The 108,137-nt window shown below is 55.6% G+C and carries 96 protein-coding genes (1 of these 96 cut by a window edge); 34 read left to right on the top strand and 62 right to left on the bottom strand.

The features are described 5' to 3' along the window. From EI42_RS15195 to EI42_RS32550, 4 genes are all read right to left on the bottom strand, one after another. Positions 1-1,673 (bottom strand): lantibiotic dehydratase family protein (locus tag EI42_RS15195; RefSeq protein WP_170142648.1); only part of this gene is annotated, 1,673 nt, incomplete at its 3' end. A gap of 21 nt (positions 1,674-1,694) precedes the next feature. Then, positions 1,695-3,071: a lanthionine synthetase C family protein gene (locus EI42_RS15190; RefSeq protein WP_170142647.1), complete on the bottom strand. Its 1,377-nt coding sequence runs from the start codon at positions 3,069-3,071 to the stop codon at positions 1,695-1,697. A 241-nt stretch (positions 3,072-3,312) separates the two neighbouring features. Then, positions 3,313-3,582, bottom strand: a complete 270-nt coding sequence (locus EI42_RS34885) for a Uma2 family endonuclease (protein WP_111323456.1) — start codon at positions 3,580-3,582, stop codon at positions 3,313-3,315. Then, the gene (locus EI42_RS32550; protein WP_137686000.1) at positions 3,486-3,824 is read right to left on the bottom strand and encodes a PDDEXK family nuclease; all 339 of its coding nucleotides are present in this window, start codon (positions 3,822-3,824) and stop codon (positions 3,486-3,488) included. The genes EI42_RS34885 and EI42_RS32550 overlap by 97 nt, the downstream gene beginning before the upstream one ends. 295 nt (positions 3,825-4,119) lie before the next feature. Here EI42_RS32550 and EI42_RS32545 point away from each other — a divergent pair, with 295 nt between their 5' ends. Beyond that, entirely contained in the window at positions 4,120-4,287 is a 168-nt protein-coding gene (locus EI42_RS32545; RefSeq protein WP_170142646.1) for a hypothetical protein, read from the top strand. A 35-nt stretch (positions 4,288-4,322) separates the two neighbouring features. Beyond that, positions 4,323-4,496 (top strand): FDLD family class I lanthipeptide, encoded by a 174-nt coding sequence (locus tag EI42_RS32540; protein ID WP_170142645.1) that lies wholly within the window; start codon positions 4,323-4,325, stop codon positions 4,494-4,496. 546 nt (positions 4,497-5,042) lie between these two features. Here the strand turns inward: EI42_RS32540 and EI42_RS31925 are convergent. Then, positions 5,043-5,783, bottom strand: a complete 741-nt coding sequence (locus tag EI42_RS31925) for a hypothetical protein (RefSeq protein WP_137686001.1) — start codon at positions 5,781-5,783, stop codon at positions 5,043-5,045. On the opposite strand from EI42_RS31925, the gene EI42_RS31920 reads away from it, so the two are divergent. Beyond that, on the top strand, positions 5,763-6,056 hold the full coding sequence (locus EI42_RS31920; protein WP_137686002.1) for a hypothetical protein: 294 nt from the start codon (positions 5,763-5,765) through the stop codon (positions 6,054-6,056). The genes EI42_RS31925 and EI42_RS31920 overlap by 21 nt on opposite strands. Here the strand turns inward: EI42_RS31920 and EI42_RS33280 are convergent. Beyond that, positions 6,022-6,246, bottom strand: a complete 225-nt coding sequence (locus EI42_RS33280; protein WP_211326183.1) for a hypothetical protein — start codon at positions 6,244-6,246, stop codon at positions 6,022-6,024. The two genes, EI42_RS31920 and EI42_RS33280, sit on opposite strands and share 35 nt — an antisense overlap. 112 nt (positions 6,247-6,358) lie before the next feature. Here EI42_RS33280 and EI42_RS15175 point away from each other — a divergent pair, with 112 nt between their 5' ends. Both EI42_RS15175 and EI42_RS15170 read left to right on the top strand, forming a co-directional pair. Continuing rightward, positions 6,359-7,951, top strand: a complete 1,593-nt coding sequence (locus EI42_RS15175) for an alpha-amylase family glycosyl hydrolase (RefSeq protein ID WP_111323454.1) — start codon at positions 6,359-6,361, stop codon at positions 7,949-7,951. Positions 7,952-8,055: 104 nt separating this feature from the next. Then, complete coding sequence (locus EI42_RS15170) at positions 8,056-8,883, top strand: GNAT family N-acetyltransferase (protein WP_111323453.1); 828 nt, start codon at positions 8,056-8,058, stop codon at positions 8,881-8,883. Here the strand turns inward: EI42_RS15170 and EI42_RS15165 are convergent. The 4 genes from EI42_RS15165 to EI42_RS15145 form a co-directional block, all read right to left on the bottom strand. Next, a complete protein-coding gene (locus EI42_RS15165) occupies positions 8,819-9,310 on the bottom strand; it encodes a nitroreductase family deazaflavin-dependent oxidoreductase (protein WP_170142644.1) in 492 nt (163 codons plus the stop codon). The two genes, EI42_RS15170 and EI42_RS15165, sit on opposite strands and share 65 nt — an antisense overlap. A 158-nt stretch (positions 9,311-9,468) precedes the next feature. Then, the gene (locus EI42_RS15160; RefSeq protein ID WP_111323451.1) at positions 9,469-11,223 is read right to left on the bottom strand and encodes a peptide ABC transporter substrate-binding protein; all 1,755 of its coding nucleotides are present in this window, start codon (positions 11,221-11,223) and stop codon (positions 9,469-9,471) included. Between the two features lie 296 nt (positions 11,224-11,519). Further along, on the bottom strand, positions 11,520-12,212 hold the full coding sequence (locus EI42_RS15155; RefSeq protein WP_111323450.1) for a basic secretory protein-like protein: 693 nt from the start codon (positions 12,210-12,212) through the stop codon (positions 11,520-11,522). Between the two features lie 448 nt (positions 12,213-12,660). Next, positions 12,661-13,752 (bottom strand): glycoside hydrolase family 172 protein, encoded by a 1,092-nt coding sequence (locus tag EI42_RS15145; RefSeq protein ID WP_111323446.1) that lies wholly within the window; start codon positions 13,750-13,752, stop codon positions 12,661-12,663. Positions 13,753-14,063: 311 nt separating this feature from the next. On the opposite strand from EI42_RS15145, the gene EI42_RS15140 reads away from it, so the two are divergent. Both EI42_RS15140 and EI42_RS15135 read left to right on the top strand, forming a co-directional pair. Further along, entirely contained in the window at positions 14,064-15,062 is a 999-nt protein-coding gene (locus tag EI42_RS15140; RefSeq protein ID WP_111323444.1) for a CapA family protein, read from the top strand. Between the two features lie 26 nt (positions 15,063-15,088). Further along, positions 15,089-15,556: an SET domain-containing protein gene (locus tag EI42_RS15135; RefSeq protein WP_111323442.1), complete on the top strand. Its 468-nt coding sequence runs from the start codon at positions 15,089-15,091 to the stop codon at positions 15,554-15,556. A gap of 8 nt (positions 15,557-15,564) precedes the next feature. Here EI42_RS15135 and EI42_RS15130 read toward each other — a convergent pair whose 3' ends face one another. From EI42_RS15130 to EI42_RS15100, 7 genes are all read right to left on the bottom strand, one after another. Next, positions 15,565-18,765: a type 2 lanthipeptide synthetase LanM family protein gene (locus tag EI42_RS15130; RefSeq protein WP_111323440.1), complete on the bottom strand. Its 3,201-nt coding sequence runs from the start codon at positions 18,763-18,765 to the stop codon at positions 15,565-15,567. Positions 18,766-18,958: 193 nt separating this feature from the next. Further along, a complete protein-coding gene (locus EI42_RS15125; protein WP_111323438.1) occupies positions 18,959-19,204 on the bottom strand; it encodes a mersacidin/lichenicidin family type 2 lantibiotic in 246 nt (81 codons plus the stop codon). Between the two features lie 70 nt (positions 19,205-19,274). Beyond that, positions 19,275-19,553 (bottom strand): mersacidin/lichenicidin family type 2 lantibiotic, encoded by a 279-nt coding sequence (locus tag EI42_RS15120; protein ID WP_111323436.1) that lies wholly within the window; start codon positions 19,551-19,553, stop codon positions 19,275-19,277. A 56-nt stretch (positions 19,554-19,609) separates the two neighbouring features. Further along, positions 19,610-19,870 carry a mersacidin/lichenicidin family type 2 lantibiotic gene (locus tag EI42_RS15115; RefSeq protein ID WP_111323434.1) on the bottom strand — a complete coding sequence of 87 codons (261 nt, stop codon included), beginning with the start codon at positions 19,868-19,870 and terminating at the stop codon, positions 19,610-19,612. Positions 19,871-19,898: 28 nt separating this feature from the next. After that, positions 19,899-20,141 (bottom strand): mersacidin/lichenicidin family type 2 lantibiotic, encoded by a 243-nt coding sequence (locus tag EI42_RS15110; protein ID WP_111323432.1) that lies wholly within the window; start codon positions 20,139-20,141, stop codon positions 19,899-19,901. An 18-nt stretch (positions 20,142-20,159) separates the two neighbouring features. Beyond that, positions 20,160-22,373, bottom strand: coding sequence for a peptidase domain-containing ABC transporter (locus EI42_RS15105; protein ID WP_281278989.1), 2,214 nt, complete (start codon positions 22,371-22,373; stop codon positions 20,160-20,162). A gap of 3 nt (positions 22,374-22,376) precedes the next feature. Then, positions 22,377-22,565: a hypothetical protein gene (locus EI42_RS15100; RefSeq protein ID WP_111323428.1), complete on the bottom strand. Its 189-nt coding sequence runs from the start codon at positions 22,563-22,565 to the stop codon at positions 22,377-22,379. Between the two features lie 700 nt (positions 22,566-23,265). Between EI42_RS15100 and EI42_RS15095 the strand changes: the two genes are divergently transcribed. After that, on the top strand, positions 23,266-24,297 hold the full coding sequence (locus EI42_RS15095) for a GAF domain-containing protein (protein WP_111323426.1): 1,032 nt from the start codon (positions 23,266-23,268) through the stop codon (positions 24,295-24,297). A gap of 99 nt (positions 24,298-24,396) precedes the next feature. Further along, entirely contained in the window at positions 24,397-25,254 is an 858-nt protein-coding gene (locus tag EI42_RS15090; protein WP_170142642.1) for a class I SAM-dependent methyltransferase, read from the top strand. 49 nt (positions 25,255-25,303) lie between these two features. On the opposite strand, the gene EI42_RS15085 is transcribed toward EI42_RS15090, so the two are convergent. The 12 genes from EI42_RS15085 to uraD all read right to left on the bottom strand — a co-directional run bounded on the left by EI42_RS15085 (position 25,304) and on the right by uraD (position 37,472). After that, positions 25,304-25,786 (bottom strand): aminoacyl-tRNA deacylase, encoded by a 483-nt coding sequence (locus EI42_RS15085; RefSeq protein ID WP_111323422.1) that lies wholly within the window; start codon positions 25,784-25,786, stop codon positions 25,304-25,306. A 181-nt stretch (positions 25,787-25,967) separates the two neighbouring features. Further along, a complete protein-coding gene (locus tag EI42_RS15080; protein ID WP_111323420.1) occupies positions 25,968-26,411 on the bottom strand; it encodes an NUDIX domain-containing protein in 444 nt (147 codons plus the stop codon). A gap of 89 nt (positions 26,412-26,500) precedes the next feature. Continuing rightward, entirely contained in the window at positions 26,501-27,313 is an 813-nt protein-coding gene (locus tag EI42_RS15075) for a hydroxypyruvate isomerase family protein (protein WP_111323418.1), read from the bottom strand. Between the two features lie 18 nt (positions 27,314-27,331). Then, positions 27,332-28,810: a nucleobase:cation symporter-2 family protein gene (locus tag EI42_RS15070; RefSeq protein ID WP_111323416.1), complete on the bottom strand. Its 1,479-nt coding sequence runs from the start codon at positions 28,808-28,810 to the stop codon at positions 27,332-27,334. A 98-nt stretch (positions 28,811-28,908) separates the two neighbouring features. Then, a complete protein-coding gene (locus EI42_RS15065; protein WP_111323414.1) occupies positions 28,909-29,322 on the bottom strand; it encodes a DUF3830 family protein in 414 nt (137 codons plus the stop codon). 32 nt (positions 29,323-29,354) lie between these two features. After that, positions 29,355-31,550, bottom strand: coding sequence for a xanthine dehydrogenase family protein molybdopterin-binding subunit (locus tag EI42_RS15060; RefSeq protein WP_111323412.1), 2,196 nt, complete (start codon positions 31,548-31,550; stop codon positions 29,355-29,357). Beyond that, on the bottom strand, positions 31,547-32,959 hold the full coding sequence (locus tag EI42_RS15055) for an FAD binding domain-containing protein (RefSeq protein WP_111323410.1): 1,413 nt from the start codon (positions 32,957-32,959) through the stop codon (positions 31,547-31,549). Before EI42_RS15055 ends, EI42_RS15060 begins: the two co-directional genes overlap by 4 nt. Positions 32,960-32,983: 24 nt before the next feature. Next, complete coding sequence (locus tag EI42_RS15050) at positions 32,984-34,336, bottom strand: allantoinase (protein ID WP_111323408.1); 1,353 nt, start codon at positions 34,334-34,336, stop codon at positions 32,984-32,986. After that, entirely contained in the window at positions 34,333-35,562 is a 1,230-nt protein-coding gene (locus tag EI42_RS15045; protein ID WP_111323406.1) for an allantoate amidohydrolase, read from the bottom strand. Before EI42_RS15045 ends, EI42_RS15050 begins: the two co-directional genes overlap by 4 nt. Positions 35,563-35,565: 3 nt before the next feature. Next, on the bottom strand, positions 35,566-35,919 hold the full coding sequence (gene uraH, locus EI42_RS15040) for a hydroxyisourate hydrolase (RefSeq protein ID WP_111323404.1): 354 nt from the start codon (positions 35,917-35,919) through the stop codon (positions 35,566-35,568). Between the two features lie 14 nt (positions 35,920-35,933). Further along, positions 35,934-36,866 carry a factor-independent urate hydroxylase gene (gene pucL / locus EI42_RS15035; RefSeq protein WP_111323402.1) on the bottom strand — a complete coding sequence of 311 codons (933 nt, stop codon included), beginning with the start codon at positions 36,864-36,866 and terminating at the stop codon, positions 35,934-35,936. Between the two features lie 93 nt (positions 36,867-36,959). Next, positions 36,960-37,472 (bottom strand): 2-oxo-4-hydroxy-4-carboxy-5-ureidoimidazoline decarboxylase, encoded by a 513-nt coding sequence (uraD, locus tag EI42_RS15030; RefSeq protein WP_111323400.1) that lies wholly within the window; start codon positions 37,470-37,472, stop codon positions 36,960-36,962. 398 nt (positions 37,473-37,870) lie between these two features. Between uraD and EI42_RS15025 the strand changes: the two genes are divergently transcribed. The 4 genes from EI42_RS15025 to EI42_RS15010 all read left to right on the top strand — a co-directional run bounded on the left by EI42_RS15025 (position 37,871) and on the right by EI42_RS15010 (position 42,921). Beyond that, complete coding sequence (locus EI42_RS15025) at positions 37,871-38,770, top strand: 2-hydroxy-3-oxopropionate reductase (protein ID WP_111323398.1); 900 nt, start codon at positions 37,871-37,873, stop codon at positions 38,768-38,770. A 36-nt stretch (positions 38,771-38,806) separates the two neighbouring features. Next, entirely contained in the window at positions 38,807-40,549 is a 1,743-nt protein-coding gene (gcl, locus tag EI42_RS15020; RefSeq protein ID WP_111323396.1) for a glyoxylate carboligase, read from the top strand. Between the two features lie 77 nt (positions 40,550-40,626). Then, the gene (locus EI42_RS15015; protein WP_111323394.1) at positions 40,627-41,994 is read left to right on the top strand and encodes an 8-oxoguanine deaminase; all 1,368 of its coding nucleotides are present in this window, start codon (positions 40,627-40,629) and stop codon (positions 41,992-41,994) included. Between the two features lie 150 nt (positions 41,995-42,144). After that, entirely contained in the window at positions 42,145-42,921 is a 777-nt protein-coding gene (locus EI42_RS15010; protein WP_246046258.1) for an IclR family transcriptional regulator, read from the top strand. Between the two features lie 71 nt (positions 42,922-42,992). Here EI42_RS15010 and EI42_RS15005 read toward each other — a convergent pair whose 3' ends face one another. Beyond that, positions 42,993-43,406 (bottom strand): MerR family transcriptional regulator, encoded by a 414-nt coding sequence (locus EI42_RS15005; protein ID WP_211326180.1) that lies wholly within the window; start codon positions 43,404-43,406, stop codon positions 42,993-42,995. Positions 43,407-43,701: 295 nt separating this feature from the next. On the opposite strand from EI42_RS15005, the gene EI42_RS15000 reads away from it, so the two are divergent. Next, positions 43,702-45,333 (top strand): L-lactate permease, encoded by a 1,632-nt coding sequence (locus EI42_RS15000; RefSeq protein ID WP_111323388.1) that lies wholly within the window; start codon positions 43,702-43,704, stop codon positions 45,331-45,333. 160 nt (positions 45,334-45,493) lie between these two features. On the opposite strand, the gene EI42_RS14995 is transcribed toward EI42_RS15000, so the two are convergent. Beyond that, positions 45,494-46,333: a phosphotransferase enzyme family protein gene (locus EI42_RS14995; RefSeq protein ID WP_111323386.1), complete on the bottom strand. Its 840-nt coding sequence runs from the start codon at positions 46,331-46,333 to the stop codon at positions 45,494-45,496. A 476-nt stretch (positions 46,334-46,809) separates the two neighbouring features. Here EI42_RS14995 and EI42_RS14990 point away from each other — a divergent pair, with 476 nt between their 5' ends. Then, the gene (locus EI42_RS14990) at positions 46,810-47,649 is read left to right on the top strand and encodes a polysaccharide deacetylase family protein (RefSeq protein ID WP_111323384.1); all 840 of its coding nucleotides are present in this window, start codon (positions 46,810-46,812) and stop codon (positions 47,647-47,649) included. Positions 47,650-47,685: 36 nt separating this feature from the next. Here EI42_RS14990 and EI42_RS14985 read toward each other — a convergent pair whose 3' ends face one another. The 3 genes from EI42_RS14985 to EI42_RS32535 all read right to left on the bottom strand — a co-directional run bounded on the left by EI42_RS14985 (position 47,686) and on the right by EI42_RS32535 (position 50,076). Further along, positions 47,686-48,549, bottom strand: a complete 864-nt coding sequence (locus EI42_RS14985; RefSeq protein ID WP_111323382.1) for a DnaA ATPase domain-containing protein — start codon at positions 48,547-48,549, stop codon at positions 47,686-47,688. A 14-nt stretch (positions 48,550-48,563) separates the two neighbouring features. Beyond that, positions 48,564-49,760, bottom strand: a complete 1,197-nt coding sequence (locus EI42_RS14980; protein ID WP_137686003.1) for a hypothetical protein — start codon at positions 49,758-49,760, stop codon at positions 48,564-48,566. 151 nt (positions 49,761-49,911) lie between these two features. Beyond that, a complete protein-coding gene (locus tag EI42_RS32535) occupies positions 49,912-50,076 on the bottom strand; it encodes a hypothetical protein (protein WP_170142641.1) in 165 nt (54 codons plus the stop codon). 373 nt (positions 50,077-50,449) lie between these two features. Between EI42_RS32535 and EI42_RS14975 the strand changes: the two genes are divergently transcribed. Continuing rightward, positions 50,450-50,647: a hypothetical protein gene (locus tag EI42_RS14975; RefSeq protein ID WP_111323378.1), complete on the top strand. Its 198-nt coding sequence runs from the start codon at positions 50,450-50,452 to the stop codon at positions 50,645-50,647. A 45-nt stretch (positions 50,648-50,692) separates the two neighbouring features. On the opposite strand, the gene EI42_RS14970 is transcribed toward EI42_RS14975, so the two are convergent. Then, entirely contained in the window at positions 50,693-51,094 is a 402-nt protein-coding gene (locus EI42_RS14970; RefSeq protein WP_111323376.1) for an NUDIX hydrolase, read from the bottom strand. A 240-nt stretch (positions 51,095-51,334) separates the two neighbouring features. Between EI42_RS14970 and EI42_RS14965 the strand changes: the two genes are divergently transcribed. The 4 genes from EI42_RS14965 (at position 51,335) to EI42_RS14955 (ending at position 54,352) form a co-directional block, all read left to right on the top strand. Continuing rightward, a complete protein-coding gene (locus EI42_RS14965) occupies positions 51,335-51,706 on the top strand; it encodes a VOC family protein (protein ID WP_170142640.1) in 372 nt (123 codons plus the stop codon). A gap of 30 nt (positions 51,707-51,736) precedes the next feature. Continuing rightward, complete coding sequence (locus EI42_RS34360; RefSeq protein ID WP_282957323.1) at positions 51,737-51,859, top strand: hypothetical protein; 123 nt, start codon at positions 51,737-51,739, stop codon at positions 51,857-51,859. Between the two features lie 261 nt (positions 51,860-52,120). Next, a complete protein-coding gene (locus EI42_RS14960; RefSeq protein ID WP_111323372.1) occupies positions 52,121-53,830 on the top strand; it encodes a M3 family oligoendopeptidase in 1,710 nt (569 codons plus the stop codon). A 150-nt stretch (positions 53,831-53,980) separates the two neighbouring features. Beyond that, the gene (locus tag EI42_RS14955; RefSeq protein WP_111323370.1) at positions 53,981-54,352 is read left to right on the top strand and encodes a hypothetical protein; all 372 of its coding nucleotides are present in this window, start codon (positions 53,981-53,983) and stop codon (positions 54,350-54,352) included. On the opposite strand, the gene EI42_RS14950 is transcribed toward EI42_RS14955, so the two are convergent. Beyond that, complete coding sequence (locus EI42_RS14950) at positions 54,317-55,513, bottom strand: MFS transporter (protein WP_111323368.1); 1,197 nt, start codon at positions 55,511-55,513, stop codon at positions 54,317-54,319. The genes EI42_RS14955 and EI42_RS14950 overlap by 36 nt on opposite strands. A 349-nt stretch (positions 55,514-55,862) precedes the next feature. Between EI42_RS14950 and EI42_RS14945 the strand changes: the two genes are divergently transcribed. Both EI42_RS14945 and EI42_RS14940 read left to right on the top strand, forming a co-directional pair. Continuing rightward, positions 55,863-57,686 (top strand): glycoside hydrolase family 3 protein, encoded by a 1,824-nt coding sequence (locus tag EI42_RS14945; protein WP_111323366.1) that lies wholly within the window; start codon positions 55,863-55,865, stop codon positions 57,684-57,686. Positions 57,687-58,024: 338 nt separating this feature from the next. Further along, complete coding sequence (locus tag EI42_RS14940) at positions 58,025-59,530, top strand: chitinase (protein ID WP_111323364.1); 1,506 nt, start codon at positions 58,025-58,027, stop codon at positions 59,528-59,530. Positions 59,531-59,608: 78 nt separating this feature from the next. Here the strand turns inward: EI42_RS14940 and EI42_RS14935 are convergent, their stop codons facing one another. The 4 genes from EI42_RS14935 to EI42_RS14920 form a co-directional block, all read right to left on the bottom strand. Continuing rightward, the gene (locus EI42_RS14935; RefSeq protein ID WP_111323362.1) at positions 59,609-60,196 is read right to left on the bottom strand and encodes a GNAT family N-acetyltransferase; all 588 of its coding nucleotides are present in this window, start codon (positions 60,194-60,196) and stop codon (positions 59,609-59,611) included. 189 nt (positions 60,197-60,385) lie between these two features. Further along, positions 60,386-61,003, bottom strand: a complete 618-nt coding sequence (locus EI42_RS14930) for a hypothetical protein (RefSeq protein WP_111323360.1) — start codon at positions 61,001-61,003, stop codon at positions 60,386-60,388. Between the two features lie 546 nt (positions 61,004-61,549). After that, entirely contained in the window at positions 61,550-62,806 is a 1,257-nt protein-coding gene (locus tag EI42_RS14925; RefSeq protein WP_111323358.1) for a Gfo/Idh/MocA family protein, read from the bottom strand. Between the two features lie 658 nt (positions 62,807-63,464). Next, the gene (locus EI42_RS14920; RefSeq protein ID WP_111323356.1) at positions 63,465-64,052 is read right to left on the bottom strand and encodes a class IV adenylate cyclase; all 588 of its coding nucleotides are present in this window, start codon (positions 64,050-64,052) and stop codon (positions 63,465-63,467) included. 390 nt (positions 64,053-64,442) lie between these two features. Here EI42_RS14920 and EI42_RS14915 point away from each other — a divergent pair, with 390 nt between their 5' ends. The 5 genes from EI42_RS14915 to EI42_RS14890 all read left to right on the top strand — a co-directional run bounded on the left by EI42_RS14915 (position 64,443) and on the right by EI42_RS14890 (position 70,677). After that, positions 64,443-65,288, top strand: coding sequence for a CPBP family intramembrane glutamic endopeptidase (locus tag EI42_RS14915; protein ID WP_111323354.1), 846 nt, complete (start codon positions 64,443-64,445; stop codon positions 65,286-65,288). Positions 65,289-65,459: 171 nt separating this feature from the next. After that, entirely contained in the window at positions 65,460-65,945 is a 486-nt protein-coding gene (locus EI42_RS14910) for an aminoacyl-tRNA deacylase (protein ID WP_111323352.1), read from the top strand. 398 nt (positions 65,946-66,343) lie between these two features. Continuing rightward, entirely contained in the window at positions 66,344-69,430 is a 3,087-nt protein-coding gene (lacZ, locus tag EI42_RS14900) for a beta-galactosidase, LacZ type (RefSeq protein WP_111323348.1), read from the top strand. A gap of 144 nt (positions 69,431-69,574) precedes the next feature. Continuing rightward, positions 69,575-70,156: a lysophospholipid acyltransferase family protein gene (locus EI42_RS14895; protein ID WP_170142639.1), complete on the top strand. Its 582-nt coding sequence runs from the start codon at positions 69,575-69,577 to the stop codon at positions 70,154-70,156. A 77-nt stretch (positions 70,157-70,233) separates the two neighbouring features. Then, the gene (locus tag EI42_RS14890) at positions 70,234-70,677 is read left to right on the top strand and encodes an NUDIX hydrolase (protein WP_111323344.1); all 444 of its coding nucleotides are present in this window, start codon (positions 70,234-70,236) and stop codon (positions 70,675-70,677) included. 1 nt (position 70,678) lies between these two features. On the opposite strand, the gene EI42_RS14885 is transcribed toward EI42_RS14890, so the two are convergent. Next, a complete protein-coding gene (locus tag EI42_RS14885) occupies positions 70,679-72,076 on the bottom strand; it encodes an MBL fold metallo-hydrolase (RefSeq protein ID WP_111323342.1) in 1,398 nt (465 codons plus the stop codon). Between the two features lie 137 nt (positions 72,077-72,213). Between EI42_RS14885 and EI42_RS14880 the strand changes: the two genes are divergently transcribed. Then, positions 72,214-73,131 (top strand): LysR family transcriptional regulator, encoded by a 918-nt coding sequence (locus EI42_RS14880; RefSeq protein ID WP_111323340.1) that lies wholly within the window; start codon positions 72,214-72,216, stop codon positions 73,129-73,131. Positions 73,132-73,144: 13 nt separating this feature from the next. Beyond that, entirely contained in the window at positions 73,145-73,873 is a 729-nt protein-coding gene (locus EI42_RS14875; protein ID WP_111323338.1) for a CPBP family intramembrane glutamic endopeptidase, read from the top strand. Here EI42_RS14875 and EI42_RS14870 read toward each other — a convergent pair. The 18 genes from EI42_RS14870 to EI42_RS14785 all read right to left on the bottom strand — a co-directional run bounded on the left by EI42_RS14870 (position 73,870) and on the right by EI42_RS14785 (position 95,057). Continuing rightward, on the bottom strand, positions 73,870-74,199 hold the full coding sequence (locus tag EI42_RS14870) for a hypothetical protein (protein ID WP_111323336.1): 330 nt from the start codon (positions 74,197-74,199) through the stop codon (positions 73,870-73,872). The two genes, EI42_RS14875 and EI42_RS14870, sit on opposite strands and share 4 nt — an antisense overlap. A 186-nt stretch (positions 74,200-74,385) precedes the next feature. Then, a complete protein-coding gene (iolG, locus tag EI42_RS14865) occupies positions 74,386-75,405 on the bottom strand; it encodes an inositol 2-dehydrogenase (RefSeq protein ID WP_111323334.1) in 1,020 nt (339 codons plus the stop codon). A gap of 41 nt (positions 75,406-75,446) precedes the next feature. Continuing rightward, positions 75,447-76,379 carry a TIM barrel protein gene (locus tag EI42_RS14860; protein WP_111323470.1) on the bottom strand — a complete coding sequence of 311 codons (933 nt, stop codon included), beginning with the start codon at positions 76,377-76,379 and terminating at the stop codon, positions 75,447-75,449. A gap of 70 nt (positions 76,380-76,449) precedes the next feature. Next, a complete protein-coding gene (locus EI42_RS14855) occupies positions 76,450-77,928 on the bottom strand; it encodes a CoA-acylating methylmalonate-semialdehyde dehydrogenase (protein WP_111323332.1) in 1,479 nt (492 codons plus the stop codon). Positions 77,929-77,931: 3 nt separating this feature from the next. Beyond that, positions 77,932-78,801 carry an ATP-binding cassette domain-containing protein gene (locus tag EI42_RS14850; RefSeq protein ID WP_111323330.1) on the bottom strand — a complete coding sequence of 290 codons (870 nt, stop codon included), beginning with the start codon at positions 78,799-78,801 and terminating at the stop codon, positions 77,932-77,934. Next, positions 78,798-79,865, bottom strand: coding sequence for an ABC transporter permease (locus EI42_RS14845; RefSeq protein ID WP_174843892.1), 1,068 nt, complete (start codon positions 79,863-79,865; stop codon positions 78,798-78,800). The genes EI42_RS14850 and EI42_RS14845 overlap by 4 nt, the downstream gene beginning before the upstream one ends. A gap of 61 nt (positions 79,866-79,926) precedes the next feature. Further along, on the bottom strand, positions 79,927-80,913 hold the full coding sequence (locus tag EI42_RS14840; protein ID WP_111323328.1) for a sugar ABC transporter substrate-binding protein: 987 nt from the start codon (positions 80,911-80,913) through the stop codon (positions 79,927-79,929). 234 nt (positions 80,914-81,147) lie between these two features. Continuing rightward, a complete protein-coding gene (gene iolD / locus EI42_RS14835; RefSeq protein WP_211326179.1) occupies positions 81,148-83,040 on the bottom strand; it encodes a 3D-(3,5/4)-trihydroxycyclohexane-1,2-dione acylhydrolase (decyclizing) in 1,893 nt (630 codons plus the stop codon). A gap of 19 nt (positions 83,041-83,059) precedes the next feature. Then, the gene (iolC, locus tag EI42_RS14830) at positions 83,060-84,082 is read right to left on the bottom strand and encodes a 5-dehydro-2-deoxygluconokinase (protein ID WP_111323326.1); all 1,023 of its coding nucleotides are present in this window, start codon (positions 84,080-84,082) and stop codon (positions 83,060-83,062) included. A 10-nt stretch (positions 84,083-84,092) separates the two neighbouring features. Next, positions 84,093-85,001: a 5-deoxy-glucuronate isomerase gene (gene iolB / locus EI42_RS14825; protein WP_111323324.1), complete on the bottom strand. Its 909-nt coding sequence runs from the start codon at positions 84,999-85,001 to the stop codon at positions 84,093-84,095. Positions 85,002-85,036: 35 nt separating this feature from the next. Next, positions 85,037-86,068, bottom strand: a complete 1,032-nt coding sequence (gene iolG / locus EI42_RS14820; RefSeq protein WP_111323322.1) for an inositol 2-dehydrogenase — start codon at positions 86,066-86,068, stop codon at positions 85,037-85,039. Positions 86,069-86,129: 61 nt separating this feature from the next. Then, on the bottom strand, positions 86,130-87,155 hold the full coding sequence (locus EI42_RS14815) for a LacI family DNA-binding transcriptional regulator (RefSeq protein ID WP_111323320.1): 1,026 nt from the start codon (positions 87,153-87,155) through the stop codon (positions 86,130-86,132). 252 nt (positions 87,156-87,407) lie between these two features. Next, on the bottom strand, positions 87,408-88,190 hold the full coding sequence (locus EI42_RS14810; protein WP_111323318.1) for an HAD family hydrolase: 783 nt from the start codon (positions 88,188-88,190) through the stop codon (positions 87,408-87,410). 230 nt (positions 88,191-88,420) lie between these two features. Next, entirely contained in the window at positions 88,421-90,031 is a 1,611-nt protein-coding gene (locus EI42_RS14805) for a GxGYxYP domain-containing protein (protein ID WP_170142638.1), read from the bottom strand. A gap of 111 nt (positions 90,032-90,142) precedes the next feature. Beyond that, the gene (locus EI42_RS14800; RefSeq protein ID WP_111323314.1) at positions 90,143-90,928 is read right to left on the bottom strand and encodes a class I SAM-dependent methyltransferase; all 786 of its coding nucleotides are present in this window, start codon (positions 90,926-90,928) and stop codon (positions 90,143-90,145) included. A 95-nt stretch (positions 90,929-91,023) separates the two neighbouring features. After that, a complete protein-coding gene (locus tag EI42_RS14795; protein ID WP_111323312.1) occupies positions 91,024-92,835 on the bottom strand; it encodes an ABC transporter ATP-binding protein in 1,812 nt (603 codons plus the stop codon). Positions 92,836-92,889: 54 nt separating this feature from the next. After that, complete coding sequence (locus tag EI42_RS14790; protein WP_170142637.1) at positions 92,890-94,698, bottom strand: ABC transporter ATP-binding protein; 1,809 nt, start codon at positions 94,696-94,698, stop codon at positions 92,890-92,892. Positions 94,699-94,766: 68 nt separating this feature from the next. Next, positions 94,767-95,057 (bottom strand): DUF1330 domain-containing protein, encoded by a 291-nt coding sequence (locus tag EI42_RS14785; protein ID WP_111323308.1) that lies wholly within the window; start codon positions 95,055-95,057, stop codon positions 94,767-94,769. Between the two features lie 348 nt (positions 95,058-95,405). On the opposite strand from EI42_RS14785, the gene EI42_RS14780 reads away from it, so the two are divergent. Beyond that, positions 95,406-96,644: an alpha-L-fucosidase gene (locus EI42_RS14780; RefSeq protein ID WP_111323306.1), complete on the top strand. Its 1,239-nt coding sequence runs from the start codon at positions 95,406-95,408 to the stop codon at positions 96,642-96,644. A gap of 495 nt (positions 96,645-97,139) precedes the next feature. Beyond that, positions 97,140-98,171, top strand: a complete 1,032-nt coding sequence (locus tag EI42_RS14775) for a methyltransferase (RefSeq protein ID WP_111323304.1) — start codon at positions 97,140-97,142, stop codon at positions 98,169-98,171. Positions 98,172-98,435: 264 nt separating this feature from the next. On the opposite strand, the gene EI42_RS14770 is transcribed toward EI42_RS14775, so the two are convergent. Continuing rightward, positions 98,436-99,581: an S-methyl thiohydantoin desulfurase family protein gene (locus EI42_RS14770; RefSeq protein WP_111323302.1), complete on the bottom strand. Its 1,146-nt coding sequence runs from the start codon at positions 99,579-99,581 to the stop codon at positions 98,436-98,438. Continuing rightward, positions 99,582-101,153 carry a hydantoinase/oxoprolinase N-terminal domain-containing protein gene (locus tag EI42_RS14765; protein WP_111323300.1) on the bottom strand — a complete coding sequence of 524 codons (1,572 nt, stop codon included), beginning with the start codon at positions 101,151-101,153 and terminating at the stop codon, positions 99,582-99,584. Positions 101,154-101,574: 421 nt separating this feature from the next. Here EI42_RS14765 and EI42_RS14760 point away from each other — a divergent pair, with 421 nt between their 5' ends. The 3 genes from EI42_RS14760 (at position 101,575) to EI42_RS14750 (ending at position 106,084) form a co-directional block, all read left to right on the top strand. After that, positions 101,575-103,752, top strand: a complete 2,178-nt coding sequence (locus EI42_RS14760) for a heavy metal translocating P-type ATPase (protein ID WP_174843893.1) — start codon at positions 101,575-101,577, stop codon at positions 103,750-103,752. A 118-nt stretch (positions 103,753-103,870) separates the two neighbouring features. Beyond that, positions 103,871-104,155 (top strand): metal-sensitive transcriptional regulator, encoded by a 285-nt coding sequence (locus tag EI42_RS14755; protein ID WP_111323298.1) that lies wholly within the window; start codon positions 103,871-103,873, stop codon positions 104,153-104,155. 186 nt (positions 104,156-104,341) lie between these two features. After that, on the top strand, positions 104,342-106,084 hold the full coding sequence (locus EI42_RS14750) for a cation:proton antiporter (RefSeq protein ID WP_111323296.1): 1,743 nt from the start codon (positions 104,342-104,344) through the stop codon (positions 106,082-106,084). A gap of 1 nt (position 106,085) precedes the next feature. Here EI42_RS14750 and EI42_RS14745 read toward each other — a convergent pair whose 3' ends face one another. After that, positions 106,086-108,137, bottom strand: partial view of a PAS domain S-box protein gene (locus tag EI42_RS14745; protein WP_111323294.1) — the 3' portion only. It continues 744 nt past the right edge of the window; 2,052 of the gene's 2,796 nt are visible here — the last part of the coding sequence; its start codon lies off the right edge, out of view — the gene reads right to left on this strand; it ends in the stop codon at positions 106,086-106,088.

The raw sequence follows: 108,137 nt of genomic DNA, 5'->3' as shown, positions 1-108,137 counted from the left end.
GAGATCACCCGCTCGGGAGGCACAGAGGGTGTCGTCCCGACCGCGATTTCGTAGCGCCGCAGTGGAGGCCGAAGCGCCACATTCGCCATTCGGGCCTCGCGTGGCTGATAGCTCAACTCGGCAAAGATCACATCGGGCTGAAGCGCCTCTTCACGCTCGGTCAACTGCTGTAGATGTCGCATCCCCTCCTCATCCAGCAGATCAAAGAAGCGTCCAAACGTGCGCCCGGCGTTAGGAGAACCCCAATTCGGCCCGAGCACCACGCACCACTCGCCATTGTCCAGCGCCTCACGCGACGCCGCATGCACCTGTAGATAGATTTCCAGCGAGAGCGGAGCCTGTTCCGCGACCGGAGACCAGCGCTCAAGCCGCTTCAGCAGCGCTTCGGTCAGCTCCAGCTCCACACTCTGACGGTTGATCGTTTCCGCAACCAGCGCCTGAAGCTGCTCATCCCATTTTCGGGTGTCGGGGGCGTTCGGGCCGGGTGGGAGCGGATAGGAGCGCCGAGGCTGATCGTAGCCGGGAGGCGCGTCGAGGCCCTGTTCCGGGTGCAAGAGGTCAAGCAGCGGCACCTCAACCCCCTCCCCATAGGTTTCAAGAAAGAACAGACGATACTCTTTGAGATGAGGCAATCCCTCATAAAACGGCGTCAGGCGCAGCAGGAGTTCAGCGGCGCGAGCGGCGGCCACCCCGATCTGTTGATGAAGCGTCGTCTCGTGCAGGCGAAGAGCCGCGTCAAGCTGAACCCGGGCCTTCTCCTGCGCCTCGGGAACAAGGCTCGCCTGTCGTGCCTCAACCTGCCGAAGCTGCTCGATGCTGGCTGCATTTCCGGCTGCATCGAACTCGCTTGTCTGTTGTAAAACAGCCTGCAAACCGTCGTGAAGCGTTTCAACTCCCTTGAGCGCGGCGAGCTGACGGGCAAGATAGGCAGCGGGGCGAGCATCAGTCAGGGGAGGATGCAGGTCGCTGATTAAAAAGTGGTGCTCCCAGAGCTGCCACAACAAGCGCTCAACCTGCGATGGCTTCGCCTGAGGAAAGGCCCGAAGCAGCGCCGCCTGCAATTCTGTATAAGGAATGGGCTGCACCGCCAGTTCCAGCGCCTTGAGCACAACGGAAGTAGCTCGTAGCGAGATCGAGCGGTTATCTCGCTGCCCGTAGGTATCGGCGTAGGGCAGGCGCAGGCGTCCCCCCGCAAGATAAGCCGTCTGATTCGCTCTCACCTTGAGCTGTGTCACGACCTCCTTCGCCCCCTCCGCCTGCTGTAGAAGGGCAAGCAACCAGTCCATATCGGGTCGGGTGCGAAAGCGCTGCACTGGAGGAGAGGCCAGGGTCAGCCGGGTCTCATCGGCAAACGTGCCCGTTGTGACGCCTGAGAACAGGCCAAAGGGCGTCGGGCGCGTGCTCATCCGAATCAGGTAGCGCAGCAGCCCGGCATAAGCGCGTTTCGCCGCCGCAGGCTTCGCCTGAGGAAGCCGCTGGATCGTCTGCCAGAGCGAGGGGCTTGCTACCGCCAGAGCAAGCGCACAGTGAGGCTGCTCGGCAAGCTCGCGCAACAGACGATAGCAGGCCTCTCTGTCTTCAGCCGTCTCGGAAAGCCGAAGGAACACCTCAGCAGGCAGGGCAGGCGCTCGCAGCATGAAAAAGTCAGCGGGTGCATACAGTCCTTCCGTCATGTACCCTTTTCTCTCCTTTTCTCAGGAAATAAGCAAAATGCGATCCCAGATCGGGGGAATCTCGGTTGCCGCCGCCAGCAGAGCCATCGCCACGCCCGGAGCGCCTTCCAGCCATGAAGGCTGATCGACCGCGACACCCGGCCTCTCCACATCGCGAAAGCCGAGGGGAAAATCCGGATTGAAGGTGTCAAGAATCTGCCGTACAAGCGCCGGGATCTGCTCGCGAACAAGGATGCTCTCGCTCTCATGGGCAAAGCGCAGGCAGATCTGAAGCAGCCCGGCAACGCCATGACAGAGCGTCGGAGAGAGAAGCATGCGCTGCTCAGGAGGACGCTGCATCACGGCCTCGATTCCCATGATTGCCAGCCGCTGGATTGCCCTTTCTTCCAGGACATGCCCGGCAAGCCAGAGGCTTCGAGCCACTCCCGGAGCGCCATAACACCAGCCAGCCCGAGCCACCGGCAAGTGCGCCCAGGCCCCGTGAGGTGTCGCCACCTCGATAGGTACCACCGCGGGCCAGTTCACCCCCCACTCATCGTCCAGGCGATGCACGGCCAGCCAGTCGGCGGCGCTAGCGATGGCATCAGAGATCCGGGGATAGCGATAACCAGCCAGGTAGGCCAGCGACAGGGCAGCAAGCGGCCCGGGAAGTCCGTGTGCCAGCCCACAATTGAAATAGCCCTGCCGATGCTGCGCGCGCAAGCTCGGCGAGATGATCGCCTCAGGCTTGATACACCAGCGCTCCTCTCCATATCTCTGGTGCGGCTCCAACAGCCAGATCAGGTAGTCAATCAGGCGCGCGATCATCTGCTGTGTCAGTTCGTCGGCGAGCGGGCCCATAACCAGACAGGCCAGCACACCCGATGCACCGGAAATGACATCATAATCATATTCAGCAACACGCTCCGGCCCATACCTCCAGTACCTTTGCTGCTCTATCTGTTCAAAGAGCGCCTTGCGCAAGCCTGCCAGCGTCTTCTGATAGCGCTTGCCCCCATTACTGAGCAGGTTCAGCGTAATCAGCAGAGAGGTAGTCCCCGCGAAAAGGCCTGGAGACTGGATCGGCTGCTCACGGGTACTCATTGCAGCATGGTGAAGCAGGCGCTGGACATACTGCTCATGTTCAGGGAAGTGATGAGCCAGAAAGCCGTGCAGCAGCGCAACCCCACACACGCCCGACGACAGCGCAGACGGCAGCCAGGGAGCAGGTTCACTCATCTGCTTGCTTGCCTGTGCGGCCTGCTGCTGAATAACCTCCGGGTCGACCATGCGCAGCGCAACATATCGAGCAGCTTCCAGTGCCCGCTGACGAAGCGGCTCCTCAAGCAAGGGCTGCCAGACACGCTGCTGTATGGTTGTGGGAGACGTATAGGTCAAGGTGGATTCTGCTGATGACATAAGCTGCATCCTGTTCCAGAGAAGGGCTGAGGATAGGGTAGCACAAACACTCAGCCATACAATAACAAAACGCGACCGCTCATAGCGCATCCGGCGCGGGCTCAGGCACCTCCCGACGAGAAGGTCACATATTCATAGATTGCATCCGGCGCAAACGTCCCCTTCACACAGGCACAGATTACCGCATCTTCACCTGTACAACGCCGATAACTCCACATCTCGCCCCGACGCCGAAATCTCTCTACTTACGCGTTCTGTCGCACTTAACAATAGATACACTTCGATGGAAGGGCACGCCCGACTTCTTGCCGCGATCATAGGCCTCTGTGCTCGGTGAAAGCACCTCAATCACCAGACGAGGAGCCTGAATTGTGTCTTCCTGCTCTTGCCAGTCCCTTTCCGCACAACTCACCGTCACATCGGGATACACATACCGGGACGCAGCCAGTTGCACCCGCACATCTGAGGTATAGAACCGACAGGGGCTCCCTTGTAGATGCGTATCCAGCAATTTCGTAAAATTGAGGCAATACGAGCATGGGCAATAGTCCCGCCCGTCAGCGCGTACACCCGACCGTCCAGATACTCATAGCGCACGCCCTCACTAGCTCGATCAAGCCGCAAATAGTCGGCGACGCTCATCGATGTTTCTCCCCGGGTTCCCATCATCCGCGCTCCCTCCCTTGCCTCTTCTGCACCTCTCTCGCCACTCGCATTCAGTACCAGCATACCCGAAGCAAGCAGAAAAAACAAGTGGCACCTGGCTCTTCTGCTTCATTGACAAGCCGCATCACCGGCGCATTTCGGCAGCACCGTGCTATTGTCTCCTGTTTCGCTTGCATGGAAGCATTCATTATGCAAAACAGAATGGCACCTATATAGCGCCAGCCAGCTTTATTTCTACAAAATAAGGTTCAGCTTACACAAGCGCTTTACTCCTGTATCTCTCTAATTTCAATCCAGATATGTTTGAGTCTGGAAAAAATCATAAAAACAGTGTATACTTACTTAAAATGAATATTCTCTTAAAGGAGAGGGGAGAAACGCTATGGAACAAGCCCTGATCGAACTGACACAGGAAGCTGCCTTCGAGGACGAATTCGAGCTCGATATTCGGGTCAGCGCCCCGGCCAGCGATGCGCAACCAACCGCACTGGCAACGTTTAACTCCTGCAATCCCGGTTGCGAAACGCTCTACCACTGCCCGCAACACTAACGAGCGATGTCTTTTACAAGGAAAGGAGAAACGCTATGGAACAAGCCCTGATCGAACTGGAACATGACACTCCTGTTGAAGATGACTTTGAGCTCGATATTCGGGTCAGCGCTCCATCCAGCGACATACAGCCGGTCGCGCTGGCAACGGCGAACACCTGCTATAAGAGTTGTGGAACAACCTGCCTCAGTGTAAACGAGGAAGGGTAAAGGACGCACGCCCGGATTCCAGACTTCCCTATCTTCTCCTCAGACAGAAAAAAGCAGGCTGCGTGGTCTCATGACTGCGCAACCTGTTCTCCATTCTACCGTCTCTTCCCCTTTCGTGTGTGCTCCTTGCAGGCTGCAATCCAGAGGAACCCATACCTATAAAGGGGTACACATATAAGTATTTTCTCCTATATTCCATTCCGCATGGAATAGTTCTCCTGGTAATTTGCAATTATGCTTGATACAATACAAGCGTCAATGGAATCGTCGCTATGCACCATCGAACGCGCTGTCACTCGGGCGAACGAGAGCGAAACGCTCCTGAGGGATCGCTGTATCACTTTCTACACGACCTGACGACAGCTCGCCTGTTCAGATGCATCGCGCATACTATCACCAACGCAAAGGAGTCAACCTACGACAAACTGACCGGACGAACAGCACAGACGAACAGCATAAAAGTACGTACCTCCTATTCAGCAGGAACGTACAACCCGAACCGCCAACTTCAACGGAAGGATCCCAATGATTGCGCGGTTGGATCGCTCACGAGGAGCATCCGCACACTGGTTCGTACAGGCCGTTGTCGGCCTCTGTCTGCTGCTCACCGCCACGGGGATCGGTGTCTTTCTCATTCCCCTTCTGAAAGGGGTGGGAGCCAACGGAGACAAAACGAGCTTCGGAGCATTCGTCCAGGGATACTTCTTCCTGGCTCCGCCGCTCATCGAGGCCTCGGGCGTGCTCTTCAACGGCTGGCTGTCGTTCACGCGACGGGAGAACCGTTCCCCGCTGCACGACGTCAAGTGGGGATGGGGGCTGCTGACCGCCCTGGGCATCGGATCGCTCAGCCCGGTCGTCAGCAACTTCATCGGCATCAAGAGCGGAGAGTGGTACGGGGGCTTCTTCGCAGCCTCGGCCCCCGCGATCCTGGTCATCAGCAACGGGGTGCAGTCGCTGAGCAAATGGGCATTCCGTCCGCTGCTGATCGTCGCACAGAACATACAGGTGTGGCGGGACTACCTCACAGCGTTTCGCTCGCTGTGGCGCAAAGAGCGGTGGCGACTTCGGGGGATGCACCCCGTCGTCGGGCTGCTCCTGCTCGTGGGGCTGCTGCCCGGCCTGACCGGTCTGCTGCTTTTCTTCCTGCCGCTTCTGTTCGGCGTGGGGGCGCAAGACAGGCCGACAGGTCTCGCAGCCGTCGTGCTGTACGGGGGATCGCTTCTCCCGTCTCTGCTCAGCTGCGGACGGACCCTCACAGACGGCTGGATGGACTTCATCAGCGTCCACAGGTACCCGCCGTCTCGCAGGGAACACCGTTGGGCTCGCAGGATCCTGGCAACGATCGGGATCACGCTCCTGGGGAGCTTCTGTAGCTACAACGGAGCGATGGTCTACGCGCTGTGGTATCGGCATCACTACGACGCCTCCACCACGGCCACGCTGAACGCCAGCATCGCGGTGCAGACGATCATTTCGCTGATCTTCATGGTCATCCAGAAAATGATCTCTCTGCGCAAATCGCCGGTCAAGCCCGATTCGGGAGACTCATCGAAGGGGTGAGGAAAAACAGCACTCGCACCTGAGCCTGAACGCTCGCATATCGCCGCTGCTCGCCTGATACAGCCGCAGAACAGTGGCGATATCGATCGCTGTTCTCGCTCAGCAAGGCAGGGAAGGGAGTCACATCGGCTCCCTTCTCTGTTTGCTTCTTCGCGCCCCCCGCTCCTGTAGAAGCGCTTCCCTCTCGCATTGAAGCGGAGACACACAGTATTGCTGCAATCTCGTTGCTTTTTTCCATTGCAGTGGTTATAGTATAAGAATATATCAATGCGATAGCAAGACAGAAAGGAAGCCCGTAACGAATGTCACAGTCCTGGTGGCAAACAAGCGTGATCTATCAGATCTACCCGCGCAGCTTCGCCGATGGCAACGGGGACGGCGTGGGGGATCTTCCCGGCATTACACAAAAACTGGATTATCTCCGCTGGCTCGGTGTTGACGCTATCTGGCTCTCACCAATGTACCCATCCCCTATGGCTGATTTTGGCTACGACATCAGCAATTATACGGATGTTCACCCGCTCTTTGGCACTCTGGCAGATATGGATACGCTGATTGAGCAGGCACACAAGCGAAACCTCAAGGTCCTGCTGGATTTCGTGCCAAACCACACCTCCGACGAACACCCCTGGTTTCAGGAATCGCGCTCCAGCCGCGACAACCCAAAACGCGACTGGTATATCTGGCGTGATCCCGCTCCTGATGGCGGTCCACCCAACAACTGGACCAGTCACTTTGGCGGCTCGGCCTGGCAGTTCGACGAACAGACCGGGCAATACTATCTGCACCTGTTCGATGTCAAGCAGCCGGACCTGAACTGGCGCAATCCAGCGGTACAGGAAGCAATGTATGATGTATTGCGCTTTTGGCTCAAACGCGGCATTGACGGCTTCCGCGTGGACGTGCTCTGGCTGCTGCTCAAAGATGAACAGTTCCGCGACAATCCTGTCAACCCCGACTGGAAGCCAGGCGATCCCTCCTTTACTCGCCTGATTCCTCGTTACACCGAAGATCAGCCGGGCATTCACGCGCTGGTGCAGAAGATGCGTTCCGTGCTGGACGAGTTCGGGGATCGGGTGATGATCGGCGAAATCTACCTGCCCGTGCCGCGCCTGATGTCCTATTATGGCGAGCAGCTAGACGAAGCACATCTTCCCTTCAACTTCCAGCTTGTCACGCTCCCCACCTGGGAAGCAAGCATTATTCGCAAGACCATCGATGACTACGAAGCTGCTCTACCAGCGGGCGCATGGCCAAACTGGGTGCTCGGTAACCACGATAAACCACGCATCGCGGCCCGGGTAGGACGCGAGCAGGCACGCATCGCTCAGATGTTGCTCCTGACCCTGCGCGGCACACCAACCTGCTACTACGGCGACGAGCTCGGCATGCAGCATGTTCCCATTCCGCCGGAGCTGATGCATGACCCACAGGGCAAGGAAAACCCGCTCTACAGCCGCGATCCTGAGCGCACCCCGATGCAATGGGATGCCAGCTATGCGGCAGGTTTCTGCCCCGAAGGCGTCACGCCCTGGCTGCCCGTATCCAGCGATGCCGACACCTGTAATGTGGCAGTCGAGCAGAAAGATCCGCACTCCATGCTCACGCTTGTGAAGCGGCTGCTCGAAGTGCGGCGCTCGTCGGAGGCGCTCCGTATCGGCACGCAGCAAACGATCGATCAGGAGAACGCGTCTTGCATCGTCTACCTGCGCCAGCATGGCGCGCAAACCTGCTTGATTGCGCTCAACTTCTCGAATGAAGAGCAGCTCGTCACGCTTCCCGGGCAGCAGCAGGGCGTCATTCGCCTCTCGACGCACCTGGATCGGGAAGAAGACATCTCGCTCACCGAGATTCGCTTGCGCCCGAATGAAGGCGTCCTCATCGAAATGAAGTAGAACCTTTGCTTCCTCTGTACGCATTTTTACCCGGTGCAGGGGAAGCATTGGAACCACAGGCATACAATACAAGAGAGAGAGACAGCCAGCTACCGGAGGGAGCTATGCAGAACGCACTTGTGCACGCGATCGAGGCCAACCTGCTAGACGCATACGAACGACTGGGACGCGCTTTAGAGGCCGATTTTCATCGGGACGCGCGCTATACCGCCTTCTTTTCAGCAAGCAAGCTGGCGCTCTGTAATGGCGTCTCTCGCTTCCACTGCGCACCCGAAGAGGCCGACACTATTCTAGCAATAATCGAGCGCGAGGCCCGTGCCCGTCAGGCTGCCGTTACCTGCCTGGTCGGTCCCTCCACGCGCCCCAACGATCTGGAACAGCGCCTGACTCAGCGTGGCTGGTCGCTTGATGAAGAGGTACCCGGCATGGCAATCGACCTGGCCCGATGGCGCGCGCCCGCCTCCACTGTGAGCGTGCGCGAGGTGACAGAAAACAGCATGCTCGCTTCCTGGCTCTCTGTGCTCTGCACCGGTTTTGGCTTCCCCGAAGCACTGCAACAGGTCTTCAATGGGCTCTACAGGCGGTACGGTTTCTCTCCTGATCGTTCGCTCCGTTTCTTCCTCGGGTTCAAAAACAACGAGCCAGTCGCCACCACCCTGCTGGTCGAAGGCGGCGGAACGGTCGGGCTCTATGGAATCGCCACGGTTCCGCATGCCAGGCGGCTCGGCATCGGGACAGCGATCACAAGAGCTGCCATGCAGGAAGCGCGTCAGGCCGGGCACCGCTATGCCACGCTTCAGGCCACACCGATGGGGTTTCCGCTCTATCGTCGCCTGGGTTGGCACACCTGTACCCACTTCAAAACCTTCATTTATCGTCCTGCCTCGACAGATACGCGGGCCAGAAACGCACGCCCCGAAACAAACGAGTAACCTGCGCTTCGGCATCAGGAGCGGTAAAATCGATACCCAGAACCGCCCCGAGCGCCTTTGCCTCGCGGGGTCGGCGCCGCAGCACCTCGCGCACAACGGCGTACGTCTCTTCAGGAGACAACAGTTCCTGAGCAGGTCTATAGGAGATCCGCCCGATCGTAACCCATAACGCGGGCTCGCGCTGAATATTGCGATACCAGTCGGTCCGTCCCTGCCAGCCCGAGACCACCACCACCTCATGCGTCCGGCGGTCGTATCGCAGCACTTCCAGCACCGTCTGGCGGATTCGACCACTCTTCCGCCCTCGATGAGTTATCTGCACAAAGAGCTTCCCGAGCAGCCACCCAAGCCCTACCCGATACAATAACAGCGGAAGCTTTGCCAGAAGCCGCGTCAGCCCTCGAGGCCGCTGTTTAGCCAGCGTCATGCCCTTGACTCCTTTCTTCTCCATGTCCTCTTTTTAATAACTGACCGGTCAGTCATTATCATAGACGAAAAAGGCAGCTCCTGTCAAACAGGGCCCGGGGAAACAAAAAAGGGAGAACAGACTATTCCATTCTCCCTCGGGACGCTTCCAGAGAGGCGTTAGCGGTATTTCTCGGTACGAGCACAGGGTGTCTCATTCGAGATGTAGACATGCGCCCAGTCGTTTGGTGGCACAATTCCCTGTGCATTATCGGTCAGGCCCACCACGCACGGCTTGCGCACCGTGTAGCCGAGCTTCTGATAAATGGGGATCAGTGCTACATCATTGATAAGCTGCTGCTCTGCCTGATTGTAGAGCTTCATACGCTCATCGGTATTCATCGTCTCGTCTGCTTTCTTGATGAGCGCCTGAATATCCTGTTGCTGCTTCAGCGTATCAGAATTGTTATGTGCGAAATTGGTGCTGTTTCCGCCATCGGGATCATCAAGGAAGAGGTCGAGCCAGTCCTGCGGATCGGGATAGTCGGCGGCCCACCCGGTTGACCAGAGCATCGGGCCTTTCGCATTGTTTTTCCCGGTCTTCACATAGGAATTGCGCTGGTTAAAGTCCATATCATTAATAGTGACCTCGATTCCGAGCGCACTTTTCCACATAGATTGCACGACTTCCAGTTCATTTTTCACGTCGATTGACCCATTCGTCGCGACCGTGAAGGTGATCTTCGGCAGAGAATCGCGGGTCAGATGGAGCTCCTTCAGCCCCTCCTCAAAGAGCTGTTTCGCCTTCTGCGGATTCCCCTTCACGCTCTTCTCACCATCTGGAGCAGTGATATTCTCGTTATACCCCGGCTGCCCCTTCGGCACAAAGTTGTTCGTCCCCTTGACGCGGTCATGATAGACATTGTGCGCGATCTTCTCCTTATCGATTGCCAGTGCAAACGCCTGTCGAACTTTGAGGTTATTGAAGGGAACAGTCAGGTAGTTCATCACATAGTAGAAGGTGTTCAACTGCAACACGCTCTTGAGCTGATTTTTCGGCAACTGGCGCGCCTGCTCCATATTGGCCGTCTGAACAGGAGCCTCATGCACCTGGCCGGTCTCATACGACTTGTAGACGGTCTTCGTGTCGCGATAGAAGGGCATGACCACCTTCTTGATTTGCGGCTTGTCACCATAGTAGTTCGGGTTGGGGACAAACACAATCTCATTGCCGGGCTGATATTTCTGCACAATGAAGGGACCGGCGCCCACCGCCTCGGTCATATGGTCGGTCCACTTGTCAATACCGTACTTCTGCACCAGCTTCTCATTGACAACCCACGAGCAGGGATAGGTCAGCGCTTGCAGGAAATAGGGTGCTTTGACACTTGTCACGATTTTCACGGTTTGAGGATCAGGAGCGAAAAGACTATGATTAATCAGGCTTTTCAGGCTTCCATCAATCCGCTTCTCGGAGTCTTTAATCTTTCCCAGATAGAACGCAGCTCCGGCATTCTTCAGAGCAGGATCAAACGCTCTATCAATACTGTAGACAACGTCCTTCGAGGTGAGCGGCGAGCCATCGCTGAACTTCGTGTCCGGCTTCAGCGTGAAAGTCCAGGTCAGGCCGTCCTCCGACTGCTGCCAGTCCTTCGCAAGCTGCGGATAGACCTCAAGGTTATTGTTGAGTTGAACCAGGCCTGTGTACACCATATTGACGGCTTTCGAAGAAGGTGTATCGCCAACGCGCGCGGGATCAAACGTGGCAATATTGGAAACACCGGTGATCGGGGTCACAAATATCTGCTGATCGTCCGGTGCTTTGCCCGTATTATTGCCCGTCTGGTTCGTGCTCCCGCCGCAAGCCACGACCAGGAGTGAGAGGAACAGAAGCGCAAGCACGGGCAGGCGCCTCTTTTGAGCCAGATGTGACATATGCGTCCTCCTTGACTGCCACAGCGGACAGTCACTTCAACTACCATGCCAGAAAAATAAAAGAATGCGTTGCAGCTATAAACGAGAGTAAAATGGCTTTTCTCGTCAATGCTATTTGCAGTATGACTATACCTCCATCTCCCTCTATTTCCCTGCACTCAAGCAATACCTGAAAGGGAGAAAACGGTATTCCTTGAATCGGATATATCAAGAATCGCTGCCGTTCCCGATACCCGGGAGCGACAGCGATCAAGTAGCACAGGGGCTTGATTCCAGTGGTATCTTTACCAGGTCGGTTAGATCTCGGGATGCTGTACGTAGTAGGACCACCAGTAATCAAGCGTTTGACCGGTCCAGGTCACAAAATCATCATCGCTATAGGTTCCTGCATGCAACACCCGATTTGCATCATCCACAATGGTCGAGCGCACATGCTTCTCCATCCAGAGCAGGAAGCGGGCCGTGATGCCGTAGCCCTGCTTGTAAGACTGCTCGGGCGTCACCGTAGCTGGCAGGGACCAGGGATCGTCTTTCGGGCCATAGACAGAGCGCACATAGTCAGCAATACCTTCGGTCAGCCAGACGACATATTCCGGGTACGCCTGAACAGTGTGCATAAACTCATGGGTGTAAACGCCTGCCAGGTCGTTATGACTGTGCATGTAGCTTGAGCTGATCGTTGTTACCGCGCCATCAGTTGAGGCCACGCCATCCACATACTTGATCTGAAGCGTCACCGTACGCGGCGCGTCGGGGTTGAACCGCTTGACCAGCTTCGGGTAGACCTCTTCAAACTGCTCCCGAAACATGGATTCTGTATATGCCAGCGAGGGGTCATCAGTCGTAAAGTTCATCTGAAATTTTGGCTTTGCCGCGGCTGCTTGTGCGGTCGGCGCTCCAATACCAACCGTCAGAGACAGGCAAAGCAAGAGGAAAGCAGCAAAGAGCACGCCGCGCCGCGCACGACCAGGGCGAGCAATAGTCATCATCGAAAAAGCCTCCTTGCTTGAAGCGAGAGCGCCCTGTCACAGAGGTGATCGGGCTTCTCATCGTTTCTCGATAACTACAACACAACAAGAATGCAGCTTGCGCATCACAGAGGGAACCGGACCTTCCCACCAGAACACCCGAGATGATCATCTCTCCTCATACCGACAACAGGAGGGGCATGCGAAAAGATCTGGATGTTTGTGCCAGACAAGCATTTTTCCTCTATAAACTGAGGATACATTACTATGATTCCAAAAGCAATAGTTTAGAGATGGTTTTCCAGACCTTCATCTATAGCTGTCGTGATCTCGCATACATTGTCGCATTTTTAGAGAACAGGAAATCAGGAACGTATTCAACACCATTACAGAAAAGGACCGTAACTCTCCCTCATGAGGAGAACCGTGGCGACAGGAATAGAGAGATCCAGCCGCCACAGAAGCGCCTTTAGATCACTTCCAGCACATCGAGTTCAGGGAAAGCAGGGAAGGGAGCATGTGGCTCGTTCTGATACCAGAAGGCAGTAGAAGCGATATCATCCTGCAAAGGCAGATAACGGCCCTCGCTTCGCCACCCGAGCGCCTGAATGGTCACTCGAAGATCCTCAGCGAAGCGGATCGGATCCATGATATGCCAGCGATACAGGCCGAAGCGCTGCTGACTGCGATAGAGCCCATCGGGACGAATCACTTGCGGCAGGCCCAGGAACGGCGTGGAATAGCTGCCATACTCACCCTGGGGGTGCTCAAAATTCCAGGCCCCGCCAAAATAATCCTCGGTCCCCGTGCTACAAATCGTCGGATAGTCTTTGTCGCCATCGAGATAGAACTTGATTTCACCCTCGCCCCACCAGCCGCACGAGTTGGACTGCCAGGCCAGATACGTGCCGACATAGTGCCCCATGCCGCGCACACCATCGAGCAGCGTGTGAACCTCCTTGTAGGGGAGCGGGTTGCTACGCCGCCATTGCGCGTGAAAATAGGCCAGATCATCCGGCACCTCGGTCAGTGTGTACGTGATCTGATAGTACAGAATCGCGGCCTGCTCGCCTGTTTGTTCCAGCGTCAGACGGGCCCGCTGCCGAAAGGGCATCTCCCAATAGGAGTTCATGCCACCAGCCGGGTTCACCGCGATAGGAAGCGAGCTGACATTACAGCGCTCGCACCAACCATTCGCGAAAAAGTCACCAAGCGGGCACTCGATAGACGGGCTCTCCTCGTCATCCCAGTAGGCACGCAGGATCAGCGAGCGCCAATGCTGTGGATGCGTCGTCAGCCAGATGTGCTGAATAGCGCCACTGTCCTGAATATCCGCGAGCGTTACCACCGTATGCGGCGCAATCTCGATCGAAGGGGAAACCTTCCAGCCAGGCCCGAGATCGCGTGCAGCGCGGGCTCCCGTTCCTTCTGTCGCCATCGCGGCCTTGCCCTTTTCGCCAGTACGGTTCTCGGGACTGATCGAGCGGGTTCGCGCCGACGACAGCCGCGACAAGGTGCCCAGACCCATGCCCAGGCCAGTAAAACTGGAATGAGGTTGCATAGCTTCTTCTCTTCCTCTCTCCTATTGTACCTATCAGCAAAGCAGAAGCGCGTGCTTCATCGCTTCCACCAACCAGCATGAATAGTGTCTCTCCCATTACATATATCACATTTCGCTCGGTTTCTATAATAGAAATAAATACAGAAATGCTTCTCTCTTCACAGGTGCATTCCATTCTCAGAAAAAGCGAGACCAGAAAGCAAGGTGACACCATAGTGCATCCCGAATGCGTGTTTAGCGTAGCGAAAGCATTTTTCGATCGCTCTTCTACTGCATAAGAAGTACATGGAGAGAGAGGAGCATGAGCTGCAATGCAACAGGAGTCATTTCAGCTACTTTTTGTCGGTGACGTTATGCTCGGGCGCCTGGTAAACGATATGCTCCGCGCACACCCCCCAGAATATCCGTGGGGTGACACGCTGCCGCTGTTCCACGCCGCTGATGTCCGCCTCTGCAACCTCGAATGTGCGCTCACCTCGCATGAGACGCCGTGGAACGAGACACCCAAAGTATTTCACTTCCGCTCTGATCCCCGAAACGTACGCGTCCTGCGGGCAGCCGGGATCAATGCCGTTTCCCTCGCCAATAACCACAGCCTGGATTTCACCGTTGAGGGCCTCTATGACACGCTGAGGCTCCTGCGTGAAGCCGGTATTTATGCGGCCGGAGCCGGATATGACACTCAGGATGCGGCGGCCCCGGTCAGGTGGCAGGCCGGCTCTACCACCATTGGCTTGCTTGCCTGCACAGATAATGAACCCGCCTGGGCCGCTACCTCGACCAGAGCAGGCACCTGTTACGTTCCCATTGATAGCGACTCAGAGCAGGCGCAGCGGCTTCTCCAGAGCATTGAGCGCGTCAAGCCCACTGTTGATGTGCTGATCATCTCGCTGCATTGGGGTCCAAACTGGGGCTACGAGCCGCCTGAAACGCATCCGCCCTTCGCACATGCCCTGATTGATGCGGGCGCTGATATCATTTTCGGTCATTCCGGGCATGTCGTTCGCGGTATCGAGATCTATCGGCAGAAACCTATACTCTACTGTACCGGTGACTTTATCGATGATTACGCGATAGATCCGGTAGAGCGAAACGACTATAGTGGGATTTTTGTTGTCTCACTCGAACAGAAGGTCATCCGCCAGGTTGCTTTCTATCCTACCGTAATTGAAGATTTTCGTGCACTGCGAGCACAAGGAGCTGAGCGCACCTGTATTGCACAGAATATGCAACGGCTCTGCACCCTGCTTCACACGGATACCCATTGGAACGAGCAAGCAGGAAGGGTTGAAATTCGCATCCCAGAATAGTACAAAAAGAGGGGGGATTACGTCGTATGCTTCTGGTAGAAACACGTTTACAAATCAGTCCCGTGCATGGTCTTGGGCTCTTCGCTGCACAATTCCTCTACAGGGATAGCCTGATCTGGCGCTTTCAGCAGGGCTTCGATCTCGCTCTGACGCTGGAAGAGATCGCCTCGCTCTCGGAAGAAGCACAGCGTCAGCTTTTCCACTATAGCTATTTTGAACCAAATCGCGACGTTTTCATTCTTTGTAGCGATGACGCTCGCTTTATGAATCACGCCGACACCCCAAATTGTCTCGACTATATCTCAAGTGATGGACAGCTTGCGATGAAGGCTCTACGCGATATTCGCCCTGGCGAAGAATTGACCTGTGACTACCGCATCTTCGGTGAAGATCTCGACTTTCAGGCGCAACCCGGAAGCTGGATCGAAGGACTCTACGCCATGCGCCAGGCCGCGCTGAAAGCCTCTTTGTTGGATGAACAGCATCTGAAATGACACCTCACTCACAGTGAGCGCGACGGCGGTTCAAGCGTCAGCACCGAGGGAACCGCCTCCGGATACACCAACCTGAGCAGTTCATAGCCCATACCCGCAAGGCCGGTCATAAGGCCAACCGTCTCGATGCCACGCGGCGCCCCCGAAATGAAGCCGAACTGCTCAATACTGCGCAGTATACTGGTTTGGGCAAACTGGTTTGCCTTGTAACATTTCTCCTCTCCGAGTCGCTTTGAGGCGAACAGCAGCGTCTCCATATTGCCAAGCGCCCCATGACAGAGCGAGTGATTGAAGTGAAAGCCCATCGCCAGCGTCGTCTGTACAGCCGTTTCAATCTCAGCTCGCACCTGCGCATCATCCAGCACAGGAAGCGCCGCCAGACGGGCAAGGCCAATACCCGCCGCCCCATGACACCAGGCAACCATAGTGGGTGGGATCCCATCATCATCCCGCATCCCGGGCGGGATCTCACGTAAATCACGCCAGTTCCCCAGTTCAGGTAGAAACAGGCTTCGCTCATAGGCCAGCGCCTCTTGAACAGCGGAGAAAAAGCGCGGATCATAGTTTTGTTCAACTAGTTTGAGCAAACTATAGACAATGCCCGCATTCCCATGTGAGAACCCGGTCAGTGGCGGCTCCTCAGGTCTCAGGCTCCACCCGATCCCCCGCGCTTGAGGACGGGCCAGAGCAAGCAGACGCTCGCCACAACGTCGCGCTGTCTGCACTGCGAAAGGTGACGGATGAACTGCATCCAGAGCCAGGAGCGCCAGAATAGCGCCTGCAAGCCCGCTGATAACGTCATACTGGTGCTCGTTCTCGACCTGGCTGGCAATCAGCGTGACCAGTTCGTCTGCTTCTTCAAAGAAGGCCGGGTCATCCCAGAGAACACCCAGATGGGTAAAGAGGTAGAGTGGCCCACCAAGCCCCGTAAACGCTCCGATGCCCGCTCCCGCTGGAAAGCGCCGCGCCTGAGCAAGCAAGGCTCGCAGCGTCTTCACCGTCGCCCGAGCCAGGTTGGTTGCTTCGGTCTGCCCGGTCAACGCCCCCTGATAGGCCAGAAACAGCGCTATCCCGCTCAGGCCATCATACAGATCGATATCTGCCGGGGCCAGCTCCCAGACTTCTTCCTGCTGTAAGCTGATGCTCAACCAGCTCGCCATTGTATCCTGCGAAAATGCCAGCTCGGCCAAACGCCCGGTCAGCGCACTGGCAGCCTCACCACACCGCCGCTGCGGGTCAGGTAGAGGAGCAAGCGGCTGAGGGAAAAGCTGCTCTCTATCCGGCTCATGACCGAGCAGCGTCGTCGCCAGCGCCGCCCGAATAGTCCAGAGATGCCGGGCCAGCTCTTGCTCGTTCAGGTGTAAAATGCGATCTCGGGCCGCGTCCAGCGCCGAACCGCCAAAGAAGTCAGGAATGGTTGCAACATCGTCTGCTTGCAAGGCGCGCCCATCAACTGCCGTGCTGAATATAGGGATATCGCCACGCAACACACTTGCATACTCGATCGGCACGATATCACGCAACGCCGGAGCGTACTCCACTTCTACCCATAGTTGAGCAAGAAAGCGCTCACGATCCAATGCGTCCCGCAACAGATCCGGGTGAAAGCTCTCATCACGCAGCTTGCCATAGGTGCTCGTATCACGCAACAGCGCCCGCACTCGATCATGAGCGAAACGTAGCAATTGCTCTTGCAGCATTTCTTCACGATGGTTCATCAGGAATCGATACATCCGCGCAAAGCCACGAGTCAACGGCTCAACATAGTCCAGCACATCGACCGGCTGTCCATCCAGCAGCGAAGGGCGATTCTTGCTCTCCTCAATCTCGATATAGGTTCGCTTCAAGTGCATCTGATCGGTTCCCGGCGCCTCCCAGGTCGCTACCGGTTGTGGAGTCTTCTGCCCCTTCTGTCCGCCAAGGCCGCTAATATCCAGACCTATCGAATGCTCATTCGCACCGATACGATGCGGAAGCAGTCCAACATGCAGAATCGAGAGATCGGGGAAAAGCGGCTCATCCTCCTCCGTCTCTTCCTGCAACCGGGGATAAAGCAGCGCTTCCAGATCAACAGGCACAGGATGTTCTCCCGCGGCAATAGTATTCTCAGAATGCAAATCGGTCGCGCCCAGCACAGTGAGCAATGCCAGATAGCTTCCCTGACGCTCATAGAAGCGGTTCAACTCATCTGCGGAGGCACAGGGAGCGGTTTCAACGTACTCGATCCAGCCATAGTCTCCACGATCAAGCACCTGCAACGTGCGCAACGGTAAGGTCGCGCCCCGCTCGTTGAGCCAGCTCACCAGCTCTTGAAAATGCTGATCGATCGCCATCGAACGCGGCTTGTAGACAAGCTGAAAGCCAGTGTCAAACAGGAGGATAACGACACTTCTGCCGTGGTCATGCACGTCACCAGCCAGCGCGTGCAGCTCCACAAGCCGACCGGTCGCATGAAAGCGTTCTCGAAGCACCTGGATGTCCGCTGCAAAGCGCGTGAAGAACTCAACAGCCACGGTCACCCATTGCTGCACCTTAAGCACAAGCTGTCGAGCAAGTACCGGATACTCGGCCAACAGCGCTGTTGAGCGCTCCTTCTGGCTGATCTGCCGGATAAAGTCGTGAAAGCGCTCCTCAGGCGTCTCGCCTCGCAACTCGCCCTGTAAGCGCATCACGTTCATCTCCAGCACATATACTCTTTCAACCTGCAAAAGGAGTTCATCGGCCAGGGAGGCAAAGAGGGAGAAAATACACAAATCCTGAATACAGTCATGTGCGCTCAGTCTACCCTGCAATGCAGTCTCCAGCTCGCGCGTTGCCCGAACAAGTAGCGGCTCGATTCCCTTCAAAAAGATCGCGGGGGGGAACAAAGCAAGAAGCTGTTCCAGATAGAGAGAAGGCCCTTCCTCAGCCTCAAACGCCTCCCTCAGATAGCGCAGCCATTCGGGTTGCTCTGCATATCGAGCCTGAAGCGCCTCCACAGGCTCGCTTAACAGGTGAGCAAGCATTGCTTCAGTAAGCTGATGCTGCTCTAACCAGTTCCGATAACAGACGTCGCGCCTGAGCGGGGTTCCACTTCTCCACTCCCGAAGCAACTGTCCAGCCTCAACTTGCGGAAAAGAAGTGAACTCAGAATCGAATCGCTCGTGAGGCAGTAAGGCGCGATACCAGACCGGCAGTTCCCAGATCGAGCGCGGTACCGTGTGCAGCATGTGGATTACCCTCCCGCGTATGACATCAGCATACGAATAAATAGGTAGGTAGTATCTATAGGTAGAAAGGAAGATTGGAGGGTCAGACACCCCCCAAATCTTTCGAGGAAGGGCAGGCGAGACGCTTATCCTGGCAGCGCCTTCCGCCTCCCTTCTTCACTACATGCTCAATGCGTCCACAATACGTTCAGGTTTACCAGCAGCCATGCTTGGCATAGCCGTAGTAGCGGGAATAGCAGCCATAGTATGAGCGGCGACGGCACCACCAGTAAGAGCGATGCCTGCGACCACTGGACCAATGCCCGCCAGCAATCCCGCCTAGCTCCTCATCCGATAGTTCGGTGATCTCGCCTACCGGGCTCTCGGGGAGCTGCTCTTCGGCTGCCAGCTGCTTGCGATATTCGGCGTCTTTCCACGCGCGAACGATCTTCGAATTCATTGCTTCTTCCCCTTTGCAGGAAGCAAAATCCTGCGTTTTGGCCTACGCGTTTTCTGGGAGAGTTTTTTTCCTACCAGCAAATTCGGATAGGTCCTACAACCACATTTGAGTAATAGCATCCTCCGTAGGAACGACACCCACCATAATAGGAACGGCGCCGCCGACATCTCCACCAATCGTAGGACCAGTAGTGGCTACTCCCATATCCACCAGCAACCTCGCCTAGCTCCTCGTCGGACAGCTCGGTGACGCTCCCTACAGGACTTTCGGGGAGACGTGCTTTCTCCTCTTCGGAAAGCTGCTTGCGAAACCGCGCATCTTTCCACGCTCGAATAATAGTTGAGTGCATCTGCTCTCTCCCTTGTGTGTCTCAAAGTACCCTTTCAAATCCTGCGCAATGCAGTTCTACAAGCAGCGACGGCCATACGGGTCATAGCGCTTCGAGTAGCATCCGCCATAATAGGAGCGGCGCGGGCGGCATTTCCGCCACCAGTCCGACCAGACAAAGCCATAGCCTCCATGCCCGCCCGTCGCTTCGTCCAGTTCCACATCTTGCAACTCGCTCACCTCGCCTACCGGGCTCTCGGGGAGCCGTTCGCGCTCCTCCGCCGTCAGTTGCTTGCGATAGATCGCATCTTTCCATGCCCGTGCGATCCAGTTGTTCATGCATCCCTCCTTTCCTGTATATGTGCATCTACCAGCACTGACCGTTATAGAACCGCTGCGAGAAACAGAGGTATTTCGACGAAAAGTCACGACACTCTCGAAGGAATTGGGTGTTTTCCATGCCGCGCCCGCCAGCAATCCCACTCAGTTCCTCGTCTCGCAGCTCACACACTTCTCCCACCGGGCTCGCAGGCAGCCGTGCTCTCTCTTCCTCAGAAAGCTGCTTGCGAAACCGCGCATCTTTCCATGCTCGAATAATAGTTGAGTTCATACCTCTCTTCCTGTTGCATTAATACAGCGAGTCGTCGTCCTGCTCATGCGCAAGTTGATGGCGAATAAGCCGGGCATAGGTGCCATCGCGCTGCAAGAGCTCCTGATGCGTCCCACGCTCGATAATCTTCCCCTGCTCAAGCACGACGATCAAATCAGCGCGGCGAATCGTGCTCAAGCGGTGCGCGATGATAATCCGGGTACAGCGCAAGGCCCGAATATTGCGCTCAATCGCCCGTTCCGTCTCGACATCAAGAGAACTGGTCGCCTCGTCCAACAGCAACACGACGGGCTTATGAGCCAGCGCCCGCGCGATTGCCAGCCGTTGCCGCTGACCACCGGAGAGGGCGCTTCCTCCTTCAGCGACCAGGGTTTCATATCCCATCGGCATCTGCTCAATATCTTCGTGTAACAGCGCCTGTTGAGCCGCTTCAAGCACCCGTCCCATATCGATAGAGGGATCATGAAAGGTGATATTCTCTCGAATGGTCCCGCTAAAGATTGTCGCGTTCTGCATCACCGCCCCGAATTGCGCCCGCACAGCCCGATAATTGAGCGTACGCAACGGAAGATAATCGTAATAGATTTCCCCCTCGGTCGGCTGGTGAAGCCCAAGCAACAGTTTCCCGAGCGTACTCTTCCCTGAACCGGTCTTCCCGACAATCGCCACACTCTGCCCTGGCTCGATATCCAGGTCAATCGCCTGAAGCACATCGGGCGAAGTAGGATCATAGCGGAAGCTCACCCCCTTCAGCGCAATACGCCCGGACAGCTCGGGAGGCCAATCGGTGATCTCGCCTTCCTGCTCCGATTTCTCTTTCAGCACATCGGAGATACGTTCAAGATGCGAACGTGTTGTCCAGAGGCTTTGCCCGGTTTCTACAAGCGAGCCTAGCGGCATAAGAAAGGCGATCGCAAGCGCGTTCAACGCCAACATGACGCCGATGCTAAGCGTCCCGTTCAGTACCAGAATGGCCCCCGCCCAGAGCAAGAGCAGTGGAGCAAGCATCGATGTTAAAGTACGAAATGTATCGATAAACGACGAGAACAGATTTTTTCGGATGGAAAGGTTCAATTCCTGATAGAAAAAGTTCGACCAATGATGCATAGCACGCGGTTCAGCGCCCGCAGCCTTTAGCGCCTCGATGCCGGTCAAGACCTCCGTTGCATAGCCATAGGAGCGCCCCTGTGCGTTTAACTCGCTTACCGTCAGATACTGCAAACGCTCTCGCGTCAGAAAGAAAAGTGTCATCTGCAAAGTGCCGATTCCCAGTGCAATCAAGCCAAACAGGCTCGACTGCCAGAAGAGCAAGACCAGATAAAAAGTCGCTAACCCCCCATCGAGTAACGAGCTTAACAGTTCCTTACTGATCAGATCCTGAATAACCGTGTTACTGTTTAAACGTGCAATAATATCGCCACTTGAGCGAAGCTGAAAGAAACGCAATGGAAGCGAGAGAAGATGATCAAAGAAGTAGACCATAATATGTTTATCTACTCGCGCCTGCAAATAGACCAGCAGCAACGACCGTAACAGCGTCACTACAACCTCCATTGCAAACAAGACGACAATTCCAAGACCCAATGTCATAATGACAGTGTTCAGCTTTTCTGGCAAAATGACATCCACAATCAGGCCGGTCAGCAGTGGGATGCTCAACGGCAAAAGCTGCAAGACCAACGATGCAAGCAATACCTGGAGCAACAGGCCAGGGGTCTGCCGTACAAACGTCTTGATGTAGGAGCGAAGCCCAAAGAAGGGTGATGAGCGCCGCCGCTCGAATCCTGGCCCCGGCTCCAGCAAGATCATGATCCCGGTAAAGCCCCGATCGAACTCCTCCAATGTCATGCGTCGCCGCCCGTTTGCAGGGTCGACGACCTGCACCGTGTCCTTCGTGCAACGCTCAAGAATCAAGAAATGGTGGAACTCCCAGTGAATGATAGCTGGAAGGCGCAGTGAGCGAAATGCATCGGCTTGAACCGAGACTGCCCGCGTCTTCAGTCCATAGCCTCGTGCTGCCCGTACCAGGTTATACGCTGAAAAACCGCCTCGCCCTATGCCACACGTCTCACGTATTTCAGTGATAGTGATAGCATGGCCATAATAGCTTAAAATCATAGCCAGACAGGCCGCGCCACATTCCAGCTCACTCATCTGAAGTATTTCTGGAACCCTGCGTTTATGGCATCCGAGCCTGTATGACCTTCTCTTTTTCCGTCTGGATGTCTGCATCATCTAGCCTCCAATCTGCCCGGATAGAAGCTGCATGAGACAGAGCAGACCCACAAACAACAGAACGAGAACTACCCAGAGCAATTGCACACGGAGTGGAACACCCAGTTGAGGCGTCACCTCTTGCTCCTGCCTTCTCATATACTGTTCTACTGCCTGGTGACGAAAAATGCGGCGTTCAAAAGGTTCCATAGAGCACGCCTTACTGTTCTCTTCTAAAACTGCATTGGCGACAGAAGTTATAGGAGAAAGATCTTATCAGGAGGGAAAACAAAGCAAGTATATCCCTTCGTCGGCCTTCCAGAGCACTCCCAACCCGTTTCACCCTGCCAGTTCCATAGTGGGAATGCTCCACTATTTCTGTCGTCATTCTGAAAATGAGCCGTGCTACAAAAACAGTGTCTACAAAGACGAAGGTTCAGCTTTTGAGGAAAACGTGCTAACACATGTCTTGATCAGTTGCCTGACAAAGTTTTGTTACATTGGCAAAAGTATATCCTCCCCATATAGCATATGTCAAGCTCTTTCCCCTATGAATTCAGCTCAATACTACTTTTTCTTAACTTTTCATTCTTCACAGTTCTCTATTATAAGAAGATGTTGCAGAATTCCTTTTTTCCAGGAGGGAGAGAGCGAACCCTTCTACCGGAAAAACCGTTCTCTATTGTCCCTCGAAACACAACAGAGAAAAAGTCCTCGCCTGGCCCGGGAAGCCCTTGCAACGTTCTCGAGCTACGTGTCACAACAAAGTGAACGACAAAGTTATTTTGTTGTTGTACATTTTCCTCTGAGGGTCAAGAAGGTGTATACTGAATAGAGAGAAATGTACTCTCTCGTATCGATAGAGCTCCACCATATATCAACCCTCTGTATAGAAAGGACTATAGTATCAATGAACAGGGAGGCATTTTCCTGGCGCTCCTTCCTGGCTGAGATCATCAGCGATCCTCAGGAAAAGCAACGACTGGCGAACGCAATGGGCATCAATCCAGTGACGCTTACTCGGTGGGTACGTAATCCCGCGCGTGCATCCGGGAAAGAGAAATACCCGAGACCACAAATTCACTCACTGCAACAGCTTGTGGCTTCTCTGCCCGAATATCGCGAAAAGCTTATCCCTTCGCTGCTTCAGGAGTTCCCGGAATTATCGCGGGAAGATTTTCAGCTTCCCGAGACACCTCCACGATTTGTAGAACCGCTCTCGATTCCTGTTATTTGTTATGAAACAGTCTTACAGGCAATCTCCTTGCTGGCAGGAGAGCTACGCTTTATCACTGTTTTTGATCATATCTTCAATTATGCGATTCAACAGCTCGACCCGGAACGCCTGGGGCTGGTCGGCAGCTTAATCGTGTGTACGGCTCCCGGGTCTGGCCAGAAGGTTCACAGCCTGCGCGAGCTCTTTCGCATCGGAACGCGCCCCTGGAACACCGAACGCGAGGAGCGCAATATCTACTGTGGAGCCGAGTCGCTGGCCGGACAGGCCATTTCAACCAGCCATCACTACGTCATTGAAGACGCGCATGCCTACACAGGCTGGCTTCCCCTGCGACCGCTTGATCGTGGCAGCAGTATTGCCGTCTGCCCGATTCAGCGTACCGGGAAAGTAGCCGCTTGCCTCTCGTTCATCAGCACCCAGAAACGCTTCTTCACCCGTGACCGCGTCCAGCTTATCCAGAAATACTGTCATCTTGCAGTAGGCGCATTCGATGAAAATCAATATTTTCCGCTCGATCAGATTGAACTCAAACTGTTGCCACCTCCAGAAAAACAGGAACCATATCTCCGTCTTTTTAACAAGCGCGTACAGGAGCTCCTCTTGCAGGGAAAAGCGATAACTCGCATGGAAGCTTCATTCATAGTGATGAGACAATTAGAGGAGGAACTTATTCAAAGTGCAGCTTTAGATGAGGCTGTATACTGAAATGATATACTGATTTATCGTCTGTCCTTATGCTAAATGCGCCAGAGAGCCCCCGGCTTGAGCGGGGGAAGGTGTCAAGAAAGAAGAAAGGCCTTCGCTATGAGGCGCTCAAAGCAGAGCAGAACGTATCTTATCGACCCCGAGAGCAGCGCAGAAAAGGCACGTCTCTTGCAACAGGGCCGCCTCCTGACCAACAAAATGGGAGGATATTTACCCGAACAGACCGATCTCACGCGCTTCCATCGCTTGCTTGATGTCGGGTGTGGACCGGGAGAATGGGTACTCGATCTGGCTTTCGAGCATCCCGAATTCGAGGTTGTCGGCATCGATGTCAGTGAACAAATGATTGAATACGCACGCACACAGGCCCGTATGCAAGGGCTCGAAAACACGTCGTTCCACGTGATGGATGCCACACAGCCCCTTCGCTTCCCTTCTCGCAGCTTCGATCTGGTGAATGCACGCACGATAGCAGGATTTATGCCCCGCGCTTGCTGGCCCTTCTTCATCAATGAGTGTGTGCGGATCCTGCGCCCGGGCGGCATCATTCGCCTGACAGAGTGCGATCAATGGGGTATCACGAATAGTCGGGCCTTCGAGCGCTTCCATCAACTCTGTATGAAAGCCGGGCATAATCGTGGCCTCGGCTTCTCCGAAGGCGCTGTCACGCTGGCGATTACACCAATGCTGAAGCGCTTTCTACAAAATATACACTGTCGTTCTATTCAAGAGCGACCCTTTGTGTGGAATTTTTCCGCAGGAGAAGAGGGACATCAGGGTATGTATCTCGATTGCGTAGCCTTCTTCCAGCTCGTACAACCAGCCCTGCTTGAACAAGGACTTATCAGCGGTAAAGCGCTTGCGAAGCTATATGAACAGGTTCTCATAGAGATGCAATCAGAGACGTTTTGCGGCATCACGTTCTTTCTGACTGTCTGGGGCGAGGTCGATATATAAGAGAAGGCACAGGTAGTTTTTCGTTTCTTGCTTCCATGCCGAGCACATTCTATCCGGCATAAACAGCAGAACGCGCACAGTCCAACTTAATCGGATGAGCCAGACGCTCAAAATCCTCGTACTTTATCTGGATCGCCTCGTGATGTGATCCAGCGGGAAAGATAATCTCTTCTTCTTCCTGGAGACGCATATCAACATATACTGGAATGTTGTAGAGGTTCCCGAGAGGCGGCATCGCTCCAAGCTCGCAGTCCGGGAACAGCTCTGCAAACTCATGCTCACGGGCAAGCTGCACCAGCGATGCACGGAACGCCTCCCGAAGCCGCTCCAGATCCACTTTCTGCGACCCCGGAAGCACCAGCATCACCAGCTTTTCATCAACATAGGCAAGTACCACTTTCGCAACCCGCTGTTCAGGCAGTTGCTTACACTGCGCAAGTGCATGGGCACTGTACGCACATGGATGCTCCACGATTTTATATGGAATCTTGCGCTCCTCTATATGCGCAATTATTCGCTCCTTGCACGACATCGCTCCACTTCCTCTCTGCAAGCGGCATCGAAGCAAAGAAACGAGTCACTACCACAGGCCATTCATTGAAGAGCATATCCGTTTTCAGCAAGCCCTCCATCTCTTTTTATTTTACTGGTAGAGCACAAGACCTCTCCTCATCTCATGTATAAGAAGAAAGCTCAGTGGCTACACTCCATTATTACTCGATGCACTGGAAGTAGACGGTTCTCCCTTTTCCCGCGAGCCAATCAGCTAACGGCCTGCAATCATACCATGAGTGCACCTCGAGCAGGCGTACAACCTCACTCTCGGTGACCCACTCAGCCCTGATCACCGGCCCATCCGGGTCCCGTGACTGGGTCCGTCCGCAGAGAGCACAGGCGAAGTGGAAGGCAAAGCCGGCATGAACTGACCCCTGCTCAGTTTCACGCACAAGCTGCACCACAAAAGCCAGCTCAGGTGTTCCCACCAATTGCAGCCCCGTCTCTTCCAGCAACTCGCGCCGTAGCGCCTCCTGCAAAGGCTCCCCGGGCTCAACGACGCCACCCGGCAACCACCAGGAAAGCCGCTCGTCCCCTCGATGTCGCACCAGGAGAAAGGAACCATCCCTCCGCGCTAACCCAAATACAGTATGCTGCTCCATTTTCCGATATCTCTCCTTTTTCTTGTATTATAGAGTAGCAGGGCAAGACAAAGAAATGGGGCTCCCCAGGCCCGGGAAGCCCCTTGACGCTACAACAGACGGAGGCGAGAGACGGAATTTGAGCCTTTCTTTTCAGCAGGCAGCCAGGCAAAGCTTTCTTCCGATGTGGTTCGTGGGTTGTATTCCAGGCCGACAAACAGACGGTAATCAAGCCTCTCAAGCTCTTCCAGGATGTGTCGATAATGCAGCTCACCGGTTCCGGGTTCGTGACGGCCAGGCGAATCCGCCACCTGAATATGACCGATCCGCGCCAGATGCTTGCGCAGGGTGGCAAGAATGTTCCCCTCCATACGCTGCATATGGTAGATATCATACTGATACCGCACGTTGGGCCGATTTACCCTATCGAGCAGGTCAAGCACATCAGCCGTGGTTGTCAGCGGGTAGCGCGGGTTCTCGAAGCTGTTCAGCGACTCCACCACGATCTCTACGCCCGCCCGGGCTGCCCGATCAGCCGCCCAGACCAGATTCTCATAGACCAGGGTTCGCTGCTCTTCCTCACCTACGCCTGCAAGCCTGTTTCCGACCAGCGCGTTCAGCCGCGGACAACCAAGCGCTCGCGCCAGGTCCAGAGCGCGCGGCACGTGCTCTCGAAAGCGCTCCTGTTGCGCCGGATCGTTGAGAAAGCCGCGCTCGCCCGCCGCCATATCGCCCGCATCAAAGTTCATCAGGGCAACCTGCAAGCCGTGCTCACGCACCTGCCTCACAACCGCGTCAGCCTGCTCGTCACCTGGCCACCAGAGTTCAACCGCGCCAAATCCAAGCTCAGCCGCACGCCGAAAGCGCTCAAGGAATGGAACCTCTTTCAACAGGATCGAGATGTTCACGTCGAACTGTACCATAAAGCTATTGAATCCCTTCTAGTCCTCTTTATCCGGTATACCCTTTTCTTCCCGTTTCGGCGCAGGTGCCTCGGATGCAAACTCATCCAGTCGGGGCCCCTCGGTCGCCAGGACAGGTTGCAGTTCGTGCTCCTCATGCTCCATGATTTCATCTTTGTGGCCGCCACCCTTGAACCCGTGAAAGTAAATGTTGAGCACGATAGCAGCCACGCAGCCGGCAGTGATTCCACTATTTGTGATGATCTGCAACCAATCAGGCAACTGGTGATAGAAGGTCGGCGCTCCCACAGGGATCATCCCGACACCCAGGCTCACAGCAACAATCATCACGTTCGCATGGTTGCTAAAATCGACCTTCGCAAGCGACTTGATCCCGACTGCCGCCACCGTGCCGAACAGCACAATCCCGGCTCCGCCAAGTACTGGCGCCGGAATCGCTGCGACAACCGCGCCAAGCTTGGGAAACAGCCCCAGAACAAGCAGCATCACACCGGTCGTCGCCACCACGAAGCGGCTCTTGACGTTGGTCAGGCTCACCAGGCCCACATTTTCAGCGAACGCGGTATATGGGAACGAGTTCAGCACGCCGCCAATCATCGTCGAGAGGCCGTCCGCACGCAGGCCGCTTGCCAGCACACGGCGTGACACGCGCTTCCCGACGATATCACCAACCGCGATCATGTCGCCCGTCGTCTCAGCCATCGTGACCAGCATCACCAGCGTCATCGCCGCAATCGAAGCCAGGTCAAACGTCGGCAAACCATAGCGGAATGGCGTCGTAATGCCGAACCAGTCGGCCCTTGTCACCTCGGCAAAGTTGGTCAGGCCAAGCGGAATAGCAACCAGGGTGCCAATGACGATCCCGAGCAGCACGGCGATATTACTGATGAAACCACGGAAAAAGCGGTAAATCAGCAGAATAAACACCAGGACGGCGAACGAGAACAGGACAATCCCGATATTGCCAAATGCCGGGTCCGAGAGCGCCTGCCCTCCACCGGCCCAACCAATCGCCGTAGGAAGCAGCGTCAGACCGATCGTGGTAATGATCGTCCCCGTCACCACGGGCGGGAAAAAACGCGTAATTCGACTGAAATACGGGCTTATCAGGAAGACAATCAGGCCCGAGACAATCACTGAACCATAGATCGTCGTCAAGTCGTGCGTATTACCAATCAAAATCATGGGCGTGACGGCGGTAAAGGTACACCCCTGGATGATTGGCATTTTTGAGCCGATGGGCAGCTTGCCCAGACCAAGAACCTGAATGAGAGTCGCAATACCGGATGTGAAGAGATCAGCATTAATCAGGTAGACGATCTGCTCCTGACTCAGCCTGAGAGCAGCCCCGACCAGCAGCGGAACCGCAACAGCACCGGCATACATGACCAGAACGTGTTGAAAACCATAGACCAGGAGTTGTCCCAGTGGTAACACTTCATCAACAGGGTGAACGGCCTTTGTCTGTTTCTGCGCGTCAACGGTGACATTTGCCATAAAAAACCCTCCAGATTTCAATTGCTAACGGTGCGTTGCGGTGGCTTCGGGAGCCAGATCGCACAGGGAATCAGGCGGCATCCCGAAGCGCTCGCATCCTAGCCTCTCTCGAATACGATGTCCTGGGCTCCTTCCCAGAGTACCAGACGACCAACCTCTTTTATGTTCTCCATACCCTCAACAATAGTCAGAAAGTGATTTCCCGCCAGTTGACCGACTTTACTGGCAAAACAGGTATTCCCGTACGGAAATAGCAGCTCGGTCTCGCTGAACCCCCCGGGATAGAGTAAGAGCTGTCCAGGAGCCGGATGACTTGTATGGTTCTCAAAGCTCAGCCCCGTATCGAGCTCACCAAGCGGGATCCATGCCGCCTCCCCACTCCAACGAGCCTGTACCAGCCTGTTACGGAACGGGAGCCAGCGCTTGAACGCCTCGCAGGTTCGGGGTGCGTCCTCCTCCTCCATCCGGGCCAGAAACGAGAGCGAACCAACCGTGATACGTAATAACTGCATTCATACCTCCTGTATGCTTTTTTCCTTTTGCTTTATTGGGCGGCTATCGTCGCTTGCTGTTGTTCTAACTCGGACCGCTTCCGAAGCGCCGCAAGCACACGCTCCGGGACCATCGGCAGTTGCTTCAGCCAGACCCCTACCGCATCATGAATCGCAATCGCCACCGCAGGCGCAAACGGCACAAGCGGCATTTCGGCGACACCACGCGCACCATACGGGCCGTTGGGATCGGCAAGTTCCAGCACGACCGGTCGAATATCATGCGGCATATCAAGGGCCGTGGGGAGCAGATAGGTGCTCAGGTAAGGGGTCAGGACATGGCCCTCACGCACCTGGAAATGCTCCAGCAGCGCATAGCCGACTGCTTGCGCAAGACACCCCTCAATCTGTCCCGTCACCTGCTGCATATTGATCGCTTTTCCTACATCATGCACGCTAATCACCCGCATCACCCGCACCTGACCGGTCAGCGTGTTCACCTCCACCTCGACCGCCTGCGCCGCGTAGCCATAGCAATAGTTCGGGGTAGCGCGACCGCTTCCCGCCTCCATTGCCGTCGTCGCGGGCGGCCGAAACTGGAACGTGGCCTCGGCCCTCTCGTCATCGGTATAACTCCACTTCTCACGCGCCGCCAGAGCCGCATCACGCACCGCACGCCCACCCATCAGCGTCATACGTGAGGCCGAGGTACTGCCCGCGTTCGGCGTTATGCTGCTGTCCTCACAGATCAGCGATATCTTCTCAAGCGGCAAGCCAAGCGCCTCCGCCGCAATCTGACGGAGTGCCAGATGCGCCCCCTGCCCGACATCGGTCGCACCGATCCGCACTTCGGCCCGCTCTAGCTCGGCCTCGCCAAACACCGTCACGGTCGCGGTTGCCTGCTCTGGATACCCGAACGAGTAGCCCAAATTCTTAATCCCGCTGGCGATCCCGCGTCCCCGGCGCAAGTACGGCTCGGACGGCTGCTGAAGCTCACCCCATGTACGCATCTCCTCAAGGCAGCGCTCAAGCACGGGAAGCGCACTGACGCCAGGTGGCAACTGGTTCTGTGTCGGCTCAATGCTGCCCTCACGGTAGATGTTCTGACGGCGCAGCTCAACCGGATCCATACCAAGCTTGTGAGCAAGACGCGTTACCATGATCTCGGTCGCAAAGTGAGCCTGCGGTGCCCCAAAGCCGCGAAATGCACCACTCGGTACATTATTTGTATAGAGTGCGTAGGCGTCGACCTTGATATGTGGAACCTCATAGCAGCCGCTTGCGAAGAGCGCCGCGACCTTCAGCACCTCCTCGCTGGTGGAGGCATAGGCCCCGCCGTCAGCCAGCACTTCGGCTTCCACCGCCACAATCCGCCCACCCTTCGTCACACCCCAACGACAGTGAATGGTCATCGGATGCCGCTTGTGGTGCGCAATGATCGACTCTTCTCGGCTCCACTGCATCGCGACCGGACGCCGCAATTTCCAGGCAGCCAGAGCAAGCAAGTGCTGAAGGGAGAGGTCTTCACGGCCACCAAACGCGCCACCGACCGCAGCATAGCGAATGATGACCTGGTCCTCAGGGAGTTTGAGTATTTTTGCAATCTGCCGGCGATCCTCGTGCAGCCACTGGCCCGCCGTTTCGATAATAACGCGATTCTGCTCATCGATATATGCTATACCGGCCTCGGGCTGCAAGTAGGCGTGCTCCTGCCAGCCTGTTTCAAAGGTATCTTCAAGCGTCAGATCGGCCTGCGCAAACCCGGCGCGGATATCGCCCTTGCGAATAGGCACATGCTTCAGAATGTTCGTACCTGGTTTTTCATGCACAAGCGGCGCATCGGGAGCCAGCGCGGCCCGGGCATCACAGACCGCTGGTAGATCCTCGTACCGCACTACAACCTGCTTCGCGCCCGCTATCGCCGCCTCTTTGCTTTCAGCGACAACCAGCGCCACCTTATCGCCCTCAAAGCGCACCACGTCCTCGCACAGCACTGGCTGATCGTCCACCCCCAGACCAAAGGCGTTATAGGGAACGTCGGCAGCGGTCAGCACAGCCACCACTCCGGGAGCCTGTAGAGCCGCTTCAGTCTCAAGCGCAAGGATACGCGCATGTGGACGATGAGCATACACCACCTGCATATGCAGCATGCCGGGCTTGATGAGATCTGCCGGATACCGCGTTGCACCCGTGACTTTGCCGATCGCGTCGGGTCGCTTCAGAGGCTCACCGATAATACTTCTTCTCATGATTTCCCTGCCTTCCCGGCTGTCAGATCGCTCTGCACAGCAGCCTGTACTGCATCAAGAATCTTACTATATCCTGTACAGCGGCAAATGTTGCCACTCAGCGCCACACGCACCTGGTCGAGATCGGGGTGCGGACACTCGTCAAGCAGCTTGGCACCGGCCATCAGCATACCCGGGATACAGAAGCCGCACTGGACCGCCGCACAATCGACGAACGCTTGCTGCAAGGGGTGCAGGGTGTCGCCGTCGGCCAGTCCCTCGATCGTGGTTACTTCGGCACCGTGAGCCTGTGCAGCAGGCACCAGGCACGACATCACCGCCTGCCCGTTCAGCCAGACCGTACAGGCCCCACACTCACCCTCAGCGCAGCCCTCCTTCGTGCCGGTCAGCCCCGCATCCTCACGCAGCGCGTTGAGCAGCGTCTTGCGCTCCGCACCAACCAGGCGGCAAGGCTTCCCGTTCACCGTCGTCTCGATGGTTCCCGTGAATGGTTTGGCCTCTGCTTGCTTGCCGGTATCCAGCGCTACAGGCGCATCCATCCGCTGATCTCGCACATCGTTCGCGGCAATGCGACGCAGGCCCTGCTCAATATAGTGCTGCAATGTCTCATAGCGATACTCCGCCGAGGCTCGCACATCGCCGATCGGCGTTACATCCTGCCTGGCGATTCGGCCCGCCTCCTGACAGGTTTCCGCGTCTAGCTCCTTGCCCTGAAGATAGGTCTCAACCGAGCGAGCATGCACCACCGTCGGAGCCAGGCAGCCAAGCGTGATCCGCGCCTGACTGACACGCGGACCGTCAAACGTCAGGACGAACGCGACATCGATCACCGAGATCGCCTGCGCGCCCCGCAGGCCAAGCTTGAGGAAGAGGCCCCGCTGCTGCTCGCGCAACGCAGGAACCCGAATCTCACGAAGCAGCTCCCCGGGCCGCAGCACGGTACGCCTGAAGCCGGCATAGAAGTCATCAAGCGCGACGACACGTTCACCCTCCTTGCTACACAGCACAACCTCGGCCCCAAGCGCCATCAGGGGGGCAATGCTATCGTTCGCAGGCGACGCGGTAATCAGGTTGCCCGCCAGCGTTGCCCGATTGCGAATCTGCGGTGCGCCGACCTCCCAACATGCCTGAGCCAGCGGCAGCAGCCGTTCGCGGCAAGCAGCCGACATCACGATATCGTTATGCGTCGTCAGGGCACCAAAGGCAAACACGCCCTGCTCCTCACGCAGATAACGCAGCTCCGCAAGCCCCGTAATATCAATCAAGGTCCGCGTCGGCTTGACCCCGCGCTGAAGCTCAACCAGCACATCAGTCCCACCCGCAACCACCCGGGCCGTATCCCCATATCGCGCCAGTTGCTCCAGCGCCTCCGCAAGCGTTGTCGGGCGAACAATCGTTTCCCAGAACATAATGAAGTCTCCTCTCAAGCGCTCTTACACCTTCGCTCCCGGACGCAGCAACCGTCCATACGGCCTTTCAGCATGCCAACCTTCCAGGTAGACGGTCTGCCCGCGCACAACGGTTCGTTCTATCACTCCCTGCATCTCCCGCCCGATATAGGGGCTATGCTGATGCCGGTAAAAGAGACCATCCTGTTGCAGCGTATAGCGCTTTTCCAGCCTGACAAGCACGAAATCCGCGTCGCTCCCCACCGTAAGGCTTCCCTTCTGTGGCCAGAGGCGAAAACGTCGGGCCACGCGTGCCGAGATCAGCTCAACAAGCAGCGGCAAGGGAAGCCGACGCGCCGCGTAGCCCTCGGTCAACAAGAGCGGAAGCGTCGACTGTGCGCCCGAAATGCCGCCCCAGGCCGCGAAAAAGTCCTCGTGCTCCTTGAGTTCCCGAGGTGCAGGCGAGTGATCCGAAGCCACAAACGCGATCTCACCCCGGCGCACATAGTCCCAGAGCGCTTCCTGCTCCTCAAGCGGCCTCAGCGGCGGCGCGCACTTCGCAACCGCCCCGAGCTGCTCAACATCCTCTTCTGTAAGCACCAGATAGTGCGGGCAGGTCTCACAGCTTACATCGACCCCACGTGCCCGTGCTTCGATTACCAGTCGAACACCAGCCCCACAACTGACATGCACGATATGGAGAGGACAGCCGGTTTCATCTGCAAACAGGATTGCCCGTTGAATGGCTTCAACTTCCGCTATGATCGGACGCGATTCTAAATATGCTCGAATATCGGTCTTTCCCTGCGCCCGAGCCCGCTGTGCAAGCGCCCGCGTCAGAGTGAGGTTCTCGGCATGAACCGCAAGCAAGCTTCCAAGCTTCGCGATGCGCTGCATCCCCTCGTACAGCGTCAGATCATCAACTGACTGAAAATCGTCAGTGCCGCTCTCGCTCATAAACGCCTTGAAACCGATCACACCACACTCAACCAGCTCGTCAAGCTGTTCCAGGTTATCCGGTTGCAGCGCTCCCCAGAAGGCAAAATCCAGCAAAGACGCCTGCTGAGCGGCCTCAAGCTTTTGTCGAAAGGCAGCAGCGTCACGCGTCGGCGGGGTGGAGTTCAACGGCATATCGAAAAAGGCCGTCATGCCGCCCGCAGCCAGGGCTCGCGATCCGGTGGCGAAGCCCTCCCAGTGCGTGCGCCCGGGCTCGTTGATATGCACATGCGCATCGATGCCGCCAGGAAAGAGATAGAGCCCGCTCGCGTCGATCTCCTCCTGTGCTGAGCCCGTCAGCTCTCGACCAAGCGCAACGATGGTTCCGGCAGACACTGCCAGGTCGATTGTTTCACCGCTTGCCAGGGTACCATTGCGCACAAGCAGATCATAGGTACTCATACAGCCGCCTCCTGAGCCAGTAGAAGGACAAAGCGCTCCAGTGTATCGAGCGCGATCGCTACATCTTCTACCGCTACTGCCTCATCGGGATGATGACTGATCCCGCCGCGACAGCGCACAAAGAGCATCGCAATATCGGTCAATTCTGCCATGACAACGGCATCATGGCCGGCCCCGCTCGGGAGCGTCATGAGCGGGTAGCCGCTAGCTTCTACCGCCCGTTCCAGTAGACGGCGCAGACGCGGCTGACAGTGGACTGCCTTGCTCTCTTGCAGCACCTCCCATTGCACCGTGATGCCGCGTCGCTGGCAGCTTGCCCGTATCTGTTCCAGCACGCGGGAGAGCGCCCGCGCACGGGTAGTATCATCCTGATGACGTATATCGATACTGAAGCGCACTTCTCCGGGAATAACGTTACTTGCGCCCGGCAGGACGCTTGCCTGACCAACCGTGGCGACCAATCCCGGGTACTCGCACGCTTCCTTCTCTATCAGTAGCAGGCACTCCGCCGCCGCACAGAGCGCATCCCGCCGGAGCGACATCGGCACCGTGCCAGCATGCCCGGCAAGCCCGATGCAGCGAACATTCAGGCGGCTCTGTCCGGCAATGGCCGTCACGACGCCGATAGGCACCTGCTGCGCCTCCAGAACCGGTCCCTGCTCAATATGCACCTCGCAGTAGCCAAGCAGGTCTTCGCGACGCCAGCGAGGCTGCTTAAGCGCCTCAGGAATGCCGCCATACCCGCGAATCGCCTCGGCGAGCGTTGTGCCAGTTGCATCGGTCAGCAGCAGCGCATCGGGAGCCAGCATACCGGTTGCACTCTTGCTTCCAAGATACGCATGCTGAAAACGCAGGCCCTCCTCATCAGTAAACCCGACCACTTCAAGCGCGAAGGGAAGCCGCTCGCCCCGCCTGTAGAGACGCTCCACACAGGAGAGCGCCACCAGCACCCCGAGCGGACCATCATAGCGCCCGGCATTGCGCACCGAATCGAGGTGCGAGCCGAGCACCAGCGTTTGCATGCCCGCTTGCTGTCCCTCATAACGCCCGAAAATATTTCCTATTGCATCCTGCTGTACGCTCATGCCTGCCTCACGCATCCAGCCCGCAACCAGGCTATTGACCTGCTGCATTGACGGGCTGAGGCTTGGCCGCGTGAGCATCCCGGGCTCTTCGCTCAAGCGGCCCAGGATGTCGCAGCGTTCCATCACTGTCGTTGCGGACATAGTTTAACTCCCGCGATAGGTGGAATAGGCCCACGGTGACACTAACAATGGAATATGGTAGTGAGCCGTTGCATCGGCAATCCCAAAGCGAATGGGCACAATATCCAGAAATGGTGGATCGGGCAATTCAACCTGCAGTGCAGCGAAATAGGCCCACACGGCGAACGTCAGCTCATAGCGGCCCTGGCGAAACTCCTCACCCTGAAGCAACGGCTGCACGGTTCGGCCATCAGCGCCGGTGTAGACCGTTTTCAGCAGGTGCCGTGTCTCACCAAGCCGCCAGAGCTCGATCTGCATATTTTCCGCCGGGATGCCATGCATGGTATCCAGCACATGCGTGGTCAGGAAACCGGTCATCTGCACCTCCCTTGTCAGCGGCTCAACGTCAGCTTAATCAGGCCATAGGCCGGGAACGGGTCGCTGTAGACCTTCACCCTCTCGTCCACGCTTGACACGGCCATCGGATCGCGGGTGCGGTTCTGCGCCTCAAAAGAGACCTCGGCGAGCTGCGGGAAGCGATCCAGCAAGCGCTTGCCCATCTCGTATACAAGATGTTGAATCGACTCGCTGACAAACTCATGGAACACGGTTTGTAGCAGATCGCGCACCTGCTCGGCTGGCACATAGCGCTGATGGTCGGCTGCCAGCATATCAGCGACCTCGCCATACTTCCAGAATACGTCAAGGTAGATGAACAGGGGCCGATCCTCGCGCTCGGGCAGAGTCGTATACTCATCGCGATAAAAGCGGGTAAACGAGCTTCCTGTTACCTTGAACAGCTCTAGCCCGACCTGCCCACAGCGATGATTCGAGAGCGTCGGATGTTGCTGCTCATCCCGTGCGAGATCGAGCGAGGCAACCGCGTAGTCCCCATGAGCACGGCTGAACAGCACTTCGCTTTGCTCAAAGCGCTCCTGATGCGGCACAGGGACATAATGAAAGGGAAGTTCACGCCCGCTCACTCGAAGCGCCTCCATATGACTATAGGCAGCCAGCAGGTTGCGCCCCAGATATTCAAGGAAGCCTTCAAGCGTCGCGCCCTCATAGGACAACGCCTGCCGCAGAACGAAATTCTTCATGCTGTCGGTCGCCACCACATTCGAGTTATCCCCTTTTTCGTATGCCGGAAAAAAGTTCCGCCCGAACACCTCAACGTCTACTTCCAGTGCAAAGAGCGTGTTTGGCCTGCCAGTAAAGGCAGATTCAGGAATAGCAGAAATACCTTCAAGTGGAGTTGCATAGACACGATAAACAGGGACGCGCATCTTGCCATAACTGATGTCAAAAGAATAGCCACCGCTCATAATGAGGCTCCTTTCGCGATTCATTCGCTGTATCGGGTTCACTGAACACAGAAGAAAGAGTACATCGGACGGCTCTATATGCTTCGGGAAGGACTACTGTAACAAATCCTGAAGCCGGTAGTGGCAGATCTTCTCAATCTCGCCAAGCGCAATCTTCATTTCCTGCTCGGCTGTATGCTGCAACCGCTCAGGATAGCTGGCAAGAATGCTCTCTTTGGTATTCTCGCGCGTACAGATCAGAAAAGGGAAGCCAAAGCGCTCACGATACGCCTGATTCAAGCGTGTAAAGGTTGCCAGTTCTTCAGGAGACAGGCGGTTCAACCGGGCAGAGGCCTGCTCATCGGTCGATGCGGGGGAAAGGGTGCCAAGCTGCGCGGCCCGCCCGGCAAGGTCGGGATGCGCCCGGATCAAATCAAGCTGACGCTCGCGGGGTGCCTGTTCCAGAATCGTGCAGAGCGCCTGATGCAGCTCTTGCTTGCTCTGGAACGGTCGCGCCTTCCATGCCTCACGCACGATCCAGGGGGACCCCTCAAAGAGCGATGAAAGCGTTGCAGTAAAGCGTTCCTGGTCAAGAGCATTTATTTCCTGCAATGTCATCTTTGTCATAGCAGTGCCTCTTCTTCACAAAAATACACTCAACGAACGAAGGGAAAGTCTGACAGCGACTTCCAGGGTTTCACTATGTTCTACTTTCTACATGACGGAAAACGCTTTTCAAATGCAGAAACTATGGAGAGTATAAACTGTCCTTTTCCTTTTTGTCAAGGGTAAAGTGAAGAAATTCAAGCGGCGAGAAAATTTCAATCACAAACGAACAGAAGTGCATTTGTGCCCGAGAAGTGTTGACAAAGCGAAAAGTTGCAGGGTATATTTCGTAATAAGAAAATTACTTTTTCTTATCGCGGAAAAGCATGCGGGTAGATGAACCCTCCGCAGAGAAACATGTTTGAGCAACGGAAACTCCATTTCCCGCTCTAGCAGATGTGCAAAAGGAGATTTTTCGTATGGTGGAAAAGATCGGCTTTATCGGTCTGGGCATTATGGGCAAGCCAATGGCGCTCAACCTGCTGAAGGCGGGCTATCCCGTGCTGGTGCAGAACCACCGGCAGGCCGTGACCGATGAGATGAGCGCGCACGGCGCACAGGCAGCGCCCTCACCCGCCGAAGTCGCGGCGCAAAGCGATATCGTCATCACCATGCTTCCCGATTCGCCCCAGGTTCGGGACGTTATGCTCGGAGAACAGGGCGTCATTATGGGCGCACATACAGGGCTGATTGCGATCGATATGAGCACCATTTCACCCATTGTGACCCGGGAGATCGCGCAACGCCTGAGCGAACAGGGGGTTGAGATGCTGGATGCGCCTGTCAGCGGCGGCGACAGGGGCGCGATAGAAGGAACCCTCTCGATCATGGTTGGCGGCTCGGAAGCGACCTTTTCCCGCTGTCGGCCCATTTTTGAGGCGCTTGGCAAAACAATCGTCCATGTCGGCGAGATCGGCGCGGGGCAGATCGTCAAGGCCTGCAATCAGATTGTCGTCGCCCTGACCATCGAAGCAGTCGGTGAGGCGTTAGTGCTCGGCTCCAGGGCAGGCGTCCGACCGGAGAAGATTCTACAGGTGCTCGGTGGCGGGCTGGCCGCGAACCGCGTGATGGAGCTGCGCGGGCCCAACATGCTCGCTCACAACTTCACGCCCGGCTTCCGCATCCGGCTGCATCACAAGGATCTCGGCATTGCGCTCAGTACCGCTCGGGCGTTTGGCACCTCACTGCCAGTGACGGCGCTGATCGATCAGATGCTTGCAGCGCTTGAAGCAAACGGGCGCGGCGAGCTGGATCATTCGGCCCTGCTGACCTATCTGGAAGATCTGGCACAACATCGCATCGGAGAGAATGAAGAGTAGGAGTCGTTCTACCAGCAAGAAAGGATTCAGAGTTCTATGACTCGTATGTCTGCAACTGACGCGGCTGTACAGGTAATGCTCGATGAAGGTGTTGAAATCGTCTTTGGCATTCCCGGTGCGGCTATTCTTCCGCTCTACCAGTCAATCATGAAAAGCGGCAAGATCCGCAATTACATCGTGCGCCACGAGGAAGGAGGCACCCACGCGGCTGACGGCTACGCCAGAGCAACCGGCAAAGTCGGCGTGATGATCGGCACCTCGGGTCCGGCAGGCACAAATATGATTACCGGGCTGTATACAGCAACAGCGGACTCTATCCCCATGATCTGCATTACCGGTCAGGCACAGTCGCATCTGCTGCATAAAGAGGCATTTCAGGCAGTGGATATCGTTGGCTGCGCCACACCTGTCACCAAATGGAGCGTGCTCGTCAAGGAGCCTGCACAGGTGCCCTGGGTCTTTCGCGAGGCGTTTCGGATCGCGCAGGATGGCCGCCCGGGCGCGGTCCTGATCGACCTGCCGCTTGATGTTCAGCGCGGTGAGCTCGACTTTGACCCTACCCTCTCCTCGCGGCTGCCGCTCACCAGACCTGCCCCCTCTGCCGCCGCAATCGAGCGAGCGCTTGAGATGCTGCTAGAGGCCGAGCGCCCGCTATTGATGCTGGGTGGCGGCGTCATCAGCGCAAACGCAACCGAGGAATTCCGCCAGCTTGCTGAACACCTCAATATCCCCGTCACGGTCACGCTGATGGGCAAGGGCGGCTTCCCCGAGGATCACCCGCTGTTCGCCGGAATGGCAGGCATCCAGACGCAGACGCGCTATGGCAATCAACTCTTTCTTGAATCAGATGTCGTGCTGGCGATAGGAGCCCGTTTCGCCGACCGCCACACAGGCGACCTCACGATCTATCGGGGCCAGCGACGCTTTATTCATATCGACATCGAGCCCACGCAGATTGGCAGGGTCTTCGCCCCCGATCTGGGAATTGTCTCTGACGCAAAATTGGCACTGAAGGCGCTTCTTGAGCTTGCTCACACGATCCCGGCCCGCCAGGAATCGCCCTGGACGCAGCGCGTCGCTCACCTGCGCACAACGCTGACGCGGCGCATGGACTTCGATGAAACGCCGATCAAGCCCCCGCGCGTATTTAAAGAGATCAACGAATTCTTTGACCGGGATACGATTTTTGTCACGGCGATCGGGCTCTATCAGATCTGGTCGGGACAGTTCCAGCACGTCTACAAGCCGCGTCACTATATGGTCTGTGGTCAGGCAGGCCCGCTCGGGTGGGAGATCCCGGCGTGTATCGGCGTCAAGCTGGCACATCCTGATACACTGGTTGTAGGCATTGTCGGCGACTACTCGTTTCAATTCTTGATGGAAGAAGTCGCAGTAGCAGTGCAATATCGGATTCCATTTATCCTGGTCATGATCAACAATGCCTATATGGGCCTGATCCGCCAATCGGAGATAGCATATACTATGAATTACTGTGTCGATCTAGCGTACAGCGCACCCAACACCGATGGCAACACGCCTGGCATCGATCACGTGAAGGTGATGGAGGCAATGGGAGCGCTCGGGCGGCGTGTAGAGGCTCCGCAGGACATTCGGCCCGCACTTGAATGGGCGGTTCGCGAGGCCGAGGCGCAGCGCGTTCCCGTGCTGGTTGAGGTCATCGTTGAGCGTGAGGCGAACGCTGCGATGGGCGCGGCGCTCAATGCAATCACTGAATTCGAGCCGCTACCCGCGCTCGACACAGCAACGGTTCCTTCCTGAGTGTATGGAGCCAGGTAGAGGGGCGACGCACTCTCTACCTGCTCGCTTCAATACAAGAATAGCTACAGAAAGAGTGCATCATGAAAACATTGCTTCTGAAACATGCAACGCTGCTTGTGTCAATGGACGACAACGGAACCACCTGGAACGATGGCGGGATCTATGTAGAAGACAATGTTATTCGCCAGATCGGGCCAACGCCAGAGCTGCCGCAGGAGGCCGACACCATCATTGACGCCAGCGACATGATTGTTCTCCCCGGGCTTGTCAACACGCATCACCACTTCTATCAGACGCTCACCCGCTGCATTCCCGAGGCCCAGAACGCCACCCTGTTCCACTGGCTCCGCACGCTCTACCCGATCTGGGCGCGACTGACCCCGCAGGCAATCGCCGTGAGCACCCGCACCGCAATCGCAGAACTCATGCTCTCAGGCTGCACCACAACAAGCGATCATACGTATATCTGGCCCAATGGCTCCCGGATCGACGACCAAATTGAGGCCGCGCAAACCATGCGCATTCGCTTCCACGCCACTCGCGGCTCGATGTCGGTTGGTGAGAGCAAGGGCGGGCTGCCCCCCGATAGCGTCGTTGAGGATGAAGAGACTATCCTGCGCGACTCACGTCGAGTCATAGAGGAATATCATGACTCATCGCGCTACTCGATGCTGCGTATCGCGCTTGCCCCCTGTTCTCCCTTCTCCGTCTCGCCCGATCTGATGCGCGAAAGTATCGCGTTAGCCCGCTCCTACGGCGTCCAGGCGCATACGCACCTTGCCGAAACGCTCGACGAGGCCGAATACTGCAAACAGCACTTCGGACGCTCGCCGGTCGAGCTGATGGAGGATCTGGGCTGGCTTGGCGGCGATGTCTGGCACGCCCACACCGTTCACCTGAGCAGTACGGAGATCGAGCAGCTCGGCAAGACGCGCACGGGAGCCGCCCATTGCCCGAGCTCAAATATGCGGCTGGCTTCGGGTATCGCGCCCGTCATGCAGCTTCAGCAAGCTGGTGCCCGTGTTGGGCTCGGCGTTGATGGCTCGGCCTCGAACGATAGCTCACACCTGCTGGCCGAGGCACGACAGGCCATGCTTCTGCAACGCGTGATGGGAAATCCCGGAGCTATGACCGCTTCTCAGGCGCTCTGGATGGCAACCAGAGGCGGCGCGAGCGTCCTGGGGCGCGACGATATTGGCTATCTTGCGCCCGATATGGCCGCCGATTTTATTGGCTTTCGTCTCAATACGCTTGAACTTTCCGGTGGGGCAGTCCATGATGCTCCTGCCTCTCTCATCTTCTGTCACCCACCTCATGTCGATCTGAGCGTGATCAACGGAATGGTCTGTGTGCTGAATAAAGAGCTCATTCACGCCGACCTCACCGAACTCGTTCAGGAGCAGAACCGGGTCGCCTGGGCCCTTGTGCGCGATGAGCTGCGCTAACCGACAGGCGTAATACTGCCTCCTTGCCGCTCATGCGTGAGGAGGAGTCGAGAAGCGGCGCGTGTTATGATATAATACAGTAATCTTTTCGCTATGTGGAAAAGAAAATAGAAAATGCGGGCCCTTCTCTGGCTCGAAAAAGGACAAGCCATGAGCGGAGTACAATCAATCGAAAGAGCGCTAGATCTGCTTGAATACCTGGCCCAGTCTGGTGGCTGGGTCGGGGTCAGCGAGCTCAGCAATGCAACCGGGCAGCCAGTAGCGACAGTACATCGGCTTTTATCAACTCTAGTGGCACGCAGGTATGTCATCCGCGATAATCAGGCACGGCGCTATGCGCTTGGCCCGGCCTTTCGCCGGCTGGCAGGCGTCGAACTTCCCGCACTTGACTGGTCAACCCTCGCAACTCCATATCTACGGCAGCTTGTCGAGATCAGCGGCGAAACGGCCAATCTGGCAATTATGGCGCGCTATCGTGCCGTGTATGTGGCCCAGGCACAGCCTCCGACCCGGCTTGTGCGCATGTTTACCGAGCTCGGGAACAAGGTGCCGCTGCATGCGACTGGATGCGGCAAAGTCCTGCTTGCGTACCAGCCGGATAGCGTGGTCACGTCCATCATTGCGCAGGCGGGACTGCCAGCCTTTACAGACAAGACCATCACCGACCCCGATCACCTCCGCCAGGAACTGGAGCTGATTCGGCAGCGGGGCTATGCGATGGACAATGGCGAGCAAGAAGACGGCGTCCGGTGCCTTGCGGTGCCGGTCTATGGCCCTGATGAAACGGTGCTGGCAGCAATGAGCATCTCAGGCCCATCGAGCCGCCTGAGCAACATGCAGACGCCGATTATGATTCCCCACCTGAAGCGGATCAGCGCCGCTCTAACCGCAGCTCTGGAGGAAAAACACCTGCTCCCGCTGGGATAAAGCGTTGAAGCGCAGCAGGTCGAAACAAGATTCTGCTGCGTCTTCTCCCTGATTATTCTCTATCTGTACAGCTACGCCCGTGATATTTCCTGCATTGGCTGTTCAGTGAGCTCTACCTGCGATTCGATGGCAGATCCACCCCCATCGGTGGTCAGCGTCGTATAGAGCCTGATCTTCTTCTCGATCTTATGAAGGTTATTCTCCAGCTCATGCATATGATCCAGCACATGCTTACGATGTAGCAATAGCAGATCCAGGCGCTCCTGTTCGGTCCCCGCACCTTTTTTCTTCAGATCCATATATTGCTTCATCTGCCTGATGGGCATACCAGTAGAACGCAGGCACATCAGGAACGTCAGCCATTCCAGATCTCTTTCAGTGTAGCGGCGATGACCATTCGAGGCGCGCTCAACGGAGTCAAGCAGCCCGATACGCTCATAATAGCGCAGGGTATGCGCGCTGATGCCAGTTCTTTCTGCTACCATTTGAATCGTGAGTTCTTCTTCCATGATGGTAGTATAACGCTTCGAGTATACCTTACGTCAAGGGCTTTCCCTCCTGAAAATGGGCCTGTATACGGACATCAAAACCGGTACAGGGTATGGTATACTTTTTCTATTCAGCATCCTCATAGAAAGGGGTAGAAATCAACAGACCCATCACGCACTAACAGACCTCTCAACAGTTGCAAGGTTGCAACGCGCTCACCCTATGAAGGTGGGAGCCAGAAAGCTTTGTTGTATCGCTTGACAGGCGGCTCCAAACAAGGAGGTTTATTTCATGCACTGGACTCAGTTATACACCCCTGTTCTTGACAATCTCCTGCTTTCGGCCATTGTGGCCGCGCTTCCCGTCGTCGTTTTGCTCGGCCTGCTGGCTTTATTTCACATTCGCGCCCATTGGGCTGCACTCGCCGGGCTGGCCGCAGCAATCCTCATCGCGCTACTGGTTTATCGCATGCCCGCCTCGGCGCTCTTCGCCTCAACGCTCTATGGCGCGGCCTATGGCCTGTTCCCGATAGGCTGGATCATCATCGGCGCCATCTTTGTCTACGATATCACGGTGCACACGGGCATGTTCGAGGTCATCAAGCAGACCGTTGCGAACCTCTCGCGCGACCGGAGGCTGCAACTGCTCTTGATCGCCTTCAGTTTTGGCGCGTTCGTCGAGGGCGCGGCAGGCTTTGGTACACCGGTTGCTGTTTCGGCGGCCATGTTGATCGGGCTTGGTTTTCGCCCGCTCCCTGCCGCGGGGCTGGCACTGATCGGAAACACGGCTCCGGTCGCATTTGGAGCGCTCGGAAGCCCTATCCTGGCACTGGCCTCGGTCACGAACATTCCCACTGATACACTCAGCGCTATGATCGGGCGTCAGCTTCCCTTTTTCTCGGTCCTCGTTCCTTTCTGGCTGATCTGGGCAATGGCGGGATGGCGCGGGATGCTGGAAGTCTGGCCTGCCTGCCTGGTTGCGGGCCTGAGCTTCGCCATCACACAATTTGCCGTCAGCAACTTCTTCGGGCCGACGCTGGTTGACATTGCCGGAGCGCTGATCTCCATTCTCTGCCTGGTTGGTTTTATGAAGATCTGGCATCCACGCACAACCTGGCAATTCCCGGAAGAAGCCGCCCGAGAAGCCGAGCCAGAGACCAGCATTCCCTTCTCGCTTGCCTTTCGTGCCTGGTCGCCCTGGCTGCTCCTGGCAATTATCCTCTTTTTATGGGGCTTCCCGCCGGTCAAGAACCTGCTGAACAGCATCTCGAATCCGCAGATTGTCGTACCTTTTCTGCACAACCTGATCTTTCGTGCACCTCCTGTCGTCCCAAAGCCGACGCCTGAAACAGCAGTGTTCAGCTTAAACTGGCTCTCGGCAACGGGAACCGGCCTCTTGCTTACCGGGATACTCGCGGGCCTGCTGCTACGGCTCAGCCCGCTAACGTTGCTCAAGCTTTTCGGCGGCACGCTGTGGCGGCTCCGCTTCTCGCTGCTGACCATCGCGGCCATGCTGGCGCTTGGCTACACCACGCGATACGCAGGTCTAGATGCTACGGTGGGTCTTGCGTTCGCCAGTACAGGCGTCCTCTTCCCCTTCTTCTCGCCGCTTCTGGGCTGGCTTGGAGTTGCCCTGACGGGTAGCGATACCTCGTCCAACGTGCTCTTTGGCAGCTTGCAGCGCATCACTGCCGAGAAACTGGGCTTCTCACCGGTACTTGCGGCGGCAGCGAACAGCAGCGGCGGCGTCATGGGCAAGATGATTGACGCACAGAGCATCGTTGTCGCGGGTGTTGCAACCGGCCAGAAAGGCGAAGAAGGCTCGATCCTGCGCTATGTCTTCTTCCATAGCCTTGCGCTGGCGGCGCTCGTCGGCTTGCTTGTGCTGTTACAGGCCTATGTCTTCCCTGGCATGATTCCATAAACGCGCCTGTGGAGCCCGGTAAGATGCTGCCGGGCTCTCGGCTCTCCTCTCCTTATCTACTCTAAAGCATTGTGCATTTCCCACTCGCGCAACAGCCTGAGCGTTCGTTGCACAATTGCGTCGAAACCCTGCAGACTGGACGCAGAGTGCAACGCGGCGATCAGCGCCAGATCTCGCGAATCGCCACCAAAGCGGGAATACGTTTCTGATCCGCCTCGATTGGTCGCAGTTCGGTATAGCCCTTCAAGAATGCCCGCCACAGCCTGTCATCGGGGTCCATATGATAGAAGCCCTCGCACCAACGCACGGTAGCCAGATCATAGGCACGCCAGCCGGGACCGCAGCAGTCAAAATCGAACAATGTGACCATACGAGCGCCGTCAAGATGCTCATTCAGAATGTGGCTATCTCCGTGACACGCTCCATAATCAAGCCCCTGCTCAGCAAACTGCTCCAGGGAGGCCCAATCGGCAACGACCCAGGAATGCAGCGGTTCCAATGTCTGCAACGAAGCATCGAGCAGCACAGACAAATCAAGCGCCTCTCGCTGCACTGATGGCGAGAAGCTATCAGCGGCGTTATGCATCGCGGCCAGCGCTCGCCCATGTATATAGCTGTCTTCAACGCTATGCCTGTCGGGCGGCTCCCCGGGCGCATAGCTGAAGAGAACCGCGAAACGGGGCCCTTCCGGCGCGAGCAGCTCCGTGAGATACTCGCCATCCTCCCGGCTGATCGGCGTCGAAACTGCAATGCCCCGCTGATCGAGATGGTGCAGCAGCTCAAGCTCATAACGGATCGCGTCTCGAGAACGCCAGCCCGCCCGATAGATGCGCAGGGTAAACCGCTCCTCAGGCCCCCTGACCAGATAGGAATCATTCACCCCCCGAGAGAGCAGGATGCAATCAGGCAGGCTCTGAAAGCCATAGTGAGTCAGCACCTCACGCCGGAGCGCGGCAGCCGAGAGCATCGAATGCGCGACAGGGAAAAAAGGGTATAGCATGTGACAACTGTTCCAAACAGCAATACTCCTTTTCTTCGCTCCTCGATGGGAAGGAGCATACAGGCAGCCCAAGTTATACCTGCATGGGATCGATCAACAGATTTTGCCTGTTATACCTTATATCCTTCTCTCACGCCCCTCCCTCGCATCTTCTTCAAAGGCGTCACCTCTCTTTCAGCGCGGTTCGAGCCTGCATTTCTATCCCTTTCAGCCTGAGAGATGCTGCAATGTCGTTCTGAAAAACGATTTCTCGCGATTTTAAGCGCAACAAATCAATCAATCCACGCATTTCTTTCTATAGATCCACATGGATCCTGGTCCTCAAGCAGCGGACCCTACCAGCGAACGTATGGACTGTGACATCAGCTTCATCTCTGGCACATCCGGCCAACAGGAAAGCGGATGAAGCGCACTATTTAAAACATCTTTCTATAAAAAACCTGTATTGTTTCTCTATACTAGAAAGGCATCTCTCAATGTCAAATCAGGGACGGAATCCCAGACCATCACTCTTCCTCCGAATTGTCCTGCCTCTGATGGTACTCTGTCTTCTAGGTGCTGGCGTCTGGCTTCTCATCGCCTATCAGGAACAGGCCACAGCACAGCAGCGAGCAACAGCCACACCAACCGTTGCCGTCACGCCAACGCCTTCACCGACGCCTTCACCGACGCCTTCACCCACTCCGACAATCGAGCCCATTACTGTGACCCAGGCCATCACGAATGGCAATCGGCAGCTCAAGGAAGTAGCGCTGACCTTCGACGATGGCCCGCATCCCGCAAACACCGAGCAGGTGCTTGCGATACTCCAGCAGTATCATGTCAAAGCGACCTTCTTCGCGCTGGGCGAGAACATCCAGGCGAACCCCGATCTGATCAAAAAAGAATATCAGGCCGGCCACGTGGTTGCGAGCCATACATGGTCACATCCAAATTTACAGACCCTTTCTCAAAAGCAGATCCACGATGAGATGAGAAACACAGCCGAACTCATCTACAAGACGATCGGGGTCTATCCGCCACTGATGCGCCCGCCCTATGGTAACTACAACAAGCAGGTACTCAAGGAAGCAGGCAAGCTCGGTGAGCAGGTGATCCTCTGGGATGTGGACACCGAAGACTGGAAACTCCCCGGCCCCAACTCCATCTACGATACAGCCATGCGCGAAGTGGGCAATGGCTCTATCATCCTGATGCACGATGGCGGCGGCAATCGCTCCCAGACGATCGCGGCGCTTCCCCGGCTCATTGAGACGCTTCAGAAGCAGGGATACAAGCTGGTCACGGTCCCACAACTGCTGAAGGATTCGGAATAGACACGCAGGGGCACATCCTCAGTGGAGGTTTGCCCCTCACACCTCCTCCAGCAAGCGATAATCGTCCGAGCGCATCTGAACCGAGACAAGCCCGCGTGAGAAGCGAGATAAGGCGGCACTCCCGATATAGTGGACCAACTCATCCCGTTCATTTACGCTGATCACCGTTGGCCGGCCGGCCTTCGAGCGTTCATCCATAATCATCCAGTAGATTTCCTGGCGTTCAGCGGTGCGCTCGCCCTTGTCCACATCATCGAGCACCAAGACCGCCGTATGGATCGCCTGCTGCATCAAGCGAATGTGTTGGGTCTGATCAAGCATCCGGCGGGTGTCGCGATAGGTTCTCAGAAAGCTCACCGCCGAAGCAAACAGGCTGGCGATGGGCTCGCGCTGCCCTTCCTGCTCTCGCAGCTTGTTGCAAATGGCCGCCGCCAGATGAGTCTTGCCGGTGCCACTGGGGCCATACAGCAGCAAATTCCCTTTGGGCTCATTGGCAAAGGCAAGGGCCTTGCCATAGGCCTCCAATTCTCGAGTCATGTCAAAATTGGCAAACGTGCGCGAAGAGAGAAACTCGATAGCTTTCGCGTCGTCCCACTGCCTGCCAAGCCAGCCCGCGAACGTTCGCTTGCGCATCTCTTCGCACTTCTTTTGCCGTTTCTCCGCTTCCTGCCTTGCCCGATTGGCACGCTTCTCACACTCACATGTCGTCCGAATCCAGTAATGTTGTCCGGGAACGCACTTGGGCGGCATCGGTCCACAAACGGGACAGGTCCAAAACAGCTCTTCAGGCGGCTCGATGCTTCTCCGTCCGCTCGGGATGATCGCCTCCACGTCGCTCGCCTGAAACAGCGGGCGAAATTCAGACTGTTGCCTCCACAAATAGGAATTGTCTCCGTGCATCCCATTTCCTCCTGTCACGATAGAAAGCCTTTCTCTCGCAAGAATGCCAGTTGTTCCTGAAGAGGCAGCTTTGCAAATGCCTCTCGATCTATTTTCAACGCTTCTCTACGCTGCTGATCCTGTAACTTCTTCTGCAACTTATGTTCCTCCCTTTCAGCATCACTGAGTGTGATATAGTGTACGGCTTCCGGCCTGGCCTGGACGGGCTGCTGAAGCGGGCCGAGGGCTGCAAGGTCATAGTGATGCAACACATCCTTCAACCTCACCCCACGTGCACGCCACCAGCCATCCTGCTGAGCAAGCAAGCGATCACGAATAGCACGCACATCCTCCGCACTGGCCTCAATGCGTGCCAGTTCGGTAGCAGCCTGGATGTTTTCGGGCACACGCGGCATACGCTTGGCATGAATCTGATCCCAGGCGCCTAGAATAGCCTCTACAGCCGGTGCAAGCTTGCGCTCTTGCTTTGCCGGGAGAGATTGGGCAGCTTCTCGCTTCAAGCGCGCCTGTGATGCCGACAGCCTGCTTGCAACCAATATCTCCTCTTGCTTACAGCTTGTTTGCGCGCTCACAGCGATTGGTGCCGTTCGCGTCACCTCTTCTGATCGCTCAAACACAGCAGCGCGAGCGCGCATGGCAGCGGAGACCGGAGGCACAGCCTGTTTTTGACAGGGCACCTCTCTCTCGCATTGTGTGGAATATGAATTCTGTGTTCCGGATTCTATGTTGAGTCCAATTTTAAACGGGTCACCCGTCTGATTTTGAACGTCATCAGAGCCGAAGGCGTTTATTTTTAGACGGGTTTGTTTTGGGACGCATCCATTTTCCAACGAGGGAACAGGCACAGGTTCCCGAGCGGGGAGTTCCTGCAAGCGGGCGTTTATCAGCTCCACGTGCAGCCAGTACTGATAGGTATCTTTCCCATACAGGCGATAGGGGCGTTTCCGAATCAGGCCACGCGCTTCCAGCCGCCGCAACGCCTGCATGATGGTCGAGCGCCCATAGAGGAAGTAAAGCGAGGCCTGCCACTGCGGATATGACATGTAGATATACGGAACCTTACCGCTGTCGAGCTTGGAGTTCGTCCATTCTTCCAGTACCCCGAGGATCAGCGCCTCGCAGTGATCGCCCTCGCAGAGCTCCAGGAGATCGGAGTGCAGCTTGATAAAAAAGCGGTCAGGTCGATGTACCAATACGCTAGTTCTTCCCATGTACCTCATCCCCCATATTGACGTATGTATACATGTTTCTTGAGTTGGAGTACGTCCCGTGCTATGATAAAGCGAACGTTCCAGATGCTTCGACGTCGCGCAGGGAAACGCCCTGCACGACGAAGAACAATTTTGTTTGCTACGTCCCCGTTCAAGAGGTCAGCCAGACAGCGGCGGCCTCTTTCTTTTTGACAGCTAGAGAGAGCATCCAGGCTGGCTTTTGTGGGAGAATATGTCTGAAGGATATCAACAGCCCTATCCACCCGACAGAGACCCAACAGAGCAGCGCTTTGCTGATCGGTACCTGTTCTTCCATCTGTCGACCCTGCTACCAGCTTATCAACATTCCGAGTACGCTGCAGTTACTTCGATAGCTATTTTCGCATACTGATTCATGTTCTGTCAATACCCTATTTGCTGTTACGCAAAATTCTGCGTCAAAAATCGGCGCAAAACAGAACTGCTGATAAAAGAGCACATACAAGCAGCGTCGAAAAACTACCTGTATCTCTCACTTATCCTCTTTCTAAGAGTATAAAGGAAAAAGGTACAAATGTACAAATATTTCGCCCTGAACTCCCCTTTTTTCCTACTTCGCCAGCCACACCGCTTTTTCGACACAACGCTTGCCGCTTGCTTGAGAACATGCTACAGTAAAAGAAGCAAACAACTGAGAGGGGTGATAGAGTATGGAGAACGAAACCGGAACACCGCCCCAGGGCAACGCTCCATATGGGCCACCCGAGCGCCCCTGTTTTATCTGCGGACAACAGGCCTGGCACTGGAACGGTGAAGGCTATGTCTGTGCTTCCGGAGATGCCAAACATCAAGAACGCGAGCAGTGGTCATGGGTCCATGTGCCCGGAAAACCAGCCGATGAGGCATGACCATGCGGAGGCGGGCCGTCAGATACGGCGGCCCGTCGAGCCCACTCAGGCAAGCAGCCCCTGCTCTTTGAGATGCTCAAAGATCTGCTGCGTCACCTGCGAGACCTTCGTTTTATCCTTATACTGCAACCAGGCAACCTCTTCAACCTCGGCCAATGCCTGAATCTCTCCCCGGAATTGCCCGGTATAGCACGTCATCTGCACCACTGTTCCCTCTGCCTTCCCGTGAGCCTGAGCCGAAAATTGCCCGAAATAGGTAATGGTTTCCGGTATCAGCTCAATACCTAGCTCTTCCCGAACCTCACGTGACAGCGCTTCCTGATCCGTCTCAGCGCCCTCACGCTTGCCTCCAGGAAGATAATAGGTATCCTTACCCCGCGAACGAGCACAAAGCACCTGCCGATCGACCAGATAGACCCACGCCAGCTTATCAATAAAAGATGTCATTCTACATTCTCCGTTTCTAGAAAAGATCTCATCCTATTATACTACTGAGAGACTTCTGCTTCAGCCCTCATAAAGAACATCCATGCGCAAAACGGCACACACCTGTCCCGAAGTTCAGGAAGCTCCTGCCTGAAAGGGCATACTATTTCTCTCATCCATATGCTATCCTGTAACGTGAAGAAAACAGATCTTCCAGAAATACAGCAGGTAACGGATAACCGAACAGGAAACGGTGAAGCAATGTTTCAAATCGAAGCTCTTGACCATATCGGCCTTATTGTACAGAACGTACAGTATTCAGTAGAATGGTACTCCTCTGTACTTGGCATGCATCCATGTCAGGCATGCTCGTTGAGCGGAGAAAAGCAACAATCGATCAGGGTGACCTCTGGCAGCGCCTCTATTGTGCTTTTTCCGCCTTCGGCCCGCAACAAGGTTATGCCATTTTACGGCCACATTGCTATGCGCCTCTTGCGAACCGACTTCGAGCGGGCAAAGGAGCACCTGCAAAGCAAGCGTGTTCCGTTCAATATCGTCTCATATCCCTCTTACGACTCTATCTATCTCAAAGATCCGGACGGGTACCAGATTGAATTGAGTACCGCGAAATAACAGGTACGCAAGAATAGCTACGCAGAAACAATGACAAATGACCGCACCGGAACGATGCAGAACGGCCTCGGTGGGCTTCCCCACCAGGGTCGGGAGCATTTCCACGAAACGGCAAGAAAGATGCTTGCTCACCCCGCAAAGCCCTGGCGCTAAAACCTCTTCACGCTCTTCAACCCGACTCACACTCTCTGCATGTTCTATCCTATATTCACTCTATAGCATTTTCTTACTTGACAAAACCATCGAAGTCTGAGAAGATGAGGGCGAATAAAGCGTACAACAAGGGGTTCTTCTACTGCATATAGAAGCGCATCGGATTCGGACACCTGTGAGGATTCTCGATTATTCCTGTGCTGACACCTGAACATATGATCGCTAGAAACTCCCCGATAGTTTTGCAGAAAGGGCATTTGTATGTATAGCACGCTTCCCGCCACAAGTGAGGAGTTTGAAAAGCTGCACTGGGCAGATATAGAGCCCTGGTACCGCGAATTACTGGATGCTCCCCTCTCACAAGAGACCGTTGAACCCTGGCTGCGACAGTGGTCACACCTCGGCGAACTGACCAACGAAACATTGACGCGCCACGAAATCGACTGCACACGCAATACCGAAGATACATCACTTTTTGAACGTAAGCAGCGCTTCGAGCAAGATGTGTATACACATATCCAGGCGGTTGAGCAACAGATCAATCAAAAGCTGCTCGATAGCGGGCTTGAGCCAGAGGGCTTTGAGCTGCCTCTGCGCAAACTTCGCACCGAGACCGAGCTGTATCGCGAGGAAAACCAGCCACTCCTGAATGAGGAGCGCGAGCTGTCTATTGCGTACCAGCGCATCGGTGGCGCACGACTCGTCGAATGGGAAGGGAAGCAGGTCACGCCCGATTCCCTCGCCATTGTGCTTCAGGGCAAAGATCGCGAACGGCGTGAACAGGCCTGGCGCCTGATCGCAGAGCGCGTGATGGAGGACCGCGAGCAACTGGACGCTCTCTGGTCAAAGATCTTTCGTGTTCGTCAGCAGATCGCGCAAAATGCCGGTTTTAGCAATTATCGCGAATATCGCTGGCAACAGTTGTTCCGCTTTGACTATACACCAGAGGATAGCAAAGCCTTTCATGAATCAGTTGCACAAATCATCGTACCAGCAGCGAGCCGCATCTGGGAGAAACGCCGCCAGCTTCTCGGCATAGAGACGCTGCGTCCCTGGGATACAGACGTTCAGCCGCAGAGCAAGGGCGAGACGCCCTACGAGGATGTGTACGCGATCCTGCCACAATGTGCCGCCGCTTTTGGGAAGGTCGACCCGCAGCTTCAGCACTATTTCAATATTATGATTGACGAGCATCTTTTTGATATTGATGATCGACCGGCAAAAGCAGGAGGCGGTTACAATCTCCCACTTGAAGTGAAAAAACGTCCTTTCATCTTCGGACGCGCTTTCTCGTTGCATGACGTAGGAAACCTCATCTGCCATGAAGCCGGTCACGCATTCCATACCTTTGAAATGGCGCATCTTCCCTATGTGCATCAGCGCAAAGAAGACTTCCTGCCGATGGAGTTCGCTGAAGTCGCCTCAACCAGCATGGAGATCATCGGACCGATGCACCTTGCAGAAGCCGGGCTCTGCACGCCGCAAGAGGGCGCACGCCTGCAAATCAAAACCCTCGAATCCATGCTCATTAACCTGATCCCGATGGTTGTACGCGGCGACGCCTTCCAGCACTGGCTGTATGAGAATCCCGAGCTGGCAACCGACCCGGAGGCATGCGGGCAGAAATGGGCCGAGCTGACACAGCGCTATCTCCCCGACATCGATTGGAGCGACCTGGAAGCAGCCCTGAAGATGAACTGGCAGCGTGTTCTCCACTTCTACTGCGTGCCATTCTACTATATCGAGTATGCCTTTGCGGCCATTGGCGCAATCCAGATCTGGCAGAACTACCGCAAGGACCCGCAAAGCGCAATTCAACGCTATCGCTCGGCCCTGGCGCTCGGCTCCACGAAGCCGCTGCCGGAGCTGTATGAGGCGGCAGGCGCTCAATTCCGCTTTGACGCCGAAATGCTTCAGTCAATCGTGACTTCTCTCCTTGAAGCAATCGAGGAGCTGGAAAAGCAGGCGTAGTCGCAATGCACTTTTTCTAGAAACGCAACGGGCAACAGCTCAACAATACCATTCTCGTTTTTGTTGAGTGTTGCCCACCTTGCATCTGCTCGCTTCTTTGTTACAATACAGAAAGAGTGCAGAACACACCAGGGAGAAAGCAAAACCAGCATGAAACGACTCGAAGAGCGCCTGCCCCGACGATCCCGGTGGATCAAGGCCGCCATCGCCTTCTACACCATCGGCTTTATCTGCGCCGCCACGCTGATCGGCGTCATTATCGCCCCGCTTTTTATCCTGATCGGCGGCATTCTCCACCTGCTACAATTTCGCTATCCCGTCGAGCGGGTGCAGTGTCTCAATTGTCAGCGTACAATGAAGGTAGAGCCAGAAGTACAGGAATTTCGTTGCCCATACTGCTTCCTCACCCTCACACGTGTGGACAGCACCTGGAAAGCCCTCTATGTACCTGAGGGCGCATTGGAAGCCGCACGGGCTGGCCAGCCTTTACCGTCTGACCAGCAGCGGGATCATCAGGCCTAGTACAATCAGACTCAGGCCGAGCGCCAGCCCCGTGATCTCCATGCCAAGATCACCGAGCCGCCCGATACCGGCATTCAGCGCCATTCCTGCTACCGAAGCAATCAGGGAAACAGTCGAAAGCGCGGTTGCTCTCCCGGTATCTTCCAGGCGCCGGTTCAGCTCGTTCTCTATCACTGGCTGCTGCCATGCCGAAAATGCCACTACTCCCGCTATCGCCAATATCGTTGCAGGAGCCGCTGTTACCAGTGCAAGCACCAGATAACAGCATCCCGAAACGACCCCGGAAAACAGCAAAAGAAGGGGCGTCCCGAGCCGCTTTTGTAGCGTCGCCGTATGCGAAATGAAGAACGTTTGTAGGCCCACCGCCGCCGCCATGATTGGCCCAAACAGGAACACTGGCACATGCACCCTCAACAGGTAAGGCTGATCATACCAGAAGATCGCGTTGATCAATCCAAAGGCCAGCGCCTGCCAGATCCCAAGCGCCACCAGCCCAGGCTGTGAGCGGATAAGTAGCCATGTGTCGCGCACAATCCTCCAGGCAGGCAGACTTGTTTCTCTCGGGACTCGTGATCGGGAACCAAGCAGGCCCAGAGAGGCCACGAAAGCCAGCGCAGAGGGAATAATGCTTACAGCAACAGCGAGCGTTGGGCTGTACGCACCGAAAAAACTTCCGCCGAATAAGCCCAGAAAAAAACCGGCACTGCCTGCGCCACGTAAGAGCGCAAAAGCAGTATTCCCATCTTTTTCTCGTGTCTCTGGCGGAAGCTCATTATACAGTAATGCGCTATCACAACCCGAAATGCAGGCCAGCGACAACCCGCTGATAGCATCAGCCAGCACAAACATCCAGAAATGATGTGCAAAGAGAAAAAGCGGCATATCGATCAGGGCAAGCGCATAGCCCAGGATAATCATAAAACGATGGCCGAAACGATCGGCAAGAATACTCGACGGCAATTCCGCCAGCAGAATGGCACCGGAGAGCACTGTTTCCAGCAAGAAAATCTCGGTATAGTTGAGGCCCCGCTGCTGCTGAAACAGCACGATAGTCGTGGAATAGAAAAAGAGATTCGCGAAAAAGTGCGAAACAACCAGCCAGCGAATCACTGGCACACGCATAAATGCGCGAAAAGACGTCAGGCGACGCGAAAAAAACACAGTTTCCTCCTCCTGATACTCGTACACAACGCTTCAATGCTTGCTACAAGAGCATCAGGGAGGAGAGCGCGTTCCTTTGGTGCGCCACCAGAATCATATAGGGTGTGGCTGATAGCGAATTCGGTCAAGAAGCATATTTTTGAGTATACCAGAAAAGGGCAGATCTCTCACGCCGCATCAACAAAAATCCCCCCTTGACACATTACCTCATCCGGCCTTATAGTTATCTATGTTACACGTGTAACGCCTGGTAGAAGAGTGACTTGCCCCACAGACCGTATACCCCTCCTCTCGTTTCACAGTCGAGCGAAAAGAGCTACGGTCAGGCGCAATACAAGGAGAAACGACTATGACCGTCAAAACATTGAAAACCGACGATGGTTTTGAATTTCGCGATCTGAACAAAAATGGTCGCCTGGACCCCTACGAAGACCCCCGCCGCCCAATTGAGGAGCGCGTTGAAGACCTGCTCTCTCAGATGACGCTCGAAGAGAAAGCAGGCATGCTCTTTCAAACGATGATCGGCATGAACCCCGATGGGACGCTGAAGGAAGCGGTCGAAGATATGAACCCGGTTCCGACCAGCGAAATGGTCAAGGGGCGCCTGATGAACCACTTCAACGTGCTCGCGATCACTGACCCCAAAAGCACCGCCGAGTGGCACAACCGCCTTCAGGCGCTCGCGGAGGAAACCCGCCTCGGCATCCCGGTGACTATTTCATCCGATCCGCGCCACGCCTTCAGCAACAACCCGCTTGCCAGCTTAATGACGCAATCCTTCTCGCAGTGGCCCGAACCAATCGGCCTGGCGGCTCTCGACAATCCCGAGCTTGTTCAGCGCTTCGCAGACATCGCGCGACAGGAATACCTCGCGGTCGGCATTCGCGTCGCGCTGCACCCGCAGATCGACCTGGCGACCGAGCCCCGTTGGAGCCGCATCAGTGGCACCTTTGGCGAGGATGCGGAGCTGACATCGCGCATGGTTGCCGCCTATATTCGCGGCTTCCAGGGTGAAGAGGTTGGCCCGGAAAGCGTTGCCTGCATGACCAAGCACTTCCCCGGTGGTGGTCCGCAGAAAGATGGAGAAGACCCACACTTCTCATATGGCAAAGATCAGGTATACCCTGGCAACAATTTTGAGTATCATCTGAAACCCTTCGAGGCTGCATTCAAGGCCGGTACCTCGCAGATCATGCCCTACTATGGCCGCCCGCTTGGTCTCGACAACATCGAAGAAGTTGGCTTTGGCTTCAACAAGGACGTCATCACTGGCCTTTTACGCGAAAGATATGGTTTTGACGGCATTGTCTGTACTGACTGGGGTCTGCTGACAGATGCACAGATGGATGGTTTTGTCTTTGAGGCTCGCGCCTGGGGAGTCGAGCATCTGAGCACCGAGGAACGTGCTAAGAAGGCGCTGGATGCCGGTGTAGACCAATTCGGCGGCGAGGCATGCCCCGAGGTTATCGTGAAACTCGTTCGCAGCGGCCAGATCCCGGAGAGCCGCCTTGATGTTTCGGTTCGTCGCCTGCTTCGCGAGAAGTTCCGTCTGGGGCTGTTCGACAACCCCTATGTCGATGCAGAAGCGGCACCTTCTATCGTCGGCAAGCCCGAGTTCCGCGCTGCTGGAGAGCAGGCACAGCGTAAAGCATTCGTCCTGCTGAAGAACAGCGAACATATCCTGCCGCTTCAGAAACGGCCCGGGCTCAAGATCTATATTGAGAACATCGCCCCGGAGGCCGCACGCGAGTATGGGGACGTGGTTTCCTCGCCCGCCGAAGCGGATATCGCTATTCTGCGCCTGCAAGCTCCCTACGAGCAGCGCGATGGCATGTTCCTTGAGCGTCTCTTCCACACCGGTGACCTGAGCTTCCCGGAGGCAGAGAAACAGCGCATCCTGTCCGTGCTGAAGCAGGTTCCGACCGTGGTTGATATCTTCCTGGATCGCCCGGCTGTCATTCCTGAAATCGCGGAACACAGCGCCGCCCTGCTTGCGAACTTTGGCGCAAACGACCGGGCGCTGCTCGACGTTGTCTTCGGCCATGCCGCTCCTGAAGGGAAGCTGCCCTTCGAGCTCCCCTCATCAATGGAGGCAGTGCTGAAGCAGAAGCCAGACGTGCCATACGATTCGGAATCGCCGCTCTTCCCCTTCGGCTTTGGCCTTTCCTACTAATACTTGCAAGCGAGCAGGTGCAGCTCGGCTTTTCGGGCTGCACCTTTTTCGCGACATGGCTCAAGTCATGTCTTCTCCTGGATCTTTTCATAAATAGAGGAAAAACCAGCCTCATGGTAGCGGGCAACTCGCACCAGCGGAATTTCTCAGGCCCGTTTCATCCATTTTCCCCTCTATTGGTATAGACATCTTGACAATAAGACCTGAATAGACTATGCTTTTTACAGAACCTGAAGTGCAACCGTACAGGGAAGTGCATCTTTCGTATATTGTTCAATGAAGCATGGATCAACCTGCCCTGCTAGCGGGTTGAGCACATGGCTGCAAGGAGAGCTCCCATGTTGCGTTCATCTCGTCCTGTTCTACTGACTTCAGTCGTGCTCCTGCTGCTCGTTGGCAGTGTTGTCAGCATGATCTTCTCACACATCAGCGTCACGGCTCAGGCTGCCGCCGCGAACCTCGTAAACAATCCCGGCTTTGAAACGGGGAATCTCAATGGCTGGTCCTGCGAGGCGGGAAGCGGCATCGTGAACAGCCCGGTTCATAGCGGCTCGTACGCGCTTCAGCTCCAGCCCGGCAGTTCAAACACCGGGCAATGCACTCAGACCATCAGTGTGCAACCCAACCAATCCTACACCCTCAGCGCCTACGTCAACGGAGCTTACGCATTCCTGGGCGCAAACGGCTACAGCAACGCCTGGACAAGCAGCACCAGTTATACTCTCCTCACCTATACCTTTACGTCAAACTCCTCGACCGTCACGATCTACATTCACGGCTGGTATGGTCAGGGCAGCGTCTACGTCGATGATGTCTCGTTAAGCGGCCCGGCAGGCCCTGCGACACCAACTCAACAACCGACCAACACGCCAACCAGTACACCAACCCAGCAACCGACCAACACGCCAACCCCTTCACCCACGCCCTGTCAGAACTGCAACAGCGACCTTCCCAAACATATCTTAACGGGCTACTGGCAGGATTTCGTGAACGGCGCAAAGGCCATGCGTCTGAGCGACGTGAACCCGAACTATGACCTGATCGCTGTCGCCTTCGCGGATGCCGATCCATCCAAACCTGGTGGCGTTCTCTTCAGAATCGACTCGGGACTTTCATCCGCACTCGGTGGTTACACTGAGGATCAATTCCGTAATGATATCGCTGCTCTGCACGCAAAGGGCAAAAAGGTCATCATCTCGGTCGGCGGCCAGAATGGCACGGTCAGCGTGGCCGATGCAACCAGCGCCACCAACTTCGCAAATAGCGTCTATGGCCTGATGACCTCCTACGGCTTCGACGGCGTTGACATCGACCTTGAGAACGGTATCAATCCCACCTATATGACCAGCGCACTTCGCCAGCTATCAGCAAAAGCGGGTTCCAAACTGATTATCACAATGGCTCCACAAACGCTTGATATGCAGTCAACTGGCAGTGGATATTTCCAGGTTGCGCTGAACATCAAGGATATCCTGACCGTTGTCAATACCCAGTACTACAATTCTGGTAGCATGCTCGGTTGCGATGGAAAAGTCTACAGTCAGGGTACTATCGACTTCATCACCGCGCTGGCCTGCATCCAACTCCAGGGCGGCTTGAGACCGGATCAGATCGGCATCGGCTTCCCGGCAACCTCACAGGCAGCGGGCGGCGGCTACGTCTCGCCCTCAGTTGTGAATGCCGCGCTTGATTGCCTGGCCAAAGGGACGAACTGTGGCTCCTTCAAACCATCAACAACCTATCCGGGCATCCGCGGCGCGATGGATTGGTCCATCAACTGGGATGCAACCGGCGGCTACAACTTCGCAAACACCGTCAAACCGCACCTGAACACTTTACCGTAGCCGTACTTCTTGCTACTCCCGACCTGGAAGGGTGGTCCGGCACAGGGGACCACCCTTTTATCATGGCATGATAGCGCTTTACATCAGCTTTCGTGTCCATTTGAGATAGCGCTGATCCTGTATCTGCACCTCACCATCAGGCTGAAAACCGGCCCGTCGCACAACCCCAAGCGACGGCCCGTTATCCGGCGCAATATGAGCATACAGACAAGCGTACCCCGCATCTTGAGCCACCTGACAGAGCGCCACAACAGCGTTGGTCATCACGCCCCGGCTTGTAACGCTGGCCCAGTAGCCTATCTCTGCCGCACCTGGATCAGCCGATTTAATATCGAGCGCAGCAACAATCTGCCCCTGCGGATCTCGCACCACAAAAACAAACCATTCCCACTTTGCCCAGCCCTCACGCGCCCAGAGCAGAAAAGCCTCCGCATGCGCACGGGTGTACGGTTGCCCATGCAATCTGTTCCGAAAGAGGCGCTCATAGATCAACTCCTCATTACAGATCGCCTCAAGCCGCTCTGCATCGCTTTCGGAGCATCCATCTTCAAGCGACTGAAGCATATAATGAGACTCTACCAACTCGCTATTCGGCACCCCATATCGCGTGATGGCCCGGCGAACCGGCAGTTCAAATCGGGGGAACCGTTTCTTTTCTTCCTGCATATTTTCCTTTCTTTCGCAGCTACATCGAACGCAACTCCATAGAATCAGCCTGCCACCCCGGCATGAATGCGCCACAGGAGCGCCCTCTGTTGAATGACTACGCAGGCAGGCCCCTCCATCACCACTCACGCACAGAGGGAGAGGAAGCGACGCCACGCGCCTGTAGCGCCGCTTCACAGCATCATCTTCTTAAGCCTGCACGCCTCCCGGATACAGTGGCTGATTCCCAGGAACCTGATTCGCTTGATGGAACATCTGGTGCCTCTGCAAGATCTGCTCAAAGAGAGGACCGGGCTTACCAAATCGCTGATCGAGCTCATACTGACGCTCTTGCCCGCTATAGGCATCTATCACTCTCAACTTCACATTTGCGTTCTGATCCTGTATCACCTGCAACCCCTGTGGAGGAATCGCGGCGAAATCGAGCACAATAGGCTCCTTCTCTGCCAGATCGATCACGACGCCCTCAGGCATTATCACAACACAGTGCTGTTCAAGCGCTGCTAGATTCCGAATCGCTCTATACAGAGCATAGATTATACAACAGGCAATAAAGATCAATACAACATTATCAATTATTTTCCATGTTTGATCAGAAATAGCTTCCAGAAATGCCAGAATGCGCAGCACAACAACGAACTCATCTTGCAGGTTGAACCAGACAAGAAAGCCAAGAACGAGCAACAGGAAAAAACCGCTTCCGATCGCTTCTCGAATAAAATGCCCCTTGTCGGCACGCACTACATGCCAGGTGAGAGGATGCTGTCCCGACTTCGCGGCTGCCAGGACATGTGGAGCAGAAATCATACCAATGCCCTCCGAAAAAATGATTATAACATCAGGGAGAGAACTTCATGTTTCCGGGAAGTGGCCTCCTTGCATGGGTCAGCATCGCTTTGACGCTGCCCTCCCGTCCCTGCGAACACTCACTTATTCGTATCTGCCAGCTTGTTTGTGGTAAAAAAGATGATGTATATTGATACAGGATTTCCCTTTTCCACCCATCTTCTCTTCAGGAAGGAAATGGCCAAATTTTCCGCTGGTTTCTTCTTTCTATGCCCATATCTCCCATTTCCCTACGGATCACAGGCGCTACCCCTCCTCATACCGTCCATCTCTCGGAGGAGAAAGATCTGCATATTCGATATCGCCTATTATACGGCATTCTTTCTCGCCTCACAATACTTCTGTCGAACAATAGTACTTTTTCTTGAACTTCTTTTCTCATCGCCGGCTCACCGCCAGCTACTCGTTAAGCCTCCAGTACCTGTAAAAACGCGAAAGCAGGGAATGTCGACAACATCCCCTGCCCCTGAACGAGAAAACAATGATAGCTTGCTAACAAGGACTTGATCACCCTATCCTGACAACCTGATTCGTCAGGCGTGCCTGCTCGGCTGCAAACACGGTCAAATGGGTCTCAAGGGTCTCCTCCGGCCCCGAGAGCACCTTACCGGGATCATTCCTGGCGACAGCAGCGACAAAGTGCTGCATCAGCCCATAGTCGCCACCGCCGTGGCCACTCAAGGCCGTCTCAGGCCGCTGGATCGGGATCTCACGCGTTGTCTGAGTCAGGAAATCGTAGTGCACAATGCGCTCACCATTGCCGCGCAACTCGCCACGCGTGCCAAATAGAATAGTCTCGCGGTCGCGCTGCTCGCTGGTCGAGATCATCGTAAAAGAGGCTGTCACCCCGTTCTCGTACGCCAGATTGACGACCTGATGGTCAACCACGTCGTTATCACACTCGTAGACACAACGCCCATACGGTCCCTCTGCAAGCGCTTTGAGCACCCCTTCCTCGGTAAAATCGGTAGTAATAACATCAATCGGCCAGCCAGTATTCTGCTTCCGTATTTGATCCAGATAAAAGCGCTTTGCGGAATACGGGCATTTCGCCTCAAAAGAGCAGTCAAGGCAACGGAGTGCAGTACCCGCCTCCACAGGCTTCTGTTCTTTCCGGAAATGAAGCAAGGAACCAAACGACGACACCTGTACACAACGCGCACCAATCATGTAACGCAGCCAATCGATATCATGGCAGGACTTGGCAAGCAGCATGAACGACGATTCCGCCGTGTTGCGCCAGTTACCCCGCACATACGAATGCGCATAGTGCCAGAAGCCAACCGGCTCCAGATGCTGGATGCTGACCAGATCACCGATCACCCCCGCATCCAGCACCGCCTTGAGCTGCTGCGTGTAGGCTGTATAGCGCAACACATGTCCAACAGCAAAAAGCACCTTATGCTTCTGTATCGCCTCGACAATGCGTCGACAGCTCTCGGCATCGGGAGCCATCGGCTTCTCAAGCAGGATCGCATAGCCCTTCGCAGCGAACGCCAGCGTGGGTTCAAGGTGGTCGGCGTCCTGAGTCGCGATCACAACTGCATCGGCACATTTCGGTCTCTCAATCAGATCGCGCCAATCGGTATATACATTCTCGGGCGCGATCGCATGCTGCTCAACCAGGCGAGTACGATAGGCCTCACGCGGCTCTGCAACAGCCACAACACGAGCCAGATCAGGGTGTTCCAGCGCGTAGGCTGCATAGCGCGTTCCTCTACTTCCTGCACCGACAATGAGAATTTCTACTGGTTTTCCCTCCATAGATTCTTTTTCCTCTCTAGCTGCTTCTCTCATAAAAAGACGTTGCTTCAATCAGGTCGCATTCTCTGGATAGACAACGTTTCCTACCCACCAGGCAAAAACGGTGCACAACAGGTTCAAGGCCGCCTGACCGGCTTCTACTGGCAAGTATGAAATAAATTCGACTGGCCGTCAATAGCAGAACAAGCAAATGAACAAATGAATAGATACACCGGCGCTGGTACAGTGTCCAGCCAATGCAGAAATAGAGGAATGCCTTCAAGAAAGAGATACAGAGTCGCTCCCGGCAAAAAAGAAGCCAGGCACATTGACCCGGCTTCCATGAGCCTGGAAGGCGACTTTATTGCTTTTTTCATAGGTGCAGCAGCTCTTTTCGGATCCGCTTACCGCCGTTCTTGCGCCAAGCTTCCGCGCTCCGATCCACCGCAAGGCTGCTTCCCTCGAATCAGAGGATAGAAGGTATCGTCGAAGATCTGATCAAGCCTCGGGCCTTGCTTCGACCCGGTTGTTGGCGCTTCAGCAAAAGCAAATAGAGCAGAACGAAGAGCGTATAGCATGTTCCTGGTCGACCTCATAGCAGAAAGAAGCTCCACCTCGATCTGAGAAGAGATATCGAGCGCTTGCTATACGCATACACAAAATGTGAAAGAAAGTTCCATTATTTGATGAAACGCAAAATAGGATTCTCACAGGTAAACATCAACAATGGAATCTCACGCTGAATAACCTCAGGAGAAATACCGTATTGTCTGGCGTACAATCTATCTATAGAGCAGAAAAGAGCATCCTCATAAGGCAAGGCAAGCTTTTCTGCCGCCGCTCGCACCGAGCGCTCACACCGCCCTTCAATCTCAACAAAAGGCTCAAGAAATGGCCAGGTATCAAGCGTCACAGTCACCTCATCCAGCGTCCAGATCTCGCGCAGATTCTCCTGATAGGCCCGCTTACGGCAACCGAGCATCCCGAGCATGGTTTCAGCTAACTGAAAATTATCAACCTGTAGCTCAAGCTCCTGCTGACCCTCAATCGTTTGTTGCTTCACCACCTTCAGTGTCAGCGTGACACGATCCCCCTCATCGCGCAAACGGAGCCAGCCGCCGGGAATTTCGCGCCCCCGGGGCAGATCAAAGACACAGCGAGATTGCCGGAATTCAGGCTTCACTAACTGCGCCTGGCACCCCTGCAAGCGCTGCCTCATCTGGTCCTTATCGATGTTCGGAAACGTCGCCTCATATTCTGTACGCATTGTTTCTTCCTCTACACAATTAAAGGGATAATTTCAACTGAATAACAGTATATACCAAAACAGCCCGCATGAAACCCGCTCTCCTCTGAAGGTACCGGCCGAGCGCAGCAAAGAACCGGAGATGCAGGAATAGTGCAGCCCAGACTCCAGAAAAGGACGAACGCCTTGCTGGAAAAATCGAGCGCGCGGATCCGTTTTATCTGGAAGGTTGCTGCATTCACCCCTTTATTTGCTCCATACAGCCCTCTTTGCCGTCCTTTCAAGGCCATTTTTGCACCTGTTATCTGCGCCTATACTCCATTCAGCCGAATTTTATAGCGTAGTTGCATCACATGATGATATACTTACTTCAAAGCGATACAGTGATATACCCATAAAAGGAGATGAGATATGGGAACAGATGTACTGTCACATAGCAGCAAAGAATTTCAGGAAAATCCAAATAGTATCGAAGCATTGAAGCAAAAGGTGCGTGATGGACGCATTCGCCCGCTCTGGCCGCTCCTGATGAACTTCATTCGCCTTCCGCTGGTACTCATCGGCATTCTGCTTGCGTACCTGCTCTTTTCAGCGCTGCACAGCAAGCAAGCGTTCTCTATGGCGATGCTATCCAGCAACGTGACCATCACCTTCACCGCCGACCTCGTCTGCGTGCTGCTGCTGCGCTGGCTGACGCACCGAGAGGGGCTGCGGCTACGCGACCTGTTCGGCATTGAGCGAAACAAGCTCCTGCGTGATATCCTGCTTGGACTCTTGCTTTTCGTGCTCCTCTTCGTCTGTCTGTATATTGCGAACACCATCGCGGCCCTGCTGGTCTATGGGCCAACCGCCTTCAGCACGCCCCGGAGCGCCACGAGCGGCTACGATGCCAGCACGCTCCCCATCGTCACAGGCATCTTTCTATTCAGCACGTTCATTTCGCCGCTGACCATTGGCATCGCCGAAGAGCTTACCTACCGCGCATATGCTTTTCCGCGCCTGATCGCGCTCACCGGGCGCCTCTGGCCAGCGCTGCTGCTCAGTGCGCTTGGCTTCGGCGTCCAGCACATCGCCTTTGCCCTGACCGGCTGGCAGGATGCGCTTGCTCGTTTCCTGGGCATGTTCCTGATGGCTCCCGTCTTCTGCCTGCTCTACCTCAAAATGAAGCGGCTGCTTCCTCTGGTGATAGGACACTGGCTGGTTGACGCGGTTGGCCTGGGGCTCTTCCCGCTTCTCTTTCTGCTCACGCAACAGTAGCCACAACGCTCGGAAGGATCGAATGCTCGGTCCTTCCTCTCCCCAAAAAGAGCCATTTACAGCATTTCTCGAAGAGGGTATAAAAAAGGAGAGAGCGTACCGCTTTTTCAGATTCCTTTTTTCTTGTATTTCTGTGAGCGGTCAATAGAAATAGAGGAGGAGCAAACGCTGATGGCAAAAGCGACCCGCACTATGGCTATGCGTCTACTCGATAGTCGAAAGATTCCATATACACCCTATTACTTTCCCGATACGATTCATAATGCAGAAGAGGTCGCCGCGACAATCGGTGTCAATCCGTCGCAGGTCTTCAAGACGCTCGTAGCGCTGCGCGAGAGGGAAGGAGGTCATCCACTGCTGGTCATTATTCCGGGTAACCTTCAGCTTGATCTCCGTCTGCTTGCTCACGAGCTCGGCACAAAAAGCATTCGCATGGCAACACACGCCGAAGCAGAAAAGCTCACCGGGCTCAAAGTCGGCGGCATCTCGGCGCTGGCCCTGATCAATCGCCCCTTTGATGTCCTGCTTGACGAGCATGCGCGCAATTTCGAACATATCGTGATCAGTGCTGGACAGCGCGGCATCAACCTGCAACTTGCCGTGAGCGAGCTGGTACAATTGACCAACGCCCGGTTTGTCAAAACAACAGAGAAATAGCGATCTTTCCTCTATTTCCGCATAGCACCAGTATCAGACAAACAGAGTGCATCCGGAAAGCAGGCAGCGAACACGGCAGAATATCCACTCAGCGCCATTCAGGTATACGCGAATACAAGGCCTATTGGCTATCGAGAATGAACAGCACTGCCCGCAAGATTCAGTGTGAGTATTGTTGCAAGCAAGCAGTAAAAGATTATATAATGAAGGAGGCAATGGCGCACCATCTGAAGGAAAAGAGCAAAGAAGCGTGAACAGCTCCAAACGGCAACGGCACATTGTACACCAATGCACAGCATATCCTGTTCACAACGTGTGTCATTGTGGTTCAGCGTTATCACCTGGTGCTCATCGAGCGAACGCCAGGACCTTAGCATATCAGGAGTAGAAAATTCTTTATGCAGTATTGGAATACGGATACACCCAGGGACTGGGAAAATCTAGAAATACTCCAACGCAACCGCTTGCCCGATCGAGCATATTTCATTCCGTATCAGGATGAACGCACCGCACTGACATATGATCGCGGCGCCTCCTCCTCCATCCGTCTGCTGAATGGCATGTGGAAATTCCACTATGCAGACGCTCCAGAACACGCGCCAGCAGGCTTTTTCGCGGCAAATTTCGATGTTGCCGCCTGGGACGAAATCGCGGTCCCAGGTTGCTGGCAGCTCCAGGGCTACGGGCGGCCGCACTACACCAACGTTGTGTATCCCTTCCCGGTAGATCCGCCTCATGTGCCAACCGAGAACCCCACTGGCTCATATCGCCGCACCTTCACGATACCCGCAAGCTGGCAGGGACAGCAGATCCGCCTGCGCTTCGAGGGCGTTGATAGTGCATTCCACGTCTGGGTGAATGGGAAAGAGGTCGGCTATAGCCAGGGAAGCCGCCTCCCATCGGAGTTCGACATCACCAACCTGGTCGCTCCAGGCGAGAACAGCGTCTCCGTGCGGGTCTATCAATGGTCCGACGGCTCCTATATCGAAGATCAGGACATGTGGTGGCTCAGCGGCATTTTCCGTGACGTCTATTTGATTGCTATGCCGCCGCTCCACATCGAAGATTATACCGTGCGTACCGAGCTGGACGAGCGCTATCAGGATGCCACTCTACGCGTTCAGGCAAAGCTGGCAGCCGGGCAGGCAGGAAAGCTTGAGGCTCGCTTGCTGGATGCACAGAAGCAACCGGTTGCCTCTACTTCTGCTGCAATTACTGATGAAGTATATCTAGAAATGCCAATCCAGAACCCGCAGAAGTGGACCGCTGAAACACCGTATATATATCATCTTCTCCTGACACTCTATGACGAATGTGGTGCCGTCTCGCAGGTGATCGCACAACGCGTCGGCTTCCGGGCAATAGAGCTGAAAAACGGCAATCTGCTGGTCAACGGCGTGCCGATCATCTTCAAGGGCGTGAACCGCCACGAACATCACCCCGACCTGGGCCGAGCGGTCCCCCTGAGCTGGATGATCGAGGATATTCTGCTGATGAAGCGGCACAATATCAACGCGGTGCGTACCTCACATTACCCCGATGATCCGCGCTTCTACGACCTGTGCGACGAGTACGGCCTGTATATGATCGACGAAACGGACCTCGAATGTCACGGATTCTTCACGACCGGCGATGGCTCCAATCCTGCCGGCTGGACTTCCGATAACCCGGCCTGGGAAGCGGCTTATCTCGATCGCATGCGGCGTATGGTCTACCGCGACAAGAATCATCCAAGCATCATTCTCTGGTCGCTTGGTAACGAGTCGGCCTATGGGCGCAACCACGACGCTATGTACCGCTGGACCAAAGCATATGACCCGACGCGCCTCGTGCACTATGAAAATGATTACGAAGCTCAATCCGCTGATGTCATCGGCTCCATGTATACCCCGATCGATAAGATGATTGAGCTTGGCAAGCGCGACGACCTTGAGAAGCCGCACATCATGACCGAATACGCGCATGCAATGGGCAACGGCCCCGGCGGATTCAAGGAATACTGGGACGCATTTTACACTTATAAGCGTTTGCAGGGCGGCTTTGTCTGGGAATGGCTCGATCATGGCATCAGGCAAACGACGCCCGACGGGAAAACCTACTTTGCCTACGGTGGCGACTTCGGCGAGTATCCACACGACGGTAACTTCGTGATGGACGGGCTTGTCATGGCCGATCGCACCCCTTCGCCCGGTCTGACCGAATACAAGAAAGTCATCGAGCCAGTGCAGGTTGAGGCCGTCGATTTGAAGGCCGGAACCGTGCGCCTGACCAACCGCTACGATTTCGCAAGCCTGGAGCATCTGCGCCTCGATTGGAGCATTGAAGCAGACGGCCAGATACTGCAAGCAGGCACACTGCCACTTCCCGCCATCGCGGCCCGGCAAAGCGAGACCATCACTATTCCGTACGAGTTGCCGAACAATCCGATAAGCGATTACTGGCTGAATCTCAGCTTCCGGCTTGCTACGGCAACGCTCTGGGCGCAGGCTGGGCATGAAGTCGCATGGGAACAGTTCTTAGTGGCTCCTGCCCGGGAACCAGTCAGCGCGCTTTCCTATCGCGACATGGATGAGGTAACCTGTGAAGAGGTCGGCGGCCTGCTCACGATCAGTGGCACCGATTTCAGCATCAGCTTCGACCGCCTCTATGGCGTCATCACTGACTGGACGTTCGCAGGGAAGCGGCTGCTTACCAGAGGCCCGCGTCTGGATGTCTGGCGCGCGCCAACCGATAACGACGTGCATATTGTCCGCAAATGGCGCGAGGCTGGCCTGCACGCACTGACCCATCGTGTCGATGCGCTCTCCTGGCAGCGCGACGCAAGCGGCAAAGCAGTGACCGTGCAGGTGAAGGCTCGGGTTGCGCCGCCCATCTATTCATGGGGGCTGAATTGCACTTACACCTACACCATTTATGGAAGCGGAGATGTCACTGTTGAGCTTCAGGGAGCGCCACAGGGGAAAGCTCCGGAGTCACTGCCCCGGCTTGGTCTCTCGCTCGGGCTCGTCAAGGAGCTGAACGACGTGACATGGTACGGACGCGGCCCCGGCGAATCCTACATTGATACGAAGCTGGCAAACCGCGTCGGCGTGTATCGCAAGAGCGTTGATGAGCTCTTCACGCACTACGAGCGCCCTCAGGAGAACGGCAACCGAACTGACGTCCGCTGGCTCGCTCTGACCGATACGCGCGGTGTTGGCCTGTTCGCCAGTGGCACCCCGCAACTTGATTTCAGCGCCCACTACTATACCGCGCAGGATCTGGAGCGGGTTCCACACGATTGCTACCTTGAGAAGCGCGACGAAGTGATTCTACACCTCGATTATGCGCAGCACGGCATCGGAAGCGCCAGTTGTGGTCCCGAAGCGTGGCCGCAATATCGGCTTCACCTGAAAGACTTCGCGTTCCAGATTCATCTGAAGCCATTCAGCCGGGATCTCACTTCACCTGTTGTCCTGGGCAAACAGCAGATTATTGCTGAATAAAACAGGGATTCGCGGGCAGGGGAATACTCCCTTGCTCGCTTTTTTTATCGAGGTCATCAGTACACAAAAAAAAGATTGCGCTCCTCCCTGCTTCCCTGTATGATACATGCAAACAGCTCAACAAAGGAGAGAAAAGAAACCCACATGTATCGTTTCGTCGCCCTTATTGCCCGTCTTCTCCTTCCACTTTTCTTTCGCATCTCTTTTTCTGGAAGAGAACACGTCCCTTCACAGGGTGGGGCTGTCCTGGCCTGCAATCACGTCTCCTGGCTGGATGTCATCTTTCTGGCCTATGCCGTCCAGCCCCGCCCTGTTCACTATATGGCGAAGAGGGAACTCTTTCAGCATAAGCTCATTGCCCGGTTCCTTCGCTCAATCCATGCTTTCCCGGTAAATCGTGAAAACCCGGGACCAAGCGCCCTCAAGACACCACTCCAGCTCTTGCGTGAGGGCAAGGTAGTCGGCATTTTTCCGGGTGGCACACGTAAAAGCGAGGATATCGCGCTCAAGCAAGGCGCCGTAACGATTGCCCTGCGAGCCGACGTCCCGCTGATCCCTGCACGCTATCGCGGTCCGCTCCGGCTGCGCATCTCATACCTGTTTCGGCGCCCAGAGGTCTCTATCCAATTCATGCCAGCTCTGGAAATGCCGCAGGAGGCTGATCGAAAGCAGACGCAACTGCTTGCAACCCAACGCCTGAGCGAGCTGCTTGGCGGGATAGTATAAAAGTACAGAATAAATCTACATCTGCCAAAACAGTCAGTCTATTTCAATCTAGAAACCGTTGAGAGAAAGCACACATCATGAAGGCGAAGAAACAGACCCGTTTTTCCTTTATTGCTGCCGTTCATCTTTTCCTCATCCAGAATGATCAGGTACTCTTACTCCAGCGCGCCAACACCGGATATGAAGACGGCAATTGGAGCGTGATCGCGGGGCATCTCGATGGAAATGAGGAGGTCAGGGCAGCAATGCAGCGCGAGGCACGCGAGGAAGCAGGCATAGATATCGCGCTACCCGATTTGCAGGTTGTTGGTGTTATGCATCGCAAAGCAGAAGAGGAGCGTATTGACTTCTTCCTCACCGCCCACACCTGGCGGGGGAGCATCACGAACTGTGAGCCGGAAAAATGCTCGGCGCTGCAATGGTATCCCCTCGCGGCACTCCCCTCAAACACCATTCCCTATGTACGCAAGGCGCTTGAGAACTACCGCGAGGGGCGTTGGTTCGATAGCTTTGGCTGGTAGGCTATGCCAGCGGAACCGCTCGCGCCCAGGCGTCAAAGCTCTCCTGCGAGGCCATGACATTCGTCAGACCATGCGCCCGAAGCAGGCTAGCAGCAATATGCGCCCGGTAGCCACTGGCACACTGCGTCACGATCGGTTGCGTACGCGGTAATGCCTCAAGATGCTCCAGGAGCCGTCCCAGAGGGATATGATAGGCATCAAGCAGATGCTGTTGCTGAAACTCGCCGTTATTGCGCACATCCAGGAGCAGCAGCGGCTCCTGCGCGCGTCGTCTAGCGAAGGCCTCAGCGCTAAGAACCGGGAACGGCTCTACAAGCGGCTGGATTGCCTGCTCGTCCCAGTAGCCAGCAATGGCATCTACCCCGATCGAGCGCAGCGCCGGAAGCAAACGCCCAAGCTCTGTGGAATCTGAAACAATCAAGTAGGTTGGTTGATCATAGCGAACCAGCCAGCCAACAAAGGTCACAAAGCTCGCACGATCAGCCGGGATACTGACCGTTCCCGAAACAGCCGCCTGAGTGGAGGCAGGAAGCGGACGCAGGTCAATAATCTGAGCCTGTTCAGCAAGCAGCGCCTCCAACCGATGTGTATCAAGCTGCTGCGGCTCCGCAAGCTCATGCAACAGGGCTGGCCCCTGCTTATTGATCAGTTTCATGCGGGAGAAGTAATGTGGTGGTTCAGGTTGTCCTGCAAGCAGCCAGCGCACGAACTCCTCTTCCTGCTCGATTTGAAATGCTGGATTGAAGCGCTTCTCGTATCCCAGTGTTGTTGATGGAAGGGCTCCCAGAGCCTTACCGCAGGCACTTCCCGCACCGTGTCCCGGCCAGATTTGCAGATAATCCGGCAGGCTCTTCAGCTTCTGCACATTGGCGAACTGCTGCCGTGCGCCCGCTTCTTTGGTTCCTTGCTGTCCAGCAGCCACTTCAAGCAGATCGGGACGCCCCACATCACCGACAAAGAGGAAGTCACCGGTGAAGATGCCCAGTGGCTCATCAGCGCCCGCCGTATCGGTCAGCACAAAAGAGATATGCTCGGGTGTATGACCGGGCGTGTGCATCACCCGAAAGCGCACATTTCCGACCATAAATGTATCATTATCGTGAAGAAGTGCGACGTTTGCTTCATGCGCATAGGCATATTTCCAATCAGCACCGCCCATGTCGCTCAGATAGATGGTTGCGCCACTCTGCGCAGCCAGGTCACGGCTCCCGCTCACAAAATCGGCGTGGATATGCGTTTCGGTCACATGCGTGATACGTAGACCGGCCTGACGAGCCGCCTCAAGGTAGGGGCGCACATCCCGTGCAGGGTCGATCACGATCGCCTCGCCTGTTTGCTGACAGCCCACAAGGTAGGATGCCTGGGCCAGCCGCTCATCATAGAAATACTTGAGAAGCATTGGTTTTCTCCATTCTCACGCTGCGCGTTTCTTCTTGTAGGCTCATTGTAGACCAAAAAGAGGGCAAAAGCTCTCCCAAAAGGGTTATAATAGATATAAGGATTTACTTATGTCATTCGCATTATGGTGGAAGCTCTATGGATCTCTACAAACTGGAAATCTTTGTGCTGGTCGCTCAGGAAGGGAGCCTGAGCAAAGCGGCCACACGTATGTATATGTCGCAGCCAGCAATCAGCCAGCATATACATGAGCTTGAGATGAGCCTGGGCACGCAGCTCTTTCGGCGTGGTCCCCGGGGTGTCGAGCTGACCGCTGCCGGGAAAACGCTGCATACATACGCGCAGGACATTTTGAAGCTGGTCGCCGAGGCAAAGGCCGCGGTAACCGAGGTTGAGCGGCTCTCGCAGGGGCGCCTGCTGATCGGCGCGACGCCCGGTATAGGTGAATACTTTTTGCCGGAGTGGATGCAATCATTCAAGCAGCGCTTCCCACAGGTCACGATCGCGCTTCAGACCGAGGTTACCTCACAACTGCTCATCAGCCTGCTGACCAACCAAATCCATGTAGGGTTCATCGAGGGCGAAATTGAGCCGGAAGAAATGGAAACGCTGGCCCTCTGCCCGCTTCACGAGATCACACACCGGGTCATCGTCGGCCCCAGACATCCCTGGTGGAACCGCACCAGCATCTCATTTCGTGAGCTCAATGGGCAGGCCTTTGTGATGCGTCATCCTGAGTGTCAGGCCCGGACATGGCTTGAGGAGCACTTTCGCGCTTTCGGCATCCGCCCCCATATCGACGCCGAATTCGACAACCTGGAATCAATCAAGCAGGTCGTCAAGAGCGGCACCAGCCTGACCATCCTGCCCGATTACGTCGTTGAGCAGGAACGAATGCTTGAGCAGCTTCACGAGATTACCGTGCAGGAGCGACCAATGCGGCGCATGCTTCAGCTCGTCTGGAACAAACGAGATCCGTTGCCGCCCATCGCCCAACAGTTCCTTCTCCACATGCAAAGCTACTTTCCTCGCCTGGCTGACCTGATGGCCGCGTAAGGATTTACAAGGCATGGATGAGCCACAAAAGCAGATACAAAGCAAGCAGCAACCCTGGCGTTGGAAAGATATCGGATTTATCTTTCTTGCCGCTTTTGTCCTGATCCTTGTGCTTGAAGGGACGCTCTGGGAACTCCTCCCTCCTGACACGCCGCTGCATGCGGTGCGCGTGTATGTGCGCCTGCTTATCACTGGCTGTTCCCTGATCGGCGCCGTCTGTCTGGTAGATCATGTTCGCACACAAATCGTATGGGGACGAGGCGTGTCGTGGCGCGGCTTCGGGCTGGCTCTCGGACTCGCGCTGGCATTGCGTTTGCTCTCGGTGCTTTTTGTACTGCTTATTCATCTGCTGGAAATACAGCTTCATCTGCCGCTACAAACCAGGCATCTTCAACCCTATCTGCTTTCCTGGCATGGCATGATTGCCCTTGCTTTTCTTGTCGGTATCTTGACTCCATTTGCGGAAGAGCTGCTATTTCGTGGTGTGCTCTACACGTTTTTGCGACAACGCTGGAAGCTTGCTCTCAGTACAGGCGTTAATAGCGCGATCTATGCAGTATTACATACTGATCCCTCAGTTATCCCTTTGATTTTCCTGCTAGGCGTTTGCTGTTCCCTCCTCTATGAGTATAGTCGGCGCCTCTGGCTTCCGATTCTGTTACACTCTTTCTATAATCTCAGCGGGCTGCTGATCCTCTTCTCTACAACTATTGAGAGAGAGCAGTTTCCGGCACTCCCCTAGCCCTCTACCTGCTTGCTCACCTCACGGATATAGTGCCGCTGCGCATCCTTTTGATAGGGCTGGATGACAAACGCGCTATGCCGACAGACAGCGCATAGGTCGTCATCCCGCAATTCGCGCTCTTTCAGCCGCTTCAGGGATTGGATATCAAGTCCACACAATGTCTGTGCGCCCCAATCCAGCGTCACATTTTCGCCCATTCGCGTCACTTTTTCCTGAACAATATGCGCTTTCCCCTTTCCCCGATAGAAATGGTAATCATCATGCAAAAGCTGTATAAAAAGATCTTCTCGGGCTGGCTGCTCATGTTCGTGGCCGTGCTCCATAATAGCGCTCTCTCTCTGCCAGTGCTGGCGCGTCATTCTGCCTGCTCGCTTGTACGAAACTCAAGAATATCCTGCATCTATCATAACATCTGTTTACAGTATATTCAATGCTTCAAGAGCAAAGACGCGCTTTAGAGCACCCCGCGAACCGCCATGAGCGCCGATTCAGCCCGAGAAGAGGACACGCTAAGGGATCTCGTCCAGGCGAACAGGCCGCCGCTCCTGGAGAGAACGCTGTGCGGCCAGGGCAAGCGCGACCGGAGCACGACCATCCTCCCCGTTCACCGGCACCGACCGCTGCTGTAACAGCGCCTCTACAAATGCTGCCATCTCTGCATAAAAGCTCTCAGCATAGCGCTCAAGGAAAAAATGCAAAGGCAGATCGCGTCGCACCCCGTGCGCATCCATCAGCGTTGCTGCATTCGGATAGCGGTTATCGGTGTGAATCGCGCCCGCGCTGCCAAGCACCTCTACGCGCTGATCATATCCATAAGCAGTGGAACGACTATTATCAATAGTCGCAATCGCACCATTTGTACACCGCAGTACGGTAATCGCGGCATCGATGTCGCCTATAGCTGCAATATGCGAATCAAGCACCCGCGCCGCCTGCACATATACTTCTTCGACTTCAGCTCCCATGAGGTAGCGAACCATATCAAAATCATGGATTGCCATATCAAGAAAGAGCCCGCCTGAGGTGCGCAGGTACTCCAGAGGCGGCGGCGCAGGGTCACGACTGATAATATGCAACAGACGCGGCTCGCCGATTTCGCCCTGCATTATGGCCCGACGCACCCGCGCATAATTGGCATCGAAGCGGCGATTAAAGCCGACCTGAAGCTGTACCCCCGCCTGCTTGACAGTCTGCACGATTTGATCGATGGTCTCAAGATCCAGCGCGAGCGGCTTTTCACAAAAGATGTGCTTTCCCGCCTTTGCTGCTTCCTGGATAAGCTGTGCATGCGTATGGGTCGATGAGCAGATGACCACTGCCTGGATCTCGGGATGCTGGATCACGTCCTGATAGTTGGCGCTGTATGCCGGGATACCAAACCGTTCTGCACACTGTTGTGCTCTCTCGCCCGAAATATCAGCAACCATCAACAGGCGTGCAGAGGGAATACGGGTTGTAAGATGTTCCACGTGCAGGCACCCAATTCGCCCGGCTCCGATCACCCCCACCTGAAGACACCGGGTTGTCATAGCCGTCGCTCCTTTTCTACTTGTTCTTCATGCTCTCCATGCTAGAGACCGAGCGTACGAAGGTAGTCGCGATTCCGACGAGCGCTCTCGCGTGGCTCCTCCGTGGCACCGGGGAGAATGTCCTGTTCAACGACAATCCAGCCAGCATATGCACTCTCTCGCATCTGTTGCACGATATCTGCAAATGGGACCGCTCCCTGTCCGAGCTCGCAAAACACCCCCTGAGCAAGGGCAGTAAAGTAATCCCAACCCGCTGTGCGAGCCTGTGCAGCCACTCCCGGATGACAATCTTTCAGGTGGACGTGGCGAATGCGCGGAAGCAGGCGAGCAAATCCATCGCTAACAACCTGCCCGTCATTGGTCCCACTGCCATACAGGTAATGTCCGGTGTCAAAGACAAGCCCGACCAGCTCAGGCGCGGTCAGCTCAAGCAGCCGCTCGATCTCCGCAGGCGTCTCCACAAACCCGGCGCAATGATGATGAAAAGCCGCTTCCAGCCCGGTTTCATCTCGTATCAGACGCGCAAGCTGCTCCACATTGCGCGCAAAGTGTTTCCACTCGTCAGCCGTCAGCCCCATCTCGGGCGTTACCCGCCCCGCATTACCCGTACGTCTGCTATCAGTGCCATTCTCATCGGCCAGGATCAGCAAAGGTGTATGCTCCTCGGTCGCCACAGCCGCAAGCAAACGAGCAAGCCTGAGCACCTCCTGTTCAGCAGAGGCCAGCCCCTCGGCAAAGCGAAACGCGACCGGCACAAACGCGCCCACCATCGTAAGCTGATGCTGCTCCAGAAGCTCGCCGAGCTGTTCGGGTTCTGTAGGGAGATGGCCCCAATCGCCGAACTCTGTCCCCTCATAACCGGTAGCACGCATCTCATCAAGCATCTGTGAAGACGAGATACGATCTCGCTCCAAACCACTGAACTCAAGGATCCCCCACGAACAGGGTGCATTCGCAACACGAATTCGTGTCATACTGTACCATCCTTGCTTGTGCCGCTCCTCCGGCAGCATCATCCACCGGAGCAAGCGGCTATACATTCCTTTAGAACGTGCGTGACCATTCCTTCGGCCAGCGCTCAACCACAACCTTCTTCTCGGTATAAAACTCAATTGCATCGCGTCCCTGCGCGTGCATATCTCCGAAAAAGCTGTCCTTCCAGCCCGAGAAGGGGAAGAACGCCATTGGAGCCGCAACACCAATATTAATCCCGATATTCCCGGCCTGCGCCTCATAGCGGAACTTCCGTGCCGCCGCGCCGCTGCTGGTAAAGAGACAGGCCATATTCCCGTATGACGACTCGTTCACAAGCCGAATTGCCTCATCAACGGTTTTCACATGCAACAGGCTCAAGACCGGTCCAAAGATCTCTGTACGAGCAAGGTTTCCCTCGGGGTTCACCTCATCCAGAATCGTCGGGCGCACAAAGTAGCCATTCTCGTAGCCTGGAATAGCCGCGTTCCGCCCGTCTACAAGCGGCTTCGCGCCCTCCTGCACGCCACTTTGAATCAGACTCTCGATTCTCTGCTTGCTTTCCGACGTAATAACCGGCCCCATCTCGACCGCCGGATCAAGCCCATAGCCGACCTTGCGCGTGTGCGCCGCCTCCGCGATCCGCTCGGTAAACGGCTTGCGAGCATCGCCAACCGTAATCGCTACCGAGGTCGCCAGACAGCGCTGACCCGAGCAGCCAAACGAGGAATCGGCCACAATGCGCGTGGTCATCTCCATATCGGCGTCAGGAAGAACCACCACGGTATTCTTTGCGCCGCCCTGACACTGGGCCCGCTTTCCGTTCGCCGCCGCCCGGCTATAGACGTAGCGAGCAACCGGCGATGAGCCAACAAAGGAGATCGCCCGAATCACGGGATGGTCGAGAATGGCGTCAACGGTCTCCTTTGCCCCGTTCACCAGGTTGACGACGCCCGCCGGCAAGCCGAGTTGCTCGATCAGGTCGAAGACGCGATTCATGGTCAGTGGCACCTTTTCGGACGGCTTGAGCACAAAGCAGTTACCACAAGCAAGCGCGTAAGGCAAGAACCAGAGCGGGATCATACCAGGGAAGTTAAATGGCGTGATCGCTGCCACAACGCCGACCGGTTGCCGGAACAGATGCTCGTCGATCCCCCGCGCAATGTCCTCAACGTTGTAGCCCATCATCAGCGACGGGATGCCGGTCGCGACCTCAATGTTCTCAATGCCGCGCTGCAACTCCCCCTTCGCCTCGGCCAGCGTTTTGCCGCATTCCCGGGTGATGAGTTGCGCGATCTCGTCAAGGTGCTGCTCAAGCAGGCTCTTCAGTTTGAAAAGATACTGGACCCGGTCGGTTGGCGGCGTGCGTCTCCATGCGGGCCAGGCCAAGCGAGCCGCCTGTGCAGCCGCATCAACATCTTGTGCCGACGAAAGGGGAACCTCAGCCAGCGCCTCGGCGGTTGCCGGATCGTACACCTTCAGATATGTGCTCGTCTGTGCCTCTTTCCACATCCCACCGATGAAATTCAACAATTTTCCGTCTTTCAGCATATATTACTCCTTTTTCTCTTGTTTCTGTGTTGTATGAAGCTCCTGCACTTCCGCCTGAAACGCCTCTGCTGCCTGCGCGAGGCGAGCATCAGAACGGGCAAACTCGGCCAGCTCAAAACTGAGCTCCTCCAGCTCCTCACCGCCCGCCATCATCTCTACCAGCTCTTCGCGGCTGATCTCCGCTTTCGTGAAGGTGCCATAGCCGCGCCCACGATTCAGCAGCGTAAAACGATCACCAATCGGATAGGCATGATGCGGATTATGCGTGATAAAGATCACGGCGACGCCTCTGGCGCGGGCCTGGGCGATATAGCGCAACACAATTCCCGCCTCTTTCACACCCAGGGCGGCGGTCGGCTCATCGAGAATCAGCACACGAGCCCCGAAGTAAACCGCCCGGGCGATTGCCACCGACTGGCGCTCACCACCCGAAAGCGTGCCAACCGGCTGAGCAGTATCGCGCACGTAAATTCCCATTTTCGCCAGCTCTTCCCCTGTCACCCGATGTGCACGCTGTACATCAAAGCGCTGAAACGGTCCCCATCCCCGCGTAGGTTCTGCACCAAGAAAGAAATTTCGCGCGATGCTCATCAGCGGTATCATAGAAAGATCTTGATAAACCGTCGCAATTCCGGCTTTGAGCGCATCACGCGGCGAACGGAAGTGCACTTCTTTCCCTTCAACAAGGTAGCGCCCCTCGTCCTGCTGGTGCACGCCGGAGAGAATCTTGATCAAGGTGGACTTGCCCGCGCCATTGTCACCAAGCAGGCACATGACCTCGCCTGACTGCACCGTCATCGAAATATCATTGAGCGCCACCACGCTTCCAAAGCGCTTTGAGATATGCTGTATTTCCAGAAGTGGCGTGTTCATCGGCGAGCCTCCATAGCATACGTGCGAACAAAGCGATTGAGGATCACAGCAAGCAGCAGCATAACCCCGAGAAACACCTGATACCAATCCGCATCGACTCCCGCAAAGACGATCCCCTGACGCACCATGCCGAAGATCAGCGCCCCGAACACCGAACCAATCGCCGAGCCGTAGCCCCCGGTCAGCAGCGTGCCGCCAACCACTACCGCGATAATGGTCAGGAACTCGTTGTTTGAGCCGCGCAGCACGTCGGCCCCCGTAAATGTGACGGTCTGGATAATGCCCACAAGGCAGGCTGCAAGCGCCGTCAGCATAAACAGGATGATTTTGACCCGGGCAACCGGCACACCCATATTGCGCGAGGCCTGGGCATCACCGCCAACGCCATAAATCCAGTTGCCAAACCGCGTCCCAAGAAGCAGCCAGGTAGCAAGCGCCGCCAGGACCAACCACCAGACAATAGAGATCGGGAAACTGGCCCCACCAAGCATGATCCCGCTGGCAAAGATGCTATGCGCAAGGTCATATCCGGGCACCGCTTCCAGGCCACCAAGCTGCGTACGCCCCGTGAGCAGGCGTGTGAAGCCGATTGTCGCCCCCCGAACCACGAAGAGCGAGGCCAGCGTGACAATAAACGAGGAAAGGCCTGTACGCAGAACGAGTATTCCGTTCAAGAAGCCGATCAGCAGCGAAACAAGCAACGCGATCGCGATAGAAGACCAGATATCCAGGCCAAATTCAACCGAGCAGATTGTCACGATCATGCTACACGCGCCGCTTACAGAGCCAATCGATAGGTCAAATTCGCCTCCGATCATCAGCAGCGCCGCGGCGACCGCCAGAATGCCCAGTTCTGCCGCGACTGCCAGGTAGGTTGCTGTGCCGCTCAGGCTTAAGAAGCCGCGATCACCTGCTACAACCGCGAAGAAGACCCACACTGCAATAGCCCCGACAATCGCTCCCATCTCGGGACGGATCAATATACGGCGAATATACTGCATTATCGTGATTCGCTCTGGTTGCTTCTCAAGCAGCGGATGCACTGTTCGTCGAGTTGTCGCCATCAGAAAACCTCCTGCAGCCCGATTGAATGAAAACTCACCCAATCGGGCTCTACAACTGGCGTTAGCGCGTTCCCTTCTTTGCCAGATCCGTCACCTTGTCAACATTCTCTTTGGTCACAAAGCCGGGTCCGGTCATAACAACGTCGTTCGCCACAGTGTTGAGATTCTCGCGATAGAGCGTCAGCAGCACAACGGGCAGATAGCCCTGAAGGTACTGCTGCTGGTCGATCGCAAAATCAAGCTCACCGTTCTTGATCGCCGTCAACACCTTGTCTGAGAGGTCAAAGGTCGCGATCTTCACCTTACCAAGCAGGTTCTTGCTGCGAAGCGCATTTAAAGCGGGATCAGCCCCCGTCGGACCAAGCGTCATAATACCGTCAATGTTGGGCTTTGCCGCTAGCGCCGCCTCGATCCGCTGCTGCGACTCAGTCGGGTTCGCCAGTTCGACCGCCAGCAGATCGACCTTCGCTCCAGCCTTCTTCAATGCATCGGAAAAGCCCTGACAGCGAGCATCCAGGCCTGCGTTTCCTACCTCATGATTGATACAGAGCGCATATTTTACGCCTTCCGAAGCCATTCGCTCGCCACCCTTATAGCCCGCCTCATACTCCGTCTGCCCGACATGAACCAGAACCCCGAGACGCTTTCCCGCATCGTTTCCCGAATTCATCGAAATAACCGGAATACCTGCATCAATCGCTTTCTTAATCGAGGGACTCAACGCGTCGGCGTCGGGAATCGAGACAACCAGTCCATCGGGCCTGGAAGCGACAGCAGCATCAATCAGGTGCGCCATCGCCGCCATATCAAACCGGTCGGGCGATTGGTACTCAACTTTCACCCCCATATCCTTCGCAGCCTGGTCGACACCCTTTTTCACGACTGACCAGAACGGGTCGGCGGGCTGCCCATGCGTGACGACAACGAAGCGCACATTCGAGCGATCGGTATTGGGCTTCGTCGTCTGGTTGCTGTTCTGATTCGCACAGGAAGCCAGAATGCAGAGGAGAAAGACAGAGACAAGGACACGCGATACTTTCTGTAGCATGTTGTGCTTCTCCTTTTACGCCACCTGTTACTATTGTACTCCTTACACTTTTTCTTCAGACGGCGTGTAGAAACGATACATCCGTTTACCTTTTTTGAGAAACCACAAAGTCGATAATAAAGAGAATGACGCGCGATATGGATTCCTGTTTTGCTGTCCCGCCAGTTCCGAGCCCGTGCAGGAATACTGCACCCGACACACTGGCTTCCTGTTTTGCCTCCTTTCCGCAAGCCGCTAGGGCGCATTGAAAAAGTAACGCTCTCGCGCTCGTTGTTCCGCCCAGTCAGCATACGCCTGTTGTACCGTAGACATGTCGCTCACCTCGGCAACCGGCACATCCCACCAGCTCTCATAGCCCGGCACGGCCTGATAGCGGTCGCTCTGGACATAGATTACCGTCGTTTGCTCGCTTGCCTGAGCCTGCTTGAGAGCAGCAGTCACGTCATCGTAGGTTTTGCACTCGATCACATGAGCACCCAGACTTCGCGCGTTTGCGGCCAGGTCGACCGGAAGCGTCTGCACGCCTTCTGTGCTGTCTCCGGGCAAGACACCATCGCGAGGATAGACGTAGCGCGTGCCGAAGCCATCCTGACCAAGCGAGCGACTGAGGGACCCGATGCTCTTAAACCCCTGATTGTCGATCAGCACAATGATGAGCTTATAGCCCTCCTGCACCGAAGTGACGATCTCGCTATTCATCATCAAATAGGAGCCGTCGCCCACCAGCACATAGACCTCACGCTCAGGGGCAGCCATCTTCGCCCCCAGGCCGCCCGCGATCTCATAGCCCATGCAGCTATAGCCATATTCGAGGTGATAATTTTTCGGATGCCGCGCCCGCCAGAGCTTGTGAAGGTCGCCCGGCAGGCTCCCGGCGGCGCAGACCATGATCGCCTCAGGCGAGCTCAGTTCGTTGACCGCGCCAATCAGCTCGCCCTGGCTCGGCAGCGGAGTGTGCCGAATAGCGTAGATGCGCTCAACCTCCGCCTCCCACTCCTGATGGAGCTGCTCCACCTGCGCCCGGTACCCTTCATCCACATGGTACCCGTCCAGCAGCGGCAGGAGCTCTTCCAGGGTCACCCGGGCATCACCTACCAGCGCAAGGCCTGCATGCTTGCCAGCGTCAAACGCCGTCACATTGATATTGACGAAACGCACCTCGGGACACTGAAAAGCCGTCTTCGAGGACGTGGTGAAGTCGCTGTAACGCGTGCCAATCCCGATAATCAGATCTGCCTGCCGTGCTACCCGATTCGCAGCAAAGGTCCCTGTTGCTCCAATAGCCCCGAGCATCAAGGGATGATTGAACGGCACGCTCCCCTTGCCGGCCATCGTCTCGCCAAGCGGGATCCCGGTCTGTTCTAGCAGGCGTTGAAGCAGCTCACATGCCTCGGAGTAGATCACGCCACCACCTGCGATAATCAACGGGCGCTGGCTCTGGCGGATCAACGCGGCTGCTTGCTCCAGTCTGGCTTTATCAGGTCGGTTACGCGGGATATGCCAGACCCGCCGCTGAAAGAACGCCCGTGGATAGTCGTATGCTTCGGCCTGCACATCCTGCGGCAGGGCCAGCGTCACGGCACCAGTCTCCGCTGGATCGGTCAGCACACGCAGCGCTTCAGGCAGAGCGGTTAAAAGCTGCTCAGGGCGAACAATGCGATCCCAGTAGCGGCTGACTGGCTTAAAGCAATCATTCACGGAGATATCCTGAGTCTGGGAGGATTCCAGTTGTTGTAGAACCGGTGCCACATTGCGCCGCGCAAAAATATCTCCGGGAAGCAAGAGGACAGGCACACGATTAATCGTAGCCGTTGCAGCGCCAGTCAACATATTCGTCGCACCGGGACCAATAGAAGACGTGCAGGCGAAGGTTTGCAGCCGGTTCTTCGTCCGTGCGAAGGCCGTCGCCGTGTGGACCATCGCCTGCTCGTTACGAGCCAGATAATAACGAAAGTCTGGCATCTGCTGCAACGCCTGCCCAATCCCTCCTACATTGCCGTGCCCGAATATCCCGAAGCAGCCTGCGAAGAAAGGCTGTATGTTGCCATCGCGCTCCACATGCTGGTTCTTGAGAAAGGCTATCAGAGCCTGAGCCATTGTCAGTCGTTGTGTGTCACCTGATGTCATATCGCTCCTCCTCGCTTCATCATAAGCCGCCATGTTGCGCAACAAACTGCATTACTTCGTCATACGTTGGCATAAAGTTCGCACAGCCGTGACGTGTCACCACGATCGCGCCGCATGCATTGCCCAGTCGCGCCGCCTTATACCAGTCCCACTGCTGCGCCAGACCGTAGAGAAAGCCCGCGGCGAAGGCATCGCCCGCCCCCAGGATGTTGTACACCTCGACCGGAAAGCCAGGTGCCTCAATTCGGGTTGAAGTCCCTTCTGAAGCGGCACAATGCACCGTCGAACCGGCAGCACCCCGCTTCTGCACAACCAGCCTCGGCCCCGCCTGAAGCACCCGCTGGATGGCGCTCGCGCTATCACCGCTGACCCGCGCGTCCGAAACCTGAGAATGAGTGAGTTGCACCTGCTCTGTATCAGTCAGCATCAACGCATTTATTTCATCATCGGTGCCAATCACAATATCAACCATATGGAGAATCGAGCGGAGCACGACCCCATATGCCCGCGGATCAAACCACTGATCGGGACGAAAATCAAGATCTATGACAACCGTTGCGCCAGCCCGACGAGCCAGTTCAGCCGCAAAAAGGGTTGCACTGCGTCCCGGCTCCTGCGCCAGCCCGGTTCCAGTGATAAGCACCACCCGGCTCCGCTCAACAGGCGCGTTCAGCACATCATCGATGGTTAAAGCAGCATCGGCGCAATTGTCCCGATAATAGGTCAGCGGGAAGCGCTCGGGCGGCTCTATACCGAGCACCACTGCGCTTGACCGTCTGCCTGCCTTGCGTGGGATATAGCGCGTCTCGACCTCTTCCTTTTGCAGAAAATGCAGGATAAAATCACCTACTGGATCATTCCCGACCGCGGTAAGAAGCGCCGTCGAGAGGCCCAGACGCCGCGTGCCCACACTGATATTTGTCGGGCAGCCACCGACATAAGCCGCAAAACTCTGGATATCGACAAATGCTGCTCCCACATCGTTCGAGTAGAGATCGATCGAAGAGCGCCCGATAGTCAAGATATCATATACTGTCTGCATGCTCTCTCCTCTACTTTTGCTCAATCGGATAGAGAGGAACCCGTGCATCCTGCGTCTGATAGGTTTCCTTCACCCAGGCATACGCGGGGTCTTCGCTGTTTGCCAGAGACTGGGCGCTCCCGGCCAGCACATTGAGATAGTAGGTGGTGTAACCCGGCGGGCTGGCAACCGGATGATAGCCCTCGGGAACCAGGACCACATCATTGTGGCGCGGCAACAGAGCGGCATCGATGGGATAGCCAGCGCGATGGAGCGGCGATTCGGCATCAGTGTAAATCCGTTGGAACGCGAAGCCCTCAGGCCGATCGAACTGATAGTAGTAGATCTCCTCAAGATCAGCCTCGATCACCCGGCCCTGCGCGTCCGTGCGATGGATATCATGCTTGTGCGGCGGATAGCTGGACCAGTTCCCGCCCGGCGTGTAGACCTCGACGACGACCAGGCGCTGACAGGGAAAGCCCGGCGGGATAATGTTATTGATATGGCGCGTCGCGTGATCCCCACCCCGAATCTCGACCACGACGTCATGCGGCGTGACAAGCCGTGGCTCGTGATCCTGCTCGGTTGGAGCCGACGCAATCGCAAGCTCGCATTCAGTCACACCCTGAACGGTATAAGCGGTATGACGCGGGAGATAGAGCGCGTAGGGCAAACCCTCAAAAACATGCTTTCGTTTACCGATATCCCGCCAGGTCCCTCTGCTCGTCTCAATTGTGGCTGTTCCACCAAGCAAGACAAGCGCTACTTCACTCTCGCCCGTTTGCGCCGAGAACGCTTCCTGAGCCGCGACACGCCGCACTTGAAACGAAACATAGCGCCATCCGGCCAGCTCTGGCGTTACCTCAACAAGCGCTTCTGCTCCACTATTTGTCCGCTGAACAGGATGGATTATCAACTGAGAAGCATCATATTGTCGCATCAAATACACATTCCTTTCACTTCAACTACACTATTTCACTGATGGGCCTGCCGAAACGCCTCTATTGACAGTGGATGTCCGATTCTACATGCCTCCGTTGCGGCTAGCGCAATTTCACAGGCAGCCAGCGCGTCAGCTCCACCAACTGCAGGCGACTGATCGTGGCGCAGGCAATCCACAAAATGCTGTAATTGCTTGAGATAGGCATTGCCAAAACGCTCGCTCAAGTACGGCTGTACATCATGTTGAGCTCCCGTACGATCCAGGAACAGCAGCGGCGTATGCTGATGAGCGCCGATCAACACGGCCCCCTCGGAGCCAAGCACCTCCGTCCGAATATCATAGCCATAGAAGGCGTTGCGGCTAACCTCGACGTTGCCAAGCGCTCCACTGGCGAAGCGAAGCGTCACCAGCGCATTATCAATATCGCCGACAGCAGCCAGATTCTGGCAAACAAGCAGGCTTCCCTCCGCCGAAACGCGCTCAACCTCGCTCCCCACGAGCCAGCGCGCCAGATCGAAATCATGAATCCCCATATCCACAATCAGGCCGCCGCTCTTCGTCGGATCGGCAAACTCGGGACGCGGGCAGAAGGGATCACGGCTGATTGCTTTAAAAGTCGTTGGGCGGCCAATTCGGCCCTCCTCAATCAGCGCCTTTGCTTGTTGATAGGCCGCATCGAAACGACGCATAAAACCAACCTGAAGCGGCACGCGAGCTCGTTCCACTGCTTGAAGCAAGCGTCTATGTTCTTCGTATGTCAGGGCAAGCGGCTTTTCACAAAAAATCGCTTTACCCGCCTGAGCAGCAGCTAGAATCAACTCAGCGTGCGTGCTGGTAGGGGTTGCGATCAGCACGGCATCGAGGCCAGGAGTGCGCAGCAGTTCCGTGGGGTCCGTAAAGTCCGAGCGCACTGAGAACGCCTGCACGGCTTGCTCGCATACCTGCCTGTTTGTATCGGCAACGGCGATAAGACGCGCTCCCTCGACCTGCGTGGCAAGCAAGCGAGCGTAGAGCATACCCATGCGCCCCAAACCAATGACGCCGATGTGGATCGGTGCAGCCATTCACGGTTCTCCTTCTTACACAGCAATTGCACTATTACAAGAATGCGCTTGCCGAGACAATCTACAGAGATGCTGTACTGGAACGAACAATCAAAGAAGGAAATAAGAGATGATTCTCGACAGGGCGGTTCTGGAGTATATCAAGCATTGTTTGTGCAGCGAGCTGCCCAAGCTGCAACTTTGGCTGGTGCACGGTAGTAAGTGCAGGAGAGACATAGCTGGCAGTGATCACATCATCAAAACCAACCAGGCTGAGCTGTTGTGGCACAGCGATCCCGAGGTCACGACAGGCCAGCAGCACGCCGATAGCCACCATATCATTATAGCAAAACAATGCAGTGATATCGGAATCCAGAAGCTCAGGCAACGCCTGCCGCCCGAGACCGGCATCATCGGGTTCACTTTCCTGATCATGCGCCACAACCCGAATCCATTCGGGCCGAGGGGTGATGCCAGCCTGCACCAATGCCTGCCTGTATCCTTCCAGGCGCAGCCGATTGGAACGCGGGCGATTCCCCAGGCCAAGATAACCTATCGAGCGATGCCCGAGCTGTACCAGGTGTTCAACAGCCAGCATCGCCCCACGCTTGTCGTCGATAGCAACCCAGTGCAACGGCGCTTCCTGTGCTTCCGTCTGGTTATTAACAAGCACCGTTGGAATATGGAGGCGATCAGAGCGTGAATGAAAACTACCGGTAATACGGGATGAGGCGATAATAAGGCCATCAACGCGCCGCTGATGGAACGATTCGATGACCTGCATTTCCTGAAAGGGGTCATTATGGGAGACACCAAGAAAGACACTGAAGCCAGCCGCTCTTGTCACGGCTTCTACGCCTTTTACAATATCACCGTAGAACGGATCGGCAATAGAGGTAACAACGACACCAATTGTCTTTGTGCGTTGTGTTTGCAGACTTCGGGCAATAGCGTTCGGGGTATAGCCCATCTCACGCGCAAGCTGTTGAATCTGGGCCCGCACCTGAGGGCTGATCAGAGAGCTGTCGCGCAGAGCCCGCGAAACGGTAGAATGCGAAACGCCAGCAGCGCGAGCGATATCCGAAATAGAAACCTCTTGCCGGGGCATGGACCTCACCGTCCTTACTGTGATGACAGGAACGCCGTCTTCTTGCTTATGCACACGTGTGCATACATCCAGTATACAGAAAGGAGTGCTCTTCTGTCAAGGTCAACTTCTGCGTTTTCTGCAAAATGCAGCAAGAGTTGAGTGCTTTTCTTCTATAGATGAAGGAAGCTTTCTGTGTTCTATTTCACATGGATTACATCAATGCTGAAAAGCCAGTCAGAGAGCAGCGAGCCACTCTCTGACCTGTGGCAATCAGTTTGCGAGAACGCTCGGAAGCTCGGTTACGCGCTGCAGCTCCGCGAAGATCCGCACATTGTCCTTCTGGCGATGCAGCGAATTAATCCAGACGCCACGGATGCCGGATCGTTCCGCACCCACCATATCGCGCTTGAGGCTGTCACCCACCATCATCGCCTGCTCGGGGCTCACTGCAAGCTGCTTGAGCACATGCGAGAAGATCTCTGGATCCGGCTTCCCGATGCCGAGGTCGCCAGAAACCACAATCACGTCAAAATAATGCTCCAGATCTCGCGCCCGAATCTTGCCCCATTGCAGCACCGGAGCGCCGTTCGTAAGCAACGCCAGACGATAGGATTGACGCAAGCGCTCAAGCATGGACTCAGCGCCAGCATAGATGTGATAATCGGTGCTGCGCGTCTCACAAAACAGCGCTGCAAGCCGCTCGGCCAGTTGCACATCATCTTTGTTCTGCTCCGCAAGCGCCCGTCGCCAGATCTCACACCGATACGTTGGCACCCACTGATGTAGTGTTTGCAAACCAGGATCATCACCGCTGAAGTCGCCCCACATGCCTTCTGCAGCACTGATGCCTATTGCCTCGCTGTATGCGGCAGCCGGGCCAGTATCCCAGAGTTCACGAGCCGTTGCAGCAGCCGTTTCCTGTAGCTTTTGTGGATCGAGATCTCTATACTGTGTACAGGCATATGCAACAACTTTCGTCATTGCACGCTGAGTCGCCTCGTGGTCCTCGATTAATGTTGCATCGAGATCAAAAATAATTGCGGTTGTCGTCATGCAGCAGGTCTTTTGCCGTCCTTCCGTTTTTCTAGTGATGCTTCTGGAGAAGCACCCACTGCCATTATGACACGGAAAGACGCCGCTTGTACCTGCCGGGACGATCTATAGTAGAGAAGTCTTATTGCCTCCCTTTCGCTCAATAGTGCAGAAACGGCTTGCTTTCTGAAACGAGTGTTTCCTGAGATAGGAGTAACGACCATCCTGGCAGACAGTGCTATCATACTGTCCTATGAAGCGAGAGTAGACGAAAATTTATCTGTTTCATACATAAGAAGTGTTTCGAGATAATCTCTCGGCGTGAGGAAGACATATTTCCCCGGGAAAGCCGTATGCAGCTCGTCCACAAGCTGCTTGAGGATGGTCGGCGTGATACTATCAGCTCGCGTTTGATAGCCAACAAAGGTCGGCGCGTCGGGCTTTGCCTGCACCTTTGAAAGCCGATCCTTCAGATCATTGGGGTAGGCCGCAATCAATGAGGAGTTTTGCGCGATTTGTTTCTTATACAGCTTGTAGGTATTGGTGCCGTCATGGTGATCAAGGAACACGCCCTTGATATCGGGCTGGCTCAGCAAATACTGGCGCACCCGAGCCGACGTGCAATCGCCCATATTCCACATCTGAGCCGTCGTCAGGCCCGCCTGCGCCATATAGAACGCGTTATCTTGCAGCCAGCGATCATACTGTTCATCGGAGATGCCTCCGTCTGGATAACCGAGCCCCGAAGGACCACCGGTCAGCTCGATTGCCGAATGCAAATGCTGGTACGCCCATTCAATCAGAGGTGGAGCCAGCTCGACTAAAATTGGATCAATACTATACCCCTGCGGCATATAGCGGGCAGCGGGATCTTTCAGCCACTTCGGCAGGTCGCGATGATTGAAGCTGAGATTATCGCCATCACTGGTGTAGAGCGCCACGTACACCTTGCCGCCTGTTACCTGAAGCGCCCTTCCTCGCTCCTGGCGCAAGCCGTAGCGTGTGGGGAAGCTTGACCAGAAAGAGGCGTTGGGGAAATAGTCGGCAGCGAAGCCGTAGAGCCCGTTCAAGGAAGCGATCGGCGAAAAACAGTCACCGCAATCTCCGCTATAGCCCATCAAAGGCGTACGAGGAGCATATTGTGCTAAAATGCGCTGAATCAGGGTGCGCTCGTCTGGCTTCATCCAGTCAAGGTGAAAGAGAAAGGCTCTACAGGCCGTTGCATAGTCATAGAGCATCCAGGGCGCATAGTGCCAATCCGAGGAGCGCAGACCGAGCAGAAACACAATCTCTTTCTGCGTTTCGGGTAGAAGATGCTCGATTGCCCAGGTATAGCCTGAAATGCGATCGCTCCCGATCCCGCTATAATCGACAATGGGCTTTTCAGCAAAAGTAGAAAGGAGATCGTCACGCAATGCAGCATCCACTGGCAGTCCGTCCGCAAGGCCCGCCTTTATCATGGCAAGGTTAAAGGTCCACTCCTTCGCCGTATCGTACAACTCATATTCCTTGACTACCTGCTGATACTGCCTGAGAAGCGTCTTCAGGCCTGGATTCTTCTCATCGCGCAACGGGAGATGGGTGACAGTGCGACCGCCGAAATGAGCCGTGTCGGTAATCCAATCTTTCTCGGACTGAACCGCATGAACATAGATCTTTGCACCTGAACGGTTGATATGACCCTGCAAGGCACGGGCAGCCATCATTGCCTGAGCGCTATCCTGGGAGATGTCAACAACTTCTACAATGTCTCCGCCGGGCGGCATTTTGGGGACAAGCGGCCTGTAAGGGGCAGCCAGCGCTGTTTTCGGAAGCAAGAACCGCTTGATAGTATTTCTGCATTGCTGAAGAAGCATTCTCATTGCACCCACTCCTTTCAACTTCACCCTTCTTTCTATTATAAAAGAACGGTAAAACGACATATATCACTTGAGAAACTTCCAGAAAAGGTGCAATGAGAATATCAAGTGTAGTTAGCAGGTTCCAGGAATTCCCCACTGTATTACTCCACTCACCTGAAACGAGACCATTCCATCGGGAGAGCGCTGTTGCAGATATGCTCCCGCTTCTCGGGTGAAGGCTTCAGCGCGGGTTGGCCCCAGGCGCTCACGAGAGAACCCACTGCGTGAGTGATAGGATTCAATACACTCATCGATTGTCTGTGTAAAGGGTATGGGCGCTGTTTTTCGCTCACCGACCAGCCGGAGGAGGCAATGTTGCTCCCTTGCTTTTACCATATCAAAGGGCTGATAGCCACCATCGGCACGGTAACGCGAGACGATCTCGCCAAGCAGCTCCCAGGGACTTGGCGAGATGTTCTGCTCGATTATTGCCAGAAAGCTTCCAGGTCGTAACAACGCTCGAAAACGAGGCAGAACAATCTGCCAGTCCATCCAGTGGATGCTTTCTCCTGCCGTTATCAGCGCATAGGGCGGCTTGAGCACGACATCTTCCACCCGACCATGCAGCCAGCATAAACGCGGATGATCGCCCTCAGGAAGCTGCTTCCCCTCCTCGATCATGCTCAAAGAGAGAGCAACGGCGTCAACGCGCTCTGCATGCCCGACCAGCCGCCGAGCGATATTGCCGGTGCCACATCCTGCATCCAGGATCGTCCGCGGCTCACCCCGCACCAGATCAGCCAGGATGGCAAACGTTTCCGCTGGATAGGGCGGGCGATAGCGGTACGCAGCAACAACGCTTCTTTCCTGAAAAGCGCAGGCGTTCGCCGAAGCGAGATGTTCGGGCTTTTTGACCATAGCATGGAGCTCCCTTCCTGTATAAATCGAGGCTATTTTTAGCGCTCATTTGTAGTATAGTATAAGGCTAATACGCTTATATCTGCAAATCATCCCTACTGGTTTTCCGGCTGCGCTTCCAGAATCTGCATCTTGAGTCGGTAGAGTTCAGCATAGGTTTTATTCGCATCAAGTAATTGTTGATGCGTGCCCACCTCCACAACCTGCCCGTTTGCCAGCACAATGACAACATCTGCGAGGCGGGTGGTTTCCAGGCGGTGCGAGACAAGAAAGAGAATACCTCCACGCCGCCTGTTCGCTTCCATCAATTGTTGAAAGCGTGAATAGACCTCATATTCAGCCTTCGGGTCAAGACTGGCTGAAGGCTCATCAAGTATCGTGATCAGCGGCTGACGACGCATGTGAGCCCGCGCGATAGCCAGCTTCTGCCACTGTCCCCCCGAGAGATCTCTTCCTTTCTCGAATTCCGCCCCCAGTTGGGTATCAAGGCCAGCAGGCAAGCGCTGCACGAAAGCGTCGGCGCCGGCCCCCTGCACTGCCTGTAGAAGGCGCGCATCACGCGAGATACTCGTGATATCACCAACTCCAACCGTTTCACGCACCAGAAAGTGATAACGCCCGAAATGCTGTTGAACCAACGTCAGTTGCGCTCTCCACGCCTCTAGAGCCAGCTCGCGCAGATCAATGCCATCGACAGTGATGCGTCCCTCGTCGGGATCATAGAAGCGACAAAGCAGCTTGAGAAGCGTCGTTTTCCCTGAGCCGTTTTCGCCGACCAACGCGATGGTTGCCCCTGCCGGCAGCGTCAGCGAGACGTCCTGTAATGCTGGTTGCTCGGTTCCGGGATAGGTAAAGCTCACATGCTCCACACACAAGCCACGTTCCAGCTTTTCGGGACATGGAAGCGGCTTCACAGGCTGCTTTAGTGGTGATCGATACGAGAGCAACGCAAGCAAGCTCTCGGCCATCCATCCCTGCTCAATCAAAAATGACGCCTTCATCAGCAGAGAGATGGAGCCGCTCAGGGTGCCGTTTAACAGGGTGACGCCAAGTGCAATCTGCGCCGCTGTGGCCTGATGCGTCCCAAGCAGATAGACCAGGAAAAGCAGGCCGCCACCCAGGCAAAGCCCCTTTGCCAGCCCACCAAACACCGCCGGACGCACATGCTGCAAACGGCCAAGCGCTCGAGCCCTGGTGACACGTGCCCTCAACTCGCGATATCTGCCCACGATCAGCTCACTTAAACCAAGCATCCGCAACTCTTTCGCCCCCTCTTCGCCAAGTGCCAGATCACGAAAGCGCTCGGAAAGGCGCTCGTCTGCTATGCTCTGGCCTGCATAGTGAATCTCTCGGGTCATCGCAGCGCCCTGGAAGAGCGCCGCCGGGCAAGCAAGCAGGATAAAGAGCAACAGCAGCGGGTGGATCTGCCACAACAGGACAAATGAAAGTACAATGGTGAACAATGTACTGATCCAGACAGAAAGGTTCAGGAAAATGTCCGCCGGTACATCCACTCGATCACGCACGATTCGCAATCGATCCGCATACTCCGGTGAGTCGAGGTGTTCGATTCCAGATGCAGTCACCAGCACCTTCATCAGACGCTGCGTTATCTCCTGAGCGCACTTCAGATACATCACATCCTGAATCTTGTTTACAAGAAGAGTACAGGAACCATTGATAACAGCGACGATTCCCAGAACCCCGGTCCAGAGCGCAGCCTGCATGCTATGACCATGATACAGGCCATCAATGATAGCGGCAGCAGCAAATGCGACTGCCACTCGTTCCAGTATAGTTTGAAAGAGAAAGAGTGCCGGAGTGGCCAGTGCACCGAATAGCCAGGCCTGGCAGGCGATCTGAGCCACAGAGCTCCATGCTTTCAGCAAGCTGATGATTCGCTTCATATGTCATTCCAGTTGTCTACAAAAACAGCAAGCTCTCTCAAGAAATGGAGGATCTTATTCTGTATCCTGTACGCGTTGCGTTTGGAGTTGATACCACTCGGCGTAGAGACCATCACGCATAAGCAGCTCCTCATGCGTCCCCTGCTCCACAATATGCCCATCAGCTAAAACGGCTATCTGAGCGGCGTTACGCACTGTCGTCAACCGATGTGAAACCAGAATCGTCGTTGCACCTCGGGTCAGAGTCAACCAGCGGCGGTTGAGTTCCGCTTCCATCCGAATATCAAGCGCGGCTGTAGGCTCATCAACCAGCACCAGAGGCGCGTTACGCCCCAACCGACCAGCCAGCCCGCGCGCCAGCGCCAGCCGCTGCCACTGACCGCCAGAAAGAGCAACGCCACCAATATCGGGGACAAGGAGCGTCTGCCAGCCTTGAGGGTATTTCTCGATCAAGGATGTTACTCCGGCCAGTTCTGCGGCTTCTTCAATGGCCGTGTGCTTGCTACTTCCAATCGCGATATTATCAGCAAGCGTGCCAGGGTAGCGCAAGAAATCCTGGAAAACGGCGGCAATCCGCTCCCGCCACAGCACAAGCTCAAATAGTCGGATGTCCTGCCCATCCCAGAGAATGCGCCCCTCATCTGGATCATAAAAGCGGCAGAGCAGTTTTATAATAGTCGATTTACCTGCCCCGTTTTCGCCAACCAGCGCCAGCGATTGCCCGGCAGGAATCGTCAGATTGAGGTCACGCAAGGTGGGCGTCGTACCGCCCGGATACGTAAACGTCACATGCTCAAACGTTATGGCCGAACGAAGCTCTATAGGCGGCTCCAGAGTACCCTGTATCTCAAGGCGTGGCTCTAGCTTGCTCAAGTGATGGAATGCCGTGAAAAAGCCGCTTGCTTTACGAATCGAGCCTGGTAGCTGCTGAAGCACAAGCAGGCTCTCAAAAAGCGTGGTCAGACCCAGGACGCCCGACAGAAAGCGCTCTGGTGCTATCTGGCCGCTTGAGACCAGATGAAAGGCCCAGATCAGCACGCTGGCCCCGATGGAGAGCTGCAAGACAAGACCCAATGTGCCACGTACCAGCTCCCGACGCTCTCCGAGCAGCACGCGGCGCATGCCACGAGTCCAGTAGTCACGCTGACGCCCAAGCAGCCAGGAACCAAACCCGTAGATACGCTGCTCCATCGCAACCTCACGATCATACGCAAGCGAGGCGCTATAGTCAGCATGGCGCAATTCAGGCGAATCTTCCAGCTTTACTTGATTTTGCACACCAGCATGCCGCCAGCTATACACCATAGCCGGAATACCTGTCACGATTATAAGCAGAGGCACCCACCACCCGAACGGCAACACAATCACCATTGAACTCAAGACCATTGCACCCCAGATCGTCAGCATACTGGCCACCCGAACAAACTGCGCAGGGTCCTGTGCTCCCTCTTGAGCCCGATGCACCAGATCGCGTTCTCGTGCATCCTGCCAGTGAGCCAGGCCAGGAAGCCGCGCCAGATCTCGCATCAGACGTATATTGAGTTCGGTAGAAAAACGCATGATCGTTTGCTGCTCAAAATAGCTGACACAGGCATCAGCAGCCATGCTGGCAAGGACCACACCACAAAGCAACGCCGTTTCCCCAATAGTTCGCCATAAGGCAGCCTGCGAAGCCAGAACAGCGGGTGCATCAGCGATAATCCAACCAAGAGCAACGAAGGTGACAGCAGGAGTAATACCACGTAGAACAAGCAGAAGCGCGTAGCCACCAAGATGCCAGCCACCAGCACGAAACAACAGGCGCAAAGCAGAGAAGAAGGCTACGGATTCGTCAGAACGGGTGGAGAAAACACGCAGTTCCACAAAAAATGCAGACTCTCTTTCTAGCATATTTCATCCTGGAAGAGCTTCTGCCCCTCCAGGAAATGCATTCATTCTATTCCCTGTACCAGAATTCCTCTGCTGGTCGAGGCACTGAAACGAATGGCTCTCACTTTACTGTATTCCGGGGAATCATACCATGCACGAAAGTGCTGTTCGTCCTGAAACTCGGCAATCACAATACGCTCGGGATCCCAATCGCCTTCAATCGTCCAGGTCTTCCCGCCGCGTACCAGGAACTTTCCGCCATACAGATCCAGTGTCGGCTGAACCTGCTTTCGGTACTCTTCATAAGCCTTCGGGTCTGTAATTTTGACATCAACAATAAAATACACCGACATCTTTTCATCCTTTCTGCAAAAACAATGTACTTTATTCCTTTATTGTATACCATTATCTCTTTTTTTGCCAGAAGTGTCTGTCTCAAAGACGCTCTCCAGATCGCGCATGGCTCTAAAGAGATCGAAGGTTGCTTGCTATTTACCGCTAAACACAGTATACTTGCTTCAAATATCTATTTCACATTTGCATATTTACACACCTGCAAATTCACCTACCGAATGCACTATACTGCGCATTATTCAGCGCAAGCAGAGGAGACATCAGCCTCTACAAATCCATTTTGCCTGAAGGCATACACGATTTTTTGTAGAGTGCTCCCCTGGATCCTCAAAAACAGAGGGAGACAAATGCAATCACCTCATACACCAACAAAAGAACAGCTCGCCTGGCAGGATTGGGAGCTTGGCATGTTCTTCCATTTCGGCATCAATACCTTTACCGGGCGCGAATGGGGCGACGGCAGCGAGGACCCGGCCCTCTTCAACCCGACAGAGCTTGACTGCCGCCAATGGGCCCGAGTCGCCCGAGAAGCAGGCGTACGCTATGCCCTCCTGACAGCCAAGCATCATGATGGCTTCTGCCTCTGGCCGACCCGAGTTACTGAGCATTGTGTGCGTAACTCACCCTGGAAAAACGGTCAGGGAGATGTCGCGCGCGAGTTCGTCGATGCCTGCCGAGCGGAGGGTATCGAGCCCGGTTTTTACTGCTCTCCCTGGGATCGTAACGCGGCCTGTTATCCCGATCCAGCCGCATATAGCGACTTCTATGCCAAACAGCTAGAGGAACTTTGTAGCAACTATGGCCCGCTCTCGGTGCTCTGGTTCGATGGGGCAGGTTCAGACGGCTACACCTATGACTGGCCACGCATCATGGAGGTCATCCACCGGCTTCAGCCGCAGGCGCAGATCTTCGGCATGGGAGATCGAACGGTACGGTGGGGCGGCAATGAGGAAGGCTTTGGTCCTCCTGATCTCTGGCTTACCATCGATGAGAAAAATCAGCGAGCGCTTCCTGAAGATAGTCAGCAGGCGCTTCCAGAGACGGCGCGCTATATTCCGGCTGAAATGGACACTGTGATCAACCGCAGCGGCTGGTTCTGGCATCCCAACTCGCAAGAACAGCTCCGCAGCCTTGATGAGCTGGTTGGCGTCTATTATCGCTCGGTTGGTCATGGTGCGAACCTGTTGTTGAACCTTGCGCCCAACCGACAGGGATTGCTTGATGAACACGATGTGCAGCGGCTTATGGAGCTCCGTCACGAGATTGACCGCCGCTTTGCACATCCCGTGGGCAGCGCCGAAAACGGAACGGATATGCTGGAAATTACACTCGATAAGCCCGCATTAGTCACGCGCTTTGCCGCAATGGAAGATCTGCAACAGGGCGAGCATGTACTTGAATGGCGTCTGGAAGCCGAAGTAGAGACATATCATACGAGTCCCTGGCACCTTCTGGCAAGCGGGAACGCGCTTGGTCATAAGCGCCTGGGTGATTTCGCGCCCATTACATCGCGTCATTTCCGTCTGCGCGTTCTGCGGGCCTATGGACAGCCACGCCTGCGCAGCCTGACACTTTACGCACCGTAAAGGAAGAGGGGGAGGCATGCGCAAAACATGTCTCCCTCCTTTTCCCTAGAATGCATCATCCCCAGATCCCTCTTTTTAACCAGACAAGTCGCTTATTGTCTCCTCCGTTTCTGCTATATCTCGAAGTACGTATTCTTTGTTACACAGGAAAATATTCTCAAAATTTACACTTTTCTCCTTGTTAGCACACCCTTCAGTACTATCTCGCTTTTTCTTCTTGACAGCGAAGAATCTCTATGTTAGACTCTCCCCAAAGAACACTTGTTTTATGCTGAACTGGATGGTAAGGAGGCGAATGTGAGCAAAATCTACTGTTTTTTCTTCTCGTTTTGCATACTTTCCGCTTTCCTTACCCTTCGCTCAGTTTGCTATACGCGAAAAAACCGCTTCGTCCATCACAATAACAGCATATCAGGATTTCCCCATTCACGAACGCTGCATGCTGTTTTTGTCTTCTCTCAATCATTGTTCCACGTTAGAAAGGCTCCATTCTCTATGCATGAAAGGCAACAGAGCAACCCGCTGACAGCTCCTTCCATCTCGCTGCTAACGCTCAATTTTGGCATCGTGGTTTCGGCCTGCCTGCACACAGCTGTCAAACTGAAACTCGCCGAACATTTGCACCAGGATGCTCGCACCCTTGACGAACTTGCACAGCTCAGTGGGACACGACCGGAGCGGCTTGTGCGCATCCTGCGCGTGCTCACCGCTTATGGCATCTTTCAGGAAACGAAACCCGGAGTATTTTGCCAGACACCCATGTCCTGTTATCTGTTGCCCGATTATCCCGGCTCTGTTCACACCATGATCTTGATGCGCGATCAGCTCTATTGGTGGCGAATCTGGGAATTGACGCACGAATGGGTACAAAGCGAAACGCCGCTCTTTGAACTGACCTGGGGTGAAAACTTCTGGGAATTACAGCGAGAAAAGCCAGAGATCGCTTCTCTCTTCAATCAGGCTATGCTTAGCCTTTCACGTGTAGTTGATACCGCGCTGGTGGACGCCTACGACTTCTCGCAGACAGGCACAGTCGTCGATATAGGGGGCGGCTATGGAAGCCTGCTTGCCTGTATCCTTCAGCGCCATCCTCACCTTAAAGGAGTGCTGTTTGAGCAGCCTCACGTACTCGACGAGGCAAAAAAACGGTATGAGGAGGCAGGTCTGAGCCAGCGTTGTACCTTCGTTACCGGCAATTTTCTAGAAACCATCGCGACCACAGGCGACTGCTACATTCTCAAAACAATCCTGCATGACTGGGACGATCAACACTGCATCACTATTCTGCGTAACTGCCGCGCCGCGATGCAGGCCGGTGGACGCATCCTTGTCATCGAGCTCCTGAATGAGTATTCCAACCCGTCACCGTATCCAGCTCTGATGAATCTTTATATGGGCGCGCTTTTTAACGGGAAGGAACGTTCAGCAGAGGAGTTTGCGGCGCTCTATCGTGAGGCGGGTTTTCGCTTTTCACGCGCGATCCCGACCAACAGCATTTTCTCGCTGATCGAAGGGATTGCTGTCTAAAAGCCAATTGAGCCTTACCAGAAATAGATCAGGAAAGTTTCAGGCGTGGACCAGGAGGTGAAACATACCGAAGATCACTTATCAAGCAAACGTGCATATAGCTTTTCAGCGAAGCTCATCTGCATGCTATGCTCATTTTCATGAGCCGGAACCACCGAGGGAAACTCGTCAAGCGCTTCCGAACGGCACGCCGCTACATGCCGTCGCGTCACGATGATGCGCAAACATGCAGGGTGAAAGAAGAAGCCACGGACAAAAGGAGTGTCAAAGATAGCGCTCCTTCCCACGAGGGACACCATGCTCGCGATAATATGCTGCAAAGCGCCGCTCAAGCGGCACGAAGGGGATATCGTATCCGAAGGCACGCGGCTCCCAGACACGCAATGCCTCAGAGGTGCGCAGGATCTCGGGCGAAGGAATTGCAATCACTGTGACGCGCTGCCCATAATGCAGCCGTTCGGTCGTGATCGCCGTTGCAACCTCGCTATCCAGAACCGTGATGAGGTCAGGGACACAGGCCACAACCTCCCCATCACGTCGGGCAACAAGGTTCTCGTTCTGGAATTCAATGAGGAGCTCGCTATCCTGAAACGCCTGCAAGCCACGCAGCACGGCACGACCACGAGCAAACCCGCCCTCGGTGCGGCGCACAACATCAACAATTTTGCCCTGAAAGAGGACGATGCCGCGACCATACCACGTGTTTTGAGTCGCAGCACACAACACCTCTATCGGATGTTGCCGCTTCTCAGGCGCATGCAGTACGGCACGCCCGATATCAATACAGGTGGAAACGGTATGGTGCACGGCCATCTGGCGATATTGCTTACCCGTCACTACATAATCAACAAGATGGGCCAGGCCTCCCATGCGCATCGTAACGCCTCGGGCCAGCCATTCCAGTTGCATATTATCGGAGGTTTGAAGCATAACGATCGAGCCACGCTCATCAGCCAGCCAGGCCGGCGAGCCGGAGGCTCCATAGACATGGAATGTCACCATCTGCAACTCAGGAAACGCGCGCCCCATCCCGTCGCCATCGAGCACCGGAAGATGGGCATGTGCTGCCAGAAGAAAGGGAATCTGTGAATTGATACCGCCGCACTCCGTTGGTGTTGTCGCGCTCACACGCCGGCCTAATGCTTGCTCAACAGCACGTAACAGGCGCAGTGTCTCCCGCCCCTCGGGAACCTTCTCGAACAGGACGGTAGGCGCTCCCATAATGCCAACCGGCATCACCAGCGCATCATCAGCGAGTTCCGAAGGATCAAGCAACGAGATCGGGCCGTTTTCCTCGATTGCCTGCCGGGCCATCAGCTTCCCGATCAGAGGATCACCGCCGCCTCCGGTTCCCAGGATCGCTGCACCAATAGCCAGGTACTCAAGGTCTTGTGCTGTGATTTCGCGCATCTATTGCCTCGTTTCCTTGCTGCTCAGGTTGCCTGCAACTTTTACCTTGATCCGAACGGCATTGCCTGGCAGATAAGCAAGCGGAATCTCATCGACATCGATCACAGAAAGCATAGTGGGATCTGCGCCCGCCTTGAGAGCCTCAACAATGGCTGCCTGTCGTGCCTGTTGAAACGCCTCTTCACGCGATTGTCGTTCCAGCGAGAAGATGTGATCGATTGTGCCCGACACCTGCGCAATGGCCGCTCCAATCGCGTTGGCGACTTCAAAGTATTTGGGACGGTAGACCTGCGAGATGCCTATCATCCGCCCGGGCAACAGGATGCTTCCGCCGCCAACCGCGACAACCGGCACATCCTGTGCGCTGAGCTTGATCCGGTCAATGGCCTGCTCAAGCATGGTGATGCCCTGCCGAAAGGCGCGCTCAATCACTTCGGGGACAATCGTCACGCGATTCCGTTTCCCTAAGACAGCCATGCCTCGCGCAACCGCGACATCAGTCATGGTAAAGGTCTTGCCGCCGAAACAGAGCGCCTCTTGCATCAGCCGATAGCCGACGCTCTCCGGCCCGATACGAATCGTGGAGGTATCCCTTGCAACATGCACGACAGACCCGCCACCCAGGCCGATCGAGATAAGGTCAGGCATACGAAAATTGGTGCGCACGCCGCCAATTTCAACCGCTAGAGCCGACTCACGAGGGAAGCCGGAAAGCAGCACGCCAACATCCGTTGACGTCCCACCGACATCGATCACGATGGCATCTCGCAGCCCGGAGAGGAACGCCGCACCGCGCATACTGTTCGTCGGGCCACAGGCAATGGTCAGAATCGGGTAGTGCAGCGCCGTCTCAAGCTCCATCAGCGTTCCGTCGTTCTGTGAGAGAAAGAGCCGAGCTTTGATGCCAAGCTGTTTGAGTGCCTCCTGAAATGCCACAGCGATGTGACGGGCGACCGGGGCCACAGCAGCGTTCAGGATGGTGGCGTTCTCGCGTTCCAGCAAACCGAGGCTCCCGATGTGGTGAGAGAGCGAGACAGGCGTTCCCGGGCCTACCTCCTCGGCGATGATCTCGGCAGTCGCCAGCTCGTCTTCATCGCGCACAGCGGCAAAAACGGAAATAACGGCGAAGGCCTGCACTCGCCCTCGAAAGGATCTGACCGTCTCGCGTACAGCGACAGGGTCAAACGGGGAGATGACACGGCCATCGTATTCGACGCCGCCAGGCAGCACTGCATACGGCCCCTCAACCTTCTCGCGCAGGTCGGCAGGCCAATCAACCAGCGGAGGGATTGCCCGCGTTGCAGGCGCTCCGAGCCGGATAATACCCACACGCGTTAATCCCTTGCGCTCGATAATTGCGTTGGTAATCTGAGTTGTGCCAAGCATCGCGTACGTGATGTTCTGGGGGGGTATTCTGGTTCGGTCAAGCAGCCGCTGCACTGCGTGGCTGATACCCCCAATCACATCGGGCGTGACGGGCGTTTTTATCATGGAGACAATGCGGCCCTGCTCATTGAGCAGCACCGCATCTGTATTGGTTCCGCCTACATCTATTCCCAGTCGATAGCGCATGGCTGCTCTCCTCTCTCGCGCCTGGTAAAATGATCTCCCTCCCCTTTCTAATCAGTGTACACAACAAACCGCAATCCGCTCCACTGAGATTCGGGCAATAGGAGCAAAAAGAACAAACATGGGAGGGCTTTTTCTCTTCCTGATCCATGCCTTTCTTAATAATGTATACCCCCTATAGCTATATATCATACAGAGAACCCTATACGTTCTCCGATATCTCACTACAGGCGCAAAGCACTACAACCGCTTGTTATCGGCGCTTCTTCCTGCATGGGTGATGCCTTTTTCAGCCAATTTTCAAAATTCATCACACATACCCCTTGACATACCCAGTCAGGGTATATATACTATACATACCCGCCGGGGGTATAGATCATAAAGAAATTATTCCAGATCTTTTCAGGAAAAGGATTTGCATCATATGCAGCATAATCATTCAAAACACGCAGAGACAGCAACGCGTAATGTCCACCACGGCTCAAGGGCAGCGCATGAACAGCACTCCCATGAGCAACACGCAGAGCATCATCATATGCATCATGAACAGCACATTACGCAAAGTGGTAATCAGCATGCGCCTATGCAACATGGGGGCCATACAGGACATGCAGGCCATTCGGAGCACGCCGGGCATAGTGAAGCGATGTTCAAGCGCCCCTTCTGGATCTCGCTTGTCCTGTCGATCCCGGTCGTTGCCCTGGCGGAGATGGTTCAGCACATGCTTGGTTATCATCTCCCGACCTTTCCCGGCTCGGCCTGGATTGAACCCATCCTCGCCAGCGTCATCTTCTGGTATGGTGGTTGGGTCTTCTTGCGAGGCGCGTTTGATGAGTTGCGTGTCTTCAAACCCGGCATGATGACGCTGGTTGCGCTGGCGATCTCGACCGCCTACATCTATAGCCTGGCTGTTAGCTTCGGACTCGTCAGCGGAATGCCCTTCTACTGGGAGATGGCAACCCTGGTCACCATCATGTTGCTTGGTCACTGGATGGAGATGAGGGCCATCGGTAGCGCCCAGAGCGCCCTGAAAGAGCTGGCAAAGCTCCTTCCAGACGTTGCTGAACGCATCACGCCATCGGGCACCGAGAAGGTACCGGTCAGCGCCCTTCAAATGGATGATGTGCTGCTGGTACGCCCGGGAAGCCAGATTCCAGCCGATTCCGTGGTTCTTGAAGGCGAAAGCCAGGTCAATGAGAGCATGATTACCGGTGAGTCGCGCCCGCAACACAAGCAGCCGGGCGAAGAGGTCATCGCCGGAACGGTCAACGGAAGTGGTTCATTGCGCGTGCGCGTCGTGCGTACAGGTGAGAAAACGATGCTCGCCGGCATCATGCGCCTGGTCGAAGAGGCACAGCAAAGCCGCAGTCAGGCTCAGGCGCTGGCTGATCGAGCCGCCTACTGGCTCACCTTCGTCGCCGCCGGGGTCGCACTCATCACGCTGATCGCCTGGACCATTGCTCAGGGCTTCAATGATGTAACGCTGGAACGCGTCGTCACAACACTGGTTGTCGCCTGCCCTCACGCGCTTGGCCTGGCCATTCCGCTGGTCATCGCGATCTCTACAGCGCTCTCAGCCAGAAACGGGATTCTGGTTCGCGACCGCCTGGCTCTGGAGCAGGCTCGCAAGTTGAACGCCGTCATCTTTGATAAGACCGGCACCTTGACAAAAGGAGAACAGGGGCTGGTTCGCATGCTGACACAGCCAACAGTGCGCGAAGACGAGGCGCTGGCCCGCGCCGCCGCCATTGAAGGCGATAGCGAACACATTATCGCCCGCGCCCTGATGAGCGCCGCCCGGGAGCGTCATCTGTCGCTGCCACAGGTCAGCCAGTTCCAGGCCCTGCCCGGCCGAGGCGTGCAAGCGCAAATCGAGGGACGCACGTTCCAGGTTGGCGGACCACGCTTGCTGGCACAGGCAGGCGTACAACTACCGACGGCATTCGTAGACACGGTGCGCGCGTGGGGGCACAGCGGTCAGACCGTTGTGTACTTGCTCGAAGAGCGTACCGTACAGGCAGCATTCGCGCTGGCCGACGTGATCCGCCCGGAGAGCCGGGAAGCCGTGGCAGCGCTGAAAAAGCAGGGTATCCGGGTTGCAATGCTCACCGGAGACTCGCAGGAGGTGGCTGAGTGGGTGGCAAAAGAGCTTGATATAGATGAAGTATTCGCTCAGGTCTTGCCGGAACATAAAAGCGAGAAGGTCAGGGAATTGCAGCGCTCCGGGGCGAAGGTGGCAATGGTGGGTGATGGTGTCAACGACGCTCCTGCGCTGGCTCAGGCAGATGTCGGGATCGCAATCGGTGCGGGCACAGATGTCGCTCGGGCCTCTGCCGGAATCGTGCTGGTGAAAAATGATCCACGCGATATCCTGCGCATCATCACCCTGAGTAAGGCCAGTTACCGAAAAATGCTGCAAAATCTGGCCTGGGCAGCCGGTTACAACGTGATCGCGCTTCCGCTGGCCGCAGGAGTCCTTGCACCGCTTGGCTTTGTGCTTCCGCCAGCATTTGGCGCAGTGCTGATGTCGCTCTCGACCATCATTGTTGCACTGAATGCTCAGTTGCTTCGGGGCCTGCGTCTGAACGATCAGAGCGCCTGACAAGCGCTTACAAAGGGAACTCGGGAATACCCGGGTTCCTTTCCACTTCGGCTTGACAACCTCCCCGCATTCTCTTATGATAGGGTGCGGGGGTATCGAGAACATACGAAGGAGTATCATGGCATCACATCACACCACAGACGAAAAACAAAAATTGCTGACACGCCTGCGCCGCATCGAAGGGCAGGTGCGCGGCATTCAACGTATGGTAGACGAAGATCAATATTGCATCGATATTCTCACCCAGATTGCCGGCGCACAATCAGCCCTGAATCAGGTTGCGCTGAAGCTCATTGAGAGGCACATGAATCATTGTGTGACAGAGGCAATTCAAGAAGGAAAGGGAGAAGAGAAGATCAAGGAGATTATACAGATTCTTCAGCGCTATACTCGCATGTCCTGACAGAAGCACCCTCCATACAATATCACACCCCAAACGCCGGAAACACCTGCTCCGGGATCCGGCGCTTTTTTATGCAGCCCCAAAGCGCTTCTCAATCGACCAGGTACAATAAAGAGAGACCCATTCTTCTTTTACTATACATGTTTGTAGCAGTGCGCCCACCCATAACGTCAGATAGAGAGCGGCATGCACGGTTTTCCAATACTCATTAATATGACGCTGGCTCTGGCGGCGGCCTTTATTGGCGGTTTTCTGGCCCATAAGCTCCGTTTTCCCCCGATGGCTGGTTACCTGCTGGCAGGCGTCGTCATTGGCCCGCTTACGCCGGGGCCATCGGGTGATCTGAACACCATTCAGCAGCTCGCCGAGCTCGGGGTAATCTTTCTGCTCTTCGATGTCGGCCTGCACTTCTCGATTCGAGATCTATGGGCGGTGCGAGCAATTGCGTTTCCCGGGGCATTACTCCAAACCGGAGTCATCACGCTGCTGGTCCTATGGCTCTCACGCTTGTGGGGCTGGTCGCTGACCTCAGGCGTATTGCTCGGGATCGCGATCTCGATTGCCAGCACGGTTGTTATGCTCCGTAACTTTATGGATCGCGGGATCCTCAACAGCCTCGCGGGCCGTATCGCACTTGGCTGGCTGGTCTTTGAAGATATTCTGGCGGTGCTGATCCTGGTCCTGCTGCCCACCTTCTCCGCCGCGGCTTCCAGCACCTGGTGGCAGATTACGGGGCTAGCGCTGCTGAAGGCACTCGCGTTTATTGTGCTGATGCTGGTTGTTGGTGCGCGCCTGATTCCCTGGCTCCTCGCGCATCTGGCGCACGTTCGTTCACATGAGCTCTTTACCGTTGCGATCATTGTGATTACGCTCGGGACGGCGGTTGGCGCATCGCTCCTTTTCGGGGTTTCGCTGGCTCTGGGCGCGTTCCTGGCAGGGGTCGTCATCAATGAATCGCGGCTCTCACAGCAGGCAAGCGCCGAGATACTGCCCTTTCGCGAGATGTTCACTGCCCTCTTTTTTGTCTCCGTGGGGATGCTGGTCAATGTCTCCTCGTTCTGGACAGCAAGCAGCATGGTGCTCATCATTACCGCGCTGATTATCGGCGGGAAATGGCTTCTGACGCTGCTTCAGGGTGCCTTTTTCATTCGCTCAGCAACGACAACCCTGGAGCTGGCAGCCGGGCGCAGCCAGATCGGTGAGTTCTCGTTTATCCTCGGCGAAACCAGCATCGCCCTGGGCTTGATGGCAAAGGAGCAGTATTCATTGCTACTGGCCGGGGCACTCCTCTCGATCCTCCTGAACCCGCTGCTCTTCTGGCTGATTCGGCCATTGAGAGCAGGGATACAGCACGTTCCTCCGCTCTGGCGGCTCTTTGAACGTCAGATCCCCAAGACGCTAGAAGACCGCAGCATGTATCAGCACGTCATCGTTATCGGCTATGGCAGGGTCGGCGAGCATATGGTCAGCGTGCTGACACAACTGCATATTCCACATCTGGTCGTAGATCTCGATGTAGAGCGCGTTGAGCAGCTAGAGCGTCATCACATCCCCGTTCTCTATGGAGACGCCGCAAACTCCGAAATTCTTCGCTATGCCCATGTTGAAGATGCGCGTGCAGTTGTCATCACTCTGCCTGATGAAACCAGCGCTCAAATCGTGGTCGCGAATGTTCATGAGATGGCTCCCGGTGTGCCGATCATCGTTCGGGCCGCCACCAGAGCGGGTATACAGCAGCTCTTCGCGCTCGGTGCGACCGATGTCATTCACCCTGAACTGGAAGGGGGGCTTGAGATCGTGCGCCAGACGCTCACCTATCTTGGATATCCTGAAGAAGATGTGACGGCATACATAGATGCAATACGTGCAGATCGGTACCATTTCCCGACAGAAGAAAAAGGCTCCGAAGGTGCTTCCGGAGCCCGCTGACCTACTCAGACAATGGCAGGGTGAACCAGAAAGTCGAACCCTCACCCTCTTTACTATCAACACCGACTTCTCCCTGATGATCTCTGATGAGCTTCTGGCAGATGTAGAGGCCCAGGCCCAGACCCACACCGATCTTACTACTTGCCTGTATGGTTGGCTCCTGGTAGAACTGTTCCCAGACCTGTCGCTGCGCCTTCGGCGAGAGTCCCGGCCCCTGATCACGAACCCAGACCCGCACCTGTCGCGGCTCCACATCCAGTCCAACTGTCACAGGCTTATCAACAGGCGAATACTTCAGCGCGTTCGTCAGATAGTTCAGCAACACCTGACCGATTCGATCGCGATCGGCCTTCACCTGAATCCGCTCCTTTGGCGGCAGCTCAAGCCGAATCTCGCGTTGCGGCTGAGCACTCTGCTGATCAAGCACCGTTTCAGTGACAAGCTCGTAGAGGTCACAGAGGCTCGGGTGTATCTCCAACCTGTCGCTTTGCGCCCGCGAGATATCAAGCAGATCGTTAATCAGCCGATTCTGCACCCGAAGCTGCTGCTGACAGCGATCAAGGAAGCCCTGTATGTCATCAAACGATTGCGCCAGGTGTTCGGGCAGCTCCTCTCGTTGCTCTATCCGCTTGATACGCCGCATCGCGAGCTGGACATTCCCCTGAATGGCGGTCAGAGGCGTCTTGAGCTCATGTGAGATGATGCTGAAGAAAGCTTCCTGTTTACGCTCTAACATCTTCTGTTCGGTAATATCATTTATAACCACAACACCAGCAACAGTATTATTATGCTCATCTTTAATAGGAGCACCGCTCATGGTAATAAAGCCGATAGTGCCATCACCACGCAGGTACTTCACAGTCTCTGTCGCATATTCCCCATGTACAGCGCGAGCAAGCGGCCATTCATGCGGTTGCATTGGCGTTCCATCCAGATGCCAGCCAGTCCACTCATTGTACTGTTCTACGTTTTCTGCATAAAATAGCTTTCCACGAAAAATTCGTTCAACCTGCTCGTTTCCCATCATGATACGCCCCGAAGGCGCTTCAGCAATCAGCACGCCAGAAGGCAGGTTCCGCAGCACCTCTTCAAAACGCGACCGCTCCACAGCCAGCGAGTGCAGCAAGCGAGTACGCTCTTCCTCTGCCCGCTGACGCTCCGTGATATCCATGTTCACGCCGATAAAGCCGGAAAACGTGCCCCGGGCATCATAACAGGGAGAACCGGTAACAACCAGGGTACGATACTCTCCATCCGCACGACGCATACGCGCCTGATCCTGATACGTTCGACGAGCTTTATGTGCAGCCGTACGCGCTTCTATAATCCTTGACCGATCTTCAGGGTGAAGTAGTGAAAGCCAGCTCATGCTATCCTCTCCCTCTTTCACCTCCAAACCCGTGAAACGCTTCCATAGCTCATTTGCATAGATGACATTGCCATGCTCATCTGAGCGCCAGATAATCATAGGAGCCTGATTTGCCAGCGTCCGAAACATCTCCTCGCTCTTCTTGAGGGTGCTTTCCACATGCTTTTGAGCTGTGATATCATGAGCCGCCAGAGCCAACCAGCCAGACCGCCGGCTCTGAGGATCGGCAACTAAAATGATGCTGAGCGCAATCACTATCTCTTTGCCGCTACTCGCATTCCGCAGCTCAAGCTCGCCCTCCCATTGCCCTGTCTCGTGTACCTGCCTCAGCGCCTCCTGCAAACGCTGACGCACCTTCTGCGGAAAACAATCCAGCAGCCGGAGCGAACGGGGTGCAGACTGAGCCGGAAGACCAAGCATCCTGCTACAGGCAGGATTATATTGCAGCAAATAGCCATCCAGAGAGACGGCACAGATCGCATTCGTTGATTGCTCAATAAGCAATCCCATCCGCTTCTGTCCCTCCTCCACGTTCTTCCGCTCAATACCGAGTGCGATGCCAAGCGACACTGACTCCATTGCATGGAACGTTGCCCCGGTCAGCGGATTGCGTGTGAACACAACCATTACCCCGACGGCCCGCTGCTCAATCATCAAGGGGAAGCCAGCAAAAGCCACCATCCC

The sequence above is a fragment of the Thermosporothrix hazakensis genome (assembly GCF_003253565.1).
GTDB lineage: Bacteria > Chloroflexota > Ktedonobacteria > Ktedonobacterales > Ktedonobacteraceae > Thermosporothrix > Thermosporothrix hazakensis.
Note: the sequence above shows the minus strand (reverse complement) of the source record. Positions and strands in the feature narration are given on the sequence as shown.

What these genes read in the sequence shown, in the direction of transcription:
- EI42_RS15190 (WP_170142647.1), bottom strand. Translation starts at nt 3,071, where the DNA reads ATGTCATCAGCAGAATCCACCTTGACCTATACGTCTCCCACAACCATA.
- EI42_RS32545 (WP_170142646.1), top strand. Translation starts at nt 4,120, where the DNA reads ATGGAACAAGCCCTGATCGAACTGACACAGGAAGCTGCCTTCGAGGAC.
- EI42_RS32540 (WP_170142645.1), top strand. Translation starts at nt 4,323, where the DNA reads ATGGAACAAGCCCTGATCGAACTGGAACATGACACTCCTGTTGAAGAT.
- EI42_RS31920 (WP_137686002.1), top strand. Translation starts at nt 5,763, where the DNA reads ATGGACTTCATCAGCGTCCACAGGTACCCGCCGTCTCGCAGGGAACAC.
- EI42_RS33280 (WP_211326183.1), bottom strand. Translation starts at nt 6,246, where the DNA reads ATGCGAGAGGGAAGCGCTTCTACAGGAGCGGGGGGCGCGAAGAAGCAA.
- EI42_RS15175 (WP_111323454.1), top strand. Translation starts at nt 6,359, where the DNA reads ATGTCACAGTCCTGGTGGCAAACAAGCGTGATCTATCAGATCTACCCG.
- EI42_RS15170 (WP_111323453.1), top strand. Translation starts at nt 8,056, where the DNA reads ATGCAGAACGCACTTGTGCACGCGATCGAGGCCAACCTGCTAGACGCA.
- EI42_RS15165 (WP_170142644.1), bottom strand. Translation starts at nt 9,310, where the DNA reads ATGACGCTGGCTAAACAGCGGCCTCGAGGGCTGACGCGGCTTCTGGCA.
- EI42_RS15160 (WP_111323451.1), bottom strand. Translation starts at nt 11,223, where the DNA reads ATGTCACATCTGGCTCAAAAGAGGCGCCTGCCCGTGCTTGCGCTTCTG.
- EI42_RS15155 (WP_111323450.1), bottom strand. Translation starts at nt 12,212, where the DNA reads ATGATGACTATTGCTCGCCCTGGTCGTGCGCGGCGCGGCGTGCTCTTT.
- EI42_RS15145 (WP_111323446.1), bottom strand. Translation starts at nt 13,752, where the DNA reads ATGCAACCTCATTCCAGTTTTACTGGCCTGGGCATGGGTCTGGGCACC.
- EI42_RS15140 (WP_111323444.1), top strand. Translation starts at nt 14,064, where the DNA reads ATGCAACAGGAGTCATTTCAGCTACTTTTTGTCGGTGACGTTATGCTC.
- EI42_RS15135 (WP_111323442.1), top strand. Translation starts at nt 15,089, where the DNA reads ATGCTTCTGGTAGAAACACGTTTACAAATCAGTCCCGTGCATGGTCTT.
- EI42_RS15130 (WP_111323440.1), bottom strand. Translation starts at nt 18,765, where the DNA reads ATGCTGCACACGGTACCGCGCTCGATCTGGGAACTGCCGGTCTGGTAT.
- EI42_RS15125 (WP_111323438.1), bottom strand. Translation starts at nt 19,204, where the DNA reads ATGAATTCGAAGATCGTTCGCGCGTGGAAAGACGCCGAATATCGCAAG.
- EI42_RS15120 (WP_111323436.1), bottom strand. Translation starts at nt 19,553, where the DNA reads ATGCACTCAACTATTATTCGAGCGTGGAAAGATGCGCGGTTTCGCAAG.
- EI42_RS15115 (WP_111323434.1), bottom strand. Translation starts at nt 19,870, where the DNA reads ATGAACAACTGGATCGCACGGGCATGGAAAGATGCGATCTATCGCAAG.
- EI42_RS15110 (WP_111323432.1), bottom strand. Translation starts at nt 20,141, where the DNA reads ATGAACTCAACTATTATTCGAGCATGGAAAGATGCGCGGTTTCGCAAG.
- EI42_RS15105 (WP_281278989.1), bottom strand. Translation starts at nt 22,373, where the DNA reads ATGCAGACATCCAGACGGAAAAAGAGAAGGTCATACAGGCTCGGATGC.
- EI42_RS15100 (WP_111323428.1), bottom strand. Translation starts at nt 22,565, where the DNA reads ATGGAACCTTTTGAACGCCGCATTTTTCGTCACCAGGCAGTAGAACAG.
- EI42_RS15095 (WP_111323426.1), top strand. Translation starts at nt 23,266, where the DNA reads ATGAACAGGGAGGCATTTTCCTGGCGCTCCTTCCTGGCTGAGATCATC.
- EI42_RS15090 (WP_170142642.1), top strand. Translation starts at nt 24,397, where the DNA reads ATGAGGCGCTCAAAGCAGAGCAGAACGTATCTTATCGACCCCGAGAGC.
- EI42_RS15085 (WP_111323422.1), bottom strand. Translation starts at nt 25,786, where the DNA reads ATGTCGTGCAAGGAGCGAATAATTGCGCATATAGAGGAGCGCAAGATT.
- EI42_RS15080 (WP_111323420.1), bottom strand. Translation starts at nt 26,411, where the DNA reads ATGGAGCAGCATACTGTATTTGGGTTAGCGCGGAGGGATGGTTCCTTT.
- EI42_RS15075 (WP_111323418.1), bottom strand. Translation starts at nt 27,313, where the DNA reads ATGGTACAGTTCGACGTGAACATCTCGATCCTGTTGAAAGAGGTTCCA.
- EI42_RS15070 (WP_111323416.1), bottom strand. Translation starts at nt 28,810, where the DNA reads ATGGCAAATGTCACCGTTGACGCGCAGAAACAGACAAAGGCCGTTCAC.
- EI42_RS15065 (WP_111323414.1), bottom strand. Translation starts at nt 29,322, where the DNA reads ATGCAGTTATTACGTATCACGGTTGGTTCGCTCTCGTTTCTGGCCCGG.
- EI42_RS15060 (WP_111323412.1), bottom strand. Translation starts at nt 31,550, where the DNA reads ATGAGAAGAAGTATTATCGGTGAGCCTCTGAAGCGACCCGACGCGATC.
- EI42_RS15055 (WP_111323410.1), bottom strand. Translation starts at nt 32,959, where the DNA reads ATGTTCTGGGAAACGATTGTTCGCCCGACAACGCTTGCGGAGGCGCTG.
- EI42_RS15050 (WP_111323408.1), bottom strand. Translation starts at nt 34,336, where the DNA reads ATGAGTACCTATGATCTGCTTGTGCGCAATGGTACCCTGGCAAGCGGT.
- EI42_RS15045 (WP_111323406.1), bottom strand. Translation starts at nt 35,562, where the DNA reads ATGTCCGCAACGACAGTGATGGAACGCTGCGACATCCTGGGCCGCTTG.
- uraH (WP_111323404.1), bottom strand. Translation starts at nt 35,919, where the DNA reads ATGACCGGTTTCCTGACCACGCATGTGCTGGATACCATGCATGGCATC.
- pucL (WP_111323402.1), bottom strand. Translation starts at nt 36,866, where the DNA reads ATGAGCGGTGGCTATTCTTTTGACATCAGTTATGGCAAGATGCGCGTC.
- uraD (WP_111323400.1), bottom strand. Translation starts at nt 37,472, where the DNA reads ATGACAAAGATGACATTGCAGGAAATAAATGCTCTTGACCAGGAACGC.
- EI42_RS15025 (WP_111323398.1), top strand. Translation starts at nt 37,871, where the DNA reads ATGGTGGAAAAGATCGGCTTTATCGGTCTGGGCATTATGGGCAAGCCA.
- gcl (WP_111323396.1), top strand. Translation starts at nt 38,807, where the DNA reads ATGACTCGTATGTCTGCAACTGACGCGGCTGTACAGGTAATGCTCGAT.
- EI42_RS15010 (WP_246046258.1), top strand. Translation starts at nt 42,145, where the DNA reads ATGAGCGGAGTACAATCAATCGAAAGAGCGCTAGATCTGCTTGAATAC.
- EI42_RS15005 (WP_211326180.1), bottom strand. Translation starts at nt 43,406, where the DNA reads ATGGTAGCAGAAAGAACTGGCATCAGCGCGCATACCCTGCGCTATTAT.
- EI42_RS15000 (WP_111323388.1), top strand. Translation starts at nt 43,702, where the DNA reads ATGCACTGGACTCAGTTATACACCCCTGTTCTTGACAATCTCCTGCTT.
- EI42_RS14995 (WP_111323386.1), bottom strand. Translation starts at nt 46,333, where the DNA reads ATGCTATACCCTTTTTTCCCTGTCGCGCATTCGATGCTCTCGGCTGCC.
- EI42_RS14990 (WP_111323384.1), top strand. Translation starts at nt 46,810, where the DNA reads ATGTCAAATCAGGGACGGAATCCCAGACCATCACTCTTCCTCCGAATT.
- EI42_RS14985 (WP_111323382.1), bottom strand. Translation starts at nt 48,549, where the DNA reads ATGCACGGAGACAATTCCTATTTGTGGAGGCAACAGTCTGAATTTCGC.
- EI42_RS14980 (WP_137686003.1), bottom strand. Translation starts at nt 49,760, where the DNA reads ATGGGAAGAACTAGCGTATTGGTACATCGACCTGACCGCTTTTTTATC.
- EI42_RS32535 (WP_170142641.1), bottom strand. Translation starts at nt 50,076, where the DNA reads ATGGAAGAACAGGTACCGATCAGCAAAGCGCTGCTCTGTTGGGTCTCT.
- EI42_RS14975 (WP_111323378.1), top strand. Translation starts at nt 50,450, where the DNA reads ATGGAGAACGAAACCGGAACACCGCCCCAGGGCAACGCTCCATATGGG.
- EI42_RS14970 (WP_111323376.1), bottom strand. Translation starts at nt 51,094, where the DNA reads ATGACATCTTTTATTGATAAGCTGGCGTGGGTCTATCTGGTCGATCGG.
- EI42_RS14965 (WP_170142640.1), top strand. Translation starts at nt 51,335, where the DNA reads ATGTTTCAAATCGAAGCTCTTGACCATATCGGCCTTATTGTACAGAAC.
- EI42_RS34360 (WP_282957323.1), top strand. Translation starts at nt 51,737, where the DNA reads ATGACAAATGACCGCACCGGAACGATGCAGAACGGCCTCGGTGGGCTT.
- EI42_RS14960 (WP_111323372.1), top strand. Translation starts at nt 52,121, where the DNA reads ATGTATAGCACGCTTCCCGCCACAAGTGAGGAGTTTGAAAAGCTGCAC.
- EI42_RS14955 (WP_111323370.1), top strand. Translation starts at nt 53,981, where the DNA reads ATGAAACGACTCGAAGAGCGCCTGCCCCGACGATCCCGGTGGATCAAG.
- EI42_RS14945 (WP_111323366.1), top strand. Translation starts at nt 55,863, where the DNA reads ATGACCGTCAAAACATTGAAAACCGACGATGGTTTTGAATTTCGCGAT.
- EI42_RS14940 (WP_111323364.1), top strand. Translation starts at nt 58,025, where the DNA reads ATGTTGCGTTCATCTCGTCCTGTTCTACTGACTTCAGTCGTGCTCCTG.
- EI42_RS14935 (WP_111323362.1), bottom strand. Translation starts at nt 60,196, where the DNA reads ATGCAGGAAGAAAAGAAACGGTTCCCCCGATTTGAACTGCCGGTTCGC.
- EI42_RS14930 (WP_111323360.1), bottom strand. Translation starts at nt 61,003, where the DNA reads ATGATTTCTGCTCCACATGTCCTGGCAGCCGCGAAGTCGGGACAGCAT.
- EI42_RS14925 (WP_111323358.1), bottom strand. Translation starts at nt 62,806, where the DNA reads ATGGAGGGAAAACCAGTAGAAATTCTCATTGTCGGTGCAGGAAGTAGA.
- EI42_RS14920 (WP_111323356.1), bottom strand. Translation starts at nt 64,052, where the DNA reads ATGCGTACAGAATATGAGGCGACGTTTCCGAACATCGATAAGGACCAG.
- EI42_RS14915 (WP_111323354.1), top strand. Translation starts at nt 64,443, where the DNA reads ATGGGAACAGATGTACTGTCACATAGCAGCAAAGAATTTCAGGAAAAT.
- EI42_RS14910 (WP_111323352.1), top strand. Translation starts at nt 65,460, where the DNA reads ATGGCAAAAGCGACCCGCACTATGGCTATGCGTCTACTCGATAGTCGA.
- lacZ (WP_111323348.1), top strand. Translation starts at nt 66,344, where the DNA reads ATGCAGTATTGGAATACGGATACACCCAGGGACTGGGAAAATCTAGAA.
- EI42_RS14895 (WP_170142639.1), top strand. Translation starts at nt 69,575, where the DNA reads ATGTATCGTTTCGTCGCCCTTATTGCCCGTCTTCTCCTTCCACTTTTC.
- EI42_RS14890 (WP_111323344.1), top strand. Translation starts at nt 70,234, where the DNA reads ATGAAGGCGAAGAAACAGACCCGTTTTTCCTTTATTGCTGCCGTTCAT.
- EI42_RS14885 (WP_111323342.1), bottom strand. Translation starts at nt 72,076, where the DNA reads ATGCTTCTCAAGTATTTCTATGATGAGCGGCTGGCCCAGGCATCCTAC.
- EI42_RS14880 (WP_111323340.1), top strand. Translation starts at nt 72,214, where the DNA reads ATGGATCTCTACAAACTGGAAATCTTTGTGCTGGTCGCTCAGGAAGGG.
- EI42_RS14875 (WP_111323338.1), top strand. Translation starts at nt 73,145, where the DNA reads ATGGATGAGCCACAAAAGCAGATACAAAGCAAGCAGCAACCCTGGCGT.
- EI42_RS14870 (WP_111323336.1), bottom strand. Translation starts at nt 74,199, where the DNA reads ATGGAGCACGGCCACGAACATGAGCAGCCAGCCCGAGAAGATCTTTTT.
- iolG (WP_111323334.1), bottom strand. Translation starts at nt 75,405, where the DNA reads ATGACAACCCGGTGTCTTCAGGTGGGGGTGATCGGAGCCGGGCGAATT.
- EI42_RS14860 (WP_111323470.1), bottom strand. Translation starts at nt 76,379, where the DNA reads ATGACACGAATTCGTGTTGCGAATGCACCCTGTTCGTGGGGGATCCTT.
- EI42_RS14855 (WP_111323332.1), bottom strand. Translation starts at nt 77,928, where the DNA reads ATGCTGAAAGACGGAAAATTGTTGAATTTCATCGGTGGGATGTGGAAA.
- EI42_RS14850 (WP_111323330.1), bottom strand. Translation starts at nt 78,801, where the DNA reads ATGAACACGCCACTTCTGGAAATACAGCATATCTCAAAGCGCTTTGGA.
- EI42_RS14845 (WP_174843892.1), bottom strand. Translation starts at nt 79,865, where the DNA reads ATGGCGACAACTCGACGAACAGTGCATCCGCTGCTTGAGAAGCAACCA.
- EI42_RS14840 (WP_111323328.1), bottom strand. Translation starts at nt 80,913, where the DNA reads ATGCTACAGAAAGTATCGCGTGTCCTTGTCTCTGTCTTTCTCCTCTGC.
- iolD (WP_211326179.1), bottom strand. Translation starts at nt 83,040, where the DNA reads ATGACATCAGGTGACACACAACGACTGACAATGGCTCAGGCTCTGATA.
- iolC (WP_111323326.1), bottom strand. Translation starts at nt 84,082, where the DNA reads ATGCAGACAGTATATGATATCTTGACTATCGGGCGCTCTTCGATCGAT.
- iolB (WP_111323324.1), bottom strand. Translation starts at nt 85,001, where the DNA reads ATGCGACAATATGATGCTTCTCAGTTGATAATCCATCCTGTTCAGCGG.
- iolG (WP_111323322.1), bottom strand. Translation starts at nt 86,068, where the DNA reads ATGGCTGCACCGATCCACATCGGCGTCATTGGTTTGGGGCGCATGGGT.
- EI42_RS14815 (WP_111323320.1), bottom strand. Translation starts at nt 87,155, where the DNA reads ATGCCCCGGCAAGAGGTTTCTATTTCGGATATCGCTCGCGCTGCTGGC.
- EI42_RS14810 (WP_111323318.1), bottom strand. Translation starts at nt 88,190, where the DNA reads ATGACGACAACCGCAATTATTTTTGATCTCGATGCAACATTAATCGAG.
- EI42_RS14805 (WP_170142638.1), bottom strand. Translation starts at nt 90,031, where the DNA reads ATGAGAATGCTTCTTCAGCAATGCAGAAATACTATCAAGCGGTTCTTG.
- EI42_RS14800 (WP_111323314.1), bottom strand. Translation starts at nt 90,928, where the DNA reads ATGGTCAAAAAGCCCGAACATCTCGCTTCGGCGAACGCCTGCGCTTTT.
- EI42_RS14795 (WP_111323312.1), bottom strand. Translation starts at nt 92,835, where the DNA reads ATGAAGCGAATCATCAGCTTGCTGAAAGCATGGAGCTCTGTGGCTCAG.
- EI42_RS14785 (WP_111323308.1), bottom strand. Translation starts at nt 95,057, where the DNA reads ATGTCGGTGTATTTTATTGTTGATGTCAAAATTACAGACCCGAAGGCT.
- EI42_RS14780 (WP_111323306.1), top strand. Translation starts at nt 95,406, where the DNA reads ATGCAATCACCTCATACACCAACAAAAGAACAGCTCGCCTGGCAGGAT.
- EI42_RS14775 (WP_111323304.1), top strand. Translation starts at nt 97,140, where the DNA reads ATGCATGAAAGGCAACAGAGCAACCCGCTGACAGCTCCTTCCATCTCG.
- EI42_RS14770 (WP_111323302.1), bottom strand. Translation starts at nt 99,581, where the DNA reads ATGCGCGAAATCACAGCACAAGACCTTGAGTACCTGGCTATTGGTGCA.
- EI42_RS14765 (WP_111323300.1), bottom strand. Translation starts at nt 101,153, where the DNA reads ATGCGCTATCGACTGGGAATAGATGTAGGCGGAACCAATACAGATGCG.
- EI42_RS14760 (WP_174843893.1), top strand. Translation starts at nt 101,575, where the DNA reads ATGCAGCATAATCATTCAAAACACGCAGAGACAGCAACGCGTAATGTC.
- EI42_RS14755 (WP_111323298.1), top strand. Translation starts at nt 103,871, where the DNA reads ATGGCATCACATCACACCACAGACGAAAAACAAAAATTGCTGACACGC.
- EI42_RS14750 (WP_111323296.1), top strand. Translation starts at nt 104,342, where the DNA reads ATGCACGGTTTTCCAATACTCATTAATATGACGCTGGCTCTGGCGGCG.